The sequence below is a fragment of the Dermacoccus sp. SAI-028 genome (genome assembly GCF_004346775.1).
In the GTDB taxonomy this organism is placed as follows: domain Bacteria; phylum Actinomycetota; class Actinomycetes; order Actinomycetales; family Dermatophilaceae; genus Dermacoccus; species Dermacoccus nishinomiyaensis.
This window is the reverse complement of sequence record NZ_SMFS01000001.1, coordinates 857,332-970,449: the sequence shown is the minus strand read 5'-3', so window position 1 is coordinate 970,449 and position 113,118 is coordinate 857,332. Positions and strand designations below refer to the sequence as shown.

Sequence of the window (113,118 nt, the reverse complement as noted above, 5' to 3'; positions counted from 1 at the left end):
GGAACCGGTCGACGATGCCCTTCTGACGGGCTTCGTCGTGCAGCGACTCACCGACGATGCGGCTGGCGAGCTCGGTGGACAGGCCACCGAGCTCGCTGCGCAGCTGGACAAAGGCCTGCTGACGCTCGGCCGCGATCTGCTTCGTCGCGTTCTCGGTGATGCGGGCGGCTTCGGCGCCGGCCTGCTCACGGCTCTCCGCGATGATGGCCGCACCCTGGGCGCGGGCGTCCTCGCGGATCTTGGCCGCCTCAGCACGCGCGTCGGCGAGCTGCGACTCGTACTGCTGCTTGGCGGCGGCGGCCTCCTTCTGGGCCTCCTCCGCCTTGGCGATGCCGCCCTCGATGGACGCCGTACGCTCCGCGTACATGCGCTCCATGTTCGGAACGACCTTCGTCTTGTACAGCCAGTACAGGATCGCGAAGGCGATGAGCCCGATGATCATCTCGGCGGGGTGCGGGAGCAGCGGCAGCTTCTCCGGCCAACCTGCACCTTCAGATGCGAGGAACACCTTGGCTTCCTATCTGTTGGGGGGACTGGTCAGTTCGAGCAGGACTTACTTGCCCTGGAAGACGAACGCGAAGACCAGACCAAGGATGGCGAGTGCCTCGGTGAGCGCCATGCCGGTGAAGGCGATGGTCTGCAGCATGTTGCGGGCCTCGGGCTGACGCGCCACACCGTTGATGTAGGCGGCGAAGATCAGACCGATACCGATGCCGGGGCCGATAGCAGCGAGTCCGTAGCCGAGGAATGCGATGTCGCCGGTCATGTGCTTTTCCTTTCGAGTGGCACCGGGACCTTTTCCCGGTGTCGCTGAGGTTCAGAAGGGGTACAGAGTGCCGATCAGTGGTGATCGGAGACCGCGTCTGCGAGATACAGAGCGGCAAGCATGGTGAAGATGAAGGCCTGCAGGAACTCGATGAGCAGTTCGAAGAACGACATCAGGATGGCCGCGGCGAACGAGAGAACGCCGGCACCGTTGAGGCCGATGTTGCCGCCGTGCAGGAGGAGGTACTCACCGCCGACGATGAACACGAGGAGCATGAGGTGCCCCGCCATCATGTTGCCGAAGAGTCGCAGCGCCAGCGTCAGCGGGCGGATGAGGAAGTACGTGAGGAACTCGAGCACGAACATGATCGGCTTGAGCCACCCCGGCAGGCCCGGGGGGATGAGCGAGCCCATGTACTTGCCGAAGCCGCCCTTCGCCTTGACCGCCGCGACGTGGTACGTGACGTACACGATGAGCGTGAGGACGATCGGGAACCCGATGCGACCCGTGCTCGGGTACTGGATGAAGGGGATGATTCCGGCCACGTTGTTGAACAGGATCAGGGTGAAGCAAGTCAACAACAGCGGCAGGAACCGCATGAAGTCCTTCGAGCCGATGATGTCGCGCCCGATCGTGTTGCGCACGAAGTCGTAGACACCCTCGGCGATGAACTGACGCTTGCTCGGCACGACTGAGAGCTTCTTGCCCGTCACGGTGACGAAAAACCAGCCGATGAGCAGGGCCGACACGAGGAAGACCACGGCGGGGCGCGTGATGGCCCAGTTGCTGTCGCCACCGATCAGGGGCCACCAGAAATCGCTCGTGCCCGGGGACTTGAACGACTCCCCGTCGGCAACCAGGGCAGCGCCCGCGATGAAGCTCACAAATTCTCCTCAGTCAGCATCCAGCAAAAAAGTTCAGTGTGTCTGTTGCAGTGGAACCGCCCCTGCCCTCTCGGGCTGGTCGGCGGCTCGAGGTGCACGCCGGAGACACTGCGTATCCTACCCGACGCTGTGCCGCGGTTCACTGGGAGCCGCCGCTCGTCGTCGAAGCGCCTGACGCGTCCGGGTCGTAGACGTACTGCCGCGTCCGCATGAACGAGCGCACCTGGAAGATCTGCCAGGCCACGACCACGATGGCGACGGTGATGCCCGTTGCAGGCCCGTCGAGGGATTCCACCTTCGTCGCGAGGACGAGGACGACGCCGAGAACGATCACCTGGGCGAAGAAGACCGCCATCGCCGCAGCCATGATGGCGACCGGGCTGAGCGTGCGCAGCGTACGAAGGACGAGCAGACCACTCGCGAAGAAGGCGAGGGCGAGAACCGTGCCGAACAGTGACGACACTCCCCCGGCCACGCCGTTGAGCACTGCGAACACGACCGCGCAGACGACGCCCACTGCGGCACTCGGCACGAGCGAATCACGCAGCATCGCAGCGAACGGCGACACGTTGGTCACCGGGTGCGAGGTGGAGGCGGAGTCCATGGAGGAAGGGCTCACAATCTGCGTTGGCGCGGGGATCACGTCGTCGGGTTCGGGCTCGTCACCAGGGTGAATCCATCACCTGAACCTGCTTGTGAAAACTATCACAAGGCCTTGCGGCGTCGCCAACGGGGCAGCCCCCACGTCAGCGCGAAGGCGAGGACCGTCAGCCCCGTGAGGGCGGCGAGCGAGCGCTCGACGGGCCAGTACGCCATCGAGACGAGGCCGAGGGCGATGCCGATCGACCACAGGTAGAGGATGAGCACGGCCGCGCGGTGCGTGTGCCCGATCTTCAGCATGCGGTGGTGCAGGTGGCGACCGTCCGCCTCCCACGGTTTCTGCCCGGAGCGCAGGCGACGCACGATGGCCGCGGCGAAATCCCACAGCGGCACCGCGAGGATCGCGAGGGGCACGAGCAGCGGCAGCAGGAACGCGACGGAGGCGTCACCCGAACCGGAGACGGCCGCCGGGTCGAGGTTGCCGGCGAACGAGATCGTGGCGGCCGCGATGAGCGTGCCGAGGAGCAACGAGCCGGCGTCCCCCATGAACAACCGCGCCGGATGAAAGTTGTGCGGCAGGAAGCCGACGCAGACACCCACCGTCGCCGCCGCGATGAAGGCTGACGTCGTGAACACCGACTTGTCGCCCCACTGCACGGCCTGTTGGTAGGCGTAGACGAAGAACGAGAACGAGGCGATGCCCACCATGCCGGCTGCGAGACCGTCGAGACCGTCAACCCAGTTCACGGCGTTGACGATGACGAGAATGACGAGCACCGACAGCACGACGAGCACCGGCGTCGGCAGGACGGTCTGCTCCCCCAGCGGCAGGAAGAGAAACTGCACGCCCGAGACGACGAGGACGCAGGCCGCGAGCGTCTGACCACCGAACTTGATGGCCCAGTTGAGCTCCGCGAAGTCGTCCCACGCGCCGAGCCCGCACATCATGGCCGCGGCGATCGTCGTGCCGATGGCTTCGCGACTGTCGAACACGTGCGACAGGTACGGCAGCCGCGAGGCGACACCGACGGCCGCGAGGAAGCCGACGAACAGCGCCACTCCCCCGAGCCGCGGGATCGGCAGGGCGTGCACGTCACGCGCACGCACCTGCGTCACCGCCCCGAAGCGAACTGCCGACCACCGTGCGAGCGGCGTCATCACGAACGTGACGATCGCAGCGACGACGCTGATGAGGACGTACTCACGCACGGCAGGCGGTCAGATTTCAGCGGGGGTAGGCGGGGAAACGCGTGACGAGATCGGTGACCTGCTCGCGGATCTCCTGCGCGACGGGGTGCTCGGGCGTGCCGTCCGTCTCGGTGACGGCGCGGTGGATGACGTCGGCGATGACGTCCATCTCGGCAAGGCCCATGCCCTGCGTCGTGACGGACGGGGTGCCGACGCGGATGCCCGAGGCGATGTTCGGCTTCTGCGGGTCGAACGGGATCGCGTTCTTGTTGAGCGTGATGCCCGCGACGTCGCAGCGCAGTTCGGCGTCGGTGCCGGTGACGTCGACGTCACGCAGATCGAGCAGCGACAGGTGCGTGTCCGTGCCGCCCGTCGTCGGACGGATGCCCTTGGCCTTGAGCCCCTCGGCGAGACGCTGCGAGTTGGCGATGACGTCCTTCGCGTACTGCTGGTACTCGGGCGTCGCGCACTCCTTGAAGTTCACGGCCTTCGCCGCGATCGTGTGCATCTGCGGGCCACCCTGCATCATCGGGAAGACGGCCTTGTCGATCGCCTTCGCGTGCTCTTCCTTGCAGACGATGGCGCCCGAGCGGGGGCCGCGCAGCACCTTGTGCGTCGTGAACGAGACGACGTCGGCGTGCGGCACCGGCGACGGAATCGCCTTGCCGGCGACGAGACCGATGAAGTGAGCCGCGTCGACCCAGAAGATCGCGCCGACCTCGTCGGCGATGGCGCGGATGCGCTCGAAGTCGATGAGACGCGGGATGGCGGAGCCGCCCGCGAGGATGACCTTCGGCTTGTGCTCCTTGGCGAGACGCTCGACCTCGTCGTAGTCGATGTCCTCCGTCTCGGGGTCGACGCCGTAGCCGACGGCGTTGAACCACTTGCCCGAGAAGGACACCTTCGTGCCGTGCGTGAGGTGGCCGCCCATGGGCAGGCTCATCGCGAGGATCGTGTCACCGGGGTTCATGAACGCGCCGTACACGGCCTGGTTCGCCGAGGCACCCGAGTGGGGCTGGACGTTGGCGTGCTCGGCGTCGAACAGCGCCTTCGCACGCTCGATGGCGATCGTCTCGGCCTTGTCGACCTCGGCGCAGCCACCGTAGTAGCGACGGCCGGGGTAACCCTCGGCGTACTTGTTGCTCAGCGTCGAACCGAGCGCGGTGAGGACGGCCGGGCTGGACATGTTCTCACTCGCGATGAGCTGCAGGCCGCCGCGCAGGCGGTCGAGCTCGGAGATGAGGACACCGGCGATGTCGGGGTCGAAGGATTCGAGGGCGGCGTAGTCGGAGCCGTAGAACGGGGTCGTCATGCTCGCCACCTTAGTGGTTCTGCTCGCCCGGGCGGCCAGGAAGCTCCACGCTCGTCACGCTCTCGGGCTCGAACGGCGGTTCCGCTCCGATGCCGCCGAGCGGGATGGCCTGCGTCGCCTCGCCCGCCCGCGCGCGAGCTCCCATGGCCTCGAGACGCTGACGTTCGGCCGTGCGCTCGTCGTCGGTCGACTCGGGCGCGGGGTTCGAGGCCGACTCGTGCTGGTGCGGGTTGTCCGTTTCCGGGGCATCCTGGGGTGTCTCGGACAGCGGCGCACCCGTCGAGTCGAGCAGGTCGATGGGCCCGAGCACCTCACGCAGCTGTGCCGGAGTGATCGTGCCGCGGCGCAGCATGACGGGGTCGGGCTTGGTGCAGTCGAGGATCGTGCTGGGCAACCCGTCGTCGCACATTCCCCCGTCGAGATAAACCTCGACCGCCGGGCCGAACGCGAAACCGGCCTCCGTGATCGTCGTGACCGGCGGCTGGCCCGTGCGGTTCGCCGAGCTGACGGCGAGCGGCCCCGTCGTCTGCAGCAGTTCGAGCGCGATCTCGTGATCAGGCATGCGCAACCCGACCGTGCCGTTCGTGTCACCCAGATCCCACATGAGCGACGGCTGCGCACGGAAGATCAACGTCAGCCCGCCCGGCCAGAAGCGCTCCATGAGGCGACGCGCGTAGGACGGCACGTTCATCGCGAGGCCCTCGACCGTCGCCGGGTTCGGCACGAGGACGGCCGGCGGCTTGTCGCGCCCACGCCCCTTCGCCGCGAGCAGCGCCGCGACGCCGTCAGGGTTGAAGGGGTCGGCGCCGACGCCGTACACCGTGTCGGTGGGCAGGACGACGAGTTTGCCCTCGCCGACGGCAGCATGCGCCGCCTCGATGGCGCGCTCGCGCTCATCCGAACCGGAAACGTCGAAAACGGGGCTCACGCCACTCTCCTAGAAGTCGAAACCACCCATGTCGCCCCCGAAGTCTCCCCCACCGAAGTCGCCCCCGTCGAACCCGCCGAAGTCGCTGCCCCCGGCGAAGTCCTGGCCGCCGTCGAATCCGCCACCGTCGGCAACGTCGTTTCCGCCGCCGTCGCCCCCACCGTCCTGGTAGCCATCCTGATATGCGTCCTGCATGTCGTGGGAATCGAAGTCGTTGCCCCAGTCGTCGAACATCGCATCGGCGATGGCGGTGCCGACGAAGGCGCCGGCGACGCTCGTGAGCAGCATCGAGCCCATGCCCATGCCGCCCATCCCCATCCCCATGCCGCCGCGACCGAAGCCGCCGCCCATGCCGTAACCACCGAATGAGCTCTGGAGGAACCCGGGCTGACGCATCTCGGCCCGAGTCGCAGCCCGCGCCAGCGCCTGCGGGTCTGCGCTCTGCGGAGCATCCTGCGGGCTGTCGGTCGCGAGACGCGTGAGCACCTGCTGACGCTGCTCCGGCGTCAACTTGGCGAACGCCTCGGCGTGCGCCTTCTCGATCTCCTCCGGCGGCGCCGTCTTGAGCATGTACTCGTAGCGGGCGATGGCGCGCTCGTCCTCGGTCATCGACGCGCCCGGCGTCTGACGAGGCGCGCTCGACGCCTGCCACGGGTAGCCCTGCTGGGCATACCCCTGCTGCTGGTTGCCCTGCGCCGGATACGCGGACTGCCCGTATCCCGGCTGCTGACCGAAGCCCGGCTGGGCTCCCCCACGACCGAAGAGACGATCGAAGATCCCCATGGTGCGTTCCTCACGTCCGAGGCCGCCCAGCACGCTGCAGGCGGCGCGATTCGGCTCCCACTCTAAGCCCGGGTCCGTGGCGCACACACGTCCTCGCCGCCGGCTGGCGAGGCCGCACCAGCGCGCTGACGCGGCGTCCTCGGCCAACATCGTGACGGTGGCCGAGACGCAGGGCGGGGCGGTGCGAGACCGACATCAGAAGAGGCGCAGGCCCTGACGCCGACCTCGCGGTGTGTGCCTCAGCGGTGGCCGAGGGCGACGGGGACGCTCGACTCCTCGACGTCGTCGAGTGCGACGGTTTCGTCGGGCTGCAGTTCGTCGACAGACGTGGCGCTACCCGCTGTCGCGTCCGGCGTCGCCCGGGCGCTGACGAGGGCCGCGATCTCGCGCGGCCACACTCGTTCGCTCGTCGTCTCGAGGTTGCGAACCGACCACCAGCGCCAGCGCTGCATCGTCACCTGCTCCTCGGGCGTGAGCGCCCCCGGGTCGGGCTCGAAGCGTGTCGTGCGCACGGCGTAGAACACGTCGTCCTGACGCACGACCGAATCGGAGTACCCGTGGACGACGCGGCGCCGCGCGATCGGCCCGACGAAGGCATCGGCCTCGACCTGCAAACCGGTCTCCTCGAACAACTCACGCACCGCGGCGTCGCGTTCGCTCTCTCCGGGGTCGATGCCGCCACCCGGGGTCGACCACCACGTCGCGGGCGGGGTGAGGCCCTGGTCGGAATCCTCGTAGAGGAGCACGTCGCCGGCGTGATCGAGCACGAGCAGCCTGACGGTCGCGCGGCGCCTCACCGGGCGTTCTGCGGGGCTTGTGGGCACCTCGAAGCGCGAACCGCCCTCACGGCGGGCCAGCGTCATGCGGGGCTTGCCGGCGAGGTCGGCCTCGTCCCGCGCCCACTCGAAACCACGCCGATCGAGCAACGCCTCGGGCAGGGATTCGCCCTGGGCGTCTGCATGCTCCATGACGAGCAGACCGCCGGGCTTCAGCAGGTGCGCGGCGCGTTCGGCGATCTCGAGCGGAAAGCGAAGGCCGTCCTCGCTACCGCCGTACAGCGCAATCTCAGGGTCGTGCTCGGCAACCTCGGGGTCGATCGGCACCATGCCGGTGGGCACGTACGGCGGGTTGCTCACGACGACGTCGAAACTACCCTCGAGCTCAGGTAGAGCCTGGCGCGCATCCTCAACGCTCAAGTTGACAGTGAGGCCGATCTGCTTGCAGTTCAACGCTGCCCACGCCGCCGCTTCTTCGGAGAGTTCGACGGCGTAGACCTCGAGGTCGGGACGCTCGGCCTTGATCGCCAGGGCGATGGCGCCCGATCCGGTACACAGATCGACGATGCGCCCCCCGTACGGGGCCGCCTCGAGGGCGGCATCGACGAGCATCTCCGTCTCGGGGCGCGGCACGAACACGCCAGGGCCGACACGCAACTCCAGGCTGCGGAAAGGCGCCCGACCCGTCAGGTGCTGCAGCGGAACACGCCGTGCGCGCTCGTCGACGAGCGCCTCGAAGCGGGCCATGTCCCCGTCGCTGAGCTCGTGGCCGAGCACCTCGCGACGGCGCACCTCGCCCAGCTCGCACCCGAGAACATGGGCGAGCAGCAGCGCCGCATCACGATCCGCGGATTCGATGCCGGCGTCCGCGAGCCGCGCTGCAGCACGACGCAGCGTCGCGCGCAACGCCGTCACGCCCCCGACTCCCCCACTGCTGCGAGACGCGCCGCCTCGTCGGCGTCGAGCGCCGACTGGACGACGGCGTCGAGATCGCCGTCGAGCACCGCGTCGAGGTTGTACGACTTGTAGCCCGTGCGGTGATCTGCGATCCGGTTCTCGGGGAAGTTGTACGTGCGGATGCGCTCACTGCGGTCGACCGTGCGCACCTGCGACTTGCGCGCGGCCGAGGCCTCCGCTTCCTTGCGCTCGATCTCCATCTGACGCAGCCGCGCCTTGAGCACGCGCAGCGCGGACTCCTTGTTCTGCAGCTGCGACTTCTCGTTCTGGCAGCTGACGACGACACCCGTCGGCAGGTGGGTGATGCGCACGGCCGAGTCGGTCGTGTTGACACTCTGCCCACCCGGGCCGGAGCTGCGATAGACGTCGATCTTGAGGTCGTTCGGGCCGAACTCGATCTCGTCGTCGTCCTCGTCGAGATCCGGCATGACGAGGACGCCCGCCGCGCTCGTGTGGATGCGGCCCTGACTCTCGGTGACGGGCACGCGCTGCACGCGGTGCACGCCGCCTTCGTACTTGAGGCGCGCCCACGGGGCCTCGCCCGGTTCGGGCAGCCCCTTCGCGCGGACCGTGATGCGGGCGTCCTTGTACCCGCCGAGATCGGCGTCGGTCGCGTCGGCAATCTCGGCCTTCCAACCGCGGCGTTCCGCGTAACGCAGGTACATGCGGACGAGGTCGCCGGCGAACAGCGCCGACTCGGCGCCGCCCTCGCCGGCCTTGACCTCGAGGACGACATCGCGCTCATCGTCCTCGTCGCGCGGCAGCAGGAGCGTGCGCAGTTTGTCGGCGCTCGCCTCCAGATGGGTCTGCAACGCCGGCAGCTCCGCGGCGAACGCGGCGTCCTCGTCGGCCAGCTCTTCTGCCGCACCGAGGTCGTCCTGCGCGATCTTCCAGGCGTGATAAGCGGCGACGGTCGGTGCGAGGGCCGCGTAACGCTTGTTGAGGCGGCGCATCAGCGTCGGGTCCGCATGCGTCGCCGGTTCGGCCAGCTGCTTCTCGAGATCGTCGTACTCGGCGACGATCGTGGCGGCGGAATCAAGCATGACGCTCCTCGCGGACTGAAGTGATGGGGGCGCAGCGCCGGCAGGCGGCGTCCACGGGAATGCAAAACGCCGACCCCGCCCTGATGGGCTGGGGTCGGCGTGGTGCGAAGACTACTTGGCGTCCTTCTTGCCGTAGCGAGCCTGGAAGCGGGCGACACGACCACCCGTGTCCATGAGCTTCTGCTTGCCGGTGTAGAAGGGGTGGCAGTTGGAGCACACTTCGACGTTCATCTTGTCGCTCTTCGACGTGCTGCGCGTCTCGAACGTGTTGCCGCAGGTGCAGGACACCGTCGTGGCGGTGTACTCGGGGTGAAGGTTCTTCTTCACGGGGTTCTCCTAGCTGTTGAGGATGCCGCCGGGTCGTCATCACCGGGATGGTGGACGTGAACCGGAAGCCAACAAACAATCTTGCCAGATCGCCTGACATGGTTCAAAACATCGAGGTGGGACGAACCATTCCCGCCGCCACCCCGCCCGACACGATCGCCCCCGTGACCACTCGCCGCAGGGGCGTCGGGTCTCGGGGGCGTCGTCAGGTGACGTCGTCAGGCGTGGATCAGTTGTCCTCGTCGTCGAGCTTGATGTTCGACGTCTGCTGCACCTGCATGAGGAACTCGACGTTGCTCTTCGTCTTCTTGAGACGGTCGATGAGCAGTTCGACGGCCTGCTGCTGGTCGAGGGCAGCGAGCACGCGACGCAGCTTCCACATGATCTTGAGCTCTTCGCCCGACAGCAGGATCTCCTCGCGACGCGTCGACGAGTTGTTGACGTCGACGGCCGGGAAGATGCGGCGGTTCGCGAGCTGACGGTCGAGCTTGAGCTCCATGTTGCCGGTGCCCTTGAACTCCTCGAAGATGACCTCGTCCATCTTCGAACCCGTCTCGACGAGAGCCGTCGCGAGGATCGTCAACGAGCCGCCGTTCTCGATGTTGCGCGCCGCACCGAAGAACTTCTTCGGCGGGTACAGCGCGGCCGAGTCGACACCACCGGACAGGATGCGACCGCTCGCCGGGGCGGCGAGGTTGTAGGCACGCCCGAGCTTCGTGATCGAGTCGAGCAGCACGACGACGTCGTGGCCCATCTCGACGAGGCGCTTGGCACGCTCGATGGCGAGCTCCGCGACCGTCGTGTGGTCCGTCGCCGGACGGTCGAAGGTGGAGGCGATGACCTCACCCTTGACCGCGCGCTGCATGTCGGTGACTTCTTCGGGACGCTCGTCGACGAGGACGACCATGAGGTGGCACTCGGGGTTGTTCGTCGTGATCGCGTTGGCGATCGACTGCATGACCATCGTCTTGCCCGCCTTCGCCGGGGCGACGATGAGGCCACGCTGGCCCTTGCCGACGGGCGAGACGAGGTCGATCATGCGAGTCGTCAGCACGTTCGGGGTCGTCTCGAGACGCAGGCGCTCCTGCGGGTACAGCGGCGTCAGCTTGCCGAACTCGACACGCTTCTTCGCCTGCTCCACCGTCATGCCGTTGACGGAGTCGAGACGCACGAGCGCGTTGAACTTCTGACGCGCCGGCAACTGCTCACCCTCGCGCAGCGCACGCACCGCGCCGGTGACGGCGTCACCCTTGCGCAGCCCGTTCTTCTTCACGATGTTCATCGGGACGTAGACGTCCGTCGGGCCGGCGAGGTAACCGGTCGTGCGCACGAACGCGTAGTTGTCGAGGACGTCGACGATGCCCGCGACGGGAATGAGGACGTCGTCCTCGCGCACCTCGGGAGCGTCGTCGTCGTAGTCGCGGTTGCGCCCGCGACGGTTGTTGCCGCGCTCGCCCCGGTCGCGGTCGCGGTCGCGGCCGCGCTGACGGCGACGACGGCCACCGCGCTCGTCGTCATCGTTGTTGTGGTTGCGCTCGTTGTTGCGCTCGCGACGGTTGGAGCCGCCGTTGCCGCTGTTGTTGCCGGAGTCGCGGTTGTCGCGCTTGTCGCGGCCGTTCTCGCCCGAGGCGCTGTCGCTGTTGTCGCGACGCTCGCGGCGAGCGCCGCCGTCGGAGTTCTTGTCACCGGAGGGCTCGTTCGAGCCGTTCTCGCGGCGCTGACGACGCTCGTCGCGTTCGCCGTCACGACGGCCACGGCTCTCGCCGTTCGAGGCGTCGTCCTTGGCGTCGACGTTCTTGCCATCGACGGTCTTGCCGTCGGCGTCGTTCTCGGAGCCGGTGTCCTGCGCGGCACCTTCACGCTGAGCGTCGCCCTGGTCGGAACCTGAGTTCTCGGAGGCGCGCTTGCGCTCCTCGCCACCGCGGCGGCCACGACGGGTGCGCTGCTCGCGCGGCTGCTCCTGTTCGTCGTGCGTGGAACGCTCACCCTCGCGGGAGGCAGCGTCGCCTTCGCGAGCGCCGGCGTCACGAGTGGCGCGGCCGGGCTCGTCATCCTGCGGCGCCGGAGCGTCGCCCTGCTCACGGCGGGGCGCCTCGGTGGCAGACGGCGCAGCCTCGGCCTGCTCGCTCGTGGCGCGACGGGCCGTCGGAGCGGTCGAGGTGACGCCCGCGGCCTTGGCGCGGCTGCCGCCGACACCGTTGGCCTCGGCGCGCGCGGCGCGGATCGCCGTCACGAGGTCGACCTTGCGCATCTTGGAGATGCCGGGAATGCCCATGCTCTGCGCGAGCTGCTTGAGTTCGTCGAGACGCATCACGGAGAGCGCTCCGCGCGGGCTGCTCTGGGCCGGGGCGGGCGCAGACGGTTGTTCTGACACGAAGGTTCCTTCCCCCTCGTTCGGCCCGCGACGAAGAGCGCGGGCGGGATGAAGTTCAGGGGCCGTTCAGATCAGACCCCTGGTTCCCGCCGTCGGAATGACAGCACAGACGGGAACAGCGCACCTGGAAGCGAATGATGACCTGCAGCGAGGCTGAGGCGAGAACGGTGACCCAGAGGTCACGGGCCTGGCGCGACGACAGCGTCGCGTCGTGTGGCATGGTCGAACTCGAGCACCACCCGGGTGCACCAAAACGGTACACCCCGGCGGCGGATCAGCGCGACATGGGGGTGATTCCGCGCGTCGGAACGCTCAGTTCGAGCACCTCGCCGCCCCGAGCGACATCGTGCACCGCCCTCAGGGCGAAACGTGATGCCAGCGCAAGCACCGTCGGACCCGCGCCCGAGATGACGGCGGGGACGCCCGCGTCACGCAGCGCGTCGACGAGCGCCATCGAATCCGGGTAGGCCGAACGGCGCTGCTCCTGGTGCAGGGCATCGAGCGTCGCGGGCATGAGTAGCGACGGCTCGGTGGTGATCGCGTGAGCCAGCAGCGCTGCACGACCCGAATTGCGCGCCGCCACGGCGAGCGGGACGCTCTCGGGCAACGCGGCGCGAGCCGTCGCCGTCGACAGGCGCTGCGCCGGGACGATGACGACGGGCACGACATCGGGGTGCGGGCGCAGGACGGCGGTGTGCCAGTCGCGCGGCGCGTCGGGGCCCTCGAGCACGTCGGCCCAGCTCACCGTCACGCTGCCGTAGACGGAGGCCGACGCGTTGTCGGGGTGGCCCTCGATGCTCGAGGCGACGTCATTGACGAACGCGAGCGTCGCGGCGTCGTCGAGATCGTGCCCGGCGAGCGCCGTCGCGAGCGCGACGCCCGCGACGATCGCCGTCGCCGAACTGCCCAGGCCGCGCGAGTGCGGCACGGCGCCTGTGTACCTCAGCTCCAGCCCTGCGGGCGGCGCGACGTCGAGCGCTTCCCATGCCGCCCCCATCGAGCGCACGACAAGGTGCGAGCCGTCGAGCGGCACCTCACCCGCGCCGCTGCCGCGCGCGTCGACGACGAGGCCGCCGTCCGTCACCTCGGCGCGCGCGTCGTCCCAGACGTCGAGGGCCATGCCGATCGAGTCGAAACCCGGCCCGAGGTTCGCCGTGCTCGCGGGCACGCGAACGTGCGCCGTCGACCCGACCTGAGGCGTGCGGCTCGGCCGGAGGCGGGAGGCGCTGAGCGAACGGGCCATCGTCAGGCGTCGAGGCCGAGCGCGCGCGCCACGGAGTAGGCGTCGGCGGAGACGCGCTCGGGCTGGATGTCGTCGCCGTCGGCGCCTCGCAGGGCCCACTGCGGATCCTTCAGGCCGTGCCCGGTGACGGTGCAGACGATCGTCGCGCCCGCGGGCACGCGGTCCGCGTCGCTCATCTTGAGCAACCCGGCGATCGAGGCGGCCGACGCCGGTTCGACGAAGATGCCCTCCTCGCTCGACAGGATGCGGTGCGCGGCGAGGATCTCGTCGTCACTGACGGCGTCGATGACGCCGCCCGAGTCGTCGCGGGCCTGCTCGGCCTGCTTCCACGATGCGGGGTTGCCGATGCGGATGGCCGTTGCGATCGTCTCCGGCTCGTCGAACGGGTGGCCCGCGACGAGCGGCGCGGCGCCCTCGGCCTGGAAGCCCCACATCGCCGGGGTCTTCGTCGCGACGGCGGCGAGCTCGCGGCCGTCGGCGGTCGTGAACGGCGCCGCGTACTCGCGGTAGCCCTTCCAATAACCCGTGATGTTGCCGGCGTTGCCGACGGGCAGGACATGGATGTCGGGCGCGTCGCCGAGCGCGTCGACGATCTCGAAGCTGGCCGTCTTCTGGCCCTCGATGCGGGCCGGGTTGACGGAGTTGACGAGCTCTACGGGGTAGCTCTCGGCCAGCTTGCGCGCGACGTCGAGGCAGTTGTCGAAGTTGCCGTCGACCTGCAGCAGCTGCGCGCCGTGCGCGATGGCCTGGCTGAGCTTGCCCATCGCGATCTTGCCGTCGGGCACGAGGACGGCGCACGTCATGCCGGCCTTCGTCGCGTAGGCCGCGGCGGAGGCGGACGTGTTGCCCGTCGAGGCACAGATGACGGCCTTCGCGCCGTTCTTCGCGGCCATCGACATCGCCGTCGTCATGCCGCGGTCCTTGAACGAACCGGTCGGGTTGAGGCCCTCGTACTTGACGAACACGCGCGTACCGACCCGCTCGCTCAGCTTCTCCGCCGGGATGAGCGGAGTGCCGCCCTCCCCGAGCGTGACGACGGGAGCACCGTCGAGCATCGGAAGTCGTTCGGCGTACTCGGTGATGACGCCGCGCCACAGGTGAGCCATGTCAGTTTCCTTCTGCGCGAAGCACGGACGAGACGCAGTCGACGTCCGCGAGCTTCTTGATCGAGTCGACCGTGGCCGCGAGCGCGGCCTCCGGCGCCTGGTGGGTCATGAAGGTGAGGGAGGCGAGGCCATCCTCGGAGCGGCGCACGCCCTGGCGCATGCTCTCGATGGAGACGCCGTGCTCGCCGAACGCGCTCGTCACGCGCCCGAGGACGCCCGGTTCGTCGGCGACCTCGACGCGAACGACGTAACGCGTCAGGGATTCGCCGATCGGCAGGATCGGCAGGTCGGCGTAGGCCGATTCCCCCGAGCCGCGCCCGCCGGTGACGCGGTGGTGCGCGGCCTGGACGATGTCGCCGAGGACGGCTGACGCCGTCGGGTCGCCGCCCGCCCCGCGGCCGTAGAACATCAGCTCCCCGGCGAGCTTCGTCTCGACGAAGACCGCGTTGAATGCTTCATGCACGCTCGCGAGCGGGTGCGAGCGCGACAGCAGGACGGGGTGGACGCGGACGTTGACGCCCGCTCCCCCGTCTGCCTCGCCGCGTTCGACCTTCTCGGCGATCGCGAGCAGCTTGATGACGCAGCCCGCGCGGCGCGCGGCGGTGATGTCCTCCGCCGTGATGTTCATGATGCCCTCGACGTGCACGTCACTCGTGCGCACGCGCGTGTGGAACGCGAGGGAGGCGAGGATGGCGGCCTTCGCCTGCGCGTCGTAGCCCTCGACGTCGGCCGTCGGGTCGGCCTCGGCGTAACCGAGCTCCTGCGCCTCGGCGAGCACGTCCTCCAGGTCGGCGCCGGTGCGGTGCATCTTGTCGAGGATGAAGTTCGTCGTGCCGTTGACGATGCCGAGCACCTTCGTCACCCCATCGCCCGCGAGCGACTCGCGCAACGGACGGATGAGCGGGATGGCGCCCGCGACGGCGGCCTCGTAGGACAGGTCGACGCCGTGATCCATCGCGAGCTGGTACAGCTCCGGGCCATCGCTGCCGAGCAGGGCCTTGTTGGCCGTGACGACGCTCGAGCCGTTGCTCAGGGCGCGCGTGATGAGGCTCTTGGCGGGCTCGTCACCACCCATGAGCTCGACGACGATGTCGGCACCGTCGACGAGCGCCTGCGCGTCCGTCGTGAAGGCGTCGGCCGGCAGGCCCGTCTCCGAGCGGTCCTTGCGCGTGTCGCGCACCGCGACGCCGACGATCTGCAGCGGCGCACCGATACGGGCCTCGAAATCGGCGGCGTTCTGGGTCAGCTCGCGGGCGACGGACGTGCCGACGACGCCGCTGCCGAGCAGCGCGATCGTGATCGGCTCGCGCGGGGTCGTCGAGTCGGACGGCATGGCGAATGCGGTGGTGGTCATGTCATTCCCCTTCGAGGGCGAGCAGGTCGTCGATCGTCTCGCGGCGCAGCAGCACGCGAGCGTCGCCGTCCGCGACCGCGATGACGGGTGGGCGCGGGACGTGGTTGTACTGCGAGGCCAGCGCACGACAGTAGGCGCCGGTCGCGGCGACGACGACGAGGTCGCCGTCACGGGTGTCGGACGGGAAGTCGATGTCGCGCACGACGACGTCGCCGCTCTCACAGTGCTTGCCGACGACGCGGGTCGGCGTCAGCTCGTCGCTGCCGCCGCGGTTCGCGAGCGCCGCGTGATAGTCGGCCTGGTAGAGCGCGGGGCGCGCGTTGTCGCTCATGCCACCGTCGACGCTGACGTACGTGCGCACGAGGTCGTCGCTCGCCTGAACGAGCTTCACCGTGCCGACGCGGTAGAGCGTCACGCCGCCGGGGCCGACGATGCTGCGGCCCGGCTCGATCGAGACGCGCGGCACCGGGACGTCGGCGTTCTGGCACGCCTCGCGCACGATGTTGGCGAGCTGCGTCGCCATCTCGGCGGGGTCGAGCGGTGCGTCGCTGGGCAGGTAGGCGATGCCGAAACCGCCGCCGAGGTCGAGCTCCGGCAGTTCGACGCCGTGCTCCTTCGCGACCTGCAACTGCAGGGCGATGAGGCGCGTCGCGGCCTCCTTGAAGCCGGCGGACTCGAAGATCTGGCTGCCGATGTGGCTGTGGAAGCCGAGCAGGTGAAGCTCCGGGCGGGCGAGGACGCGGGCGACGGCGTCACCGATCTGGCCGTCGGCGGCGGAGAAACCGAACTTCTGGTCCTCGTGCGCCGTCGCGATGAACTCGTGAGTGTGCGCTTCGACGCCGAGCTTGACGCGGATCATGACAGGCGCCGTGATGTGGTGGCGCGCAGCGGCGTCGGCGACGCGGTCGATCTCCTCGAACGAGTCGACGACGATGCGCCCGACGCCGTACGCGAGGGCGTCGTCGATCTCGGCGACGCCCTTGTTGTTGCCGTGCATGCCGATGTTCTCGCCCGGCACGCCCGCCTTCTTCGCGATCGCGAGCTCACCCCCCGAGCAGACGTCGAGGCGCAGCCCCTCCTCGGTGACCCACTGCGCGACGTGCGACGACAGGAACGCCTTGCCCGCGTAGTACACGTCCGCCTGGGTGCCGATGGCCGCGAACGCACGCGCGAACGCCTCACGGTAGGCACGGGCGCGGCTGCGGACGTCGGCCTCGTCGATGACGTACGCCGGCGTGCCGAAGCGTTCGGCGATCTCGTCGAGGCCGATGCCGGCGATCTCGACGACGCCGTCATCACGGCGGCGCGCGGTGCGCGGCCACACGATCTGCTCGAGGGCGCCCGTGGGGGCGGCCGACCTGACGCTCACGTGGTCTCCTTGCTGCCTTCTCGCGAGGGGGACGGCGCTGCGCCGAAACGGCCCGGCAGCCCCCGCTGCGCGCGGATCGGACCCGCAGCGATCGCACGCCCACCGCCGCCGGCCGCATCGAGGATCGACGCGTTCAGTACGGCACGGGCGCTGCGACGCAGGCAGCGTCCAGGGTTTCTCGCACGATGCTACGGGCCGCGCTCAGCGCGGGCACATCCGTCCGCGTGACGGGCGCAGCCTCGACGTGACGCAGCATCGCCACCGCCAGATCGTCGATCGCGAGCAACGCAGGACGGGTGCGGCCGGTGCGCGCCGCGTCGTGAAACGCCCGGGAGGTGAGGAGAACAGCCACCCGCAACGGTGCGGGGGTGACGTGGTCCCCACCGTCCGGCGAACGAAAGAGAGCGGCAGAACCGCCGACGGCGAGGTCGTCGCGGGCCGGGGTGTCGGCGCCGTCTCCGTAGGCCAGGGGCTCTACGTCGAAGGTGTCGGCGTCAAGGGCGCCGCTGTCGAGCAGTCCGGTCGCGGCCTCGAGCCGTAACATCGCGGCTGCCTGAGCACGGCGGGCACGAGCGAGGGGGTTCGCGTCGCGGCGGCTCGACAGGTCGTCGAGGCGCTGCCCCAACGTCAGCGGTGGCGTCTTGGACGCACTGAGCAGCGACGCCCACACGAGCGCGTCGAGGCCGACGTCCTGTGCGACGGCGTCCCAGGTGAGGCTCTGGCCGAAGGAGCGCAGCGGCGGGCGGGCGCGGCGGACGTCTGCGGCCGCGCCGGCGATGATGCCCGTCTCGGCCCCGCAGCGACCGAGCCACCCGTCCGACGACAGGTCGACCTCGACGTTTCCGCCAGAGGGTCGAGCCACAGCCGATAGCCCCAGGTGCGCGGTGATGAGTGCGGCGATCCGCTGAGCCCTGCCCAAGTCATCTCGATCGGTGGCGGAGCGCTCACGCGACGCCGCGACACGCGGCGCAGGGGTGACGACCCGCCCGTCGGCATCCACGGAAAAAAAGACAGACACCCCGACGTCGCGATCCAGCGCTACCCAAGGATCTGCCGACATCACCGGGCCAGGGTATGCCACGCCGGCTTGATCGCAGGCCGCGACAACGCCCCCTGCAGGACCCGCCCTCCTCGCTACGCTCGTCGTCCTCCCGAATCCTTCGAGCTTGATACAAGACGAACGGAGGCCCGATCCGGCCGCGCTTCGCGCGGCCGGATCGGGCCTCCGTTCGTCTTGTGCCCCCTGCAGGATTCGAACCTGCGCTCCCGCCTCCGGAGGGCGGTGCTCTATCCCCTGAGCTAAGGGGGCATGCGCTCCAGGAGCGCGAGACGAAACCTTACCAGCAGTTCCCGGCGACGGCGGGCATCATCACGCGCGCGGGCGCGCCTGGTCAGCCCGGACGACCGACGCCGACTCGGCCCGCGACGCTCCGGCCAACGCGCGCGCGTCGAAGCGCTGCGTCGCGTCCGCGACCTCGCCGACGAGTTCCTCGAGCACGTCCTCGAGGAACACGACACCGCTCGTGCGCCCGTCGTCACCGACGACGCGCGCGAGGTGCGCGCCCGAGTTCTGCATCGTGACGAGCACGTCCTCGACCTCGTCCCCGGGACGCACCGTCGCGAGCAGCCGGATGCGGCGCGGCGGAACAGGCTCGGTGTACGCCTCGTCCTGCGCGTATAGCACGTCCTTGAGGTGGATGTAACCGCGCAGCTCCCCCGACGTCGTCATGACCGGGAAGCGCGAGAACCCGTGCTTGGCGACCATCGCGTCGACATCGGCGGGCGTCGCGCCCAACGAGAGCGTGACGAGCGAGTCGAGCGGCACGGCCACGTCGCTCGCGACCTTGTCGGTGAACTCGAGGGCCTCACGCACGCGGCGCTCCTGCCCCGACTCGAGCAGACCCTCTCGGTGCGACTCCTCGACGATCATCTCGACCTCCTCGGTCGAGAACGTCGAGGCCGCCTCGTCCTGCGGTTCGATGCCCATGCGTCGCACGATGGCCTTGCTGACGTTCTCGAGCACCGTGACGAGCGGGCGGATCGCCTTCGTCACCCACAGCAGTGCGGGCGCGAGCAGCAACGCTGCCCGGTCGGGCCCGGCGATGGCGAGGTTCTTCGGCACCATCTCACCGAGCACGACGTGGAAGTACGCGACGATGAGCAGCGCGAGCAGCAGGCTGACGACGTGCGTCAGCCCGTCCGGCATGCCCGTCGCCTCGAGGGGGCCGGCGATGAGGTGGTGCACCGCGTCCTCGGCGACGGCACCCAGCAGCACCGAGCAGACCGTGATGCCGAGCTGCGCGCAGGCGAGCAGCGAGGCGACGTTCTCGAGGGCCTCCAACGCCGCAGAGGCGCGCTTCGAGCCCTCCGCGGCCATCGGTTCGAGCTGCGAGCGCCGCGCTGCCATGACGGCGAACTCGGCGCCCACGAAGAACGCGTTGCCGAGCAGCAGCAGGAGCGAGATCCAGAGCATCATCGGGCCTCACCGGCCCGGGTTGCGCCGCCGATGACATCGTCCATCGACTGCCCCTGCACCGCCGGGGTGAACCGGACGCGGTTGACGCGCCGGCCGTCCATCGACACGACGCGCAGGCGCCATCCCGGCAGCATGAGTTCGTCCCCGACCTCGGGAATGCGGCCGACCTGTTGCATGACGTAACCACCGAGCGTCTCGTAGGCGCGATCGTCGGGCACGGGCGCGCCGATGCGATCGACGACCTCGTCGGGGCGCCACAGCCCGGGCACCGTCCAGGACCCGTCGGGCAGGTGACGGCTCGCGTCGTGCAGCTTGTCGTGCTCGTCGCTGACCTCACCGACGATCTCTTCGATGACGTCCTCGAGCGACACCAGGCCCGAGGTTCCGGAGTACTCATCGATGACGATGGCGAGCTGCAGCCCCGCGCCACGCAGGAGCACGAGCAGCGGTTCGAGCGTGATCGTCTCGGGCACGAAAGTCGGCTTGACCATGAGAGCGGTGACGGGCACATCGCCGCGGCGTTCGACGGGCACGGCGATGGCCTTCTTGACGTGGACGACACCGTGGACGTCGTCCCAGTCCTCCCCCAGCACCGGGAAGCGCGAGTGGCCCGTCGACCTCGCTAGCCGGACGACGTCATCCGCCGTCGCGTCGCGATCGACGGCCTCGCAGCGCACGCGCGGGCTCATGACGTCGGACGCGGTGCGCTCACCGAAGTTGAGCGAGCGCGTCAGCAGGTGCGCGGTGCCCTCCTCGATCGTGCCGGCCTCGGCGCTGCGACGCACCATGGAGCTCAGCTCCTGCGGCGTGCGGGCGGCGGACAGTTCCTCCTGCGGTTCGATGCCCATGGAGCGCAGCAGCAGGTTCGCCGATCCGTTGAGCACGACGATGAGCGGCTTGAAGAGGGCGGCGAACACCTGTACGGGCCGCGCGACGATCTTGGCGACGCGAAGAGGCGCGGAGATACCAAGGAACTGCGGGACGAGTTCACCGAAGATCATCGAGAAGGCGGAGGCGAGAACCATCGCGAGGACGGTCGAGGTCGCCGAGGCCGCGCCGCCGGTGACGCCGATGGCCGCCAACGGGGTGCGCAGCAACGCACCGACGCTGGGTTCGACGATGAAGCCGAGGATCAGCGTCGTGAGGGTGATGCCGACCTGCGCGGCCGACAGCTGCGTCGACAGCCCGCGCAGCGAGGCGAGGACGGGGCGGGCGCGTTCGTCGCCGTCGTCGATGGCGCGCTGGACGGAGTGACGATCCAGCGCGACGAGAGAGAACTCGGTGGCGACGAACAGTGCCGTTCCGAGCGTGAGGACAACTCCGAGGAGGATCAATATCCACTGCGTCATGACGCAGTGAAATTACCACGGGCGCAGCCGTTCACCGGGCTCGTTCCACCTCCCGGGCTGGCCTCGACCGGCGAGGCCCGCGCAGTCTCGCGCCGGGGTGGGCCACCTCACCACCGACCGCCTCTCGCGGCGGCGGCGCGGGAGCGATAGGGTGGCAACGTATGCCGTGTACCACACGGCAGTGGAGTGGTTCACCTCGCTCCTGCCTGACACGGCCACGCGCCGCGTCATGGCGGGGGCAACGGGACGCCTCCCGCACGTGTACGTGAATCGACGCGAATGAAAGAGGCGCATCTGCGTGTCATCCCAGTCCCCCAGCTCTGAGCACGACGACTTCGGCGCGAACGAGTGGCTCGTCGAGGAACTCTTCGAGCAGTACAGCAAGGACAAGAACTCCGTGGATGCCGCATGGCAGGAGTTCTTCGCGACCTATCAGCCGGGCTCGTCGAACTCCTCGGCGCCGGCCTCCACGTCCACGTCGGGCTCGGGCGCGAAGGCCGCTCCCCGAACCGAGAAGCCGATGGCCGCCGAGGCACCGCGCGACCAGCAGGAGGCGCCTGCACAGCAGGCCGCCGAGCCGACGCGCACCGCCGAGAGCGAGCCGCAGAAGCTCGACCCGAAGCAGGCCGAGGGCCACACACCGCTGCCGACGCCGCGCGACCAGGGCGACGGCGCCCTCGGTGACGTGCCGGCGGCGGACGACAAGGACACCCCGCTCAAGGGCATCGCCGCCAAGATCGTGCAGAACATGGAGGCCTCGATCGAGGTCCCGACCGCGACGTCGGTCCGCGCCGTCCCTGCGAAGGCGCTGATCGACAACCGCATCGTCATCAACTCGAACCTCGCCCGCGGCCGCGGCGGCAAGGTGAGCTTCACCCACATCATCGGCTACGCCATCATCAAGGCGCTGCGCGTCATGCCGGAGATGAACGCTTCCCTCTCGGTCGACGAGAAGGGCAAGCCCGTCCTGCACCAGCCGGGGCACATCAACTTCGGCCTCGCCATCGACCTGCAGAAGCCCGACGGTTCGCGCACGCTCGTCGTGCCGTCGATCAAGGGCGCCGAGGCGATGACGTTCGCGCAGTTCTGGGCCGCGTACGAAGAGATGGTCAAGAAGGCGCGCAACAACAAGCTGACGCTCGAGGACTACGCGGGCACGACGATCTCGCTGACCAACCCCGGGGGCATCGGCACGGTGCACTCGGTGCCGCGTCTGATGAAGGGCGCGGGCGCCATCATCGGTGTCGGCGCGCTCGACTACCCCGCCGAGTGGCAGGGCGCGAGCGAGGAGACGCTCAACCGTAACGCCGTCAGCAAGATCCTGACGATCACCTCGACCTACGACCACCGCATCATCCAAGGTGCGACGTCCGGGGAGTTCCTGCGTCAGATCCACCAGCTGCTGCTCGGTGAGAACAACTTCTACGACGAGATCTTCGAGTCGCTGCGCATCCCCTACGAGCCGGTGCGCTGGGTGCAGGACATCTCCGCCAACCACGACGACGACATCAACAAGGTCGCGCGCGTGCAGGAGCTCATCCACGCCTACCGCGTGCGCGGTCACCTCATGGCCGACACCGACCCGCTCGAGTACAAGCAGCGTCGTCACCCCGACCTCGACGTCACGAGCCACGGCCTGACGCTGTGGGATCTCGACCGCACGTTCGCCACGGGCGGTTTCGGCGGCGCCAACTTCCTCAAGCTGCGCAAGATCCTCGGCATCCTGCGTGACTCGTACTGCCGCACGGTCGGCGTCGAGTACATGCACATCCAGAACCCCGAGGAGCGGGCCTGGATGCAGAACAAGCTGGAGAAGACGTACTCGAAGCCGACGTCGGACGAGCAGGAGCGCATCCTGCGCAAGCTCAACCAGGCCGAGGCGTTCGAGACGTTCCTGCAGACGAAGTTCGTCGGCCAGAAGCGCTTCAGCCTCGAAGGCGGCGAGTCCGTCATCGCGATCCTCGACCGCATCCTGTCGGAGGCCGCGGACGCCGGCCTCGAAGAGGCCGCGATCGGCATGCCGCACCGTGGCCGTCTCAACGTGCTCGCCAACATCGCGGGCAAGTCGTACGGCCAGATCTTCCGCGAGTTCGAGGGCACCGCCGCTCCCAACTCGGTGCAGGGCTCCGGTGACGTCAAGTACCACCTCGGCACCGAGGGCGAGTTCGTCTCCGATGAGGGCAACCACACGAAGGTCTACCTCGCCGCCAACCCGAGCCACCTCGAGGCCGTCGACCCGGTGCTCGAGGGCATCGCCCGTGCCAAGCAGGACCGCATCAACCTCGCCGGCACGGCGTTCACGGTGCTGCCGATCCTGCTCCACGGCGACGCCGCGTTCGCGGGCCAGGGCATCGTCGCCGAGACGTTGAACCTGTCGCAGCTGCGCGGCTACCGAACCGGCGGCACGATCCACGTCGTCATCAACAACCAGGTCGGCTTCACGACCGCGCCGAGCTCGTCGCGTTCATCGACGTACTCGACGGACGTCGCGCGCATGGTGCAGGCGCCGATCTTCCACGTCAACGGTGACGACCCGGAGGCCTGCGTCCGCGTCGCGGAACTCGCGTTCGAGTACCGCCAGACGTTCAACAAGGACGTCGTCATCGACATGGTGTGCTACCGCCGCCGCGGTCACAACGAGGGCGACGACCCGTCGATGACGCAGCCGCTCATGTACAAGCTGATCGAGGCGAAGAAGTCCGTGCGTCGCCTGTACGCCGAGGCCCTCGTCGGCCGCGGCGACATGGACCAGGAGCGTGCCGACGAACTGCTCAAGGACTACCAGCAGCAGCTCGAGCGCGTCTTCGTCGAGACGAAGGAGGCGACGAAGAAGGCCGCTGCCGACAGCGCCGCGCAGAGCGCTTCGTCCGATTCCAGCCAGGGCACCGACGCCGAGGGCCACGGCGGCCTCGAGCGCCCGTCCGCTCAGCTCGAGGACGACGCGAAGAGCGCCTACTCCTCGGGCCGTTCCTCCGCGATCACCGAGGCCGCTCTCGAGCGCATCGGCGCGGTGTGGACGAACCCGCCGGAGGGCTTCACGCTGCACCCGAAGCTCAAGCAGCTGCTCGAGCGTCGCACGGCGATGGTCAAGGACGGCGGCATCGACTGGGCCATGGGCGAGCTCATCGCGTTCGGTTCGCTACTCATGGACGGCACGCCGGTGCGTCTGTCCGGTCAGGACACCCGACGCGGCACGTTCGTGCAGCGTCACGCCGTCCTCATCGACAAGGCGAACGGCAACGAGTGGACGCCGCTGCGTTACCTCACGGATGACCAGGCGTGGCTGTGGATCTACGACTCGCTGCTCAGCGAGTACGCCGCGATGGGCTTCGAGTATGGCTACTCGGTCGAGCGTCCCGACGCGCTCGTGCTGTGGGAGGCGCAGTTCGGTGACTTCGTCGACGGTGCGCAGACCATCATCGACGAATTCATCTCGAGCTCGGAGCAGAAGTGGGCGCAGCGCAGCTCCGTCGTGCTGCTGCTGCCGCACGGCTACGAGGGTCAGGGTCCGGACCACAGCTCGGCGCGCATCGAGCGCTTCCTCCAGCTGTTCGCCGAGGACAACATGACGATCGCTTACCCGTCGACGCCGGCGTCGTACTTCCACCTGCTGCGTCGCCAGGCGCACGCGCGACCGCGCAAGCCGCTCATCGTCTTCACACCGAAGCAGCTGCTGCGCGTGAAGGCCGCGACGAGCTCGCCGGCCGACTTCACCTCGGGCCAGTTCGAGCCGGTGCTGAAGGACCAGAAGCAGCTCGACGATTCGAAGGTCGAGCGGGTGCTGCTCGCCTCGAGCCGCGTGGTCTACGACCTCGAGGCGGAGCGTGAGAAGCGCGGTGACGACACGACCGCCATCGTGCGTGTCGAGCAGCTCGCGCCGATCCCGGCCAAGGAGATCGCCGAGGCGGTCTCGGCGTACCCGAACGCCGAGATCGTGTGGGTGCAGGACGAGCCGAAGAACCAGGGCGCCTGGCCGTTCATGTACTTCAACCTGCCCGACCTGCTCGAGAGCCACGGCGAGACGCGACGTCTGCGCGTCGTGTCGCGTCCGGCGTCCGCGTCGCCCGCGACCGGCAACAGCAAGCGTCACGCCGCGCAGAACGCGGAGCTCATGGAGCAGGCGTTCGCGCGCTGAGGTTCACGTGAGCAGCCGTTGATGGTGCGTTCCTGATGAAGCGGTGCCCTCCCCCACGCGGGGTGGGCACCGCTTCGTCGTGGGCTCGCGACGCCTGCGGGGTGGGCACCGAGCTGACGGACGATAAGCTGGGCGCGTGTATTTCACGGATCGGGGTATCGAGGAGCTCGCGGCGCGCCGCGGCGGAGAAGACGTGACGTTCGAGTGGCTCGCGGAGCAGCTGCGTCATTTCGTCGACCTCAACCCGGAGTTTGAGATCCCCGTCGAGCGCCTCGCCACATGGTTGGCACGGCTCGACGACGACGATGACGAGTGAGTGAAGGCGGTCGTAGCGTGTCCTACCCCACCGAAGGCAGCGAGCCCGAGTTCCGGCCGAGCGCCGATTTCCACGTCGCCGAGGGTGAGCGCCGTGTCGGCCTCGTCTTCGTCGGCGACAGCTTCGTCAACGGCTACGGCGACCCGAAGGCCCTGGGATGGGTCTCGCGGGTCGTCGCGCGTACGCCGCACGAGGGCGTCAGGCTGACGACGTACAACCTCGGCGTGCGCGGCGACAGTTCCTCGGACGTCCTCGCGCGCTGGCGGGGTGAGGCGGCGCTGCGGTGGAAGAACTGCAACGAGCGCCGACTCGTCATCGGCTTCGGCACGAACGACGCGGCGCAGGGTCTGACGACAGCACGTTCGCGCCTCAACCTCGCGAACATCCTCGACGATGCGTCGACGAACGGCATCGCGACGTTCGTCGTCGGCCCGCCGCCCACGAGCGACCCGGAGATGAACGCGAAGCTCGAGGTGCTCGTCGACGCGCACGCGGACGTCTGCGCGCGTCGTGGCGTGACGTATGTCGACTGCTTCCGTCCGCTGCTCGGGCACGATCAGTGGCAGTCGGATCTTGCCGCCAGCGACGGCTACCACCCCGGCCAGGCGGGCTACGGCCTCATGGCGTGGCTCGTGCTTCACGCCGGTTGGCAGGACTGGCTCTCCGTCTGACGGCCCTCATCGCACCTTCGAGCGCCTCACGTCGTCGACGTGGGGCGTTCGTCGTCCCGACAACCACGTTCTGACCCCCCTTCGGGGGCCGGCCGGAAGGCGAGACAAGGGAATGTCAGTACGCGCCGTCGCGTGCGAGGACGGCGCGGAGGGTCTTGAACATGATGACGAGGTCGCCGGACAGGGACCAGTTCTCGACGTAGTAGAGGTCCTTGCGCACGGATTCTTGCCAGGAGAGGTTCGAGCGTCCGCCGACCTGCCAGGGTCCAGTGATGCCTGGCTTGACGTTGAGGCGGCGGTGGACGTGGTGGTCGTAGGCTTCGACCTCGCGGGGCAGTGGGGGGCGTGGTCCGACGAGTGACATGCTGCCGGCGATGACGTCGAACAGTTGTGGCAGTTCGTCGAGGCTGTAGCGGCGGATGAAGGCGCCGACGCGGGTGGTGCGGGGGTCGTCTTTCATCTTGAACAGTAGGCCGGAGCCTTCGTTCTGTCGTTCGAGTCCGGCGAGGCGCGCTTCGGCGTCGACGGCCATCGAGCGGAACTTGGTCATCTTGAACGGCGTTCCGTTGACGCCTACTCGGGTCTGGCGGAAGAAGATGGGCCCGGGGCTGTCGAGGCGGACGGCGATGGCGATGGCGAGCAGGATCGGGGCGACGAGGACGACCATCCCGGTGGCGACGACGAGGTCGAAGGCCCGTTTGAGGGAGTACTTGACGCCGCTGTAGCGGGGCATCTCGACGCTCATGAGCGGCAACCCTTCGATGGGGTGCCAGTGGATGCGGGGGCCTGCGACGTCCGTCATGCGGCTGGCGAGGGCGAGGCGGATGGTGGTGTCCTCGAGCTGCCAGCCGAGTTCGCGCAGCTGCTTGCGGTTGATGCGGTTATGGCCGGCGACGATGATCGTGCTGGCGTCGTAGCGGTGCACGGCGTCGACGACGTCGGCGATCGCGCCGGCCTGGGGCACGACCACTCCGTTGGCGAGCTCGAACGTCGGAGCATCGGTCGTGTCCGTCGCGACGGCGCGCACGACGAGGCCCGCAGCCGGGTTGCGGGCTATGCCTTCGGCGACGTAGCGCACCTCATGCGGTGAGCCGACGACGACGACGCCGTCGACGAGCATCGCGCGGCGGCGTCGCGCGAGCACCCAGCGGCGGACCAGGAGACGTTCGATGAGAAGCAGGACGAGCCCGAGTGGGAGGGCGACGGCCAGGAAGCCGCGCGCTACCTGCCAGCGCAGCAGGACGAGGACGATCGCGAGCGCGCCGAACGTGAAGAACGTGGCGCGCACGACACGACGATATTCGTCGGTGCCGATCGCGATGATCTCCATGTTGTGCGTCTGATTGAGCAGCAGCGAGGCCTGCCATCCGAGGATGAGGGCGGGCACGACGACGAGGTAGAGGTTGCCCTGCGAGCGGACGGTGTCGAGCGACGCCTCCGCCATTGCGAAGCGCGCGAAGAACCCGGCAGCCACGGCGAGTGTGATGACGCCCAGGTCGAGGACGAACAGCAGCAGGAACAGGTTGCGCCGCCAGTTGCCACGCATCCTGCCGAGCAGGTCGCGCCTGCCTCTCGCCCCGTCAGTCATGCTCGCCGGCGCCTTTCCCACAAAACCCTGTTTCCCCTTCGTCGGACGCGTCCGAATTCCCCTCGTTCCCGTTCGGCTGCGTCCCCCGCACCGCGGTCGTCTCGAGCCTGCTCCTCAGGCCCGCGCGCGCTCTGCAGCGCGCTCCTGCTGAACGACGCCGGACGCGGCGAGTCGTGCACGCCAGTCACCGATGCTCGGCCCGCGCGGTGAGCGTGCGAGCACGCTGTAGGCGGGCCTCGGCGCGGGCCGCTGGAACGCCTCCGACGTCGTCGGGCGCACGCGCTCAGGATCCAGGCCTGCGAGGATGAATGCCTCTCGTGCGAGGTCGAACCATGACCCGCTGCCCGAACTCGTCCCATGGTAGAACCCGCCCGAGCATTCCTGCTCGATCAGCCCGACGATGGTGTCCGCCAGGTCGCCCGCCCACGTCGGCTGTCCGACCTGGTCGGCCACGACGTCGAGGGTGTCACGGTTCTGGGCGAGCTTCAGCATCGTCGCGACGAAGTTGCTTCCGTGCGCTCCGTAGAGCCATGCCGTGCGCACGATGAGCGCGTCGGGGTGCGTGGCACGAACGGCCCATTCTCCGGCCGCCTTGGTGCGTCCGTAGGCCGACTGCGGGGCCTGCGGGTGCTCGACATCGTACGGTTCCTCGGCACGGCCGTCGAAGACGTAGTCGGTCGAGACGTGGACGAGCTGGGCATGCGCGGCCCGCGCGGTTCGAGCGACGTTGAACGCACCCGTCCCATTGACTGCGAACGCCGCGGCCTCGTCGCTCTCAGCGGCATCGACGGCCGTGTACGCAGCACAGTTGACGACGACGTCCGGCGCGTGATCGCCGATGACGCGCTGCACCGTCTCCAGCTCGGTGACGTCGCATCCGGCGGAGCCGAGCGAGACGACGCTCTCACCGCGGCTGCGCAGCAGCGCGTCGAGATCCTGACCGAGCATGCCCGTGCCTCCGAGGACGAGCCAGCGACGCGCCATCGTCATGCCCCTTGACCGGTGGCGGTGTCAGCAGGCGCCGCGACGACCTGCTGGCTTGCGTACTTGGCCTCGGTGGCGTCCTTGAACGGGCGCCACCACGACTCGTTGTCGCGATACCACTGGATCGTCGCGGCCAGGCCCTCCTCGAACGACGTGTAGCGCGGACTCCAGCCGAGTTCCTCGCGCAGCTTCGTCGAGTCGATCGCGTAGCGGCGGTCGTGGCCGGGCCGATCGGTGACGTGGTCGAAGTCGTCGGCGTCACGCCCCATCCCGGTGAGGATGGCCTGCACGACGGTCTTGTTGTCGAGCTCACCGTCGGCGCCGATGAGGTAGGTCTCCCCGATGCGCCCGCGCTCGATGATGGCCCAGACGGCCGCGTTGTGGTCGTCGACGTGGATCCAGTCGCGCACGTTGAGCCCGTCACCGTAGAGCTTGGGGCGCACGCCGTCGATGAGGTTAGTGATCTGGCGCGGGATGAACTTCTCGATGTGCTGGCGCGGACCGTAGTTGTTCGAGCAGTTCGAGATCGTCGCCCTGACGCCGAAGCTGCGCACCCAGGCACGCACGAGCATGTCGCTGCCGGCCTTGGTTGAGCTGTACGGGCTCGACGGGTTGTACGCCGTCGCCTCGGTGAAACGCTCCGGGTCATCGAGCTCGAGGTCGCCATACACCTCGTCGGTGGAGATGTGGTGGTACCGGACGTCGTGCTTGCGCGCCGCCTCGAGCAGCGTGTAGGTGCCGACGATGTTGGTCTGGACGAACGGCCACGGCTCGGCGAGGGAGTTGTCGTTGTGCGACTCGGCGGCGAAGTGGACGACGAGGTCGGACGCGGCGACGAGACGGTCGACGAGCGCGGCGTCGGCGATGTCGCCGCGCACCAGCTCGACGTGCTCCCCCAGCCCGTCGAGAGATCTCTCGTTGCCCGCATACGTCATGGCGTCGAGAACGACGATGCGCGCCTCTGGGCGCTCCTTCACCGTCAGGTGGACGAAGTTGCCGCCGATGAAGCCGGCTCCGCCGGTGACCAGGATCTGCACCCTGCCAGCATAAGGTAGGCCTATGAAGGGAATCATTCTCGCGGGGGGATCGGGAACGCGACTTCACCCGATCACACGGGGCATCAGCAAGCAGCTCATGCCGGTGTACGACAAGCCGATGATCTACTACCCGATCTCGACGCTCATGATGGCCGGAGTCCGCGAGATCCTCATCATCACGACGCCGCACGACAGCAAGCAGTTCCGGCGGCTGCTGGGCGAGGGATCCGACTGGGGTGTCGAGATCAGCTACGCCGTGCAGCCCTCGCCCGACGGCCTCGCGCAGGCGTTCATCATCGGCGAGGAGTTCATCGGCGACGACTCGGTCGCCCTCGTCCTCGGCGACAACATCTTCCACGGCGCCGGCATGGGGACGGCGCTGCAGGGCCACGCTGAGCTCACCGGGGGCCACGTCTTCGCTCATCACGTGACGAACCCGAGCGCCTACGGCGTCGTCGAGTTCGACGCGGACGGCAACGTCGTCTCGATCGAGGAGAAGCCGGAGCAGCCGAAGTCGCGTTACGCCGTGCCCGGCCTGTACTTCTACGACAACGACGTCGTCGACATCGCGAAGAACCTCGAGCCCTCCCCGCGTGGCGAGCTGGAGATCACGGGCGTCAACGACGAGTACCTGCGCCGCGGCAACCTCACGGTGACGGTGCTGCCGCGCGGCACCGCGTGGTTCGACACGGGCACCTTCAAGGGCCTCATGGACGCCTCGCAGTTCGTCCACGTCCTCGAGGAGCAGCAGGATCTGAAGGTCGGCTGCGTCGAGGAGATCGCGTGGCGTCAGGGCTGGATCGACGACGCGCAGTTCTCCGCCCTCGCCGACTCCCTCGTCAAGTCCGGTTACGGCGCCTACATGCACCGCGTCCTCGCCGAAGGCCACATCACCCCCGCCGTCCGCAAGGCCCTGTGATGGACATCCAGCCGCTGAAGATCGACGGCGCCTACGTCGTCACGCCCCGCCAGTTCCCCGACGGGCGCGGCGTGTTCATGGAGGGCTTCCGCGGCGACAAGCTCGCCGAGCACCTCGGCCACCGCATGGACGTCGTCCAGTCGAACATCTCGGTCAGCAGCCGCGGCACGGTGCGCGGCATCCACTTCGCCGACGTGCCACCGAGCCAGGCGAAGTACATCACCGTCCTGTCGGGCTCGATCATCGACTTCATCGTCGACATCCGCGTCGGGTCGCCGACGTTCGGGCAGTGGGAATCGGTCGTGCTCGACACGAGCGAACGCAAGGCGGTCTACCTCGCCGAGGGGCTCGGCCACGCGTTCTGCGCCCTCGAGGACGATTCGACGGCGATGTACCTGTGCAGCGCGCCCTACACCCCCTTGCGCGAGCACGGCATCAACCCCCTCGACACGACGGTGGGGCTGACCCTGCCCGACGACATCGAACCGCTGCTGTCCCCCAAGGACGAGGCTGCGCCGTCGCTGGCGGAGGCCGAGGCGTCGGGTCTGCTGCCGCGATACGACGACTGCGTGCGCTTCTACGACTCGTTGCGCTCGGCCTGATCGCAGCGGCCCGCGTCCTGCATGATCACGCGTGACGCACGTCTCACGAGGCGGCTCCAAGGTCGCTGCACGGGCACGGTGTCGCGCGCACGAGGCGGGCCGTAGGTCACGATCCCGCATACTTATGTCGTGTCGCTCGCCTGGGGCGAGGCGCGGTGGCATGCTGTGGCCATCGTCTCCGACGGCTCGCGTCGTCCCCATGCCGAAAGGCCCGCCCATGCGTCGTACCACCGCCCCCGCCCTCGCCGGCCTGAGTGCCACCGCCCTGTTGCTGTCGGGTTGTGGCTCCGACTCCCTCGACGGCTCCAAGAGCTCGGCCTCCTCGGGCGCTGCGGGCGCATCGAGCAAGGCCGCCGAGGTGACGAAGGACGACTCGCTCGCCAAGCTCGTCCCCGCCGCCATCGCCAAGGAGGGCACCCTGACGATCGGTTCGGACGCCTCATACGCCCCGAACGAGTTCACGGCTGCCGACGGCAAGACGATCCAGGGCATGGACATCGACCTGCTCAACGCCGTCGCCGCGAAGCTCGGTCTCAAGATCACCTTCCAGAACGGCGACTTCGGCACCCTCATCGGCGGCGTCAACGCCGGCAAGTACCCGGCGGCGATCAGCTCGTTCACCATCAACGCCGAGCGCCTCAAGACCGCGAACATGGTGCAGTACTACAGCGCGGGCACCGCCTGGGTCACCGCCAAGGGCAACCCGAAGAAGCTCGACCCAGATAACGCGTGCGGCCTGACGATCGGCGTCCAGAAGGACACCGTGCAGCAGACCGACGACCTGCCCGCACGCAACAAGAAGTGCACTGCCGCGGGCAAGAAGCCGATCACGATCGTCAGCGAGGTCGCCCAGTCGAAGGTGACCGCCGACCTCATCGCCGGCAAGGTCGACGGCTTCGCGGCCGACTCCCCCGTCGCCAACTGGGCCGTCGCGAAGAACGACGCGAAGCTCGAGAAGGTCGGCTCGAAGTACGCCTCGGCCCCGTACGGCATCGTCGTCAAGAAGGACAACACGGCGTTCGCCGAGGCCATCTCGAAGGCCCTTGAGGCCCTCGACAAGGACGGCACCTACAAGAAGATCCTCGACGCCTGGAGCAACGGTGACGGCGCCGTCACCTCGTTCCCGGTCAACCCCAAGCCCTGATCGCGACCGACATGACCGACACCACCACCGAGCGGCCGGGCGTCATCGACGCCCGGCCGGTCCGGCATCCCGGCCGATGGGTCGCCCTCGCCGTCATCGCCGTCCTCGTCGCGATGATGATCAGCTCCGTCGTCACCAACAAGGCCTGGGACTGGCCGTTCGTGCTCAAGGTGATGAACTACTCGCCCGTGCTCGACGGACTGCTCAAGGGCACGATCATCGTGACGATCGTGTCGATGATCCTGGGCGTCGTGCTCGGCGTCATCCTCGCGATCATGCGCCTGTCGGACAACCCCGTGCTGCGCGGCGTGGCGTTCGTCTACATCTGGTTCTTCCGGGCCGTGCCGCGCTACGTCCTCATGACGATCCTCGGTCTCGGCGTCCTGACCCTCTACCCGACCCTCGATCTCGGCGTGCCGTTCGGCAAGGACCTCGGGCTGACGTTCTACACCCTCGACGTCAAGACGATCAGCTCCGGAATCACCGTCGGCATCATCGGCCTCGGACTGTCCGAAGCCGCCTACATGGCGGAGATCGCGCGCGCCGGCATCCTGTCCGTCGACAACGGTCAGCGTGAGGCCGCCCAGGCCCTCGGCATGAGCAACGGCAAGGCCATGCGCCGCATCATCCTGCCGCAGGCGATGCGCGTCATCGTGCCGCCGACCGGCAACGAGGCCATCTCGATGGTCAAGGACACGTCGCTGCTGACGGCCGTACCCGTCACCGCCGAACTGTTCAACCAGGCGCAGAACGTCGCCAACAACACGTACAAGGTGATGCCGAGCTACGTCGGCGCCCTCATGTGGTACCTCATCCTCTGCACGCTGCTCATGCTGCTGCAGAGCTGGCTGGAGCGACGCTTCGCGCGCGGCTTCGGGGCGCAGGGCACCACGACCGGCGGGTTCCGCTCACGTCTGTCCTCGATCGGAAGTGACCACTGATGAGCACCGCCGCCGCCGGGGCGAGCAACGCCCAGCCGCGACCGTCCGCCACCACGGCCCCCGTGGCCTCACGCTCCGATGAGCCACTCGTGCACGCCGTCAACGTCATGAAGTCGTTCGGCAAGCACGAGGTGCTCAAGGGCATCGACCTCGACGTCCACCCCGGCGAGGTCGTCGTGCTGCTCGGCCCGTCGGGCTCGGGCAAGACGACGTTCCTGCGCTGCATCAACCAGCTCGAGACGATCGACGGCGGGCGCATCTGGGTCGACGGCGACCTCATGGGTTACGCCGACAAGGGTGGGCAACTGCACCGCCTCACGGACAGGAAGATCGCCGCGCAGCGTCGTGAGATCGGCATGGTCTTCCAGCGCTTCAACCTCTTCCCACACATGACGGCCCTCGAGAACGTCATGGAGGCGCCCGTCCAGGTCAAGGGCGTGGGCAAGGCCGAGGCGAAGGCGGAGGCCGAGCGGCTGCTCGAACGGGTCGGGCTCGGCGACAAGACGAAGCACTACCCCAGCCAGCTCTCGGGCGGCCAGCAGCAGCGCGTCGCCATCGCCCGCGCGCTCGCGATGCAGCCGAAGCTCATGCTGTTCGACGAGCCGACGTCCGCCCTCGACCCCGAACTGGTCGGCGAGGTGCTCGCCGTCATGAAGGAACTGGCCAAGGACGGGATGACGATGGTCGTCGTCACGCACGAGATGAGTTTCGCGCGGGACGTCGCGGACCGTGTCGTGTTCATGGACGCCGGCGTCGTCGTCGAGACCGGCGCGCCGCGCGACGTCATCAACAACCCGCAGCACGAGCGCACCAAGAGCTTCCTGTCGCGCATTCGCAGCGAGCACGAGGCGATCGCCGCCCTCGTCGACGACGAACTGCTCTGACGCTCGCCCAGCTGCACCCCACTACCCTGGTGGGATGCAGCTGGGCTTCGTCGTCGTCAGGGGTCGCTCGATGGAACCGACCTACGTCGACGGCGACGTCGTCCTCGTCGCCTGGGGTGCGTCGCCCCGGGTCGGGCGCTGCCACGTCGTCCGCCTCCCTGACGGCGACGACGGCCCCCGCCCGCTCGCGATCAAACGGGTGACGAGGCGCGAACGCCTCGCCGACGGCGCGTCGGGCTGGTGGGTGGAGCGTGACAACCCCCGTGAGGGGGTCGACTCATGGCTCGTCGGGGCGCTGGGGGACGAGGCGATGCGGGGGCGGGTCGTCAGCCCCGACTCCCCAGTGATGACGCAGATTCTGCGACGTTGTCGCACCTGCGTCAGCACCTTTCGCCGGGGCCGTGTCGCGCGATAGGTTGAGAGCAGTGCTGCCGCTCGGCAGCTGATCACCAGCAGCAAGGAGTCCCTCATGCTGAAGCGTTTCTTCACCCCCACCGTCGAGGTCTCGGCTCACTGCGACCTGCCCTGCGGCGTCTACGACCCTGCCCAGGCCCGCATCGAGGCCGAGTCGGTCAAGGCCATCATCGCCAAGGTCGCCGACAAGCCCGGCGACGAAGACTTCAAGATGCGCGCCACGATCATCAAGGAGCAGCGCAGCCAGCTCGTCAAGGAGCACCTGTGGGTGCTGTGGACGGACTACTTCAAGCCCCCGCACTTCGAGAAGTACCCGCAGCTTCACACCCTCGTCAACGAGGCAACGAAGCTCGCCGGTGCAAGCGGCACCAAGGGCGAGTGGGACATCGCCAAGGCTGACGAGTTGCTCGGCAAGATCGACGAGATCGCTCGCATCTTCGCGGAGACGAAGCAGGCCTGAGCCTCCCTCCCGCAACGAGAACGGCCCGGCATCCCCCTTGGATGCCGGGCCGTTCTCGCTGCCTCACCTGCGGTTCTCGTTCACCGTCGCGAATCCCGTCCCCTCCTGCGATTTCCGTCCACCGGAAGCTGTCAACCTGATTGGAGTCACGTGGGGTTGAGTTGGGTGATTTCGGGTGTTGTGGCGGCGATGGGGCGCCGGCCTCGGTAGCGTTCGGGGTTCGCGGCGTACTGCGCATCCAGGACGGCTTGGCGTTCGGTGTGGACATCGACCCAGGTGCCGGTGTGGACCTGTTCGGGCGTGAACCCGGCCAGTGAGCTGTGGTGATGACGCGTGTTGTAATCGTGCACGACGTGCTCGGCCCACTCGCGCGCGTGTTCAACACTGGTGAACTGGCTCGGGTAGTCGGGACGGTACTTCTCGGTCTTGAAGTAGGACTCGATGTGCGGGTTGTCGTTCGACACGCGCGGACGATTCCGGCTCGCGCTGATCCCAGCATGACGGTAGAAGTCGGCCAGCAGTACCGACTTCATCGCCGGCCCACCATCGGAATGCACGATCCGCGGGTGAACACCCTCACGTTCTGTCGCGGCCTGGAACAACGCGACCGCGAGTTCGTCGGACTCATCTGTCTCGACGCTGCTGGCGATGATCGTGCGGCTGAACGCGTCGATGATCGTGTACTGCTGATACCAGACCCCCGTGTATGGCCCGGGAAGTTTCGTGATGTCCCAGCACCACACCTCGTTCGGTGCGGACGCCTCCCACTGCGGCATCGCGACCGTGCGCCGCGTACGGCGTCGACGCACCGGCCGTGGCCCGTGCAAGCCACGCGCGCACCGCATCCACGTCGACAAAGACGCCACCGGCCGCCCCGCATCGAACGCGTCGTAGAACGACTGCTCCACGCTGCGCTGCTCGTGCCAACCGTCACGGATCGCGGACACGATCTGGGCGCGCTCCTCAGAGCTGAGCGCGCACGGCTGATACCGCTCGGTGTGCGCGATCGGGTCCGCGACGCGAGCGCGTGGATGGTGACGGTAGTGCCACGTCGAGGTCGCCACACCGATGATCTTCAACGCTTCACGCTGGGAATAGCCGGCCGCGACATGCTCGGCGACCAGGGTGTTCTCCGCTTCGAGGAACGCCGCATGGCGGGCGGCATCGGCCTCGTTCAGGACTCGGGCGTGGGCTCCTGCGGCGCGTTCAACTCGTGCAAGAGCCCGATAGCTTTTCCCAGCGCCTCGTTCGATGCCTCCAGCCGCGCAACCTGCTCAGCATGCGTCTGCGCCTCCCGCGCGCGGGCTGCGCGTTCGGCGGCGAGTTCTTGTTCCACGCGCGCCAAACGCGCGCCGTCAGCAACTGTCATGTGTGAAGTATCGCGGGGCACGAGGTCTCGTTCGAGGTCTCCGAAGTAGAACGCTTTGCGCCACGTCATGATCTGATGACGCGACACACCCTGCTCGAGCAACCACGCCGCTTTCGTGCCATGCGGCAACGCCACATACTGCTGCACCAACGCGGTCTTCTCTTCCGCAGTCCATCTGCGCATACCCACCTCCTGAGTGACTCACACCCAGGCTGACAGTCAGGGCACATCGGCGATTCTCGTCCACCTTCATGACGTCAGGTGCGTCAGTGCACGAGGCGGAGGATGACGTCGAGCAACGCCACCCCGGCGACGGTGTACACGCCGGCCCAGATGAGGCTGCCGACGGCGACGGCCGGCAGGTAGCGCACGAGCGGCATCCGGCCGGCCCCGGCCATGAGGTTGACGGCCGTCTGCACGCCGACCGTCAGGAACGACAGCGGGACGGCGAGCGGGCCGAAGCGGTGCACCATGCCCTCGGCGCGCTTGACGGAGCGCGCGTCGAGGTGGTGGGCGTACTTCGGGTGCCGACGCCAGCCGCCGATCGCGCCGCGGCCGATCCAGTATGTCGCGTTGGCTCGCGCCATGACGATGCAGAACAGGATGCCGAACGCGAGCGCCACGGGCATCTCACGGATCGATTCCATGCGTTCAGACGGCCTCGGCCCGAGCGTTCGCACCCGCGGGGTAGCAGGCGTCCAGCGCGTCGAAGACTGCGGCGTTGAGGGCGAAGGCGCGACCGGCGGCGTCGAGGGCCTCGTCCTGCTCCTGCGTCGTGAGGGCCAACTCATCGAGGCGGGCGCGGTAGGCGTCCTTGTACGTCTTCGGCTTGGCGATGTCGAAGCGGTAGAAGGTGAGGACATCGTGAGGCGCGTCGTAGTGGCGGCGCATGAGCGTCGCGATGATCTGCCCGCCGGACAGATCCCCGAGGTAGCGCGTGTAGTGGTGGCCGATGAGCGTGGCCGGCGAGGCGGCGCAGGCGACGAGGTCGTCGACGTAGCGCTGCGTGGCGGGCAGGATCGCCGTGGCGTCCGCATAGCCGAGGCGTTCCAGCGCGGCGAGGTCGTGACGCAGCGATGCGGCGCGCTCGAGTGCCGGGTCCAGCAGCGGCGCGAGGCGGGGGTCATCGCGGTGCGTCGCGCACGCCGACTCGAGGTGGTCGTACACCGGCAGCAGCTGACGCTGCAGCCCCTGGTGCGCGCCGATGCTGCTCTCGCCGCCCATGAGGCGGGTCATGAAGCCGCGGTTCTCGGCGTGCTCGTGCGCGGCACGGGTGTGGTCGCGCAGCGCGGCCGACAGGGGCGGGGTGAGGGCCGTCGTCATGGATCCGAGCCTTTCTGATGAGGAAGGCTCACCTTAATAAAGGTCCACCTCCGCTCGGATCAATCGAACGGTTGATCCGAGACTCCACCTCCCCACCACGCCAGGCCGACGAGAGCGAGCCGCCTCTCGCTGCGCGGATGCCCGCAGGGGGCACGAGCGCGATGTGACAGAATGGGGAGGTTGGCCCCCGACGTACCGGGGGGAAGACCCCGAACCAGGGAGCAAGACCATGAGCAAGCGCGCACGCAAGCGTCGCAGCCGCAAGGGCAAGGGCGCGAACCACGGCAAGAAGCCCAACGCCTGAGCATCTGCCGCAGACGCGAACGAAGGCCGACCACCCTCACGGGATGGTCGGCCTTCGTCATGCTCGGTTCGGCGTCAGGCCTCGTAGCCCACCTCGGTGCGCTCGTAGGTGATGCGCGTGAGGATCGACGAGCGCAGTTGCTCCGGCGCCTGCTCACAGGCGCAAGCGCGCTTGATGAGCTTCTTGAGCAGCATGTCGCGCTCGTACTCCGTCAAACACGGGGGGCAGTCGAGCAGGTGAGCCTTGATCTCCTCGTACTGCTCGGCCGTCAGCTCACCGTCGATGTAGGCGTAGAGACGATCGACGTACTCGGGGCACTTGTCGCTCATTTCTTCGCCCCCTTCGCGGTGTCCGCCTCACCCTTGAAGAAGCCGCGCCCACGCGCGTAGTCCTCGAGTTGTTCACGCAGCAGCTTGCGTCCGCGGTGCAGGCGCGACATCACGGTGCCGATCGGCGTGTCCATGATCTTGGCGATCTCCTTGTAGGGGAAACCCTCGACGTCGGCGTAGTACACCGCGAGACGGAAGTCCTCCGGCAAGGCCTGCAGCGCCTTCTTGATGTCGCTGTCGGGCAGGTGATCGAGCGCTTCGTTCTCGGCCGACTTCAACCCCGTCGACGAGTGCGCCTCGGCCCGCGCGAGCTGGTAGTCCTCCACCTCGGCGGCGTCGGACTCGAGCGGCTGACGCTGCTTCTTGCGGTAAGAGTTGATGTACGTGTTCGTCTGGATGCGGTACAGCCACGCCTTGAGGTTCGTGCCCGGCTTGTACTGGTGGAAGGCTGCGAACGCCTTCGCGAACGTCTCCTGCACGAGATCCTCGGCGTCGCTCGGGTTGCGCGTCGTGCGCAGGGCGGCGCTGTAGAGCTGATCGAGGTACGGCATCGCGTCACGCTCGAAGCGCGCGGCCCGCTCGGCCGGGGTCTCGGTACTCGGGTCGAAATCCTTGGAATCGGTGACGCTGCGTGGCGCCGCGCCGCCGTCTGGCTGCGGCGCGCCGAGGGCGTCGACCGTCGTGTTGTCTGTCATCGCGCTCAACCCTAGCGCGGGGTGCGGCGCGACACGAGACGCGCGCGTGCCCGCGCCACCGAAACCGGTGGTGAGGCTCAGCGCGGACGGTTCGACCGGAACCACGGGTGCTACCAGCATCGTGCTCACTTTCGACGTTCGAATGGCCCTCGTGGGCTTTCTGATTCGCCGTCGTCAACACGATGAGTGGGCTGCGCTATTCCCCGCCCCGCACTCGATATGAGTCAGGACGCGGCGGCCAGCCACCTGCGCACGGCGTCGACGACATCCTGCGGCTGCTTGCTGAATCCGTGCGGGCCCGCGACGGCGGCGACGTCGGCGCCGGGCAGCGCGGCGCGGATCGCGTCGGGGCCGCCGAAGGTGTCCGTGGCGCCTTGCACGACGAGCAGGGGAACGACCGCATCGAGCACGGCTTGCGCCTCGTCCGTGCGCCATTTCGACGGGTCGTCCGCCTTGCCCGGCGGCGCGAGCGGAAAAGCCAGCGCGACGACGGCGTCAGCGCCCGTCTCGACGGCGGTGCGGCACGCGACGCGGGCACCGGCCGAACGACCACCCTGCACGAAGCGGCCCGTGATCTCGCCCGCCTCGCGCAAGTGACTCACGACGGCGCGCCAACCCTCGTCGAGGGTCTTCGGGGGCGTGGCGATCTTGCGGCCCGCGAGCACCCAGGGCTGGTCGACGAGGACGACACGCCACCCGTCATCGGCGAGGTGGAGCAAGCCCCACAGGTCGGGCGTGTTCGTGCCCTTGCCGGCGCCGTGTCCGAGGACGAGTGTTCCGACGGGCTGGTGTTTGCCGGTCGTCGTGACCGCCGCAGTCTCAGCGTTCGCAGACTCGGTACTCGAGGACTCGGAGTTCTTCACCTCCGTGTTCGCGCGACCACCGACGGGATCGATGACGTAGGCGCGTGCCGACCCGGCGTCCGTCTCGATGTCAAGAACGCGGTGCGCTCGTTCCGGCGCGACAGACCGGGAGGGACGTGGTTCGGCGGTCACTTCTCGGCCCCGATGATCTCGCCGGTCGCGGGGTCGACGACGCCCACGAGGTCGGATTCGGGCGCGGGTTCGATGAGGCCTGGGCCGTTCGTCCGGTTCGAACTCACCGCGCGTGAGACGGGGTAGGCCTCGAAGGGGCTCGAATCGCCGGGCGTGAGGAACGTCGCGACGTCGGCGTCGTCGGTCAGCGTCGGGTCGAGCCACTCGGCCCATTGCTCGCGTTCGAGCGCGAGGGGCTGGCGATCGTGGATGCGGTCGAGGCCCTGCCCCGCGCTCGTCGTGATGATGGCGAACGTCGTCAGCCACGCGGCCGGGTCGCCGTCGGGCAGCGAACGATCGCACCAAAACTCGTAGAGGCCGGCGAATGCGACGTCCGTGCCGTCGACGCGGCGCATGTAGAACGGCTGCTTGCGCGGTTTGCCCTTGGCGTCGAGCGCCGTCGGTGACAGCTGCCACTCGTACCAACCCGACGCGGGCACGAGGCAGCGACGCACGCGGGCGGCCTTCGCGAACGACGGTTTCTCGAGCAACGTCTCAGCGCGCGCGTTGATCATGCGCACGCCACCCTTGGTGTCCTTCGACCACGAGGGCACGAGCCCCCACGTGAGGTGACGCAGCTGACGCTTCGCCTCGCCGCGCGAGCCGTCGTCGAGCCGCTCGGGACGGGTCAGGACGACGGGCGCCTGCTTCGTCGGCGCCATGTTGTAGTCGGGCTCACCGACAGGCGGGTTCTGCGGCGACGCGAGCAGCGACCGCGTCTGCTCGCCCGTCGCGTCGACGTCGACCTCGAACTCCTCGACCAACTCACCCGTGCTCGCACTGGCTGCGTATCTGCCGCACATGGGCCAAGCCTAAGAGGAGAGGTCGTCGTCTCACCCAGTCTTGCCCGGCTCCGGTGAAGAAAGCGACCATTCGCCGCCCGTCGTGCCTCCATCACTTCACCGAGCGCAACCGGCTTTCGGGCCCCCGGCGCTGCCCCTGCCCGTCTGGCACGCCCGGGTCTCAGGCGCGCCCGCTGCGCCACGACTGCAGGTCACGCTTTTGCTGGAGGTATTCGTCTGCACCGTCCGTCTCGAGCAGAAATCGATCAAGACCACGCAGAGCAGCGACCTTGCCGCCCTCGTCGATCTGGCCGGTCAGACGCAGCAGCGTGAATGCTCTCGCCACCACCCAGGTCGCTTCGTCAACTGCATCGAGGGGCGACGTGCCGATCGCGGCGGCCGACTCCCGCCATTCTTCGTCCGTGTCGTACATCTCTCGCAAGCGCGTGGAGGACGTCAGCTCGTCCCGACGGCTCTCCCACTCCGCAAGCACACCGGCGGCCCCGTCACTGCCGAACGGAGACCATTCATCTGCGGGGTCGTCGTAGATGGGGTGCGTGAAACGCGCCGCGAAGCGCGGGTGCGCTGGGTTCATCGCCCGGACCGCATCATTGACGCGCGCTGCACCCCCCACGAGCGTGGCGCCGCTGCGGTCATGCGCATCGCACCGACGTGAAGCGGCTCGGCTCACGTGATTCGTCAAGAAGAAAGCATCCGGAATCACACAACGCCTCCCCGCAGTGTCGAAAGACGGTGCCGGCTTGAACTTCCCCCTCACTTCGAACGACGGACCTGAATCGTCGACGTAGATGGAGCGTGCGATCCCCATGGCGATGGTGGGGGAAGCCTCGTCATGAGGAACGACGTAGAGGGAACGGCCATTCGCGTGACTCACGGCCAGGGTGTATCCCACTCCGCTATCCACGACGATGGTATGAATCAGCTTTGCCTCGCGGATCGCCCGGCTCTTCCTGACGGGGAGCTCCCTACGGAAGGAACGTTGATCGACTCCCGCGAGAATCCTTTCGAACTCCGTCGTGTCCTCGAAGGCCATCCCCTTGATGGCGTCGATCATCTGGCTCAAGTAGGACGGGGCCGATGGCTCGGTCGACAGGGTCATGTCACTCAGCCCGGCCTTCATCGCCCGATCAGAACCCGTCAGGTCGGCAGCCATGTACGCCCTCCGGCCGGTGAGAGGAGTGGCAAGCGCGCCCAAGGCCTTCGTGACGTGACCGGCCGCGACATAAGCGGTTCGGAGAGACTCTTCTGTCAGGTCCCATTCTCCGAAGGGGTCCCTGTCATCGATGGTGACGGTTCGAAGTCTTGCCATCGTGTGCATCTCCCTGCCCCTGGATGCGAGGACGGTCGCGTCCACGACGAGACATCATGTTAGTCGGCCCCCACGCGGCTCTGCGGGGGCCGATCGGGCAACTCCATCTGCGAGTTCGCCCACGGATCGGCCAGGATGGACCGCGCCCACTGCCCCACAGCGTTGGAGTGAGTCCGCAGCCGGGCGGCCGGTGGCAGTACAGGGCTCGCATGTTGTCGGTGGCGCCGACTAACGTGGGAGGCCAAGGCGTCGACGATCGACGCCGACCTTCACAGGAGGAGGAACCATGATCCGTCGCATCGCGCGTACCGCGCTCGCCAGCTACTTCCTCAACGAGGCGGCCAAGGCGTTCACCAACACGAAGTCGCAGGCCGCCGAGGCCGCGCCGTTCGTCGAGTTCGTCAGCCGCGAGAGCGGCAGCAAGGTGCCGAACGACCCCGAGATGATCGTCAAGGGCCAGGGCGCGCTCATGGGTGCCGCCGGCACCGCCCTCGCGCTCGGCAAGTTCCCGCGCCTGTCCGCGGCTCTGCTCGCCCCGACGGTCGGCGCGAACGCCTACATGCACGAGGCGTTCTGGGCCGAGAAGGACCCGGAGGTGAAGGCACGCAAGCAGTCCAACTTCTTCCGCACTGCTGCCATCGTCGGTGGCGTGCTGCTCGCCGCCGCCGACACCGCGGGCAAGCCGGGCCTCGCCTGGCGTACCTCGCACGGCGTCGACGTCACGCGCCGTGAGGCCAAGCGCGCCGCGAAGACGGCTCGTCGCGAGGCCAAGCTCATGGCCGCCGTCGCCGGGAGCAAGCTGCCCTCATGACCTCCGGCAGTACGAGCGCTCGCGCAGCGGGCCTCGACATGAAGAACTCCGACATGACGACCACCGCCGCGACGAGCGCCGCTTCCGCGAACCCGACGAGCGACTGGCCCGCACCTCGCGCGGACCGGCCGGTCGTCGGCGCGTTCAGCGTCCCCGGCTCGAAGTCCCTGACGAACCGCTACCTCGTCCTCGCCGCCCTCGCCGACGACGACTCTCTCCTGCGGGCGCCGTTGCGCTCGCGCGACACCCTCCTCATGGCGCAAGCACTGCGCGCGATGGGCGTCCAGGTCGAGGACGTGCCCGGAGACTCCCCCGAGGGCGACGACTGGCACGTCACTCCTGCACCCTTTCGGGGCCCCGCACAGGTCGACTGCGGCCTCGCCGGCACCGTCATGCGCTTCCTCCCGCCGGTCGCCGCCCTCGCGGACGGGCCGGTCGCCTTCGACGGCGACGAGCACGCCCGCAATCGCCCCATGGGTCCTGTCCTGCAGGCCCTCGCCGACCTCGGCGTCCGCATCGACGACGACAGCCGCCGCGCACTGCCGTTCACCGTCCACGGCACCGGAGCCGTCACGGGCGGGCGCGTCGAGGTCAACGCCTCGACGAGTTCGCAGTTCGTCTCCGCACTGCTGCTCTCCGGCGCGCGCTTCGACGAGGGCGTGACGATCGTCCACACCGGCGCAACGCTGCCGAGCATCCCCCACATCGACATGACGGTCGAGGTGCTGCGTGACGCGGGCGTCGTCATCGAGGTCGGTGACGACGTCGACGCCGACGGGCGCGGCAGCTACGCGTGGAGCGTCGAACCCAGCGACATCCGCGCGCTCGACGTCATGGTCGAGCCCGACCTGTCGAACGCTGCCCCCTTCCTCGCGGCGGCCGCCGTCACGGGTGGCGAGGTGTTCATGGCCGACTGGCCGACGTTCACGACGCAGCCGGGCGATCACATCCGTGGCGTTCTCGAGCGCATGGGCTGCAAGGTGACGCTCGATCGTGACGGTCTGCGTGTGCGCGGCCCCGAAAGCGGTCGTCTGCGGGGCATCGACGTCGACCTCACCGAAGCGTCCGAGCTGACGCCCGTCGTCGTCGCCCTGTGCGCGCTCGCCGACGGTGGCAGCCGCATCCGCGGCGTCGCCCACATCCGCGGCCACGAGACCGATCGACTCGCGGCGCTCTCGCGCGAGTTCACGGCGATCGGGGCGCAGGTGCACGAGACCGAGGACGGTCTTGTCATCACCCCGGTGCCGCGAGAAGTGCTGCACGGCGGGCTGTTCCACACGTACGACGATCACCGCATGGCGATGGCGGCTGCGGTCGTCGGGCTCGTCGTTGACGGCATCGTCGTCGAGAACGTCGGCACGACCGCCAAGACGCTGCCGCACTTCGACCGGCGGTGGGAGGCGCTGCTCGACGGCACGAGTGCGGCGCACGAGCCGGCGCTGCAGCGGACGGTCTGAGATGGCGAGTCGCAACTGGAGTGAGTCCGACGTGCGCGTGCGCCCCAACCGCAAGGGATCTCGGCCCCGCACGAAGGATCGCCCCAAGCACGCCGACGCCGTCATCGGCATGGTGACGGGTGTCGACCGCGGCCGCTGGTCGGTCCTGCTCGACGGACGGCAGATCACGGCGATGCGCGCCCGCGAGCTGACGCGCACGCCCATCGTCGTCGGTGACCGTGTTGCGCTCGTCGGCGACACGAGCGGTCACGAGGGCTCGCTCGCGCGCATCGTGCGCGTCGAGGAACGCTCGAGCGTGCTGCGCCGCACCGCCGACGACACCGACCCGTACGAGCGCGTCATCGTCGCGAACGCCGACCAGCTCGTCATGGTGACGGCGGTCGCGAACCCCGAGCCGCGGACCGGCCTCATCGACCGCTGCCTCGTCGCCGCCTACGACGCGGGGCTCGACCCGCTGCTCGCGCTGACGAAGGCCGACCTTGGCGACCCGGCGCCGTTCCTCGCGAACTACGCCGACCTCGACGTGCCGCACAGCGTCACGTCGGCGCACGAGCTGAGCGACGCCCAACGGGACGAGCTGATCGCGTCCGGTGGTCGTGTCGCCCGTGACCTCGACGGTCTCGACGACCTGCGCGCCCGCCTCGCCGGGCGTGTCAGCGTCCTCGTCGGGCACTCCGGCGTCGGCAAGTCGACACTCGTCAACGCCCTCGTTCCGGATGCCGCGCGCACGACCGGCCACGTCAACGACGTGACGGGACGCGGGCGCCACACCTCGACGTCGGCGATCGCCCTCGAACTTCCCGGGCCGGAGGGCGGCTGGATCATCGACACCCCCGGCATTCGTTCGTTCGGCCTCGCACACATCGACCCGACGACGATCGTCGACCACTTCCCTGAGCTCGCCCCCGGCACTGCCGAATGCCCACGCGGCTGCTCGCACGACGAGGCAGACTGCGCGCTCGACGCCTACGTCGCCGCGGGTCACGCCGGCACGACGGGCCCGGCGCGCCTGGCGTCGTTGCGTCGTCTGCTGCGCTCGCGCCACGTGCCCGACAAGGACGAGCACCTCGAGCGACGCTGAACCCGACCGCGGGGTAGACGAGTGAGCACTCACTCGCCTACCCCGCCACCGCGTGCTCGCGGTGCCGGCGAGCCGGTAGCGTGGGCGCAATGAGCGACACCCTGCGCGACCCCAGCCCGTACCACGACGACCTGCGCCTGGCCCACGTCCTCGCCGACTCGGTCGAAGAGATCACGATGTCGCGCTTCGGCGCCGCCGACCTGCAGGTCGAGTCGAAACCCGACCTCACCCCCGTGACGGAGGCCGACCGCGAGGCCGAACGCGTCATCCGCGAGAACCTCAAGCGCGCGCGCCCGCGCGACGCCATCAAGGGTGAGGAATTCGGCACGAGCGGCGACGCCGATCGGCTGTGGATCATCGACCCCATCGACGGGACGAAGAACTACGTGCGCGGTGTGCCCGTCTGGGCGACCCTCATCGCCCTCGTCGACGCGGGCACGCCCGTCGTCGGTCTCGTCGCCGCACCCGCACTGCACCGCCGCTGGTGGGCCGCGCAGGGCACCGGCGCGTGGACCGGACGCAGCCTCACGAGCGCGACGTCGATCAGCGTCTCGAAGGTCGACAGGCTGGCGGACGCCTCTCTCAGCTATTCCTCGTTCAACGGCTGGGCCGAACGTGGCAAGGACATGGACCTGTTCCGCCTGTCGAAGGAATGCTGGCGTTCACGCGCCTACGGCGACTTCTTCTCGCACATGCTCGTCGCGCAGGGAAGCGTCGACATCGCGCCCGAACCGGAGCTCGAGGACTACGACATGGCGGCGCTCGTGCCCATCGTCACCGAGGCGGGCGGCCGCTTCACCGGCCTCGACGGACGCCCCGGCTGCTGGAGCGGCAACGGCGTCTCGACGAACGGCCTGCTCCACGACGAGGTGCTCGCTCGTCTCGGCGACGACTCCCCCGCGCCGTCCCTCATCCCGGGCGAGTGACGACGACGGCGCCCCGCTCGCGTGAGCGGGGCGCCGTCGCGCATCGCACGGATTCGTGCGACCGGAATCAGGCCTTCGGCGTCTCAGACTGCTTCTCGAGCGCCGGCGCGTCCGCACCGTCAACGGCTTCGAGCTGCGCGCTGCCCTTCGACAGCTCGAGCAGGCCGGGCACGTCGACGCTCGGGTGGTACTTCTCCCCGAGTTCGGCGATCGCGAGACGCGCGTGGACCTGCTGCTCCGTGGTGGTGCGCTCGTCGCGGCTGTCGCTCGCGAACGCGACGGCCCAGCTCAGCATCGTCGACAGGCGCGACTTGAAGCCGATGATGTAGACGAGGTGAACGCCGAGCCACATGAGCCACGCGATGAACCCCTCCGTCTCGAGGCGGCCCACCTTCGTCACGGCCGAAAAACGGGAGATCGTCGCCATCGAGCCCTTGTCGAAGTACTTGAACTTCGCCGGGGCCGGCTCACCCTTGACGCCCGCGAGGATCGACTTGGCCGCGAACTTTCCGCCCTGGATCGCCACCTGCGCGACGCCGGGCAGCTTGTCGAGGCTCATCATGTCGCCGACGACGAAGATCTCCGGGTGGCCGGGCAGCGTCAGGTCGGGCTGCACGGAGATGCGCCCGGCGCGGTCGACCTCGGCGCCCGTCTTGTCACCGAGCAGCTTGCCGAGCGGGCTCGCGGCGACGCCTGCGGCCCACACCTTGCACGCGGAGTCGATGCGGGTGACGGTGCCGTCCTGCGTCTTCATCTCGATGCCCGTGGCGTCGACATTCGTCACCATCTGCCCGAGCAGCACCTCGACGCCCATGCTCTCGAGCTGCTTCTTCGCCTTCTCGCCGAGGTTCTTGCCGAACGGTGGCAGCACCTGCGGCGCCGCATCGACGAGGACGATGCGCGCGTCCTTGGGGTTGATGTGGCGGAAGTCCTCGGCGAGGGTGCGGTTGGCGAGTTCGCTGATCTGCCCGGCCATCTCGACGCCCGTCGGGCCGGCCCCGACGACGACGAACGTCAGCAGCGTGCGCACGTCGTCCCACTCGCCGGCGGCCGCGGCCACTTCCGCTGTCTCGAAGGCACCGAAGATGCGACCTCGCAGCTCGAGCGCGTCGTCGATGCTCTTCATGCCGGGCGCGAACTCGGCGAAGTGGTCATTGCCGAAGTACGACTGCCCCGCGCCGGCCGCGACGATGAGCGAGTCGTAGTCGTACGTCTGGGTCGAGTCCAGCAGTTGCGCGAAGACGCGCTTGTTCTGGACGTCGATGTCGCTGACCGTCCCCTGGAATACCTCGACGTTCTTGACCTTCTTGAGCACCTCGCGCGTGCTCGGGGCGATGACGCCCTCGCTGAGGATGCCGGTCGCGACCTGGTACAGCAGCGGCTGGAACAGGTGATGCGTCGTCGAGGAGATGAGGACGACGTCGACGTCCTCGTCCTTGAACTGGGTCGCGGCGAACAGACCGCCGAAGCCGGAGCCGATGATGACGACGCGGTGGCGCGTGGCGCTCTTGTGTGCAATACCCATGGATTCCTCGCAGATCTCGCGTGCGTGTCGCCTGGCCCGATCACGCTTGGACGCTGCCCCCAGCTTACTCATTCCCGACGCCCACCCATGGGTGTGTCGCGGCCGGTAGGCTGCCCCATGACACGGGCGCGCCCGACCACCGACATCGGCGGGCCGACACCCGGATGACAACGACGGATCGACGTAGGACGGGACGGCGCCCCGCGCCGCGAACGGAGTGGACGATGAGCGAACGAGGCCGCGAGCCGTACCCCATCCAGTGGAACGCGCCCGCCACGGGCACCGCGCAGCCGGCGTGGGCCGGGCCGCGACCAGATGCTCAGCTCGACGCGCCCGCCGGCCAGGCTGACGCTCCGGCTGCCGCCGGCGGACGCTCGTCGGGCGATGCCCCGGCCACGCCGCAGCAGAGGGATGCGCGACAGACGGACGCGAGCTCGGCCGACGAGCAGGGCGTCGGCCCGGCCGCTCCCGGGCAGCTCGGCAACCCGTGGAACGACGCCCAGCCCGCCGCCACGCCCGTGGGGTGGGCAGGCGAACAGCAGCCCGCCGGGCGGCCTGCGCCCGGCGATGCAGGTCAGCACGCGGCGCCCTCGGCGCCTCACGCGGTGGGCTCCGACCCCGCTGACGGTGCATCCGAGTCGCCGCGCCACGACCAGGCCGACGGCGACGCCGACCAGGCACCCCGCGGTGGCGCCTCACCCGTCGGAGCCGTGCCCGCGCCGGCAGCCGACGCGCAGGCGACGAGCCCGTCGAACGGCTACCCGTCGGCACCTCCGTCGGGTGGTTACCCGTCCGCACCTCCGTCTGGGGGCTATGCGTCGGCTCCCCCGTCGAACGGGTACTCCTCGAGCGGGTACGAGTCGGCGCCGCCTCAGGTCGTCGGCCAGAACGACGATCTGCCGGAGGACTCGCTGACGATCGGCCGCAGCCGCAGCAACAGCATCGTGCTCGACGACATGCTCGTCTCGCGCCGACACGTCGTCATCACGGCGGAGGATGAGGGTCTGCTGCTGCGCGATCTCGGGTCGCGCAACGGCACGTTCGTCAACGGGCGCCGCGTCGAGCAGACATTGCTGCACGAAGGCGACCGCATCGGCATCGGCGCCTCCACCTTCGAGGTGCGCGACGGCTGGCTCGTCTCGGTCTGAGCCGCGAACACCCGTCCGGACCGGCCGCGATCCAACCTGGACATCGACCACAGCAGCGCCCGTGGGCGCTGGAACGCTCCGGGAGGGAAGCGTGGGAATACAAGAACTGACGGTGCAGGTCGACGGGCACGTCGTGCGGTTGCAACCAGGTGAGAGCGCGACGATCGGCCGCGGCCGCGACTGCGACATCACGATCGTCGACGTCGACGTCTCACGACGCCACGCTCAGGTGAGCGCGCAGGGCGAGGGGTGGCAGGTGCGTGACCTCGACAGCTCGAACGGCACCTGGGTCGACGGCCAGCGCGTGCACGGTTACCGCGATCTGCGCGGTGGTGAGGACGTCCGACTCGGCGGGCCCCGTGGGACGCGAGTCCAGTTCTCGCGAAGTTCCACCCCAGCAGGTGAGCAGGTCGCGCGCAGTGTCGACCCGAACGGCGCGAGCCCGTCACAGGCCCCGCCTGAGGCAACCTCGATCTCCGTGCCGATGCCGCGTCGCAGCAGCGGCGCTTCGAGCGCTGCGCCCACGCCCGACGCCACGACCGGTTCGAGCCTGAAGACCGGCCCGATCCGGCTGCCCCGCCCCCCGCAGGCCCCCGCCGAGCGACGTGCGAGCGGCGACGTGTTCCAGGGATGGACCGGGCAGCTCGAGCCCGAACCCACCGGCCGCCTGACCGTCCAGGGCGCCGTCCCGCAGGCCATGGCCCTGCCGTCGGGCACCATCACCATCGGTCGCGGCACCGAGAACGAGATCGTCGTGCGCGACCTGCTCGCGAGCCGGCGTCACGCCCGCCTCGTGCCGCAGGGCGACAGCTTCGCCGTCGAGGATCTCGGCAGCAGCAACGGCACCTACATCAACGGTGCGCGCATCACCCGCGGCACCTTGCGCGAGGACGACCTGCTCGCCGTCGGCCACACCCGATTCACGTTGAAGAACGGGCGTCTCGTCGCGAGCGAGGACGAAGGTGACGTCACCTTCGTCGCCAACCACCTGTCGTTCTCGCTGCCCGACGGCAAGAAGCTGCTCGACGACGTCAGTTTCGGCCTCGAAGGATCGAGCCTCGTCGCCGTCATCGGCCCCTCGGGTGCGGGCAAGTCGACGCTGCTCAAGGCCCTCATCGGTGCCCAGAAGGCTACCGAGGGCGAGGTCTACTACGACGGACGAGACCTCTACGACAACTACGAGGATCTGCGCCACCGTATCGGCGTCGTCCCGCAGGACGACGTCGTCCACCCCGAGCTGACGGTCCGTCAGGCCCTGCGGTACGCGGCCGAGCTGCGCTTCCCCGCCGACCTCGATCGTGAGTCGCGCGAGGCCCGCGTCGAGGAGGTCATCGACGAACTGGGGCTGACGGAGCACGCCACCACCCAGGTCTCACGCCTGTCCGGTGGCCAACGCAAACGCACATCCGTTGCCCTCGAGCTGCTGACGCGCCCGTCGCTGCTCTTCCTCGACGAACCGACCTCCGGCCTCGACCCGGGCCTCGACAAGCGCGTCATGCTGACGCTGCGCGGCCTCGCCGACGGCGGCCGCACCGTCGTCGTCATCACGCACAACGTCGCGAGCCTCGGCGTGTGCGACCGGGTGCTCATGCTCGCACCGGGCGGACGGGTCGCCTACTTCGGCCCGCCCGACGAGATGCTGCCCTACTTCTCGGCGAGCGATCACGCCGATGTGTTCAACACCGTCACCGACGACCCGCAGCGCTCGCAGGACGTGTTCCGCTCCTCGGCGATGATGGACAGCCAGGTGTCCGCTCCCCTGAGCGCGCCGCGCCCGTCCGCGTCGTCGCAGCGGGACGTGCCACCGCGTCAGCAGTCGATCTTTCGTCAGCTGTCGACGCTCATCCGACGCCAGTTCAGGGTCATCGCGGCCGACCGCGGCTTCGTCGCCTTCATGCTGCTGCTCCCCATCGCCCTCGCGGGCCTGGCGATGCTCGTACCGGGCACGCACGGGCTGAAGACGGTCTTCTTCGAGCAGGAACTCATCGCCAACGGGGGCGACCCCGGCAAGGTGACGCTGCGGGCTGAAGGAACCCAGATCATGACGCTCATCGTCATGGGATCGGTCTTCATGGGGTTGGCCGCCACCATCCGCGAACTCGTCGCCGAGCGCCCGATCTTCTTGCGGGAGAAGGCCGTCGGACTGTCACCCTTCGCCTACATCGGCAGCAAGGTCGTCACGTACGGGCTGCTCGTCGCGGTGCAGTGCGCCATCCTCGTCCTGCTCGTCATCGCGGGCAAGGGCGCGCCGACCGCCCCCGTCGCGCTCGCCAACACGACGCTCGAGACGTTCGTCCTCGCCTTCCTGACGGGGCTCGCGGCTGTCGCGATCGGCCTCGCGTTGTCGAGCTTCGCGAAGACGAACGAGCAGGTCATGCCGATGCTCGTCATCGTCATCATGGGCGCGCTGGTCTTCTCGGGTGGGCTGTTCGATCTCGACAGCCAGCTCATGCGCGGCCTCGGCAGCATCTTCCCGAGCCGCTGGGGCCTGGCCATGGGTGCCCAGACCGCCGACGTCAAGACGAGCATGACGATCCCCGGCCGTTCCCGCTCGTGGGATCCGTTCTGGGTGCGGGACACCGACCACTGGCTCATCGCCGCGGCCGCGCTGATCGCCATCTTCGTGGTCGGCACGACCATCGCCTGGTGGAGCTCGCGCCGCCGCAAGAGCATGTGAGGCCCGCCGGGCTCACGAGTCCTCGAACATCGCCCGGAAACGCGTCAGCCACGACGCGTTTCCGAGCGATGTTCGTCAGGGAGTGTTCCGTCAGTAGCGCAGGTCGCTCCACACGCCGGCATGATCAGTGCCGGGGACGGTGAAGGTGCCCGCATCGACGGGCACGAAACCACGCGTGAGGATGTGGTCGATCTGGGCGAACGGCGGCACGACGGCGTCCTGCGGCCACGTCGGCGGCCAGTTGCCATGCTGGGCGGGAAAGGCGTCGATGAGTCCATCCGCGAGATGCCGGAACGCCGGGTGCGCCGTCGAGGCGTTGAAATCGCCCGCCATGACGAGGTGCGGCGCGTTCTCGCCGCGTTGCCAGCGTCCCAGCGCCTCGAGCTGCGGGCGCCAGTGGTTCGCGCCGTCCTGCAGCGGCGGGTAGGTGTGCACGCCGTGCACGGTGACATCGGCGCCGGGTGCTGCGACCGTCACGATCGGCATCTGCAGATCGTAGGGGCCGAGGTGGCGGCCGTCGTCAAGCGTGTGCAGCGGGTAGCGCGACAGGACGGCCGTGCCGCGTGAGCCGTCGTCGACGAGCCCCGAGGCGCGGTACGGCAGCCGCCCACCCAGACCCGCGGCGTCGAGCAGGCGCAGCTTCACGGCCGTTGTCTCGGGCATGACGACGACGTCCGGGCGCACCCGGGCGACCTCAGCGGCGACGGCGCCTGCGTCAGCGCCTCCGAACTCGAGGTTGAGCGCGAGGACACGCAGGTGCCGCTGGCCGGCAGCATGCTGCACCGACGACGGCGGGCTCGGATGCTGCGCGAGTGCCACGCCTGCCGCCGTTGCGGCGACGAGCATGGGAAGCGCCGCGAGGAGCGCCGCGCGCCGGCGTACGAGCACCGCCGCGACGAGCATCACCGCGGCGATCAGCACCCAGACCGGCGTGAGCGCCTGCAGAACGGGCACGACGTTACCGATGAGCACGTCGCACCACATGAGAGCGCACAGCGCGGCAGTGAGCAGGCACGCGAGCGCGATGACGACACCGAGCACGCGACGAACGCGGCCTGCGGGCCTCGTCACCCAGCGTTTCGACTTGCTTCCCGACCGATCCTCGACGGCGCTTCGCCCGAATCGTGCCCTTGGCCAGCTCGAGCCGCCCTTCTCTTGATCATCGACCGCGTTCACCGTGGTCAACGCAGGTGAGTTGCCGGCATGCCCTCCGGCGCACTGATCACCGTCGGCCTGCGCACCCTGATCACTCACCGCGCTCCCCCGTGACGCAGGCGCTCCATCTCACGGCGGTCTTTCTTCGTCGGACGCCCAGCGCCGCGGTCACGCACCGGGATCTGCGGGATGGTCTCGCGCTGGCGCGGCGGCGTCGACTCGACGTAGCACTGCGCCGCGACGGGCGCCCCGACGCGCTTCTTGACCAGGCCCGTGACATGCACGATGCGGTCGAAGCCCTGCTGCCGCACGCGGAGATCGGCGCCCACCGTCACGCTCGTCGACGGCTTGACGGTCGCACCGTTCATGCGGACGTGCCCGGCGCGACACGCGGTCGTCGCCGCCGAGCGGGTCTTGTACAACCGGACAGCCCACAACCAGGCATCGATGCGGACGCTGCCCTCCACCCCCGACGTCATGCTCATGGGCGCCAGGGTAAGCCACCTCCCTGCACCGACGCTGGGCCGGCTCGCAGATCTCGCGGCGCCCAGCCGGATGGCGACTGACTCACAGGGAGGCACGTCATACGCTGCTTCCCTGTGAGTTCGTCGCCATCCTGCGTTGGGCTCGCCCGCGGCATCGTCCTACGACCGGGCGCGCATCGTGGCGTCTCGACCCTGAGCACCTGCCCCCGTGCTCGTCGCTGATCGCGCTCGTCGCTCGCCGCTCATCGGGCGCGGCGCAGGCGGCGCGTCGCGCTCAGCAGTGCACCCGCCGCACCGGGGAACGACACGACCAGCGCGCCCGGGTCGCGATCGCTCGATACGTGGTCGGTCTCGACGACCGGGCCGACGCCCGGAGGCGTCTGGCTGGGGCGCCTCGCAGGTGGCAGCAGCGTCGAGCTCGGGTGGGTCGCCGGAATCGAACCGTCCTCGACCGGCCCGGTCGGTGACCATCCGGACGTGGGTGTACCGCCGGCCGGAGTACCGCAGTGCAGGTCCGTCGCGATCTTCGCAGCGACCGCGCCGGTGCGGGGGTCGACGAACGCGAGTGTGTGGCGCCCGTCCGGCACCCCGAGTGCGCCATAGTCATGGCTCGCGGGCCGAACCTGAGCGCCCGCGTAGCCGACCCCGTCGAGGGTGACGTTCCACCGCGCCGGCGTGTTCGCGAAGTTGACGACCCACCCCGGCATAGCCGTGGCCCCTGTCACACGTCGTGCCGAGGAACGCGGCGGCCGCCGGGTAGGTGACACCGATGCTTCCGGCGATGTCGCGTCGTTTCCCCGCCGTCCCGTGCTTGATGGCCCGGGCGAGCATCGCGTCGTCGGAGGTCGCCGCAGCCGCGCTCGTGGGCACGGGCATCCCGAAGCCCTTCGCAGGCACCGCGGGCGTCGAGCTCACACGATGGCTCAGGTTCGAGCCGCGAGCAGGTGGCATGCCGGTGAATCGGCCGGCGACCGGACGACGTCAACGCGTCGGGTGCGGCTCTGTTGCCCGTCTGCTGCGCGCGATCGCGGCGGCGAGCGTCAGGAGGATCGTCAGGCTGAGCACCGGGACGGCCTCGCTGATGAAGGTCTCGAGAGGGTCGTGGTGCAGTTCGGCTCCGTTGTCGCGCGGCACGCTCTGGTACATCCCGGTGAGCACCCAGAGCCCGAGCAGGAAAGCCTGCGCCGCGATCGCCGGGTACAGCCCCTTGGCCCAACCGCGCGTCGCGAGGATCGCCCACACGGCGAACAGCGGAACGAGGACGAGGTGGTGGTACCAGGTGATCGGGCTGACCGCGCCCGTCGTGACGAAGATGACCAGGACCGCGCCCACGTCGTCGTCACGACGCAGCAGCGCGGCCGTGACGAACACCCCCGCGACGAGCGCCGCCGCGATGACGAGCAGGCGGACGAGGCCGGCGCCCGACACGTCGTGCATGACGCGCGCGACGAGGCCCGACAGCGACTGGTTCCACTCACTCTCCGGCGCGCCGGGCCGGCTCGTGTCCCACAACGCCGACGTGAAGTACGTGACGACCTCGTGCGGCAGCACGATCGCCGAGACGCCAACGGTGACGACGCCCGCCCCCAGCGCGCGCAGGGCGCTCGCGTGGTCGCGGCTGAACAGGCGCGGGACGGCGGCGAGCGCCGGCGTCACCTTGACTCCCGCAGCCAGGCCGGTGAGCACGCCTGACAGCCGACCCCCCGCGAGGCGCCGGCGGCCGAGACCGAGGTAGTCCTCGACGACGAACCAGGCCATGACGAGGTTGATCTGGCCGAAGGCGAGCGTGCCGCCGACGGCGTCCGAGCGCGCGGCTAGCAGCACCCCACCCGCGGCGGCGAGGGGCGTGAGGGCTCCCGTCGCCAAGCCGGGGGCCGGGGCTCGCTCCCCCAGCCTCCACTGTGCGATCGAGCGATCCGCGAGCAACCAGCAGATGCGGAACAGTGCGACGAGGCTGCCGAGCGTCAGCAGCGCCGTCGCGACAGACCGCGCCAATGCGGCGAGCGGCGCGAAGGCCAGGACGGCGAACGGCGGATAGGTGAACGGCCAGCCGTCACCGAACCGGCCCTCGTACAGATCGGCTGTGCCGTTCAGCGTCTTCGTCGTCGCGTCGAGGTAGATGCGAGTGTCGAACAGCGTCCAGTTCCAGGAGCGCAGCTGCAGGATGGCGCTGACGGTCACGAACGCGCAGGCGAGCAGGTACACGAGCCACGCCTCGCGACGAAACGAACGCCCCATGAACTCCCCCTCGTCCGGCCACCTCGAGCGGCCGGCCTGCTCGACAGTGAGCCACCGTCGGCGCACTGAACTCGATGTCATCACCACGACGATCTCACGACAAAAAAGCCCGCCGCCTCTGAGATCAGAAGCGGCGGGCCACGTGGTAGCGGGGACAGGATTTGAACCTGCGACCTCCGGGTTATGAGCCCGGCGAGCTACCGAGCTGCTCCACCCCGCGTCGGTATGCCTTAACCCTACGATCAGATGAACAAAGAATGCAAATCGGATGCCGCGTGAGCCTCGTCACCCCTCGCGAGACGCCTCCGCGCTGTGCCCTGCTCGAGCGTCTGCCCACGTTTTCCCCTGCGTGCAAGCGCACCCGGGTGCACTTGAGCGCAAGAGGATGCGAGTCGTCACGGAGCCGTGGAGATGGTCGTGCCGGGTGGTCGCCGCCAGGCCACGTCATCAGGTCAGCGTCGCCTTGAGCGCCTCGACGAGCCCCGGCGCGATGTTCGTGCCGATCGCCACCTTGTCGTCATCGTCCTCGGCACGACGTCGCACGAGGGTGATGATCTCGCCGTTGCGCAGCGCCGCGACGAGCAGGCGCACGTCCTCACGCTGCTCGTGGGTCGCCAGCCGCTGCGCATTCGTCCCGCCGCGACCGAACGTCTCGATCTCGGCCTGCGGCGGCACGATGATGCGCTCGACCGCGAGCGCCACCCCGTCGACGTCCGCCGGCCAAGCCGTGTGCCCTAGCGCCTTCTCGAGGTCGTCACCGCGGATGACTCCCTCCTGCTCGATCGCGGAGAACTCGTCGGGGTCGACGTCGCCGAGCATCGCCGCGAGGGCCGGCTGACGACGCAGCAGCTCACCGTTGCGGGCGAGGGAGAACAGGCGCGCCGGTTGACCCCACCCGTCTGTCGCGACGTGCGCCTCGGTCTCGAGAGCAGCGCGGGTGAGAGGGGACAGCACGGGCTTGACGGCACTCATGCGACCCATCGTAGGGGCGTTCAGCCGCAGCGCGGCAGCCCCTGCGTCGAACCGTCGGCGACGTGCTCGACCGTCGAGATGGCGTCCTTGATCGTCGCGACGCGGTAGACGTCAAGCCCGTTCGGCACGTGGCCCTTCAGTTCGGCGCAGTTGTCGGCCGGGGCGAGGAACGCCGTCGCACCGGCCTGGCGCGCGCCGACGACCTTCTCACGGATGCCGCCGATCGCGCCGACGTCACCGGCTGAGTCCATCGTGCCCGTGCCCGCGATCTGCTTGCCACCGGTGAGCGCACCGGGCGTCAGTTCGTCGTAGATCGCGAGGGCGAACATCGTGCCGGCGCTAGGGCCGCCGACGTCGCCGACGGAGATGTTCACCTTGAACGGCATCGTTGCCTTCGGATTGAGCGTCAGCCCCATGACGGCGCGGTCGTCGACCTTCGTCGTCGGCACGGCGAACGTCATCGCCTTGCCGTCGCGGGTGATGCCGAGCTGCACCTTCTGGCCCGGCGTGACCTTCTTCATCTCGCGCTGCAGCGACAGCGAATCCGCAATCTTCACCCCGTTGACGGAGACGATGACGTCCTTGACGCGCAGCAGCTTCTTCGCCTCGCTCGCCGAGTCGGAGATGCCGGCGATCTCGATCATCTCGGGCACGTCGTAGCCCGCCTGACGCGCGGCGACGACCTCGGCCGACGACTGCGACCCCGTCATCTCCGCCTCGTTCTGCTGCTGCACCTGCTCCCGCGTGGTCTGCGGCGCGAACAGCTGCGACTCTTCGTAGATCTGCGCGTGATCGTCGAGTTTCGCGAGCCCGTACTCGATGAGGCTGGGGCGGTTGCCGGGGCCGCCGACCATCGAGACCGTCGTGAAGTGCAGGCCGCCCGAGGTCGGGTAGGTCTTCGCGCCGCTCAGCGTCAACACCTTCTTTCCCTCGAAGGTGCCGAGGGTGTTCGGCGCCGGGCCGGGGCGCAGGATGACGTAGGGCACCTTGATGCCGAAGCCTGCGACCACGGCGAGGAGCACGACGACGAAGATCGCCAGCATCACCTTGGTCCGCGTGCGCATCGACGCCCAGCGTGACGGGCGGCGCTCGGCCGCGTCGACGGTTCGGGAACTCATGGGCGCCTCTCGCTGTTGTACGTCACGAAGGAGTCGAACAGCCGTCATCCTCTCACCTGCCCACAGCGGCGCGGGCGCCCGCTCAGGCCTGCCCGCCGCACGCGCGGCGCCGACGACGGCCGGTAGTGTCGGCTCCAGACGGACACGAACCTCTCGGAAGGTGCGCACCATGGCTGATGACCACAACCCGATGAACCCCTACGGCGGCCGCAAGGACGACGACGAGCGCGGTGACGCGAACGGCGGCGACGGTCTCGAGGAGATGCTGCGCGGCCTCATGGGTGGGGGCACGCCCGACCCGCAGATGATGGATGCGCTGCGCCAGATGGGCATGGGTTCGATGGACCCGGCGCAGATGGGGATGATGCAGGCGCAGCTGCAGGCGATGATGAGCGGCGACTCGGGCTCGGCGTTCAACGAACAGCTCGCGGCGAACGTCGCGCGCCAGGTCGTCTCCGCGGAGGGTGACCCGAGCGTGCCCACCTCGACGAAGAGCGACGTCGCGCAGGTCGCGGCCGTCGCCAACCTGTGGCTCGACGCGGTCACCGACTTCGCCGCTCCCGGCGCCCCGGCCCGTGCCCTGTCGCGCAGCGAATGGGTCGAGGCGACGATGCCGACCTGGCGCAAGGTCGTCGAACCCGTCGCGGGCGGCGTCGGCAACGCCGTCGCAGACGCGATGATGAAGCAGCTCGGCTCGTTCGACGCGAGCGACCTGTCGCAGCTCGGCATCCCCGAGGGCATGTTGCCGCCAGGCTTCGACATCTCCAGCCTCAGCGCTCAGATGACGCCGATGCTCAAGCAGATGAGTGCGCAGATGTTCGGCGTGCAGGTCGGCCAGGCCATCGGCGCGCTCGCGAAGGAGAGCGTCACCGGCACCGAGGTCGGCCTGCCGCTGCTGCGCCCCAACGCCGTCACGATCCTGCCGCACAACGTCGCGTCGTTCGCCGACGGCCTCGAGCTCGACGCCGGCGAGGTGCACCTCTACCTCGCGGTGCGCGAGGCCGCCCGCGTGCGCCTGTACGAGCGCGTGCCGTGGCTCGACGCGGCCCTCATCGCCGCCGTCCAGACGTACGCCGGTGACATCCGCATCGACACCGACGCCATCGAGGAGAAGCTGCGCGACATCGACCCGCAGGACGCCGAGGCCCTGCAGGGAGCGCTCGCCGGCAACCTGTTCTCCCCCGAACCGTCGGATGCGCAGAAGCGCACGCTCGCTCACCTGGAGAACCTGCTCGCTCTCGTCGAGGGGTGGGTCGACGTCGTCACCGACGCCGCGGTCGCGCAGCACCTGCCGAACGCCGCGGCCCTCGCCGAGGTCGTGCGTCGCCGTCGCGCCTCCGCCGGCCCGGCCGAGAAGGTCTTCAGCTCGCTCGTCGGGCTCGAACTGCGCCCGCGCCGCCTGCGTGAAGCGGCAGCGCTGTGGACGCAGCTGACCGACGCGACGGACGCCGCCACCCGCGACGGCGTGTGGTCGCACCCCGACCACGTTCCCAGCGCCACTGACCTCGACGACCCGTCGACGTTCATCGCGCGCGCGAGCGGCGAGGAGACTCCCGAGACGGGCCGCGATGAGATGGACGACGCCCTCGACGCGCTGCTGGCCCAGGGGCTCGCCGAGATGGGCGAGTCGAGTTCGGCCGGCGGTGAAGGCTACGGCGGTTCATCGACGGGCCGTTCGTCGTCGGATGACGCGTCGGCCGGTGCCGCGTCCGGTGAGCAGGCCGCCATGAACCCGCGCGATCCGCGTCATGACGGTCTGGACGACCGCGCGGACGAGGCCCCCGGTGAGGTCGACTCGGCGGGCAGCGCGAAGGGTGGCACGTCGGAGGACGAAGGCGGCGCCGGCGACGGAGACGGCCAGGACGATCCGACGCAGGGTGGAACGCCGGGCGCGTGAACCACTCCACGACATCCGACCACGGGGCCGGGCGGGTCGAGACCCGTTCGGCCCCGTCGTCGCGCGCCGAGCCCGCCATGCCCGAACAGTTCACGGCGCTGCACTCGCAGGCGCTCGCCGACCTGAGCACCTGGACGGCCCCGAGCCCGCCGCAGGAGCAGATGCGCGCCCGCATGGTCGAGACCCTGCGACTCGATGCGACAGCAATGTGGCGTCATCACAGCCGAGCCCACTTCACGACGTCGCTGGTCGTCGTCGATGCCGACGCCCGCCGCGTGGCGCTGACGCTGCACGCGAAGGCGAAGCGGTGGTTCCAGTTCGGCGGGCACCTCGAGTGCGGCGACGCAACGCTCGAGGCGGCGGCCCTGCGGGAGGGCCTCGAAGAATCCGGCCTCGCCGACCTGCGGCTGCTGCCTGGGCTGCTCGCCGTCGACATCCATGCTCTCGACGGGGCGTTCGGATGGTGCACGGAACACCTCGACGTGCGGTACGTCGCCGTGGCAGGCGGCGAATCCCTCACGGTGAGCGACGAATCCGACGATGTGCGTTGGTTCGACGTCGACGCCCTGCCCGAGGATGCCGAACCGGCGCTGCGCGAGGCCATCGCCCTCGCATGCGAGCGCGTCCGCGCCAACCCCGGGCTCTGAGCCCACTCGGCCGCGATCGACGCGGCCGTCACGGCTCCCTCGTCGGGTCGGCGACGTCTCCTTCCTCTTCGCCGAGGTCGTCATCGAGTGACGCCGACGGCGCGGGCGCGGCACGACTTGCCCCGAACGAGGCGCCGGCGAGGAAGGCCTGGGCGCGTTCGTGCTCCGGGTAGCGGCGCACGATCTCCTGGAAGCGCGGCCCGTGCCCGCGCTCGAGCAGGTGCGTGACCTCGTGCAGGAGCACCGCGTCGACGACGTAGTCGGGCATGCCGACCATCGCGTCGGAGAGCCGGATCGAAGCATCCCCCGGTGAGCACGACGCCCACCTGGTCGTCATGTTCGACACCCACCGCACCGAGGCAGGCTCGGGCGCGCCGGGCACGAAGCGTCGGCTGAGCGCCACGGCTCGCCGCATCAGGGTGTCGTCGTTGCGCTGCGAGCGACTCTTGCGCAGCATCTTGCGCACGAGATCTTCGACGATGCGTGTCTCCTCGCGCGCCGAGAGCGTCGCCGGGGCGAGCACGACGACGACGCCGTCCTCGAAGCGTGCCTGCACGGATCGCGTGCGGCGCGCGCTACGCCGGATCTCGACGTCCTGACCGTCGACGGTGATTCGCGTGGGTGCGGGGGCGGTGGTTCTCGGCATGCCCCGAGGCTATCGACAGCGACTGACAACCCCGGGATTCTGCGTCATCCCCAGGTGTGACGCCTGTGGACGAGCCCTGCGGCGATCTGCGCGCGCGGGGCAGGCTCGAAGACATGACGGGCACCGCCCGTCGTGCTGGATCACCTGCTCGGGTGCGCCGGCCAACCGTTCGCGTGGGCGCTCGACCGTGCCCTGTCACCCACCCGCCGTCCTCGGTATCCGTCCCATCCGCGTCACCCACCCACAGGAGCCTCTCGTGTCCGACACCGTCATCACGCCGCGTCCCCACGTCGCCGAGCGCCGCGCCCTGCGTCACCTCGTGCTGAACGACCTCGACGACACCTCGCTGCACGCCCTCACCGACCCCGAACCCGGTTCCGGTGCCCCCGCCCACGACGCAGGCTGGCGCGACCTCGTCGCCGCCGTCACCCACCGCCCGCGACGCACGACGCGCACCCTCGTCACCGGTCCTGCGGCGCTCGAACGAGCCGTCCTCGACGTCGTCGCCCCGCTGTGCGACGGGGCCGGGGTGTGGGACGGCCGCGCGAGTGCATCCGCGCCCGATCTGCTCATCGGGGCGCTGCCGTGGCGTTACGAAGAACTGGGTGACGTCCCCGATCTGCCCGGCCCGCTGACCGGCCCGGCGCCAGCCGTCCTGCCGCTCGCGTTCACGGCTCGCACCGTCACCGTCGGCCCCGTCGCTGGCGCAGGCGGCGCGTGCGCCGGGTGCGTCAACCCGGCCTATTCGAGCGGGACGCGGCGCCCAGACGCCGCCCTCAGCCCCGCCCTGTTCGCCTTCGCCGCGGGTGCGGCCGGGTTGTTCGTCCGGGCGTTCGCGGCGGGCAACGTCACGGCCTGCTCGATCAGTCTCACCTTCGACATGGCCGCGCCGCACGTCGAGCACCGCCTGTGGTCGTGCACCCCGACATGCCGAGACGCTGCCTGAGCAGCAGCTCGGGCAGCGTGTCGGGTGCATCGGTACCCCGGGTCATCGCGCGCTTCGGGGCGGGCGGTAGCGCTCACGCGGCGTTCTTGCGCGGACGCCCACGCGGGCGCTTGCGCGGCACGACGACGCCGCGTTCGAACAGCTCACCGCCCCACACGCCCCATGGCTCCTGACGCTCCTTCGCGCCCGCGAGGCACAGCTGCGCCGCGGGGCAGGTGGCGCAGAGCGCCTTGGCGAACTCGACGTCCGCCGGGGACTGCGCGAACCACAGCTCGGGGTCAGCGGTGGCGCACGGCGTGTCGACGTCACCGCCCGCCAGGGGTATCAGGGCGTCGGATATCAGGTCTTCGAACATTGCAGTCATGTCGGTCTCTCGCTCTTGCTCCGGAAAGGATGTGGGCCCCGGTGTCGGGGAGTTTCTGGTGGGGGCCCTGAGCCTCGTTCGCGAAGACGCTCGATGCTGGATCGGTTCGTCACACGAAAGAAGCCGCGGACCCGGGTTCGGATCTCGCGGCTTTCGCTGACGTTCGCAGGTGGCTAGACCACCTGCGCCGTGCAGGAGAGCGGGAAGAACCGAGGGGTGTGGGGGCGACGCTCGGCGCGGAACGGCACGCCCACCTCGCGGAAGATGTGGCGGGCTTCAGAGCCATTGATGCCGGCGGCGCGCAGCCCGGAGCCGATGACGGTCTGGGCAGACGTCTCCCCCGAAAGATCGAGGAGGAACGCCTGAGCGCTCGGGCGCAGGCAAGCACGCAGGGAGGCGGCGTACGTCGTCATCGTCGTGATGATGTCCATGAGGCACCTCCTGGGTCGGCGGTTCGCGTCGGGCGAACTCGGTTCGTTCGTGCGGATCGTTCGCGGCGCACCCAAGGCGCGGCGCGAAGTGGTCTCAGGCTAGCGGCGCCCGCGAGAAGGGAGCAACCGAATTATCGAGAAAGTTCTTCGGCGGCTTCTCAGGCCGGGTCGAAGTCGCCGAACTGCGACGGCTTCTCGACCTCGTCGAGCGGTTTCGCGCCGCCCAGGACGGCGAGGACGGACGCGCCGTACTTGGAGATCTTGGTGTTGCCGACCCCCGCGATGGCGCGCAGGCCGGCGGGGTTCGCCGGCAGCGTCTCGGCGATGGCGACGAGCGTCGCGTCGGTGAAGACGACGAACGCCGGTACCTTGTCTCGCTTCGCGACCGCGGCGCGCCATTCGCGCAGCGCCTCGAACTGGGCCTCGTCATAGGTCGCAGGGCATTCGGTGCAGCGGCCGATCTTGCGCTCGGGCGCGGAGTACAGATCCTTGCCGCAGGTGCGGCACTTCGCCGTCGAGCGCTTGGGGGCGGGCGCGGCGCGCTTCGTCTTCGTCGCCGCGACGACGGCGCCGTCGAGCGAGTCGCCCAGCCCGTCGAGGAAGCGTGACGGGTTGCGCGACGCCCGGCCACCTTCGTGGCGGCTGCGCGAGTAGCTGAGCTGCAGGAAACGGCGCGCACGCGTGATGCCGACGTACATGAGACGCCGCTCCTCCTCGATCGCCTCGGGCGCACTCGCCATCATGATGGGCAGCAGCCCGTCGCTCGCGCCGACGAAGAACACCGCGTCCCACTCGAGTCCCTTGGCCGCGTGCAGCGACGCGAGCGTCACGCCCTCGACCTTCGGCGCGTGCTGCTCGGACGCACGTCGGTCGAGCTCGGCGACGAAGTCGCGCAACCGCGCGCCGGGGACGGTGCGGGCGACGTCCTTGCTCAGTTCCGCGAGGGACTGCAGCGACTCCCACCGTTCACGGCTCGCCCCCGCCGCGGGCGCCTGCTGCGACCAGCCGGCGCCGCTCAGGACGTCGGCGACGACGTCGGGCAACGGTTTCGAGCCGTCGTCGCTGCGGGCCGCGCCGCGCATGAGCAGGACGGCCTTGCGCACCTCGTCGCGGTGGAAGAAGCGTTCACCGCCGCGTATCTGGTAGGGAACGCCGGCGTCGGCGAGCGCCGTCTCGAAGGCCTCGGACTGCGCGTTGGTGCGATACAGGACGGCGATGCCGCTGGCCTTCACGCCGTCGGCGAGGAGCCGCTTGATCTCCTTCGCGACGCCCCGCGCCTCCGCCGGATCGTCGGGGTAGGTGACGAGCTTCGGCGTGACGCCCCCCTCGCGCTGCGCCTGGAGCGTCACGCTGCCGAACGCCTGATCGGCGCGCTTCATCACGTCGTTGGCGAGGCGGACGATGGGCGGGTCGGAGCGGTAGTTGCGCACGAGCTCGACCTTCGCGGCACCCTCGAAGCGCTGGGCGAAGGTGCGCAGATGCCGCGGCGAGGCGCCGGTGAACGAGTAGATCGTCTGCGCCGGGTCACCGACGACGCACAGATCCTTGCGCTCACCGACCCACAGCGACAGCAGGTACTGCTGGACGGTGTTGACGTCCTGGTACTCGTCGACGACGAAGTGGCGGTACTGATCGCGCACCTGACGGGCGATGTCCTCGCGCTCGGCGAGGATGCCGGCGGCCAGGAGCAGGACGTCTTCGAAGTCGATGACGCCGCGCGCGGACTTGACGTCCTCGTAGGCATCGAGCAGTCGCGCCATCGCCGTGACGTCGAGATCGGCGGGCTGACGGCCGGCGCGCCGTGCTGCGGCCGGGTAGGTCTCCGGGGTGAGCATCGAGACCTTGGCCCACTCGACCTCACCGGCGAGGTCGCGCAGTCCGGTGCGATCGACCTGCAGACGCAGCCGCCCCGCCGCCTCGCCGACGAGGCTGCCCTTCGTCCCGACGACCTCCGGCGCGCCCCCACCGATCGCCTGCGGCCAGAAGTAGCGTAGTTGGCTCAGCGCCGCGGCGTGGAAGGTGCGTGCCACGACCTGCGGGACGCCCAACTCGCGAAGGCGCGTGCGCATCTCGCCCGCAGCACGCGCGGTGAACGTCACCGCCAGCGTGCGCTGACCGACGAGAGCGCCCGAGTGCACGCCGTACGCGATGCGGTGCGTGATGGCGCGCGTCTTGCCCGTGCCCGCGCCGGCGAGGACGACCATCGGGCCGAGCGGGTTCGCCGCGACCTCCCGCTGCTGCGGGTCCAGACCCGCGAGCACCGAATCGGCGTCATGCTCGTTCACTGCTCAGGTACTCCTCGAAATGGTCGTTCGTCGCGATGCGGGTGGGCGGGTTGGTCGGTCGGATCGTGCGCCACCGTCACGGGAGCGGCTCACCGTACCAATGCTCGATGAGAGCGCGCGCGATCGACAGGCGCCCCGGCAGCGCGAGGGAACCGTCGGCGAGGCCCTGACGGACGTCGGCGCGCGAGTACCACCCGATCTCCTCGATCTCGCCCTCCTGAGCGCGCAGCGGTGTCGTCACCGCACGCGCGATGCAGCCGATCATGAGGGAGGCGGGAAAGGGCCACGGCTGGCTGCCGAGATAGCGCACGTCGGTGACCTCGACGCCGGACTCCTCGAACGTCTCGCGCGCCACGGCCTGCTCGAACGACTCCCCTGGCTCGACGAAACCCGCGAGCACCGAACGGTGCGGGCCCTTCCAGCGTGGGCCGCGGGCGAGCAGGAGGCGCGAGTCGTCGGGGTCGGACTCGTCGACGATCGCCATGATGACGGCCGGGTCGGTGCGCGGGAAGTGATGCGAACCGTCCGCTTCGCAGCGACGCACCCAGCCCGCCTCGACGACGATGGTGGGCGCCCCGCAGCGCGGGCAGTGCGTGTGCGTCGCATGCCACTGGGCCAACGCGACGGCCGCGGTGACGCAGGCGAGGTCGTCGCCCGACAGTTCGAGCCCGATGTCGCGCAGGGTGCGCCACGACGGCGCGTCGTCGCCGTCATCCTCCGAAGTCGTGGCGGTAGCCGCGTTGCCAGGGCGCTCCCCCGTCGGCGCAGGGACCGGTGCGTCGTCCTGCGGGCGAAGCACGGCGAGCGCGGGGCCGTGGGACGTCTGACCGAGGTAGAGGACGACACCGCCGGTGTCGAACCACTGCCGATCCTCGGCCTGTGGTGCGCGCCAGAGCAGCTGGGTGCGCCGTTGCGGCACCGAGGCGCCGCGCACGTCGAGGACCCGCGTCGTCGCGACGGCGAGCAGCCGCTCGATGAGATCCGGTTCGGAGCGCCGCAGCGCATCACGGTCGACGACGGCGTCGCCGAGGACGAGATCGGGCAAAGGTCGCGTGGCGTCGGGCATGCCTCCCAGGCTAGACGCCACCTCCGACATACGGTGTGGGGGTGATGCGCTCGCCCCTGCTCCTCGCCGCCCTCGCCGACGCCGCCGTGCCCGGAATCCGCCCCATCAAGGTCGAAGGCCTGCCCGTGCCGGCCGGCGACCTCTACCAGAGTGCCCACATCACGGGCGCCGACGGCCGGGTCTGGCTCGTCCGCTCCGCGCTGACTGGAGCCGCAGGCGCCGAACTCGCCGCATCCGACGCCCTCGTGCAATTGCTCACGCGACGCGTCGACTTCGACGTGCCCCGCGTCGAGGGCTCCGCCCGCCCGAAGGAGGGATCGGCCGTCGCCGTCTACGCGCGCCCCCGCGGCAGGGCGCTCGACTGGCGCCACCTCGCCGGACGCTCCGCCGCGGCGCGTGCCCTCGGCCAGGCGCTCGCGCACCTGCACGGCGTCGACCCGCGCGTCGTCGAGGAGGCCGGCCTCGCCACCTACGACGCCGACACCTACCGTCAGCGTCTGCGCGCCGACGTCGATCGCGCCGCCGCGACGTCCCGGGTGCCGTCGGCCCTCATCGCCCGCTGGCGCGAGGCCCTTGACACGCCGGCGTTGTGGCGCTTCTCGACGACGGTGACGCACGGGCCGCTGCGCGGCGCCGACGTCCATGTCGACGAGGGTGAGGTGAGCGCCATCAGCGGCTGGGAGCATGCCGGCGTCGCCGACCCCGCGCGCGACTTCGCGCTGCTGTGGAACTCTGCGCCGCAGCAGGCGTTCGACACCGTGTTCGAGGCCTACGCCGCCGAACGCGCCGAGAGGCCCGACCCGAACCTGGAGCGCCGCGTCCGCCTCATGGGCGAGATGGAACTCGCGTACGCGCTGCTCGCAAGCCGCACGATGGGCGACGACGCGCGCGTCGAGCGTCACGCCGCGGCGCTCGAGGAACTCGCCTTCGAGGTGGAGGGCGACTCGAGTCTCCTGCCGCCGGCGCGCCGTGCGGGCACGGCGCCGATCGACCTCGTCCCCCCGCTCGACCCCGCCGACATCGAGGTCGTCGACGCCGAGGTCGGCGAGGAGGACGCCACCGTCGAGATCCCCGTGCGCCTGGCCCCGGAGCGAGAGGACCGCTCCGAGCACGCGGGCGCCACGCGCGTCGATGGCGACGCCGCGCGCACCCGACTGCCTCACGGCTCGTCCGAGGAGCCCGCGGCCTCGAGCGACGACTCGGCAGGCGCCGTCGCCGACGAATCGTCCGGCGGGAACGCGAGATCCCGCTGACCGCTCGGGCCGCACCCGCGGGACGCCCCGCCTCCGCGACCCGAGCGCGACAAGCACCGCCGTCAGCCCCCGACCGACCCGAGAAGCTCCTCGAGGTCGCGCTGCGACGCAACGCCGGGGCGATACGTCTCCCCCGTGGCGGCGTAGAAGAACGCGGCGTCGACGTCCTCGGGATCCAGGCCGCGCAGGCGCGCGTAACCGAGGGCGTAGGCGGCGAGCTGCAGCGAGCGATGACGCAGGGTCGGCCCCGCCGGCTTGGCTCCGGTCTTCCAGTCGACGACCGTGAACCCGCCGCCGTCACGCGCGAAGACGGCGTCGATGCGGCCGCGCACCGCGTACCCGGCGACGACGGTCTCGAGGGCGACCTCGACGTCGACCGGTACCCGATCCGCCCACTCGCTGGCCAGGAAGTTGGTCTGCAGCACGGGCAGCATCTCGTCGGCGGCCACGTCCTCGTCACCGAAGCCAGGCAGTTCGTCGAGGTCGACTAGGGCCGCAGCACCGTAGTGCCGCTCCACCCAGGCGTGGAACGCCGTACCGCGCCGCGCCGCCACCGCCGGTTCACTCGGCATCGGGCGCCGTAGGCGCCGCGCGAACAGGTCCTTGTCGCTCGCGAGTGCGACGAGCTGGGAGGCGGACAGGTGCGAGGGCAGCACGACGTCGCTGCGCAGCCGGGTGCGTTCGCGCTGTCGTTCGGCCAGGAGCAGCTCCATCTCCTGCTCCCTGTCCTCGATCGTCCCCTCCAACCCGAGCGCCAGTTGCCCGGCCGGCTCGAGGGCCTCCCCGTTCTGCAGCCGGGTGCGCAGCGCGCGCACCTGGTCCGCGGCAGGGACGAGGTGGGCGCGTTGGTCGGCCATCGCGTCGAGCGGCCACGTCGCCGTCAGGACGTCGGCGTCGAGCGGGTTGCTCGGGCGCTCGCCGTCGACCTGCGTCGGAGGCATCTGCTCCCAGTGCAGACGCTCGATGCTCGCGCCGAGATCGGGTTCCTCGAGCAGTTCGGTGAGGAAACGAGACGTCTCGCGCGGGGTCGTGCCGCTCGCGTACCAGATCGGAGCGGTGAGCAACATGGTGCTGCGCGCGCGGGTGAAGGCCACGTACGCAAGGCGGCGTTCTTCCGTCACCGCGTGCTTAAGGCCCTGCTCGCAGAACTCGGTGAACCGGTCGGCCAGCTCGTCGGAATCCTCCGCACCCGTGACGGCGAGGGCGGGCAGCCCCTCCCTGTCACCGCGCAGATCGTAGGGGATCGACTGAAGACCACTGAGCCAGCCGCGCGCCTTGTGCGGCTTGTACTGCCACTGCTCGCCCTCGGCCCGCGTCGAACCGCCGAGGCTCGGAAAGACCCCTTCGACGAGGCCGGGCACGACGACGACGTCCCACTCGAGCCCCTTCGCGGCGTGCACGGTGAGCACCTGAACCGCATGCGGGTTGACCTCGATGGCGGGCATCTCCAGGCCGCGTTCCTCCTGCCGGGCCGCGTCGAGCCACTCGAGGAACCCCCCGAGCGTCGGACGTTGGGCCTGGACCGAGAACGTCCCCGCGATGTCGGCGAAGGCGTCGAGGTGGGCCCGGGCGCTCGACGGGTCGTACCCCGGGCGGGCAAGCACCTCGATGTCGAGACCGAGCACGCGTTCGGCCTCCCCGACGAAGTCGGCGAGCGGCAGCCCGGAGAGCAACCGGAGGCGTTGCACCGACGTGTGGAACCCCCGCAGCCGCTCACGGGCGACGTCGGAGAGGTACTCGCCGTCGCGCCCACGCCATGACGCGTCGGGCAGTTCGCCGATCGCCTCGACGAGGCTCACCTCGTCCCGCGTGTCCTGCGCGAGGTCGCGCTCGGCCCGCGCACCGCGCCTGGCCGCCTCCCCATCAGGCCCGGGTTCAGGCTCAGACGGCGCGCCCTCGCCCGCGTCGGATTCGCTGCTCGCCGGTTCGGCGCTGCCGCCCTCGGCGCGCTCCTCGGTGGCTGCCGCGGCGTCGTCCTCGTGTCGCTGGTGCAACTCCTTGGCCCACGACCCGAGCGCTGCGATGTCGGCCGCACCGAGACGCATCGCCGGGGAGGTGAGCAGGCGCATGAGATGGTCGCCGCGGCTCGGGTCGTCGACCACCCACAGCATCGAGACGAGATCGACGATCTCGGGGGTCTGCAGCAGGCCACCGAGCCCGACGGCCTCCGCGGGGACGCCCGCGTCGTGGAGGGCATCCAGCATCGGCACGAACTGAGATCGCTTGCGGCACAGCACCGCAGCGGTTCGGGGTGCCTCGCCCGGACGCAGCGGACGGCGTCGTTCGGCCACCCACTGCGCGACGGCGCGTGCCTCGTCCGCCTCCGTCAGGTAGCGGGCGGCGGCCAGGGCGCCGGGGCCTGCGTCGGGGCGGGGGCGCAACGTCGCCACGGGCACGCGCGAGGCCCTGTTCAGCGGCGCGGCGGTGACGTTGGCCGCGTCGAGGACGGCGGCGTCGTTGCGCCACGACGTCGCGAGCGAGGCGACGGGCGTGAGGTCGGATCCCGGTAGGGCGAAGGAGCGACGGAATGCCGACAGGGTCGTCGCGCTCGCGCCGCGCCAGCCGAAGATCGACTGGTGGGGATCCCCCACCGCCACGACGCCCGGACGCTGCTGCGTCTCCCCGGCGGCGAAGACGGCTGCGAGGAAGGCGATCTGCGCTGAGCTCGTGTCCTGGAACTCGTCGAGCAGCACCATGCGATAGCGCGCCCGTTCGATCGAACCGATGGCCGGGAAGTGGTCGGCGAGTTCGGCGGCGAACGCGATCTGGTCGGAGAAGTCGAGCGCCGACCTGTCCTTCTTCAGCGATTGATACCGCTCGATGAGCGGCAGGATCTGCTGGTGGCCCTTCGCCTTCGCCGTGAGCGCCTTGCCCGCGTCCCCGAGGGAACGCTTTCGCGGCGCGAACGGGATCGCGTCGAGCGAGCCGAGGAGGGAGTCGTAGTAGGCGCGCAGCTCGTCGACGCTGCGCCGATGCTCGCTCAGTTCACCCGCGGTCGCGAGGACGGCCGCCGTCACGCTCGGCAGCTTGACGGTGACCTGCGACATGTCGCCGTCCCACCCACTCGCGACCTCGTGCGCGAACTGCCACGCGGCGGCCTCCGACAGCATCCGCGCATCCGGCTCGATGCCGAGGCGCAGACCGTGCTCACCGACGATGCGCCCCGCGTACGCGTTGTACGTCGAGATCGTGGGGCTCTCGCCGAGGCTCGGCGTGCCGTCCGGATCATCGGGCGGGCTCCACAGGCCACTCGCCTCGAGCATGCGCAGGCGCTGGTTGACGCGTTCGGCGAGCTCACCGGCGGCCTTGCGGGTGAAGGTGAGGCCGAGGATCTCCTGCGGGCGCACCAAGCCGTTCGCCACGAGCCACACGACGCGCGAGGCCATCGTGTCCGTCTTGCCCGAGCCGGCTCCCGCCACGACGAGCAGCGGCTCCAGCGGCGCCTCGATGACGGCGACCTGCTCGGGTGTGTGGTGATAGCGCTCCAGCGCGTCGGCGATGGCGTCCGCGCTCAGACGAGCGGGGCGATCCTTCGCCTCGGAGCCCTGTGGCCCCGACGGGTCGCTGGTTGCTGGGGTGAGGTCGTCGGTCACAGCGTTCGGCCTTCCGGCTGGATGGGGCAGGAGCTCTTGACGGGGCACATCGTGCAGTTCGGGTTGGCGGCGGCGACGAAGGTGGCGGCGCCCATGCCGTCAGCCGTGCGTTGCATGAGGTCGAACGCCCACCCGCGGGTGCCGACGATCGGTTCGTCGACCGCCCCGGGCTCGCCGTCACTCGCGGCGTCCTCGTCGGCGACGAGGGGCGGCTGGGCCTGGACGCGAGCGGTGCTGTTCGCGCCGGTGCCGGCGGCCTGGCCGAGCTGCACGAGAGCAGCCCCGGCGCTGGGACGCCCCGGGCCGAACGCGTCTGCCTCGAGCGCGGCCTGGTAGGCGGCGAGCTGCGGGTGCGCTGCGACTTCCTCGTCCTTCGGTTTCGAGCTGCCCGTCTTGTAGTCGATGACGCGCAGCCCGCGCTCGGGGTGGTGCTCGAGACGGTCGATCGAGCCGGAGATCTTGGCTCGCCCGACGATCGCGGAGAACCGTCGTTCGGCGGCCTCGCCGGCCCATCCCGTGGCCGCCGCGTCGCCGAGGTAGCCCTGCAGCTTCTTCACCATGCTCTGAGCGCGCGCCTTCTCGCCGCGCGACACCCACGAGTCGCCGAGGCCGAGACGCGGCCACCGCTTCTCGAGCGCCTCGTCCATGAGAGCGGGTTCGTCGGCGAACTCCTCGGCGAGTTCGTGCACGAGCGTGCCGATCGTGCTCGCCCCGACCGACGGGCCGAAACCACCGTTGGTCGTGAGGAGCCAGTTGAGACCGCAGCGGTGGAATCCCTCGATCTTCGACGGGCTGACCCGCACCCACTCCTGCGGCGGGCGGACCGGCCTGTCGTCGCTGCGGCTGACGAGGGCCCACCACTGCTCGGGGTCGGCGCCCGGCACGTCGTGCTCGGCGAGGCGCGCCAGACGGCGGGCGCCCTCGTCACGGACGGCCTCGTCCTGGTCGGCGAGCATGCGTCGGGCCTCGGCGACGAGCCCGGCGAGGGTCATCGGCCGGGCGACGGGGGTGAACTCTCGCATCGCGTCGGCCGCAGCGCCCGGCGCGAGCGGGTCGACGATGTCGAGGTAGACGCTCGGTTGCTCGTCCTCGTCACGCACGGCCGTCACGACGACGTGCTCGCGCGCCCGGCTCATCGCCATCGCGAACTGCCGCGTCTCGTCGTGCCGGACGGCGGCCTGCCGCGCGGGCAGCGAGCGCCCGCGACCGCTGAGGATGTCGACGAGATCCTCCGAGCCGAGCACCGAACCGCGCAATCGCAGGTCGGGCCAGACGCCCTCCTGGACGCCCGCGACGACGACCGTGTGCCACTCGCCGCCCGCCGAGCCGGCTGCGGTGACGAGCGCGACGGCGTCTTCGTCGGGGGCTGCGGCGACGAGGCGGTCGCCCGGCACGTCCTGGCTGCGGACGTGGTCGAGGAAGTCAGCCACGCCCGCGCCGGGCAGCCGCTCGACGAACTGTGCAGCCGCTGCGAAGAGCGCGAGCAGCGCATCGAGGTCACGGTCGGCGCGGGTTCCGGAGATTCCCCCGGCCAACGCGTTCGCCTCCCACGCCTCGGCGAGGCCGCTGGCCTGCCACATCTGCCACAGCACGTGCTCGGCGTCGTCGTGGGGCGGAGCGGCCTTCAGCGCGGCCGCCCCTGCCGCGAGAACACGTGACACCCGGCGCGCAGGCGCCGCTTCGGGGCCGAGGGAGACGAGCAGCGCCGGTTCGAGCAGGCAGGCGCCGAGCAGCTCGTCGGAGACGCGGTTGCCGCCGGCGGCCAGTTCCTCACGGCGCAGCGAACGTCGCAGTCGTCGCAGCACGACCGGGTCGGCTCCGCCGAGCGGCGAGGTGAGCAGGTCGAGGGCGAGGTCGGCACTGACGCCCGCCCGCGAGGCATCGGCGTCGCCGTCGACCGGGGCCTGTTCCGAGCCACGCGTCCGGCTCGTCACGATCTCGAGGGCGTGCAGGAACGGCCGCACGGCGGGTTCGTCGCGCAGGGCCAAGGACGCCGGAGGGACGGCCACGGGCACCTTGGCCGCGTTGAGGGCGCGCCGCAGCGCCGACGTTCCGGCAGCGGCTCGCACGATGACGGCCATGTCCTTCCACGCCACCCCGTCCTTGAGGTGTGCTCGACGCAGCACCCCCGCGATGTGGGCGGCTTCCTGCGCGCCGCTGCGCAGCAGCGCGACGTCGACGCCCCCACCGGGGCGCGTGACGACGCTGCGGTGCGCGATGCCGTCGACGCTGCCGATGCGCGCGGTGACGCGTTCGACCACCTCCGCGAGCCTTCGGGGCTGACGGTGGCCGTAGCCGAGCACGAACCGTCGACTCGCGCCGTGCTGTGCCGCGACCTGCTCGAGGTAGCGCGGGTCGGCGCCGCGGAAGGCCTGCACCGTGACGTCGGGGTTGCCGAGCAGGACGAGCCGCTGACCCGGGCCGACGAGTTCGGTGAGGAAACCGACGGACGCGCGCGTGAGTTCCTGCGCGTCGTCGATGACGACGAGTCTCAGCTGGGCGCGCACCCGCTCGCGCAGCGTCTCGTTCTCGCGCAACGCCTGCGCCGCCGCACCGAGGATCCAGGCCGGGTCGAACGCTCCCGGACGTGACAGGGCGGTGACGTCGTCGTACTCGTCGAGGACGTCCGCGGCCGCGATCCACTCGTCGCGCCCGTGCTCGGCGCCGAGCCGGCGCAGGTGGTCGCTGCTGACGTCCCACTCCACCGCGCGCATGATGAGGTCGCGCAGTTCGTTGCGGAACCCGCGCGTCGTCAGCGCCTCCGCCAGATCCTCGGGCCAGGCAGGCGCCGCGCCGAGGCCGAGGCGGTGGCCTTCGAGCAGTTCCTTGAGCACGACGTCCTGCTCCGGACCGGCGAGCAGGCGCGGCGCCGGCAGGTCGTCCATCGCGGCGCGCATGCGCAGGATGCCGAACGCGAGCGCCTGCGGGGTGCGCGCGATCGGCTCGCTCGAGGTGCCGCCCACGCGGGTCGTGACGCGGGCGCGCAACGCCCCGGCTGCCACGCGCGTCGGTGAGAGCAGGACGCACTCATCGGGACGCGCACCACCCTCCACGGCCTGCGCGACGAGTTCGACGGCGAGCGTCGTCTTGCCCGTGCCGGGCGCGCCGACGACGTGGAGCACCCGATCGTCGGCCTCGAGCACGGCCTGTTGCGCAGGATCGAGATCGAGCGGCGCCGCCGCTTCGGTCTGCGTCGCGCCACGCAGCGCCGGGGTGAGACGCGTCGGATCGACGCTCGCCACGACGCCCTCGACCACGCTCGGCGGCAGCGCAGCGATCGGCAGGGCGGCCTCGCCCTGGACGGGCGCGCCGGCCGGCGTCTGCGCCGTCAAACCCTCGTGATTCGTCATGATGTCATCCCAGCACAGCGCGCCGACAACGCCGGGATTCCGCGGAATTTTTCGTCACCCACCCGTCAGAACGGAGGCACCCAACCAGCCCGACGCAGGTCGACTCCCTCACCTCGCGTCGGCGTCCCCTCCGCCTCGTACTGCTCGAACGCCTGCGCCCTCAGCGCCTCCGGCAACAGCCCCCGCGCGTTCGTCACCCGCCACCACGGCCACCCCGGCCGACCGTCCGCGAGGATGCGCCCCACCTGGCGTGCGCCCGTGCCGACGACCGCGGCGATGGCACCGTACGTCGTCACGCGCCCCGGCGGCACGTCGGTGACGACCTCGGCGACCGATTCGCTCAGTTCGTCGCGTGCCCCGCCCGTCATGCCGGCCTCATGACGCCGCCGCCAGGCCCCCACGCACACTCAGGATGCGACCCGAGCGCCTCGACGATCCGTCAGCCGCCGCATCATCGCCCGGCGTCGCATCCTGACCAGAGTCCGCCTCCCGGCCCGACGCAGCAGCATGCTCCATCGCACTCGCACCCAGCACCCCCGCGGCCGCACGCGAACGCGCACCGCGCGCACAGACGAGCACGACGTCGCGCTCCCCCACCCGCGCGTGCACGGACGCTCGCGTCGCCTCGTTCCAGCCGCCGGCCCACGGTTCGACGAACGTCTCGTCGGCGCCCACCGTCATCCATGGCGGCAACGGCGCCGCCTCGACCTCATCGGGGTTGCGCACGTCGACGAGGACGAACCCCGCGTCCGGCCACTCCTGCGGCCCGATCTCGGCCACCGCGCCTGACGCCGCCGCGCGCCCGTCGGCCCCAGGGCCACCCGCCGCACCGAGACCACCAAAACCACCAGATCCACCGAAATCAGCGAACCCTGGAGGCGCATCCACCCCCTCGAGGCCGGCAACCCCCTCGAAGTACCCCGCTTCGAGCCCACAGACGCCACACTCGGGGTCGCGCGCGACGGGCAGCGTCGCCATCGTCGCGCCGAGGGCGTCGTACAACCGGATCGCATCGCGCGCCGGAGCGCCGATGCCGGAGCACAGCTTGATCACCTCGACGGCCTGCATCGCGCCGAGCACGCCCGGCAGCACGCCGAGCACCCCCGCCTCCTCGCACGTCGCGAGCCCGGCGACGGCCTGCGGATCGGGGAAGACGCACCGATAGCACGGCCCGACTGCGGGCTCGACGACGCCGAACTGCCCTGCATACTGCGCGATCGACGCCCACACGAGCGGTACGCCGAGCAGCACGCAGGCGTCGTTGAGCACGTAGCGAGCCTCGATGCTGTCGGTGCAGTCGACGACGACGTCGACCTCGGCGACGAGTTCGAGCGCCCGCGTCACGCTGAGGCGCTCGGGCAGCGCACTCACCTCGACACCACTGTTCTGCGCCGCGACGGCGCGCTGCACCGACGTCACCTTCGCCGTGCCGATCGCGGCTTCGGTGTGGATGAGCTGACGCGGCAGGTTGGAGATCTCCACGACGTCCGGATCCATGACGACGAGGTGCCCGACGCCGCAGCCGGCGAGCGAGGAGATGACGGGTGAGCCGAGCCCGCCGGCGCCCACGACGAGCACCCGCGCCGCTGCCAACCGTCGCTGCCCGGTCACCCCGAAGCCGGCCAGCGAGTGGTGGCGCGCGTATCGTCGGGCGCCGGGATCGTCGGGCCGGGCGTCTCGCACAGGCACCTCATTCCGTGACCGGGCCACCGAGATGGCCCATGGGCGATAAAGTCGCACCCAGCTTATGACCGACGAGCAAGGAGCCTCATCCATGACCCACGTGGACGATTCGACCAAACGCGGACGCCTCCCCCGATCGGCGCGGCGAGCCCAACTCATGGAGGCGGCGCAGTCCGTCTTCGTCGAATCCGGCTACCACAGTGCGGCGATGGACGAGATCGCGGAGCGCGCCCACGTCAGCAAGCCGGTGCTCTACCAGCACTTTCCCGGCAAGCTCGACCTGTACCTGGCGCTGCTCGAGCAGCACACGCGTGAGGTGCCGCTCCTCGTGCGCGAGGCCATCGAGTCGACGTCCGACAACAGCCAGCGCGTCGCCGCGGCGATCGGCGCGTTCTTCGCCTTCGTCGAGCGCGAGGACGCGGGTTTCCGCCTCGTCTTCGAATCGGATCTGACGAACGAGCCCGCCGTCAGCGAGAAGGTCGAACGCATGCTGACGGAGACCGCGGCCGAGGTCGCCAAGGTCGTGCAGGAGGACACGGAGCTTCCGACGGAGCAGGCGACGCTCGTCGCCGTCGCCCTCGTCGGCATGTCGCAGGTCGTCGCGCGCTACTGGATCACGACGGGTTCGCCGATCCCCCGCGCGGAGGCCGCGCGCATCGTCGGTCTGCTGGGCTGGCGCGGCCTCGGCGGGTTCCCGAAGACCGGCGGGGATGAAATCGAGCGCTGAGGCGTTGCACCCATACGACGGGTGAGTCGCGCGGCCTCTCACCCCTGGGATGATTCCGGCGTCGCCGATGGGGCACGCTGATCTCACCCACACGTCCACCACTGATCGCGTTCCGCACGCGACGAGAAGGAGGAGAACCATGGAGGTTCGAATCGGCGTCCAGAACGTCGCCCGCGAGGTCGTCATCGACTCGCACGAGAACGCCGACGCGGTGCGCGAGCACGTGCGCGCGGCTCTCGACAGCGGCACCCCGCTCACGCTGAGTGACGAGCGCGGCCACAGCGTCACCGTGCCGGCTTCCGCCATCGGCTACGTCGACATCGCGGCGGAGCAGAAGGGCCGCGTCGGCTTCGGCGGCTGACGTTCACCCGAAGCGGTCACGGGCGTTCACCCCAAAGGGGTGAACGCCCGCCGTCGCGTAACGAAGGAATAACGCATCTAGCACCTCGCCGGTCTCGATGGTTGAAATGCGACCGCCGATTGGCTTAGGTGGAGACAAACGTTGGGACATACCGGAGCCCAGCCGAACTCATAGGAGACTCACCATGGGCATCATCAGCTCGATCATCGGCGGCCTCATCATCGGCGCCCTCGCCCGCCTGTTCCTCAAGGGCGACCAGAACATGGGGATCATCATGACGATCATCCTCGGCATCGTCGGCTCCGCCCTCGGCTCCTGGCTGACCACCCAGTTCGGCTACAAGAACTCCAACGGCGGCTTCGAGATCATCCCCTTCATTGTGGGCATCATCTGCGCGATGGTTCTCATCACCATCTACCTCACGCTGGTGGGTCGCAAGAACCGCGTCTGATCCGTCGCTCGCGCAGCTCCGCTGCGCAGGTGAAGAAGCCCGGCCCCTCGTGGGGCCGGGCTTCTTCGTTTCCGCGATCAGGTCAGAGGTCAGGCGCTCACGCCGTGAGCCCCAAGGCCTCCATGCGGCGCGTGTGATTCGACGTCAGTCGCTCGAACATGCGCGTCAGCTCGGCGAGGTCCGCGCCGACGCCGGAGCCGTCGTCGACGAGCAGGGCCGTCAGCCCGTCGTGGGTCGCGGCGACGCGCTGAGCCTGACTGAGGGCCTCACCGACGAGGCGGCGCCCCCACAGTGCGAGACGCGAACCCACTCGCGGGTCGGCCGCGATGGCGTCGCTGAGCACGCTCATGATGAACGCGTCCTGCTCATCGCTGTCGACGGCACGCTCGACGAGCGAACGCGTCTCGGGGTCGACGTAGCGCGCGATCTCCGAGTAGAAATCCGTCGCGATCGCGGCGCCGGCGTAGGCCTTCATGAGGCCCTCGTACCAGTCGGCGGGCGGCGTACGACGGTGCCATTCATCGATGGCGGCCGTGAACGGCTGCATCGAGTCCTCGGGCTCGACGCCGAGGGCGCGCAGACGGCCGGCGAGCTGCTCGTAGTGGTCGAAGTCGCCGCGCGCCATGCGCGCGAGCGCCAGCTTGTGGTCGAGGCGCGGGGCGCGAGCGGCGTCCGCCACCGTCGCGAAGGCGCCGGAGAGCTCGCCGTAGGCGATGACGCTCAGCAGGTCGATCACCCCCGCCCGGTACGTCTCGTCCTCGATCGTGCGTGAAGGGCTCGGATCAGGCGTCACAGGCTCGCTCATGCAGCGATCGTAGCGTGGCGTCGAACAGGTGTGGCGCGCGTGGGTAGACTCGAGATGACCACGGGTGACCGATCGGCCCCTCCCGGCACGTGCGGGCGTCATACGACAGACGCCCACTCCCGCCGCCCACCTCCGCACGCGAGGCCGCGCGGCGCGCAGACCTCCGATCGGCTCTCATCATCCCCGGCGCGGCCTCCGAGGCCCCGGGGCGACACAGGAAGCACGATCGTGATCAACGACAACCAGCCCACGGCTGCCGAGCTCGACTCCGCCGGCATCACCTCCATCGAGGCCGAAGCGGCCCCTGAGCCCATCGCCGAGCAGACATTCGCCGACTTCGGCATCCACCCCGACATCGTCGCCGCCCTCGAAGAGAAGGGGATCGTCCATCCCTTCCCCATCCAGGCGATGACGCTGCCCGTCGCGCTCTCGGGGCACGACATCATCGGCCAGGCGCGCACCGGCACCGGCAAGACCCTGGGCTTCGGAGTGCCGCTGCTCAGCCGCGTCACCGCGCCGGGTGAGACGTCGAAGGCCGCCGTCCCCGCGCCCGAGGGCAAGCCGCAGGCGATGGTCGTCGTCCCGACGCGCGAGCTCGCCGTCCAGGTCGCCTCCGACCTCGAGGCCGCCGCGAAGAAGCGCGGCATCCGCATCGCGCAGATCTACGGCGGTCGCGCGTTCGAGCCGCAGGTCGAGCGCCTCGAGAAAGGTGTCGAGGTCATCGTCGGCACGCCGGGTCGCATCATCGACCTCGCGACGCGTGGTCACCTCGACCTGGCGTACGTCGGCTGCCTCGTGCTCGACGAGGCCGACGAGATGCTCGACCTGGGCTTTCTGCCCGACGTCGAGAAGATCCTCGCAATGACGCCGGGTGGGCGTCAGACGATGCTGTTCTCCGCGACGATGCCGGGCGCCGTCGTCACCCTCGCGCGTCGTTACATGACGCAGCCGACGCACATCCGCGCCATGCAGGACGACGCGAGCGAGGCCGAGACGGCCTCCAACATCGAGCAGTTCGTCTACCGCGCGCACGCGATGGACAAGGTCGAGATGCTCGCCCGCATCCTGCAGGCGAAGGACCGCGGCCTGACGATCATCTTCAGCCGCACCAAGCGCACGGCCGCCAAGGTCTCCGACGAGCTCATCTCGCGCGGCTTCGCGGCCGCTCCGCTGCACGGCGACCTCGGCCAGGGCGCCCGAGAGCAGGCGCTGCGTGCGTTCCGTTCGGGCAAGGTCGACGTCCTCGTCGCGACCGACGTCGCCGCGCGCGGCATCGACGTCGAGGACGTCACGCACGTCATCAACTACCAGTGCCCGGAGGACGAGAAGACGTACGTCCACCGCATCGGCCGCACCGGCCGCGCGGGCAAGACGGGCATCGCCGTCACCCTCGTCGACTGGGACGACCTGCACCGCTGGGCGCTCATCAACAAGGCCCTCGACCTCGGCATCCCCGAACCCGAGGAGACGTACTCCAGCTCCGAGCACCTGTTCGAGGATCTCGAGATCCCCGCGAACGCGACCGGCAGCCTGCCCAAGTCGGCGCGCACCCGCCAAGGCCTCGACGCCGAGCGCGTCGAAGATCTTGGAGAGACGGGGCGAGGCGACTCGCATCAGCGCGGCGAGCGTCGTCCGCGCCGTGACGACGAGCGCGGCCGATCGGGGGGACGAGGCGGGCGCTCCGGTGGTCGCGGCGGCGAACGTCAGGCCTCGGGTGGCTCGAGCGAGCGTCGCCCGCGCCGTGACGCCGCGAGCACCGAGGGCTCCGGCGGTTCGTCGCAGCCGCGCCGACGTCGCCGTCGCACCCGCGGTGGCGCGGGTGAGACGTCTGCCGCCGACTGACGCACCCTCCCGGCGCGAGGCGCCCGGCGCCGTCCGCACTCGTTCAGACGTGACGCGGGCGAGCACCGGGCGCCTCGCGCCGCATTCGCGCCTGTGTCATCACTCTCAGTACGCTTCACGACAAATGAGCGTTGATCCGAAAGGGCACCCATGCCTGCCTCACCTCCGGACCCGGCCCTGACGCCGCCCGCGGCCGATGACTCGACGCCGCTACCGGCCGATTCCGCCTCGCCTCCGTCCACCCCGCCCGAAGAGCGCGACGAGCTGACGCTCGACGCACGCAACCGCGATGCCCGCGTCGAGAAGCAGGACCCGCACGAGCCCGAGTCACGGGCGTCCGAGGACCGCTCGCGCATCATCTCGGACGGTTTCGCCTCGTTCGCGCGCTGGTCGTTGCGGATCAGCATCATCATCGTCACGTTCTATCTCGTGTGGCGAGCGCTCACACCGTTCTGGGTCATCATCCTGCCGCTGATCCTCGGTCTCTTCATCACGACCGTCCTGTGGCCGCCTGCCGCCTGGTTGCGTCGCCGCGGCGTGCGCCCCGCCCTGGCGGCGCTCTCGAGCGTGCTCGGCGGATTGCTCGTCGTCGGTGGCATCATCGCCGCGATCGTCCCGACCGTCGCAGCCGAGGCGCCCGAGCTGGCACGCAAGTCGATGGAGGGCGTCTCCCAGATCCAACGCTGGTTGCAGGGCCCGCCGTTGAAGATCCCGGCGACCCAGATCGACAACGCAGTCAACGTGATCAACGAGAAGCTCAAGACGTCGGGCGATGCCATCGCCTCGGGCGTCTTCAGCGGCGTGACGACGGTCGGCAGCATCCTCGTCACCCTCGTCCTCAGCCTCATCCTCGCGTTCTTCTTCATCAAGGACGGGGACCGCTTCCTACCGTGGGTGCGGCTCGTCACGGGTGAGCGCACCGGCGCTCACGTCACCGAGGTGTTCACCCGCGCGTGGCAGACCCTGTCCGGGTTCATCCGCACCCAGGCGATCGTCTCGGCCATCGACTCGGTCTGCATCGGCATCGGTCTCATCGCATGCGGTGTGCCGCTGGCCCTGCCGCTGTGCGTCATCACGTTCTTCGGCGGGTTCATCCCGATCGTCGGTGCGACGGTCGCCGGCGCACTCGCCGTCCTCGTCGCGCTGGTGACGAAGGGGGTGACGACAGCGATCATCGTCCTCGTCATCATCATCCTCGTGCAGCAGCTCGAGGGGCACATCCTGCAGCCGCTGCTGCAGAGCCGCTCGATGTCGTTGCACCCTGTCCTCGTGCTGCTCGGCATCGCGGCCGGCTCCGAGGACCATGGCGTCATCGGCGGTTTCCTCGCCGTCCCCGTCGTCGCGACGCTGGCGGTGCTGTTCCGCTACATCGGTGAACAGGTGGACCTGCGCTCCGGCACCGTCACCGTCGCCGACCTCGAGTACCGCACCGATCGAGGGCGCATCGCGGCGCTGCGCACCGAGCGCCTCCGCCGCCTCGGCGAATGGGGCGCACGCGAGACCGACGAGGAGAAGGCTTCGCGCGAGGCCGTCGCGGACGGCGACGGCGACGCTCTCGCCGCCTCGACCACGAAGCAGCCCACGCATGGCCTGGGAGCCGTCGTGAGTGCGTTGCGTTCGCGCCTCAAACGCTGAGGGGAAGATGATCGGGTGCCCGGGTTCGAGCCGGGGCCACCTCGATCAGGCATCCGTCGACGACGCGTCCGGCGCCGGGGTGAGCAGGGCTCGCTCCGGCGCCGTCGTCATGCCCGCCGGACGCCCGGCACCCGCCGTCAGCACCGCGTCAGCGCCCGCGCACGACTCCCACGTCACTCGTCGCGAGCGCGACGAGGCGTTCGTACTGGTCGGGCTCGGTCGTGTTCTCCCCCAGTCGATTCGGCTTGCCGTCGCCGTGGTAATCGCTCGAGCCGGTGACGAGCAGATCGTGCGTCCGCGCGAGGTCGCGGGCGTGGCGCACCTGCTCGGGCGTGTGGTCGCGGTGGTGGGCCTCGAGGCCGAGCAACCCGGCGTCGATCATCTCCTCGATGACGGCGTCGTCGACGACGCGTCCACGGACGTCCGCGAAGGGGTGCGCCATGACGGGCACCCCGCCGGCCGCCCGCACGAGGGTGACGGCGCGCACCGGGTCGATGGCGTAGTGACCGGCGTGGTAGGGGCCCGAATTGCTCAACAGGTGCTCGAAGGCGGTGCTGCGATCGGGCACGACGCCGTTCGCGACGAGCGCATCGGCGATGTGGGGGCGCCCGATCGTCGCGTCCGGCCCCGCCTGCGCGAGCACCTGCTCGTACGTGATCGGCACGTCGCGTCCGAGCCGCTCGACCATGCGCTCGGCGCGCGTCACCCGCGACTCGCGGGCACGTTCCATCTCGTCGAACAGCTCTCCCTCGGGAGCCGGAAGGTAGGCGAGCAGGTGGATGCTGATGCCACGATGGCGGCAGGAGATCTCGATGCCCCGTACGACGTCGATGCCGACGCGGCGCGCGGCGTCGGCGGCGTCGTCCCACCCGCGGGTCGTGTCGTGGTCGGTGAGCGCGACGACGTCGAGCCCCGCCTCCGATGCCTCCGCGACGACGTCGGCGGGGCTCGTCGTGCCGTCGCTGCGGTTCGAGTGGGTGTGCAGGTCGATACGCATGGGTGACAGGTTAGTGTTGCTGCCCGTGAGGGCAGGCATGGGTGAGCACGCGCCGCGTCCGGTGCGGCGGGCCGTTGCCTGCATGATGGCCGGTGCGCTCGTGCAGGCCGTCTCGACGCTCGTCGCATGGCTCGATCGTGACGGCACCCGCGCTCAGACGGCGCGGCTCGCGCACGAGTTCCAGCGGCGCACCCTGCCCGCCGGTGAGTTGGAGCGGGCGACGGATCAGGCCCGCTGGTTCGGTCTCGTCACGGGCGCATTCTGCGTCGTGCTGTGGTTACTCGTGGCGCGCCTGTGTCTGCGCGGTCGCGCCTCCGGGCGCACGTGCGCGACCGTCCTCGCCATCGTCTACACCTTCACCTTCCTGCTGTCCGGCGTGCGCTCGTTCGGCCCCGGCGCCCTCATCGGTGCGGTGACGATGACGCTCGGCCTCGCGACCGTCTACCTGCTGTGGCGTCGCCCGGTGACGCCGTGGTTGTCATCACAGGGTGCTGCCCGCGCCGCGCGCCGCACACGCTGAGACCGCTCGCGTCGCTAGGGTTTCGACCATGGTGAAGCAGGGCCCCCTCGACATGACCCCGCGTGCGCTCCGCCGCTCGCTCCGTCGGGCCGCATGCGGCGTCGCAGCGCTCGTCACGGCCACCGGCCTCGTCGCGTTGAGTGCGTGCAGCTCGGGAGCCGACCCCAAGGACGTCTCGGCGACCCAGACCCCGTTCAGCGCGAGCTCCTCGGCGACGACGGCGTCGTCCAACCCGAGTGCCATCACCTCCCCCAGCCCCGGGTCCGTCGTCAGCTCGGACGGCGCGTTCAACTTCGTCGTGCCGGCTGGGTGGAATCTCACGTCCCAGCCGAAATCGGTCGCCTACCTGTCGTCGTCGACTCTCGCGCACGACGTCGCGCCCACGATCGTCGTCGCGCGTTCCAGCGTCACGCCTGCGCCCGAGCTGGAGGGCACGCTGCGCCGGGCGTCGCTGCAGGCCAAGCAGAGCGGCGCATCGGTGGCCGCCCTGCCCGACCGCACCGTCGGCGGTGAGAAGGCCGTCGGCTTCACGGCGACCTCGACGGAGAAGAACGTCGACCTCAAGCGCAGCTACGTGATGCTCGCGCATGACAAGGTGCTGTACTCCGTCACCCTGACCGGCGCGAAGGCTGACGCCGCCCGCGACGAGTCGGCGTTGACGGCGCTGCTCGCCAGCTGGTCGTGGACCAAGAAGGGTGACGCCGGCTCGACGGCCAGTGGCACGACTCCGGCGGCGGTGCCGACGACGAGCGTCGCGCCGTCGTCGTCGGGTGCGTCCTCGGCGCCTGCCTCGTCATCCGCAGCATCGAAGCCCGCCCAGAGCTCGGGCACCGCCCGCCCGCCCAGCGCAACCGCCTCGAGCACGGCCCGCTGACGCACTCCGCGCCGCTCAGGCGGCAGTGTCGTTCGTCGTCTCGCTGACGGTTCGTCGCACGACGCGCGCGGTGAGCGAGTCGGCGCCCGCGCTGACCTGACGGCCGAGCAGCGTGCCGAGCGACACGCCGACTGACAGCGTGAGGCCCATGAGGACGGCGTTGAGCAGAGTGGTCTGCCACAGGGTGTTCTCGCCCTCGGTGATGAACATCATGATGCCCCGGTAGACCGCCTGCCCCGGCAGCAAGGGCACGATGCCCGCGGTGATCAGTGCGATGCTCGGCACGTGCACCCGTGTCCCCACGAATGGTGCCAGCGCCCCGACGACGAGGGCCGCACCTCCTGCGGCGACGGGCTCGCTGGTGCCGACACCCCACATGAGCGTCCCGAACAGCAGCCACGAGAATCCGCCGGTGAGAACGGCGGCGAGCACGGTGCGCGGAGCGCAGTACGCGGAGACGGCGAAGGCACCGGCGATGAGTGCGGCTGCCACGATCTGGGTGAGAACAGAGCCGGCGAAGCTGCTGGAGCGTTCGACGATGACGAGGTCGACGCCGAAGCGCTGGGCGATGCTCAGGACGAGCAGCACGCCCGCGACGACGCCGCCGGTGAGCAGGACGACCTCATAGGTGCGCGCGCCGGCGGTCAGGTAGAAGCCGTCGAGTGTGTCCTGCGCAGCCGTCACGACGCTCATGCCTGCGAGGAGCACGACGACGCTGGAGGCGACGACCAGGGAGGGTCTCACCTGTCCGAGCCACATGATCGTCTCCGCGTGTTGGTGGACGACGAGCAGGCCGACGGCGATAGCCGTCGCGAACATCGCACCGAGCATCTGCCCGAAGAACGCGGAGACACCGGCGCGCGCGACGGCGTACTGGATGCGGTCGACGACCGCCGTGGACAGCCCGGCGACGAGGACCATGGCCGTGCTGCCGCCGAGCAGCATCGCGACGCCTGCTCCCATGAGCGCCCACGCGAAGGTGATGACGCCGCGGCGGTACACGTGCGGTTGCTCGAGGATGCGTTCGAGGGTGTAGAGGTTGTCGTCGATCTCGCCCGGGTCGTCGGGGTCGCGGGCGATGTCGCGCACGAGGGCGTGCAACGCCTCGAGCCGCGAGTAGTCGGTGCCGAAGTGCATGATGATGCGCATGACGGTGATCGGGTCGCGGTGCACGCCGCGATGCATCGAGATCGTGACGGACGTGTAGGTGATGTCGACGTGCGCGCCCTGGAGCCCGTAGGCGCGCCCGACGCGCAGCAGCGACGCGGTGGTGTCGGCCACGGATGCGCCGGTGACGAGCATCGCCTCTCCGAGGCGGAGGCAGAAGTCGATGACGGCGCGCGTGTGCCACTCGGAGACGCGGTCGTTGGTGCCGCGCACCGAGATCGGCTTCGTCGGCGGCCCGCTCGGACGGATGACGGACATCGCCCGACCGCGCACCCGCGTCGCGCCGGTACGTGGCATCCGCGGGGCGCTCGTCGTGGCCGCGGCGGGTTTCGTGGGGTGGGCCTGCACAGGGCGGCTCTCGGGGCTGCTCGGCGCGGCACGACGCGGCGCCGGCAACGGGGTCGCCGACGGCGGTGTCGGGGTGGCCTGGGGGCCGTCGGGATTCACCATGTCGCGCCTGCACCTCGTCTCGTCACTTCTGTCGGCCCAGCCATTGTGGGGGATGCGGCGAACTGGGCGCACACCGTCCGCCACATGTCGGGGGCCGGGGTGCAGAATGGACGGGTGAGTGAGAAGCAGCAGACAGCAGAGCACCGCAGCCGCCCGGGTGGGGCGGCCTTCCGAGAGTTCGTCGCCTCCGGGTGGGCGCCGCGCGGCACCGAGCCGACGCCCCGCGCCGAGGTCGCCGACCTGACGCCCGCGCGACGCGAGGCCCTCTCGGCGGCCTTCGAGGGGGCCCGTCTCGTCGTGCCCGCCGGCGGGTTGAAGGTGCGCAGCAACGATTGTGACTACGTGTTCCGCCCGCACACCGCGTTCGCGTGGCTGACGGGTCTCGGCGCGGACCGCGAGCCGGACGCCGTCTTCGTCCTGGAGCCGCTGGCCGAGGGCGGGCACGAGGCGCAGATCTTCTTCCGCCCGCTCGCCGGGCGCGACACCGAGGAGTTCTTCGGTGACAGCCGCTACGGCGAGTTCTGGGTCGGTGCGCGACCGACGCTCGAGGACATGGCGAACGAGCTCGGCATCACCGCTCGTCACATCGATGAGTTCGCCGACGCTGCGGCCAAGGACGCGGGCGCGACGGAGGTGCTCGTCGTACGTGACGCTGACGTCGACGTCACGGCGCAGGTCGAGCAGATCCGCGCCCACCTCGACGAGGCCACCACCGAGAAGGCGCAGGAGCGCGATCTGGAGCTCGGCCGGTGGCTGTCGACGGCGCGGTTGACGAAGGATGCGTGGGAGGTCGGTCAGATGCGCGAGGCGTGCGACGCGACCGCGCGCGGGTTCGAGGCCGTCGTCGCCGATCTGCCGGAGGCGGTGCGTCGCGGGCGCGGTGAGCGCTGGGTCGAGGGTGTCTTCGGCCTGCATGCACGCCATGCGGGCAACGGCGTCGGCTACGACTCGATCTGTGCGAGCGGCGATCACGCGAACACGTTGCACTGGATCAAGAACACGGGCGACATCAAGGACGGCGACCTCATCCTCGTCGACGCGGGCGTCGAGGTCGACTCGCTGTTCACCGCTGACGTGACGCGCACCCTGCCCGTCAACGGCACGTACTCCCCCGCGCAGCGTGAGGTGTACGAGGCGGTGCTCGCGGCGCAGGAGGCTGGGCTCGCGGCGGCGAAGCCGGGCGCGAAGTTCTCGGACGTGCATGCCGCGACGATCCGCGTCATCGCGGAGCGTCTGCACGGCTGGGGTCTGCTGCCTGACGGCGTCGACGTCGAGGCGACGCTCGACCCGGAGAACGGCCAGTTCCACCGTCGGTGGATGGTGCACGGTACGAGCCACCACCTCGGCCTCGACGTCCACGACTGCGCCCTTGCGCGCAAGGAGGACTACATGGACGCCGAGTTGAAGCCGGGCATGATCATCACGATCGAGCCGGGCCTGTACTTCAAGGCGGACGACGAGTTGGTGCCGGATCGTTTCCGCGGCGTCGGTGTGCGTATCGAGGACGACATCCTCATCACGGAGGACGGCAACGAGAACCTGTCGGCGTCGCTGCCGCGCGACCCCGACGATGTCGAGGCCTGGATGCGCGACGTCTGGAGCCGGTGAATCGTCCTCACGCTGATCCGGCGGGCAGATGACGAGGGCTTGCGGGCTCGCCCTCGTCATCTGCCCGCTCGGTGCGACACCGCGCGGGCGTCCAGCTCGAAAAAGGAACTGATCTGGGCAGGCGACCTGCGGCGCGGCTAGAGCTGCCGGGCGCCCGACGGTGTGCGGCCGCGATGCCGCAGAGCGCGACATCACGAGGCACCGGCCCCGCCGGTGAACACCATCGACGCGGACGCCGAAACGCCCGCATCCGCCGAGTTCTCGACCGAGCCTGCGAGGTCGAGAACGAGAAGCGGGTGCGGGCGTTTCGGCCCGAACGGCCGGCGCACCGAGCGAACACGACGGCCGGGGCGCATGCGCCCCGGCCGACGGTGAGCCGGAAGCTGGCCCGTGAGAGGAATCAGTACACGCTGACGGCTTCGCCGATGTAGAGCAGCTTGGAGCCGATGAGGAAGTCCTGTGCGGCGCAGGACATGCGGCAGCAACCGTGGGAGGCGGGGTAGGCCGGGATGTCGTTGGAGCCGTGCAGGGCGATGCCGCCGTTGAAGTAGAACGGGCGGTAGAGGCCACCGAGGGCGCCGTAGTCCCAGCCGGAGGTGACGGAGCGGTACGTCTTGTATTCACCGGAGGGCGTGACGGCCTTGATGCGTCGGCCGTAGTAGGTGAAGGTCTGGCCGTTGCCGGTCGAGGTGTTGAAGATGTACTTGACGGAGCCGCCGCGCACGACCATGACGATCTGGCGGCTCTTGTCTACCTCGATGCGGTTGCCGCCGCGACGGCTGCTTGGACGGACGCCGCGGTTCAGCGCATCCCATGAGCGGGCGCCGACGACGCCGTCGCGGGCGAGGCCTGCGACCTTCTGCACGGCGAGGACTGCCTGCTTGGTCTGGGCGCCGAAGGCGCCGTCGGGGTTGCCGCACCAATAGCCGAGGGCGTTGAGGCGCTTCTGGAGGGTGGTGACCGCGCTGCCCTTGCTGCCGGTCTGCAGGACGGGGTTCGCGGCGGACGCCGTGCCCGAGCCGATGAGGCCGACGACGGCGAGCGTGCCGGTGGCGCCGGCGCCGGTGACGATGGCGCGGCGGCTGATTTCGTGGTGCTGCATGTCACTTTCCCTTCGATCGAGATCGTGGTGAGCGATCTGGGCTCTGGCGCGGCCCGTGTACGTCTGGGACGCGCGCCGGCCGATCTCGGTTTCCCCCCCGGCTCGTCGTGAGTCGTGCAGAATCCGTACCGGTTCACCGATTCCTCATCATGCCAGAGGTCGTGGTAATGGGGGCGGGCTCGACGGCGGCGTCCTGCGCCGCGATGCGCAGCTGCCGACGGGCGGGTGGGGATCGTTCTCCGCGTCGTTGCAGGGGTGCGACGCAGTCTCACAAGAGCTGCGGGCCTCGGCTCACGGCGATTCGCGCCCGTCGTTCGCAACGAAATCGTGATGAAACAATGAGGGTATGACTGCCGCGAAGCCTGCCACCGACCGTCTTGTCACCGAGGCCCTCGCCAAGTCGGGGTTGCTGTGGATCACCTCGACTGCCGGCTCGGCGCCGGTCTGGCACGTCCACCTCGCCGGGGTCGCGTACACGGTGAGCGGCCCGGGCGAGCAGTTCTCCCCCGAGCACCTCGGCCGCGTCGAGGTGGTGGCGCGTTCGAAGGAGTCCCGCGCTCGCCTCGTCTCCTTCGAGGCGGACGCCGACGTCATCACGCCCGAGGACGAGGTGTGGGAGGTCGCGACATTCGCCCTCAAGGCCGGGCGGCTCAACGCGCCGGCCCACGACATCGTCGCGCGCTGGGCGCAGGAGTGCCGTGTCACGCGCTTCACCCCCGACCTGGCGACGGTGGTGCTGCGCGGTGAGCGCCTTGATGCGCCGGCGCAAGATGACGCAGAGACCTCGGCCACTGCGGAGGCGGAGGAGACCACGTCCCGGCCGGCGCCGGCAGCAGCGAGAGCGGCGTCCGGGTCGAGAGCGACGCCCGCGAAGAATGCCGCGGCAGGTGCCTCCCCGGAGGCGCAGACGAGCCCCGCCGCGGCGCAGAGCGCTCCCGCGGCCGATCTCGGCACGAGCGCGCCGGGCGAACCGCGCCCCGCCGCTGCCGCCGCGGAGCGTGAGCACCGCGCCGCCGTGCGTGCCGAGGAGGCGACGCCGGAACCCGGCGGGTCCAGCAAGCCCGCCGACCCAGCGAACGCCCAACCGGGCGTCGATAGGGTGAATCCGTGAGCACCCGTGTCTTCGTCGCCCGTCTCGTCGGCCTCACCGTCTTCGACCCTCTCGGCGACCGCGTCGGGCGGGTGCGTGACGTCGTCGTCGTGTTCGGCAAGAACCCGAGCCCGCGCGTCATCGGCCTCGTCGTCGAGGTCGTGCAGCGGCGCCGCGTGTTCCTGCCGCTGACGCGCGTGACGTCGATCGATGCGGGCAAGGTCATCACGACGGGCCTGGTCAACATGCGCCGCTTCGAGCAGCGTCACAACGAGACGCTCGTATGCGCCGAACTCTTCGACCGCCAGGTGACGGTCCGCGAGCCGGACGGCGATACGTTCACCGGCACCGTCGAGGACATGGCGATGGAGCAGAACCAGCGTCGCGACTGGGACATGACGAAGGTGTTCGTCCGTGCGCAGGAGCAGTCGTCGGGCGCCTCGCGCGCCATGCACCGTCTGACGCGTCGGCGCACCGGATCGACCAGCCTGCACGACATCCGTGATGTCTACGGCCTCAACCGGCAGCACACCGAGCAGTCGGCTGAGCGGCTGCTCGAGACGTACGACGACCTGCGCGTCGAGGATCTTGCCGAGGTCATCCACGACCTGACGCCGAAGCGTCGCGCCGAGGTGGCGCGCGCCCTCGACGACGGCACGCTCGCCGATCTACTCGAAGAGTTGCCCGAGGACGACCAGGTCGAGATCATTGCCGCCCTCGACACCGAGCGCGCGGCCGACGTCCTCGAGGCGATGGAGCCCGACGACGCCGCCGACCTGCTCGGTGATCTGCCGCCCGAGACGGCCGAGGATCTGCTGCAGCGCATGGAGCCGGCCGACGCCGCTCCCCTGCGCCGGCTGCTCACGTACGACGAGAACACCGCGGGTGGTCTCATGACGACCGAACCGGCCATCCTGGGCCCGGAGGCGACGATCGCCGAGGCCCTCGCCGTCGTGCGCCGTGAAGAGGTCGCGCCGGCGCTCGCGTCGGCCGTGTTCGTCGTGCGCCCGCCGCTCGAGGTGCCGACGGGGCGCTTCCTCGGCATGGTGCACACGCAGCGGCTGCTGCGCGAACCGCCGCACACGTCGCTCGGCAACGTCGTCGACTCGACCGTCGACCCGGTCAACGTCGACGCGCCGCTCGGCGAGGTGACGCGCACCCTCGCGCAGTACAACCTCGTGTCGCTGCCGGTCGTCGACGACGACGGGCGCCTGCTCGGCGCTGTCACCGTCGATGACGTGCTCGACCACATCCTTCCCGAGGACTGGCGCGAGGAGCGCCATGACTTCCGCCAGGACAAGACCTTTCCGGGGGTGACGCAGTGAGCCGCGAAGTGGGTTCGCGCCGTGAGCGCGGGCGTGACGAGAAGCGGGACGAGCGTCGCGACGCCAAGGAATCCCGGGAGGAATCGCGTCGCAAGGAGGCATTGAAGGAGGCTCGTCGGGACTCACGCGACGAACGCGACGCCGCCGGCCGCCTCGATCAGCCGCAGGAGAAGCGGGCGCGCGTGCTGCCACGCATCGACCTCGACTCCGAGGGCTTCGGCGTCGCGAGCGAGAAGTTCGCGCGCTACATGGGTACGGCGAACTTCCTCATCCTGATGTCGGGCTTCATCATCATCTACGTGGTGGTCAACATGACGCCACTGAAGTTCGACGAGTACCCGTTCGTCTTTCTCACGCTCCTGCTGTCGCTGCAGGCCTCGTACGCGGCGCCGCTCATCCTGCTCGCGCAGAACCGTCAGGACGATCGCGACCGCGTCGCCATCGAACAGGATCGCTCGCGCGACGAGCGCAACCTCGCCGACACCGAGTTCCTCACCCGAGAGGTCGCCTCGCTGCGCCTCTCGATGCGTGAGACGGCGACGCGTGACTTCGTGCGCTCCGAGCTGCGTTCGCTGCTCGAGGAGATGGAGGAGCGCGGCATGCTCGCCACGCCTGATGCCGAGGACGACGATGCCGGCTCGTCGAAGCAGGAGAAGAAGGCCGCGAAGAAGCAGGCCAAGAAGGACGCGCGCCCGGAGGCATGAGGGCGCGAGGGCCCGGGTGGACGTGACTCAGGCCACTCACTACCACGCCGTACGATGGAGGGCATGACCACCCCCACTCTCGACGCCATCGGCGCTGCCCTGGCGACCGTGGAGGATCCGGAGATCCACAAGCCCATCACCGAACTCGGCATGGTCGAGTCGGTCGATGTCTCCGAGTCCGGCCACGTCGCCGTCACCATCCTCCTGACGATCGCGGGCTGCCCCCTCAAGGCGAAGCTGACGGAGGACACGACGAAGGCCGTGATGGCCGTCGACGGTGTCACGGGCGTCCAGGTGAACCTCGGCGTGATGAACGATGAGCAGCGCAAGAACCTGCGCGAGCAGCTCAAGGGCTCCTCCCCCGAACGTGAGATCCCGTTCGCCAAGCCCGGTTCGATGACGCGCGTGTACGCCGTCGCGTCCGGCAAGGGCGGCGTCGGCAAGTCGTCCGTGACGACGAACCTCGCCGCCGCGCTCGCCGAGCAGGGCCTCAAGGTCGGCGTCGTCGACGCCGACATCTACGGCTTCTCCGTGCCGCGCATGCTCGGCGTCGCGCACCGCCCGACGCAGGTCGACGACATGATCCTGCCGCCCGAGGCGCACGACGTGAAGGTCATCTCGATCGGCATGTTCGTGCCCGGCAACCAGCCCGTCGTGTGGCGCGGCCCGATGCTGCACCGCGCGCTCCAGCAGTTCCTCGCCGACGTGTTCTGGGGCGACCTCGACGTCCTCCTGCTCGACCTGCCGCCCGGCACAGGCGACATCGCGATCTCCGTCGCGCAGCTCATCCCGACCGCCGAGATCCTCGTCGTGACGACGCCGCAGCAGGCCGCCGCCGAGGTCGCCGAGCGCGCCGGTGCGATCGCCCTGCAGACGAAGCAGCGCGTCGCCGGCGTCATCGAGAACATGTCGTGGCTCGAGCTGCCCGACGGCACGCGCCAGGAGATCTTCGGCGCGGGCGGCGGCGCCACCGTCGCCGAATCGCTGACGCAGTCAATCGGCGCGCCCGTCGAGCTGCTCGGCCAGATCCCGCTCGACACGACCCTGCGTGAGGGCGCCGACCACGGCATCCCCGTCGTCGTCGGCCACCCCGACGCGCCCGCCGCCGTCGCCCTGCGCGGCATCGCCAAGGGCCTCGGCACGCGCGCTCGCGGCCTCGCCGGACGCAGCCTCGGGCTGACGCCGAGTACCAAGCTGTGAGTTGACGCGCCGCTCGCGCACAGCGAGCACACCGACGAGAGCCGCAACCCTGCACGTCAGGGTTGCGGCTCTCGTCGGTGTGCGCGGAAGCTGAAACTCCCCCGCGAGGTCGGTCAGCGCTCGACCGGCACCGGTTCGGTCGAGCTCAGGTGGCGTCGTCGTCGAAGGGCGTGACGCGGTCGGGGTGGTATTCGGCAGTGACGAGGGAGCGCGGGGCGGCCGGCACGCCGTAGGCGTCCTCACCGCCGGTGCCCTCCGCTCCGATCCCTCCGGCCCCGACGCCGTCGGCTCCGCTATCGCTGCTGTATGCAGCTGCGCCGGCCGCACCCACGGCGCCCGCCGCTGTCGCGCCGGTCGACTGCGCGGTGCGCTCTCTCAGCCCGATCTCGCCCGCGATGTCGGCGTCGGGATCGTCGAACAGCGCCTCGCGCACGATCTTGCGCGGGTCGTACTGGCGGGGGTCGTACTGGCGCCAGTCGACGTCCTGGAACTCGGGGCCCATCTCCGTCTTGAGCTGCGTCTTCGCTCCCTCGGCCATCTCCCGCGCGGTGCGGATGAACGTGCGCAGCTTGTCGACATAACCCGGCAACCGCTTCGGCCCGATGAGCACGAGAGCGATGATGACGATGATGATGAATTCGCCCGAGTTGATGTCGATGAATGGAATGTTCACGCGTACGTCACCCCTGCGAACTCGCTCATGGGGCCATTCTGCCTGATCCGGCGCGACTCACCGTCACCCGCTCACCGTGCGTGACCTCGCGGCTGCCCGCGACATCGATCGTCGGGGGCGCGATCCTGTCGCTTCCGACGCTCGCCATGCGGCTGCGCTCCGGCGCCATCGGCGCGGAATGCGACGGTGTGACGAGCACGAACGCGCCCACGCATGCCGCGGTCGAGCCGAGGCCCGCGAGACCCGCGACGAGCCCCGCCCGCACGTTCGAGCGGCGCCGGCGCGCTGCCGGGTGCTGGCGCGTGGCATCCTGCCACGCGATCTCGTCCTCCCGGGAACCAGCCGCAGCGCGGTGGGGCGCCGCCTCCAGCACCATGGCCTCGTCGGCGCAGGAGCCAGGCGCCGCTGACGGCGGCCGCGACGCGCACTCCGGCGCCAGAGCGAGCAGCCCTGCGACGAGGGAAGCATGACGGTCGGGGTCGACGGGCACCGCGCGCACCTCACGAACGATGGCGCGTTCCGCGTCGACGTCACGGCGGCACACCGAGCACACGAGCAGGTGGCGCGCCGCGCACCGCATCGACACCGCGTCGAGTCTGCCGTCGACGTACAGGTCGATGGCTTCGCCCAGGTGCCCCGAGCGATACCGGCGGATCACGTGAGCCCCACGGCCGGGCGTCGCGTGAGCCCCTCCTTCGCGGCCTGGACGACGCTACGACGTCGCGCCTCACGAGCGGCGGGCGAGCGATGCGCGAGCGACTCGCGCAGGGCGGCCCGGCCGCGGTGGATGCGTGAACGCACCGTGCCGAGCTTCAGTCCGAGAGTCTGGGCGATCTCCTCGTACGTGAGGCCCTCGATGTCGCACAGCACGACCGTCGCGCGGAAGTCGGGGGCCAGCGCGTCGAGCGCGCGCTGCACGTCGTCGTCCAACTGCGCGTCGAGGACGACCTGCTCGGGCCCGGCCGCTCCGGAGGGCAGCCGGCCGTCGGCGTCGTCGGCCAGGGCGTCGAAGCGGATGCGCTGCTTGCGGCGCATGCGATCGAGGAACATGTTCGTCGTGATGCGGTGCAGCCAGCCCTCGAAGGTGCCGGGACGGTACGAACCGAGCGAATTGAACACGCGCACGAAGACGTCGTGCGTCAGGTCCTCTGCGTCGTGGACGTTGCCGGTGAGGCGGTAGGCGAGTCGGTAGACGCGCGCACTGTGCTCGGTGACGATCTCCTCCCACGTCGGCGGCTGCCAGCCAGGCGGCGCCTGCTCGGCGACATGCACACGCGAGCGCGTGTTGACGGGGTGAACGGGGTCGGCAACTGCGCCCCGGGGGTTCGACATCGACATGGGTCCTCCCGACCGCATCTCGGCGCTGGCGCGCCGCGAGCATTCATTATCCCCGGCATGCCTGTGGACTTGCTGAGGGACCCGCCGGCTGGCCGCCTCGTGCGGCTGAGGCCCAGTTGCGTTCAGAATTCGTGGGGCCCATTGCGGATGCTGCATTCTTGTCGCGCATTCCGAACGCTGCCCTGCTGCTGAGACGTCGAGCGCCTCGGGCCGCGGAGCTCGACGGCCGTCATCCGCGCACAGTGGGCTGCACAGGGGCTGGCGCCGCACTGCGCGCAGAGTCGGCTGCACTGGGCCTGGAGCCGCCATCGGCGCACAGCCGCGTGCCGACCCACGGATCGGGTGGGGCTGCGAGCGCCCCTAGGATGTCCCCCATGACCAGTTTCAAGCCCGCGAGCTGGGCGTACGCCGAGGATTTCGCCGACGAGCCCCAGCACATCGAGGCTGCCCGCATCCAGGGCGAGCACCTCGGCGCCACCCCGGTGACGAGCGCCGCGGGCGCTGCCCTGCGCATGCTCGCGGCGTCGACGGCGGCGCGCACCGTCGTCGAGATCGGCACGGGCGCCGGTTCGTCCGGGCTGTGGCTGCTCGACGGCATGCCGGCTGACGGGGTGCTCACCACGATCGACATCAGCATGGAACACCAGCGCGCCGCCCGCGCGGCGTACCAGCGCGCGGGTTACCCGCCCCAGCGCACCCGCATCATCTCCGGCAGCGCCCTGACGGTGCTGCCGCGCCTCGCGGATGCCGCCTACGACCTCGTCCTCGTCGACGGTGAGAAGGACGAATACCCCGCGTACGTCGAGCAGGCGCTGCGTCTCGTGCGGCGCGGCGGCGTCATCGTCCTCGACAACATGCTGTGGCATGACCGCGTCGCCGACCCCGCGGTGCGCGACGAGACGACGAAGCGTCTGCGCGCCCTCGGCAAGGAGCTGCGCGAACGTGACGACCTGCTCACGACGCTCCTGCCCGTCGGCGACGGCCTCCTCGTCTGCGTCAAACGCTGACGCCGGCCTGCGCGCCCTCTGCGACGAGTTGCGCGAGCACGAGGCGCGCCAAGCGCTGACGCCCGCCTGCTCACCCTCGGCCACGAGTTGCGTGAACACGAGTGGCGACACACAGCGCGGCTGCCTGTCGCGCTGCCACCCAGCCGCCGGCGCTGGCACGACGCGAACAGGCGCCTCATCCCCGGAGGGATGAGGCGCCTGTTTCGAGCGGTGCGTGACGAACGCGTCAGCCGACGCAGTCGGTGATCGCGGCGCCGAGGGCCTTGGCCTCGTCGGCGTTCATCTCGACGACGAGACGTCCGCCGCCTTCGAGCGGCATGCGCAGCAGGATGCTGCGGCCTTCCTTCGCGACCTCAAGGGGACCGTCACCGGTCCGCGGCTTCATCGCTGCCATGGGTTGACCCCTTTCGAGAACGCGCCACACGGCGCGCTAGGTTCTGCCACATCGTCGAAGCGTGCCGCGATCCTCCGTCGCGCCGAACACGACTCCCCGCTCTCGCAAGGGCGCCGGTGTGCTCGTCGATCAGCTTGTTACCCACCATTATTGCGCGTCCTGCCAGGCAGACGAAATCCATGTGTGAAACTCGTCACCATGTCTGCCACCTCTGAAGTTCTCGTCGACGTGAGCGACGGCGTCGCCACCGTCACGCTCGACCGCCCCGACTCGCTCAACTCACTGACCGACACGAGCAAGACCGCGCTGCTCGCCGCCGTCAGACAGGTCGCCGACGATGCGTCGATCCGAGCCCTCGTCCTGACGGGGGCCGGGCGCGGATTCTGCGTCGGCCAGGATCTGCGCGAGCACGCCGAGCAGCTCGGTGCCGGGTCGAAGGGCCCGTTCGAATCGGTGTCGCGCTACTACAACCCGATCGCGACGACGCTCGCGCAGATGCCGAAGCCCGTCATCGCCGCCGTCAACGGCGTGGCGGCAGGCGCCGGGTTGTCGCTCGCGATGCTGGCCGACTTCCGGATCGCCGCGCCCACGGCCAAGTTCACGACGGCGTTCGCGGGCATCGGGCTCAGCTGCGACACGGGCGCGAGCTGGAGCCTGCAGCGACTCGTCGGCTCGGCCCGCGCGCGCGAACTGCTCTTCGATGCGCGGACGATCGACGCCGACGAGGCCCTGCGCATCGGCCTGGTCAACCGCATCGAGGACGACGCCCTCGCCGCAGCGCAGTCATGGGCGGCCCGACTCGCGGCCGGCCCGACCCTCGCCTACGCCGCGATGCGCGATGCGCTCGAATTCGCGTCGAACCACTCGCTGGTGGAGTCGTTGGCCCACGAGGAGCCGCTCATGATCCGCACGGGATCGAGCGACGATCACCGACGCGCCGTCGACGCCTTCCTCACCAAGCAGCCCCCGACCTTCGAGGGCCGCTGACCCATCGGCGATGTTCCTCCACATTCGCCTACGGCGACGGCGGCCCGTCGCTCCCTCCGTTCGCAGGCTGGGGCTCCCAGAGACGCGCGAAGGGCACCCTGTGTCTGACGGTCGCCCCCGCCGGTAGTCTGGGGTGCCGAGGGGGTGCCGAGCGACGGTCCCTAGGGGGCACGGCACAGATTGCCTGCGTTCGGCGCGCACCCCCGCCGTCAACCTGATGCTCGGAGGGCTCACGCCGACGACGCAGCCGTCTCACGTTTGACCCGGCGACGGCGCCGGGCACCGGGCGCCTCGACCTCACCCCGCCAGACGTTCGATGGCGTCGCCGGCAACACACCCTGCTGCGTGGTCGTTGACGTACCCGCACGCCTGCATGAGCGAGTAGCAGGTCGTAGGTCCGACGTGCGCGAAGCCGCGCCGTTTCAGTTCTTTCGCGAGCGCGGTCGACTCGTCCGACGACCCGACGACGTCCGCCACGGTCGCCGGGCGCTCGTGCGCCGCAGGCGGGAAGGTGTCGATGAGCGCCTCGAGCCCACCGTCGGCACGCAGCTCGACGACGGCGCGCGCGTTCATCACCGCAGCCTCGATCTTGCGGCGATTACGCACGATCGAGGCATCGCCCATCAACCGCTCGACATCGGCGGCCCCGAGCGCCGCCACGGCATCCGGCTCGAACCCGACGAAGGCCGCCCGGAACGCCTCACGCTTGCGCAGGATCGTCAGCCAGGACAACCCCGACTGGAACGACTCGAGCGTCAGCCGCTCGAACAGTTCCCGCTCACCGCGCACCCGTCGCCCCCATTCGTCGTCGTGGTAGGCGACGTAATCTGGTGCGCTCGTGGCCCATGCGCAGCGGGCGACACCGTCGTCACCGACGATGAGCAGGCTCATGCGTGGCGGTCGCTCGACGACTCCCGCGACGCCGCGTGCCGGCCTCCCGGCTCATCACTGCCAACTGGCTCATCGCCCTTGTCGAGCGCCACGGCCTCGCGCGCCGCGGTCTCAGACGCCTCGTCCTCGCGCTCGTGCCCGAGCGAGCGGCGCCCGCGACGCCGGAACTGGACGATCTCGGCCGCCTCGTCACCGGCCGGGCGGCTACGAGACGCACCCTCCGCGTCGGCCACGGCGTCAGGGCGAGCCGTCGTGGCGCGCGCACCGTCGGGCTTCTCGCCGAGCTGCGATTCCAACTCACCGATCTCTTCGAACAGGCGGTCGAGCACCGCGTCGACCTGACCCATGTTGTACCCGCGCAGTGCCTGGTCGAAACGAACGGCGTCCACGCCCTGTGCGCCCAGGGGGCCGGGCGGCAACTCGAACGATGACGTGCTGCTCGGGCCCGACATCGAGTCGACGCCGATGCGTCCGGCGAGAACCGCGACGAGCGCCCCGATGATGACGATCAGGACGACGATGAGGACGATCATCATGATGGTGCTCCTCAGGCCTCGACGGGACGCTCGCCCGCGCGAGCGGCGCGGTGAGCGTCACGGATGAACGCGATGGCTTCTTCTGCGGTGTCGACGATGACCATGCGGTCGACGTCGCGCTCGGAGATCATGCCCTCGGCGAGCACCGTCGCGCGCAACCATTCGCGCAGCGGGCTCCAGAACGCGGTGCCGACGAGCACGATCGGGTAGTGCGTCACCTTCTGCGTCTGCACGAGCGTGATCGCCTCGAACATCTCGTCAAGCGTCCCCACACCGCCCGGCAGCACGATGGCGCCCTGCGTGTACTTGACGAACACCGTCTTGCGCACGAAGAAGTAGCGGAAGTTCACGCCGAGGTTGACGAAGCGGTTGAGCCCCGTCTCGAAGGGCAGTTCGATGCCGAGCCCGACGGACGTGCCGCCTGACTCGAAGGCGCCCTTGTTCGCGGCCTCCATCGCGCCCGGGCCCCCGCCGGTGACGACGGCGAAGCCCTCCTTGACCAGGGCGCGCCCCACCTGCTCGCCCACGGCGTACGCCGGATGCTCGGACTTGAGCCGCGCCGAGCCGAACACGCTGATGGCGGGCCCCAGCTCGGCGAGCGCGCCGAAGCCCTCGACGAACTCGGCCTGGATACGCATGACGCGCCATGGGTCGGTGTGGACCCAGTCCGCCTCGAAGTTCGAGTCGAGCAGTCGCTGGTCGGTCGTCGTGCGCGGCACGTGCTTGCCGCGCAGCGTGACCGCACCCTTGTGGTAGTCGTGCTCGGGGCCGGCCTTGCGGCGTTCTGCCTCGTCACGGCGGGCCGCGAGACCCGAATCGGCAACCGGGCCGGGCTGCGACGCGACGTCGACCATCTCCTCGCTCCCGCGGGCGCTACGCGCGTCGCGCTCGTCGTCGTGGTGCGCCATCAGGCCAGCCATCCCTTGAGCAGCTCGAGCGCGGTGACGATCTGATCCTCGGGGCACCACTCGTCGTCCATGTGGGCGACGTTCGGGTCCCCGGGGCCGAAGTTGACCGCAGGCACGCCGACGGCGGAAAAGCGCGCGACGTCCGTCCACCCCTCCTTCGCGACGACAGGCAGGCCGAGCGCGTCGACGAACGCCTTCGCCGCCGGGCGGTCGAGACCGGGACGGGCGCCCCCGGCGAGATCGTCGCACTCGGTGTCGAAACCATCGAAGAACGTCGTGACGTACGCGAGCGCGTCCTCGGCGCTCTTGTCCGGCGCGAAGCGGTAGTTCACCGTCACCGTGCACGCGTCGGGGATGACGTTGCCCGCGATGCCGCCGGAGATGTTCACCGCGTTGAGGCCCTCGTGGTAGTCGAGACCGTCGACGGTGACCGTCTGCGGTTCGTACTCACGCAACCGGTTGAGGATGTCGGCAGCCTTGTGGATGGCGTTGTCACCCTTCCAGGGCCGCGCCGAGTGGGCGGCGATTCCCTTGGTGCGCACGTGAACCCGCAGCGTCCCCTTGCAGCCGCCCTCGATACCGCCGTTGGTCGGCTCGAGCAGGACGGCGAACGCGGCCCCCTCGAGCAGCTCCGGTCGGGTGCGCGCAATGCGCCCCAGACCGTTGTGCTGATCCTCGATCTCCTCGCCCTCGTAGAAGACGAAGGTGATGTCGCGGTTCGGCTCCGTCAGTTCTTTGGCGATCTTGAGCTGGACGGACACCCCGCCCTTCATGTCGGTCGTGCCGCGCCCGTGCAGCTTGCCGCCGACACGCTTGACGGGCAGGTTGGCGGGATCCTTCGTCAGCGGCACCGTGTCGATGTGGCCGGCGAGGACGATGCGTTCGTCACGCCCCAGGTTCGTGCGGGCGACGATCGTGTTGCCGTCGCGTACGACGTCGAGGTGGTCGAGCGTCGCGAGCTCGGCCTCGATCGCGTCGGCGAGGTTCTTCTCATCGAGAGAGACCGACTCGATGTTGCACACCGATTCGGTGAGCGCGACGACGTCCTGCGTCAGGTCCAGAGAAGCCATGCCCACACCCTATGACCCGTCGCCGACAACCGTGGCACGGGAGAGGAACGTCCATCGCCCGGGGAGCGAATGTGTGCGCGAATCGCAGACGAGTCGGCCCGCCACCCGGACGAGCCCACCCACAGCCGCGAACCCCTCGGTAGCCTGGGCGGCATGACTGATGCACGCACCGCCTGGGGCTACGGCCTCGCCACCGTGACCGCCGACGGCACCACGCTCGACACGTGGTACCCCTCCCCCGCGCTCGGCACGCCCGACGACGCCACCAAGGCTCCGTCCGCGCTCACCGCCCTCGAGACGAAGGACGACGCGCGCACGGTGACGACGAAGGTCGTGCGCACCGTCATCGACCTCGACGCCGCCCCGGACGACGTTCCCGACGCGTACCTGCGCCTGCATCTGCTCAGCCACCGCCTCGTGCTGCCGAACACCATCAACCTCGACGGCATCTTCGGCCGGCTCGCCAACGTGGTGTGGACGAACTTCGGCCCGTGCGCCGTCGACGACTTCGAGATGACGCGCGCGCGTCTGCGTCAGCGTGGCCCCGTCAGCGTCTTCAGCATCGACAAGTTCCCGCGCATGACCGACTACGTCACGCCCAGCGGTGTCCGCGTCGCCGACGCCGACCGCGTGCGTCTCGGCGCCCACCTCGCCGAGGGCACGACCGTCATGCAGGAGGGTTTCGTCAACTTCAACGCCGGCACGCTCGGGCACTCCATGGTCGAGGGGCGTATCACGCAGGGCGTCGTCGTCGGCGACGGCTCCGACATCGGCGGCGGCGCCTCGATCATGGGCACCCTGTCGGGCGGCGGCACGCAGCGCGTCAGCCTCGGCGAACGCTGCCTGCTCGGCGCCGAATCGGGCCTCGGCATTGCGCTCGGTGACGACTGCGTCGTCGAGGCCGGCCTCTACCTCACCGCCGGCACCAAGGTGACGATGCCCGACGGCACCGTCACCAAGGCCGTCGAGCTCTCCGGTGGCGCCAACATGCTCTTCCTGCGCAACTCCGAGACGGGCGCCGTCGAGTGCCGCGCCCGCGCAGGCAGGGGCATCGAGCTCAACGCGGACCTGCACAAGAACTGACGCCACAGGCGGGCATGCGGGGTCGCGACCATCCGAGCCGCGGCGCCCCGCGGCATTTCATCACCCGTTCAACCCCACGGACCGTCAGCCAGGCGTCACACTGTGAGCGCCCCACGCACGAGGAGACGACGATGACGAGCCACCCCGACCGAACGCACCTGAACGGCCCGACCCCACGCGAGGACCTGCGGGAGCCGCACGAGACGCGGGTGCCCGTCAGCGAGCGCGACCAGGTCCGCGAGAGTGGCTTCGACGCCTACTCGGCGCCGGATCTGCAGGCCGCGTCGTCGATGAGCGGCGCGAGCAGGATGCAGCGCATCGTCGCTCTTTTCCTGCTGCTGGGCCTGCTCGCGACGTTCGGGATCGCGTTCATCGGCTGACGCCCGCCGCTCGCCGCTGCGACCGATCGAACCCAGCGCGCGCTCTTGCGTGGGGCGACACCCCCCCGTCCCTGACGCGGGGAAGGCCGTCGTACCGGCCGGACGTCAGGCATGATGGAGGGGCTGCTCACCTTCGATGGTGAACAGCCCCTTCGTCCGACGGTGCGAACGCGATCAGCGCCGCGCCGGCGTCACTTCGTCGGGTAGTCGCGCTCGGTCGCGCCGACGTACACCTGACGCGGACGGCCGATCTTCTTCGCCGCGTCCTTGTTCTGCTCACGCCACTGCGCGATCCAGCCGGGCATGCGGCCGATGGCGAACAGGACGGTGAACATGTTCGTCGGGAAGCCCATCGACTTGTAGATGAGGCCCGTGTAGAAGTCGACGTTCGGGTACAGCTTGCGCTGCACGAAGTAGTCGTCCTTCAGCGCGCGCTCCTCGAGGCCCATGGCGAGCTCGAGCTGCTCGTCCTTGCCGTTCTTCTCGAGGATCGAGTGGGTCGCCTTCTTGACGATGGCGGCGCGCGGGTCGTAGCTCTTGTAGACGCGGTGGCCGAAGCCCATGAGCTTCACGCCGTCGACCTTGTTCTTCACCTTGTCCATGAAGTCCTCGGCCGAGTCACCCGTCGACTGGATCTTCTCGAGCATCTCGAGAACAGCAGAGTTCGCGCCACCGTGCAGCGGGCCCGAGAGGGCGCCGATGCCGGCGGTGATCGACTGAAACAGGTCCGCCTCGGCGGAACCAACCATGCGGACGGTCGAGGCCGAGCAGTTCTGCTCGTGGTCGCCGTGCAGCGTGAAGAGCATGTCGAGCGCATCGGCGGTGGCCTGGTCGACGTCGCCGCCGAACATCATGTGCAGGAAGTTCTCGACGTACCCGAGCGAGGCGTCGGGCGCGATGAACGACTCACCGATCGACTTGCGGTACGAGTACGCGGCAAGCGTCGGGACGGCGCCCAGCAGGACGGCCGTCGCCTTGTCGATCGCGGCGTCGTCCTTCACCGACAGCGCGTCGGCGTAGTACGTGCCGAGCGCCGGGACGACGGAGGCGAGGATCAGCATCGGGTGCGCGCCCTTGGGGAACGCGTCGAAGATCTTCTCCAGGCCCTCGGGCAGGACAGACGCCTTCGCGACGGCCTGGGTGATCTCGTCGAGACGAGCCTGCGACGGCAGATCACCGTCGATGAGGAGCGCGGCGACCTCGAGGAACGAGGCGTTCTCCGCGACCTGGTCGATGGGGTAACCGCGGTAGCGCAGGATGCCCTGGTCACCGTCGATGTAGGTGATGGCGGACTTGCACGACGCGGTGTTGACGAAGCCGACGTCGAGGGTGACGTTGCCCGTCTCCTTCATGAGCGCCGAGATGTCGTAGCCGCTGCAGCCCTCGACGGCCTCGACGATCGGGAACTCGAGTTCCTTGTCGTCGGCCGTGAACGTGGCGTTGCCCTGAGAAGTCATGTGGGTTTTCCTCCTTGCGGACCGGCAGGGGTGTACCGGGTTAGCGAATGAGACGTTACCTGAGAATTTCCGCTGCTTTTAATCCGCTACCACCGGGTAGAGGAAAAACTTTGACTGTCCGTCAACCCGCTGTGAGGCGCCTCACAGCGGCGTCGATCCGTTCGTCGGTGGCCGTCAGCGCGATGCGGACGTGCTGCTCGCCCGCGACGCCGTAGAAGTCGCCCGGCGCAGCGAGGATGCCGAGCTCGGCGAGCGCGTCGATCGACTCGCGGCAGGGGCGTCCCTGCGTCGCCCACAGGTACAGACCGGCCTCGGAATCGTCGATCCGCCAGGCTGCCGCCTCCAGCGCAGGTTTGAGAGCGGCGCGGCGGCGCGCGTAGATCGCCTTCTGGGCGGCCACGTGGGCGTCGTCCTCGACCGCCGTCTTGAGCACCCGCTGCACCGGCCACGGCACGATCATGCCGGCGTGCTTGCGAACGTCGACGAGCTGCTTGACGATCGCTGGGTCACCCGCGACGAAGCTCGCACGGTATCCGGCAAGGCTCGACTGCTTGCTCAGGGAGTACACCGACAGCAGCCCGGTGTGATCTCCACCGCACACGCGGTCGTCGAGGATGCTCGGGGCGCTCAGCTGCCCCGCCTCGCCGGCGCCGTCACGCCAGTCGAGCTCGGCGTAGCACTCGTCGCTCGCGACGATGACGCCACGCGCGCGTGCCCAGTCGACGACCTTCTTGAGGTGCTCGACACCGAGAACCTTGCCGTTCGGGTTGCCGGGGCTGTTGATCCACAGCAGCTTCGGCGCCTGCGGCCCGAACTCGGTGAGGCCCCGCATCGGACGTGGCGTCGCGCCCGCGAGGCGAGCGCCGACGTCGTACGTCGGGTAGGCGACCTCGGGAAAGGCGACGACGTCCCCGGCGCCCAGGCCGAGCAGCGTCGGGAGCCACGCGACCAGTTCTTTAGAACCGACCGTGGGCATGACGCCGTCGGGGTCGACGTGGCTCGCGTTGCGGCGGCGTGCGTACCAGGCGGCGATCGCCTCACGCAGATCGGGGGTCCCCCACACCTGCGGGTAACCGTGGGCGTCGGCGTTGGCCGCGAGTGCGTCCTGCAGGATCTGCGGCGTCGGATCGACGGGCGTGCCGACGCTGAGGTCGACGATGCCGTCAGGGTGCTCACTCGCGCGCGCCTTGGCCGCGGCCAGCGAATCCCAGGGGAAGTCAGGAAGGTTGAGCGCCATGCCGCCATTCTCGCACCTGCCACCGACATCCCCACCCTGCCCGAACCCCCGCGCCGCCAGGGCCGCATGCCCATCGGCTAACGGCGTCCACCCCTGACTGTCAGCCTGGGTGTGAGTCACTCAGGAGGTGGGTATGCGCAGATGGACTGCGGAAGAGAAGACCGCGTTGGTGCAGCAGTATGTGGCGTTGCCGCATGGCACGAAAGCGGCGTGGTTGCTCGAGCAGGGTGTGTCGCGTCATCAGATCATGACGTGGCGCAAAGCGTTCTACTTCGGAGACCTCGAACGAGACCTCGTGCCCCGCGATACTTCACACATGACAGTTGCTGACGGCGCGCGTTTGGCGCGCGTGGAACAAGAACTCGCCGCCGAACGCGCAGCCCGCGCGCGGGAGGCGCAGACGCATGCTGAGCAGGTTGCGCGGCTGGAGGCATCGAACGAGGCGCTGGGAAAAGCTATCGGGCTCTTGCACGAGTTGAACGCGCCGCAGGAGCCCACGCCCGAGTCCTGAACGAGGCCGATGCCGCCCGCCATGCGGCGTTCCTCGAAGCGGAGAACACCCTGGTCGCCGAGCATGTCGCGGCCGGCTATTCCCAGCGTGAAGCGTTGAAGATCATCGGTGTGGCGACCTCGACGTGGCACTACCGTCACCATCCACGCGCTCGCGTCGCGGACCCGATCGCGCACACCGAGCGGTATCAGCCGTGCGCGCTCAGCTCTGAGGAGCGCGCCCAGATCGTGTCCGCGATCCGTGACGGTTGGCACGAGCAGCGCAGCGTGGAGCAGTCGTTCTACGACGCGTTCGATGCGGGGCGGCCGGTGGCGTCTTTGTCGACGTGGATGCGGTGCGCGCGTGGCTTGCACGGGCCACGGCCGGTGCGTCGACGCCGTACGCGGCGCACGGTCGCGATGCCGCAGTGGGAGGCGTCCGCACCGAACGAGGTGTGGTGCTGGGACATCACGAAACTTCCCGGGCCATACACGGGGGTCTGGTATCAGCAGTACACGATCATCGACGCGTTCAGCCGCACGATCATCGCCAGCAGCGTCGAGACAGATGAGTCCGACGAACTCGCGGTCGCGTTGTTCCAGGCCGCGACAGAACGTGAGGGTGTTCACCCGCGGATCGTGCATTCCGATGGTGGGCCGGCGATGAAGTCGGTACTGCTGGCCGACTTCTACCGTCATGCTGGGATCAGCGCGAGCCGGAATCGTCCGCGCGTGTCGAACGACAACCCGCACATCGAGTCCTACTTCAAGACCGAGAAGTACCGTCCCGACTACCCGAGCCAGTTCACCAGTGTTGAACACGCGCGCGAGTGGGCCGAGCACGTCGTGCACGATTACAACACGCGTCATCACCACAGCTCACTGGCCGGGTTCACGCCCGAACAGGTCCACACCGGCACCTGGGTCGATGTCCACACCGAACGCCAAGCCGTCCTGGATGCGCAGTACGCCGCGAACCCCGAACGCTACCGAGGCCGGCGCCCCATCGCCGCCACAACACCCGAAATCACCCAACTCAACCCCACGTGACTCCAATCAGGTTGACAGCTTCCGCACTCCTGCGATCTTCCTCACCATTCGCGATTTCCGTCCACCTCTGCGAACCACCTCCCCCGCTGCGATCTTCGTCCACTGTTGCGATTTTCGTCCACCTTCGCGGTCGACCCACGTGCTGCGCCGACGACGTAAATGTGGACGACAATCGCCAATGTGGACAGGAATCGCCGGAGGGGACGTAGATCGCGAAGGTGGACGGGATTCGCAGATGTAGACGTAGATCACAGATGGGTGCGGGACACGACGAACCCCCGCACGAGCCGTCAGCAGCTCGCGCGGGGGTTCGATTGGCGCGGGGTTCGAAAGGGCAGGATTCTATTGGCGCGAGCGAGGTTCGCGTGCAGGCACGCAAGCGCCCAGCACCTTTGGGGCACAGACGTCGGCCTGCCGGTCCTCGTCAGGCCTCACCGTCAGCCCTGGCCACCAGCCCTGGTCGTCAGTCCTGGTTCTGCGGGGGCAGGACGGCGATGATCGGGTGATCCTTCTTGATGACGCCCATCTTCGCGGCGCCACCGGGCGAGCCGAGGTCGTCGAAGAACTCGACGTTGGCCTTGTAGTAGTCGGCCCACTCCTCGGGCGTGTCGTCCTCGTAGTAGATGGCCTCGACGGGGCACACCGGCTCGCACGCGCCGCAGTCGACGCACTCGTCGGGGTGGATGTAGAGCGAACGCTCACCCTCGTAGATGCAGTCGACGGGGCACTCTTCGATGCAGGCCTTGTCCTTGACATCGACACAGGGCTGGGCGATGACGTACGTCACGGGTAGCTCCTCGGTGGTCGCGTTGCGCCCGCCGGCCGACCCGTGCAGAGGCGAGATGCGGACAGCGAACGTTCTTGGTATCCGAGCGTCACGGTGCGATGTTCGGATGGTTGCCTCCTAGTATGCCGATGTGCGCGACTCCGCCGAAAACAAGCCCACCCTTGCTTCCACCCTGCGAGAGGGCGCACGGGTCATGATTCGCCGGCGGCTGACAGCCGGCGAGATCGCCGCCGCCGCAGGCACGCTCGACGCGAACGCGACCCTGACGGACATCGTCGGCACCGTCCGCTCCGTCGACGTTGGCCATGTCGTCGTCGACACCCGGCGCGGCGAGGTGCGCGTCGCCATCACGCACATCGTGACGGCGAAGGCGCTCGGCCCACGCCCCGGCCGGCGTGGCGCGCCGCATCGCGCGGTCTCCGTCGAGGATCTCGAAGAGCTCATGACGGACGGCTGGCCGCCCCACGAACGTGAGTGGTTCGGACGCTGGATGCTGCGCGCTGCCGGCGGTTACACCGGGCGTGCCAACTCGGCTCTCGTCCTCGGCGAACCCGGCCCGTCGACGGCCGACGCGCTTGCCACCGTTCGACGCTGGTATGACGCTCGAGCGCTGCCGCCCCTGATCCAGGTGCCTCTCTCACCCGGCTTCTCGGCCGACGACGACCCCCTCGTCCAGAAGGCCACCACTCTCGGCTGGGAGGCGCTCCGCCCGGTACGTGTCATGACGGCCGCGAGCGCCGACGTCGCTGCGGCTGCGCGGCGCACGTCGACCAGCTCGAGGCGCACGAACGTCTCCCCCGCCCTCGACGACGCGTGGTGGTCGCTCGCCGATGACCGGGCCCGCACGCACGAGAGTGACGCCCGGCGCGTCCTGGAAGGCTCCGAGAAGCAGGTCTTCCTCGCGCTCACGCCGCCCGTTGACACGGACGGCATCACCTCCGGTGCGGCGGGCGCGCCCTCGGGAGCCGTCGCCCACGCTCGCCTGGCGCTGTCGCCGGGATGGGCCGGAGTGTTCGCCCTCGCCACCCGCCCCGACGTCCGCCGTCAGGGCCTCGCACGACAACTCCTGCGCGCCTGCGCCGACGAAGCGCTGCGCGCCGACGAGGCGTCGATGTACCTGCAGGTCGCCGCCGACAACGCACCGGCCATCGCTCTGTACGAATCGCTCGGCTTCACGACGCACCACAGGTACGTCTACCTCCAGCCGAACTGACCACCGAGGCACCGACCTCCGCGATCATCGCCCGGATTCGCGTCGCGCACGACGCGAATCCGGTCAGAGATCCACGCGCGCAGGCAGGGCGATGCCTCGAGAGACGCCGTTGACCCCCCTGCCCGCACTCAGGGCTCAGACGCCCTGACCACCTTGAGCGTCGTCGAGCAACTGCGCGAGGTGGATACCGCGACGTTCGGTGAGGTCGGCGATCTGGGTGCGGCACGAGAACCCATCGGCGAGCAGCGCAGCGTCGGGCTTGGCGTCCATCGCCGGCAGCAGCTGTTGTTCGGCGACCTTGACGCTCACCTCGTAGTGCCCCTGCTCGACGCCGAAGTTGCCTGCGAGGCCGCAGCATCCGCCGAGTTGCTGCAAGTTGGCGCCGGCGTCGCGCAACAGCGCGGCATCGGGCGACCAGCCCATCACCCCGTGATGGTGGCAGTGCGGCTGCGCGACCACGTCGCCACCGGACAGGTCGGGCGCCGTCCACCGGTCGTCACCGGCGAGGAACTCCGCGAGCGTCGACGTCGAGCGCGCCACCAGCGCGGCGTCCTCGTCGCCGGGCAGTAGCTCGGCGGCGTCACCGCGCAGCACGGCCGTGCACGACGGTTCGAGCCCGATGACGGGCACGTGACGACGCACGACGGGCGCGAGGTCACCGATCAACCCGCGCAGTTGCTTCTTCGCCCCGTCGAGCTGGCCCGTGGAGATCCACGTCAGACCGCAGCAGCCGGCGCGTTCGACGACGAACGGTTCCCAGCCTGCGCGCCGCAGCACACGAACCGCGGCCTGACCGACCTCGGGCGAGAAGTGGTCGGTGAACGTGTCGACCATGATGACGACGGCGTTGTCCGGCACCACGCCACGACGGTCGGCGTCCTCGAAGAACCCGACATCGTTCGTGCGGCACCAGTCACGGAACGACTCACGCGCCAACGACGGCACCGAGCGTCGCGGATCGACGCCGGCGAGCTTCTTGAGCACCGGCACCTTGCCCGTCACCGCGAGCGCCAGGTTGAACACGCCGGACGCCTTGTGTCCCAACCGAACCCAGCGCGGAAGCTGCCCCAACGCGTAGTGCGAGCGCGGACGCACGCGCCCCTTGTACGTCTGATGCAACACCTCCGACTTGAACGCGGGCATGTCGATACCCGTCGGGCAGTCCGATGTGCAGCCCTTGCACGACAGGCACAGATCGAGCGCCTCGTGCACCTCCGGCGAGCGCCAACCGTCGTTGACGAAACCGCCGGAGAGCCCGCCCTGCACCATCTCCTGCAGCAGCCGCGCGCGTCCGCGCGTCGAGTCCTTCTCGTCACCGGTCGCCGCGTAGCTCGGGCACATGACGTTCGTCGTCCCGATCGTGCTCGCGCGGCACTTGCCGATGCCGGTGCAGCGGTGGACGGCGCGCGCGAAGTCGCCGCCGTCATGCGCGTACGCGAGTGCGAGGTCCTTCGTCAGTGGCGGTACGTGCGCCATGCGGACGTCGGCCGCCGCCGGCGCGGGATCGACGAGGACGCCCGGGTTGAGCAGGTTCGTCGGGTCGAAGATCTCCTTGACGCCGGCGAACAACGCGAGCGCCTGCGGCGAGTACATCGAGCTGAGGTACTCGCTGCGGGCGCGCCCGTCGCCGTGCTCACCGGACATCGACCCGCCGTAGCGCGCCACGAGCTGCGCCGACCCGTCGAGGAATTCGTGCAGCACCTGCGTGCCGCCCGGCGCGCTGAGCGGAAAGTCGATGCGGATGTGCAGGCACCCGTCGCCGAAGTGGCCATACGGCAACCCGGAGAGGTCGTAGGTGTCGAGCAACGCGTCGAAGTCACGCAGGTACGCGCCAAGCTTTTCGGGCGGGACGGCGGCGTCCTCCCAGCCGGGCCACGCGGGCAGGTCCTTCGGCGAGCGCCCCGCAAGGCCGGCGCCGTCCTCACGCACCTTCCACAGCGCACTCGTCTCCGCGGCGTCGAGCACGACGCGCCCGTCGATCGCCCCGCAGCCGACGAGACACGCCTCGGCGCGCGCGAGCACCTCGTCGCGATCGTCGCCGGCGATCTCGACGAGCAGCCACCCCGACCCCTTCGGCAGCGCCGGGACGGCCTGCGCGCCGCGCCGCGCGATGAGGACGTCGACGAGCCGCCGGTCGATGCCCTCGCACGCCGTCGGCGTGAACTGACGCACGAGCGGCGCGGCGTCACCGGCGGCCGGCATGTCGTCGTAGCCGAGGACGACGAGGATGCGGAACGCCGGTTCCGTCACGAGCCCGACAGTGGCCTCCGTCAGCACCCCGAGCGTGCCCTCGGTGCCGGCCATGAAGCGTGTGACGTCGAACCCGCGTTCCGGCAGCAGCGTCTCCATCGCGTAGCCGGAGACCTGACGATCGAAGCGCCCGAACTCCTGCCGGATCGTCGCGAGGTTCGCGCCGACGAGGTCGTCGAGGCGCCCAAGGGAGGGGTGCGCGGCGGTCAGCGCGTCGCGCGACGCCCCGTGATCGAGGCGCACGAGCTCGCCCCCGGCCGTCGCCATCTCGAGCGAGAGCAGGTTGTCGCTCGTCTTGCCATACGCGAACGCCCGCGACCCGCACGCGTTGTTGCCGATCATCCCGCCGATCGTGCATCGCGTGTGCGACGACGGGTCCGGCCCGAAGCGCACCCCGTGCGGCAGTACCGCGCGCTGCAGGCTCTGATGCACCGCGCCGGGTTCGACGACGGCGCGCCGGTTCGCGACGTCGAGGTCGAGCACCTTGTTCATGTGCGTGCTGAAATCCATGACGATGCCGGGCCCGACGGCGTTGCCGGCGCATGACGTGCCCGCGCCGCGTGCGGTGATCGGCACGCCCAGACTGCGCGCGACGGCGAGGGTCTCGAGCACGTCATCGGTGTGGCGCGGACGCACGATCGCGCGCGGCAGCACGCGGTACAGGCTCGCGTCGCTCGAGTACGCGGCACGCTCGACACCGCTGACGAGGACGTCGGTGACCTCGTGATGACGCAGCTCGTGCGCGATGCGCCCGACGTCGATCGTGGCGGCATGCGCCGTGACGTCGGCGGCGGGCGTGAACGGGATGCTCGGCGTACTCACGCGTTCATTGTGCCGCGCCGCCCCTGGGCGCGTCGGGCAGCGTCGTAGATCAAGACAGGCCCCGGGTTCGTACGGCACAGTGGCGTCATGACGACCGCGACGCACGAAGCTACTGTCGAACAGACCTCCCTGACCACCGATGACGGCCTGACGCTCGCCGCGACGTGGCACCGACTCGCCGTCTCGTCGGCTGGCGACTCGTCTGACGAAGGCATGCCGACCGGCCGCACGCCGAAGCGTCCCGTCGTCATCGCGGTGCACGGCTACCCTGACGACCAGCGGGTCTGGGACGCGATGATCCCGCACCTCATCCCCCGCGCCGACGTCCTCACCTACGACACCCGTGGGTCGGGCCGTTCCGACGCGCCGCCGTCACGCGTCGGCTACGCCCTCGACAAGTTGCGCCGCGACGTCGATCGGGCCGTCACCGCAGCAGCCGAGAACGGGCATGAGGTTCATCTGCTCGCCCACGACTGGGGTTCGATCCAGGCCTGGCAGGCCGTGACGGACGACGGTGCGGCCTCCTGTGTGAGCAGCTTCACGACGATCTCGGGCCCATGTCTCGATCATGCGTCGCGCTGGATGCACGCGATGGCCCGTGGTTCGACCCACGATCTCCTGTTCCTCGCGCAGCAGGCCGCGTCGTCGACGTACATCGCGTTCTTCCAGACCCCGCTGCTTCCGGAACTCGTCATCCGCAGCGGCGCGTTCGGCCGGCTGCTGCAGCGCGGCGACGGTGCCGAGCGCGAGCGCCGCGACATGCTCGATGGCCTCGAGCTGTACCGCGCCAACATGGGGCTGCGCCGGCACGGCTCCAGCGCGGACGCGACCTCCGGGCCACGTCGCACCGACGTGCCGACTCAGATCGTCGTGCCGACGAAGGACCGCTACGTCCGCGAACCCATCGCCACGTACGGCGCGGCCTACGCCGCGACGTCCCGCGTGCGGCGTCTCGACGCCGGGCACTGGGCCGTGCGCTCGCACGCCGGCGACGTCGCCGACCTCGTCATCGAGCACGCCGGCCTTAGAGACCGGCGCGCCGACATCACGACGAGCCGACGCAGGTGATGATGTCGTCGGGTTGGTACTTCGTGTGGATCTTGTCGGTGCGCACCACGTTCGAGCCCTTCTTGAGGGTGCGCCACACGTCGACCTGGAAGCCTGGCGTGCCGTTTCCGACGGAGTTCTCGCATCCCTTGACGTCCTTCACGGTGCGTTGCTTCGGCTGCACCACGTCGGTCTTCGGCCCCGTCTTCGTCGACACGTCGTACTGGCGTGTGCCGTAGAAGTCCATGACGACCTTGTCGCCGCTCGTGCCCGCCTTGATGAGGATGAGGTGGCCGGTGTCGTTCGTCCACGTGTTGTCGACGCCGGGGTTCCACAGGGTTGCCTCACGACCCATCGGGTAGCGATCGATGTAGACGTCGTGCGGGGTGTGCTCGTCGAGCTGCACGCCCGCGAAGAACGCCGTGTTGTAGAGCACCGTCGAGACCTGGGAGACGCCGCCGCCCATGCCGTCGACGTGGATGCCGCCCTGCAGCGTGCCCGCCTCGACGTAGCCCTTCTCCTTCGTCAACGAGTACCCCAGGGCACGCAAAAGTGAGAACTGCTCACCGGGTCTGACCACCATCCCGTTGAGCGTCGCGAGCGCCGTCTCGATGTTGTGGGTGCGCGCGGCGTTCTCGGCGCCGCCGGGCAACTTGGACTCGAAGTGCGCCATCGATGTGGTGGGCAGCGACGAGACGTCGATGTCCTTCTCGGTCACCTGCGGCTGCATCGGCTTCATGGGCAGGTTCGCGACGTGGTTGCCCGTCAGTGCTGCCGCGACGACCGACTGC

General features: G+C 69.7%; 105 protein-coding genes and 2 tRNA genes (2 of these 107 cut by a window edge). 41 read left to right on the top strand and 66 right to left on the bottom strand.

All coding sequences use genetic code 11. The features are described 5' to 3' along the window. The 20 genes from EDC82_RS04540 to EDC82_RS04445 form a co-directional block, all read right to left on the bottom strand. Nucleotides 1-508: the 5' portion of a F0F1 ATP synthase subunit B gene (locus EDC82_RS04540; RefSeq protein WP_074046545.1), read on the bottom strand. 98 nt of this gene lie to the left of the window's left edge; the window shows 508 of its 606 coding nt (coding positions 1-508); its start codon is at nt 506-508; its stop codon lies beyond the left edge, outside the window. 45 nt (nt 509-553) lie between these two features. Further along, nucleotides 554-766: an ATP synthase F0 subunit C gene (gene atpE, locus EDC82_RS04535; protein ID WP_062257494.1), complete on the bottom strand. Its 213-nt coding sequence runs from the start codon at nt 764-766 to the stop codon at nt 554-556. A 74-nt stretch (nt 767-840) separates the two neighbouring features. Continuing rightward, complete coding sequence (gene atpB / locus EDC82_RS04530; RefSeq protein WP_074041227.1) at nt 841-1,650, bottom strand: F0F1 ATP synthase subunit A; 810 nt, start codon at nt 1,648-1,650, stop codon at nt 841-843. A gap of 139 nt (nt 1,651-1,789) precedes the next feature. Next, nucleotides 1,790-2,254, bottom strand: coding sequence for a hypothetical protein (locus EDC82_RS04525; RefSeq protein WP_062257498.1), 465 nt, complete (start codon nt 2,252-2,254; stop codon nt 1,790-1,792). 101 nt (nt 2,255-2,355) lie between these two features. After that, nucleotides 2,356-3,459, bottom strand: a complete 1,104-nt coding sequence (locus EDC82_RS04520; protein ID WP_131940727.1) for an MraY family glycosyltransferase — start codon at nt 3,457-3,459, stop codon at nt 2,356-2,358. Nucleotides 3,460-3,475: 16 nt separating this feature from the next. After that, entirely contained in the window at nt 3,476-4,750 is a 1,275-nt protein-coding gene (glyA, locus tag EDC82_RS04515; protein WP_131940725.1) for a serine hydroxymethyltransferase, read from the bottom strand. Between the two features lie 10 nt (nt 4,751-4,760). Beyond that, on the bottom strand, nt 4,761-5,678 hold the full coding sequence (locus EDC82_RS04510; protein WP_074041225.1) for an L-threonylcarbamoyladenylate synthase: 918 nt from the start codon (nt 5,676-5,678) through the stop codon (nt 4,761-4,763). Between the two features lie 9 nt (nt 5,679-5,687). Then, nucleotides 5,688-6,461: a hypothetical protein gene (locus EDC82_RS04505; RefSeq protein WP_131940723.1), complete on the bottom strand. Its 774-nt coding sequence runs from the start codon at nt 6,459-6,461 to the stop codon at nt 5,688-5,690. 239 nt (nt 6,462-6,700) lie between these two features. After that, nucleotides 6,701-8,152: a peptide chain release factor N(5)-glutamine methyltransferase gene (prmC, locus tag EDC82_RS15245; protein ID WP_160126189.1), complete on the bottom strand. Its 1,452-nt coding sequence runs from the start codon at nt 8,150-8,152 to the stop codon at nt 6,701-6,703. After that, a complete protein-coding gene (gene prfA / locus EDC82_RS04495; protein WP_062257153.1) occupies nt 8,149-9,237 on the bottom strand; it encodes a peptide chain release factor 1 in 1,089 nt (362 codons plus the stop codon). The genes prmC and prfA overlap by 4 nt, the downstream gene beginning before the upstream one ends. Before the next feature lie 111 nt (nt 9,238-9,348). Continuing rightward, nucleotides 9,349-9,564 (bottom strand): 50S ribosomal protein L31, encoded by a 216-nt coding sequence (gene rpmE, locus EDC82_RS04490; RefSeq protein ID WP_006945964.1) that lies wholly within the window; start codon nt 9,562-9,564, stop codon nt 9,349-9,351. A gap of 229 nt (nt 9,565-9,793) precedes the next feature. Next, the gene (gene rho, locus EDC82_RS04485) at nt 9,794-11,875 is read right to left on the bottom strand and encodes a transcription termination factor Rho (RefSeq protein ID WP_235006275.1); all 2,082 of its coding nucleotides are present in this window, start codon (nt 11,873-11,875) and stop codon (nt 9,794-9,796) included. 337 nt (nt 11,876-12,212) lie between these two features. Then, nucleotides 12,213-13,106: a homoserine kinase gene (locus EDC82_RS04480; protein WP_235006111.1), complete on the bottom strand. Its 894-nt coding sequence runs from the start codon at nt 13,104-13,106 to the stop codon at nt 12,213-12,215. 77 nt (nt 13,107-13,183) lie between these two features. Next, nucleotides 13,184-14,287 (bottom strand): threonine synthase, encoded by a 1,104-nt coding sequence (gene thrC, locus EDC82_RS04475; RefSeq protein ID WP_131940717.1) that lies wholly within the window; start codon nt 14,285-14,287, stop codon nt 13,184-13,186. A 1-nt stretch (nt 14,288) separates the two neighbouring features. After that, nucleotides 14,289-15,641 (bottom strand): homoserine dehydrogenase, encoded by a 1,353-nt coding sequence (locus EDC82_RS04470; RefSeq protein ID WP_131940715.1) that lies wholly within the window; start codon nt 15,639-15,641, stop codon nt 14,289-14,291. A gap of 1 nt (nt 15,642) precedes the next feature. Further along, nucleotides 15,643-17,010 carry a diaminopimelate decarboxylase gene (lysA, locus tag EDC82_RS04465; RefSeq protein ID WP_062257145.1) on the bottom strand — a complete coding sequence of 456 codons (1,368 nt, stop codon included), beginning with the start codon at nt 17,008-17,010 and terminating at the stop codon, nt 15,643-15,645. Nucleotides 17,011-17,143: 133 nt separating this feature from the next. After that, the gene (locus EDC82_RS04460; RefSeq protein ID WP_131940713.1) at nt 17,144-17,872 is read right to left on the bottom strand and encodes a hypothetical protein; all 729 of its coding nucleotides are present in this window, start codon (nt 17,870-17,872) and stop codon (nt 17,144-17,146) included. Nucleotides 17,873-18,247: 375 nt separating this feature from the next. Then, nucleotides 18,248-18,319, bottom strand: a tRNA-Arg gene (locus EDC82_RS04455). A gap of 60 nt (nt 18,320-18,379) precedes the next feature. Next, a complete protein-coding gene (locus EDC82_RS04450; protein WP_006945979.1) occupies nt 18,380-19,486 on the bottom strand; it encodes a hemolysin family protein in 1,107 nt (368 codons plus the stop codon). Further along, nucleotides 19,483-20,835, bottom strand: a complete 1,353-nt coding sequence (locus EDC82_RS04445; RefSeq protein WP_006946029.1) for a hemolysin family protein — start codon at nt 20,833-20,835, stop codon at nt 19,483-19,485. The genes EDC82_RS04450 and EDC82_RS04445 overlap by 4 nt, the downstream gene beginning before the upstream one ends. A 298-nt stretch (nt 20,836-21,133) precedes the next feature. Between EDC82_RS04445 and EDC82_RS04440 the strand changes: the two genes are divergently transcribed. The 3 genes from EDC82_RS04440 to EDC82_RS04430 all read left to right on the top strand — a co-directional run bounded on the left by EDC82_RS04440 (nt 21,134) and on the right by EDC82_RS04430 (nt 25,957). Beyond that, nucleotides 21,134-24,970: a multifunctional oxoglutarate decarboxylase/oxoglutarate dehydrogenase thiamine pyrophosphate-binding subunit/dihydrolipoyllysine-residue succinyltransferase subunit gene (locus EDC82_RS04440; RefSeq protein WP_131940711.1), complete on the top strand. Its 3,837-nt coding sequence runs from the start codon at nt 21,134-21,136 to the stop codon at nt 24,968-24,970. A 136-nt stretch (nt 24,971-25,106) separates the two neighbouring features. Then, nucleotides 25,107-25,286, top strand: coding sequence for a DUF6104 family protein (locus EDC82_RS04435; protein WP_131940709.1), 180 nt, complete (start codon nt 25,107-25,109; stop codon nt 25,284-25,286). A gap of 17 nt (nt 25,287-25,303) precedes the next feature. Next, a complete protein-coding gene (locus tag EDC82_RS04430) occupies nt 25,304-25,957 on the top strand; it encodes a GDSL-type esterase/lipase family protein (RefSeq protein WP_006945919.1) in 654 nt (217 codons plus the stop codon). A 115-nt stretch (nt 25,958-26,072) separates the two neighbouring features. On the opposite strand, the gene EDC82_RS04425 is transcribed toward EDC82_RS04430, so the two are convergent. From EDC82_RS04425 to rfbB, 3 genes are all read right to left on the bottom strand, one after another. Next, nucleotides 26,073-27,545: a sugar transferase gene (locus tag EDC82_RS04425; protein ID WP_131940706.1), complete on the bottom strand. Its 1,473-nt coding sequence runs from the start codon at nt 27,543-27,545 to the stop codon at nt 26,073-26,075. A 114-nt stretch (nt 27,546-27,659) separates the two neighbouring features. Next, entirely contained in the window at nt 27,660-28,529 is an 870-nt protein-coding gene (gene rfbD / locus EDC82_RS04420; RefSeq protein WP_131940704.1) for a dTDP-4-dehydrorhamnose reductase, read from the bottom strand. A 2-nt stretch (nt 28,530-28,531) separates the two neighbouring features. After that, nucleotides 28,532-29,566: a dTDP-glucose 4,6-dehydratase gene (gene rfbB / locus EDC82_RS04415; protein ID WP_131940702.1), complete on the bottom strand. Its 1,035-nt coding sequence runs from the start codon at nt 29,564-29,566 to the stop codon at nt 28,532-28,534. 22 nt (nt 29,567-29,588) lie between these two features. On the opposite strand from rfbB, the gene rfbA reads away from it, so the two are divergent. The 7 genes from rfbA (at nt 29,589) to sodN (ending at nt 34,930) form a co-directional block, all read left to right on the top strand. Beyond that, nucleotides 29,589-30,485, top strand: coding sequence for a glucose-1-phosphate thymidylyltransferase RfbA (rfbA, locus tag EDC82_RS04410; RefSeq protein WP_131940700.1), 897 nt, complete (start codon nt 29,589-29,591; stop codon nt 30,483-30,485). Next, complete coding sequence (locus tag EDC82_RS04405) at nt 30,485-31,087, top strand: dTDP-4-dehydrorhamnose 3,5-epimerase family protein (protein ID WP_131940698.1); 603 nt, start codon at nt 30,485-30,487, stop codon at nt 31,085-31,087. Before rfbA ends, EDC82_RS04405 begins: the two co-directional genes overlap by 1 nt. 217 nt (nt 31,088-31,304) lie before the next feature. After that, nucleotides 31,305-32,231: an ABC transporter substrate-binding protein gene (locus tag EDC82_RS04400; RefSeq protein ID WP_062257135.1), complete on the top strand. Its 927-nt coding sequence runs from the start codon at nt 31,305-31,307 to the stop codon at nt 32,229-32,231. Nucleotides 32,232-32,242: 11 nt separating this feature from the next. After that, nucleotides 32,243-33,172, top strand: a complete 930-nt coding sequence (locus tag EDC82_RS04395) for an amino acid ABC transporter permease (RefSeq protein ID WP_062257133.1) — start codon at nt 32,243-32,245, stop codon at nt 33,170-33,172. Nucleotides 33,173-33,279: 107 nt separating this feature from the next. Further along, nucleotides 33,280-34,056, top strand: a complete 777-nt coding sequence (locus tag EDC82_RS04390) for an amino acid ABC transporter ATP-binding protein (protein ID WP_156444936.1) — start codon at nt 33,280-33,282, stop codon at nt 34,054-34,056. A 34-nt stretch (nt 34,057-34,090) separates the two neighbouring features. Further along, nucleotides 34,091-34,471 carry a S24/S26 family peptidase gene (locus tag EDC82_RS04385; protein ID WP_006945900.1) on the top strand — a complete coding sequence of 127 codons (381 nt, stop codon included), beginning with the start codon at nt 34,091-34,093 and terminating at the stop codon, nt 34,469-34,471. Nucleotides 34,472-34,525: 54 nt separating this feature from the next. Then, a complete protein-coding gene (sodN, locus tag EDC82_RS04380; protein WP_006945950.1) occupies nt 34,526-34,930 on the top strand; it encodes a superoxide dismutase, Ni in 405 nt (134 codons plus the stop codon). A 146-nt stretch (nt 34,931-35,076) separates the two neighbouring features. On the opposite strand, the gene EDC82_RS04375 is transcribed toward sodN, so the two are convergent. The 4 genes from EDC82_RS04375 to EDC82_RS04360 all read right to left on the bottom strand — a co-directional run bounded on the left by EDC82_RS04375 (nt 35,077) and on the right by EDC82_RS04360 (nt 37,622). Beyond that, nucleotides 35,077-36,009 carry a DDE-type integrase/transposase/recombinase gene (locus tag EDC82_RS04375; protein WP_082740667.1) on the bottom strand — a complete coding sequence of 311 codons (933 nt, stop codon included), beginning with the start codon at nt 36,007-36,009 and terminating at the stop codon, nt 35,077-35,079. 95 nt (nt 36,010-36,104) lie between these two features. Then, the gene (locus EDC82_RS04370) at nt 36,105-36,482 is read right to left on the bottom strand and encodes a hypothetical protein (RefSeq protein WP_006947059.1); all 378 of its coding nucleotides are present in this window, start codon (nt 36,480-36,482) and stop codon (nt 36,105-36,107) included. 83 nt (nt 36,483-36,565) lie between these two features. Beyond that, complete coding sequence (locus tag EDC82_RS04365) at nt 36,566-36,946, bottom strand: DedA family protein (protein WP_062257127.1); 381 nt, start codon at nt 36,944-36,946, stop codon at nt 36,566-36,568. Between the two features lie 4 nt (nt 36,947-36,950). Beyond that, a complete protein-coding gene (locus tag EDC82_RS04360; protein ID WP_062257125.1) occupies nt 36,951-37,622 on the bottom strand; it encodes a heme oxygenase (biliverdin-producing) in 672 nt (223 codons plus the stop codon). Between the two features lie 229 nt (nt 37,623-37,851). Between EDC82_RS04360 and EDC82_RS15240 the strand changes: the two genes are divergently transcribed. Further along, nucleotides 37,852-37,926: a 50S ribosomal protein bL37 gene (locus tag EDC82_RS15240; RefSeq protein ID WP_369798754.1), complete on the top strand. Its 75-nt coding sequence runs from the start codon at nt 37,852-37,854 to the stop codon at nt 37,924-37,926. 74 nt (nt 37,927-38,000) lie between these two features. On the opposite strand, the gene rsrA is transcribed toward EDC82_RS15240, so the two are convergent. The 5 genes from rsrA to EDC82_RS04335 all read right to left on the bottom strand — a co-directional run bounded on the left by rsrA (nt 38,001) and on the right by EDC82_RS04335 (nt 41,940). Further along, a complete protein-coding gene (gene rsrA, locus EDC82_RS04355; RefSeq protein ID WP_062257123.1) occupies nt 38,001-38,255 on the bottom strand; it encodes a mycothiol system anti-sigma-R factor in 255 nt (84 codons plus the stop codon). Further along, nucleotides 38,252-39,070, bottom strand: a complete 819-nt coding sequence (locus EDC82_RS04350; protein WP_235006109.1) for a sigma-70 family RNA polymerase sigma factor — start codon at nt 39,068-39,070, stop codon at nt 38,252-38,254. Before EDC82_RS04350 ends, rsrA begins: the two co-directional genes overlap by 4 nt. A 104-nt stretch (nt 39,071-39,174) precedes the next feature. Continuing rightward, nucleotides 39,175-39,945: an alpha/beta family hydrolase gene (locus EDC82_RS04345; protein WP_062257120.1), complete on the bottom strand. Its 771-nt coding sequence runs from the start codon at nt 39,943-39,945 to the stop codon at nt 39,175-39,177. Next, nucleotides 39,942-40,787, bottom strand: coding sequence for an SOS response-associated peptidase (locus EDC82_RS04340; RefSeq protein ID WP_062257118.1), 846 nt, complete (start codon nt 40,785-40,787; stop codon nt 39,942-39,944). The genes EDC82_RS04345 and EDC82_RS04340 overlap by 4 nt, the downstream gene beginning before the upstream one ends. A gap of 160 nt (nt 40,788-40,947) precedes the next feature. Next, entirely contained in the window at nt 40,948-41,940 is a 993-nt protein-coding gene (locus tag EDC82_RS04335; RefSeq protein WP_131940696.1) for a hypothetical protein, read from the bottom strand. Between the two features lie 442 nt (nt 41,941-42,382). Between EDC82_RS04335 and EDC82_RS04330 the strand changes: the two genes are divergently transcribed. The 4 genes from EDC82_RS04330 (at nt 42,383) to hisN (ending at nt 46,371) form a co-directional block, all read left to right on the top strand. Continuing rightward, complete coding sequence (locus tag EDC82_RS04330; RefSeq protein ID WP_062257114.1) at nt 42,383-42,907, top strand: DoxX family membrane protein; 525 nt, start codon at nt 42,383-42,385, stop codon at nt 42,905-42,907. After that, nucleotides 42,904-44,364, top strand: a complete 1,461-nt coding sequence (gene aroA, locus EDC82_RS04325; RefSeq protein WP_231729431.1) for a 3-phosphoshikimate 1-carboxyvinyltransferase — start codon at nt 42,904-42,906, stop codon at nt 44,362-44,364. The genes EDC82_RS04330 and aroA overlap by 4 nt, the downstream gene beginning before the upstream one ends. A gap of 1 nt (nt 44,365) precedes the next feature. Continuing rightward, nucleotides 44,366-45,445 carry a ribosome small subunit-dependent GTPase A gene (gene rsgA / locus EDC82_RS04320; RefSeq protein ID WP_006945866.1) on the top strand — a complete coding sequence of 360 codons (1,080 nt, stop codon included), beginning with the start codon at nt 44,366-44,368 and terminating at the stop codon, nt 45,443-45,445. 89 nt (nt 45,446-45,534) lie between these two features. Further along, on the top strand, nt 45,535-46,371 hold the full coding sequence (gene hisN / locus EDC82_RS04315; protein WP_040014769.1) for a histidinol-phosphatase: 837 nt from the start codon (nt 45,535-45,537) through the stop codon (nt 46,369-46,371). Nucleotides 46,372-46,438: 67 nt separating this feature from the next. On the opposite strand, the gene EDC82_RS04310 is transcribed toward hisN, so the two are convergent. After that, a complete protein-coding gene (locus EDC82_RS04310) occupies nt 46,439-47,896 on the bottom strand; it encodes an NAD(P)/FAD-dependent oxidoreductase (RefSeq protein ID WP_006945907.1) in 1,458 nt (485 codons plus the stop codon). 224 nt (nt 47,897-48,120) lie between these two features. On the opposite strand from EDC82_RS04310, the gene EDC82_RS04305 reads away from it, so the two are divergent. Both EDC82_RS04305 and EDC82_RS04300 read left to right on the top strand, forming a co-directional pair. Then, nucleotides 48,121-49,044, top strand: a complete 924-nt coding sequence (locus EDC82_RS04305) for an FHA domain-containing protein (protein ID WP_074046231.1) — start codon at nt 48,121-48,123, stop codon at nt 49,042-49,044. A gap of 91 nt (nt 49,045-49,135) precedes the next feature. After that, on the top strand, nt 49,136-51,721 hold the full coding sequence (locus EDC82_RS04300) for an ATP-binding cassette domain-containing protein (RefSeq protein WP_160126188.1): 2,586 nt from the start codon (nt 49,136-49,138) through the stop codon (nt 51,719-51,721). Nucleotides 51,722-51,811: 90 nt separating this feature from the next. Here the strand turns inward: EDC82_RS04300 and EDC82_RS04295 are convergent, their stop codons facing one another. From EDC82_RS04295 to EDC82_RS04265, 7 genes are all read right to left on the bottom strand, one after another. Then, nucleotides 51,812-52,792: an endonuclease/exonuclease/phosphatase family protein gene (locus tag EDC82_RS04295; RefSeq protein WP_131940692.1), complete on the bottom strand. Its 981-nt coding sequence runs from the start codon at nt 52,790-52,792 to the stop codon at nt 51,812-51,814. A gap of 179 nt (nt 52,793-52,971) precedes the next feature. Beyond that, a complete protein-coding gene (locus EDC82_RS04290) occupies nt 52,972-53,361 on the bottom strand; it encodes an RNA-binding S4 domain-containing protein (RefSeq protein WP_131940690.1) in 390 nt (129 codons plus the stop codon). 242 nt (nt 53,362-53,603) lie between these two features. After that, complete coding sequence (locus EDC82_RS04285; RefSeq protein WP_062257108.1) at nt 53,604-54,068, bottom strand: hypothetical protein; 465 nt, start codon at nt 54,066-54,068, stop codon at nt 53,604-53,606. A gap of 274 nt (nt 54,069-54,342) precedes the next feature. Continuing rightward, nucleotides 54,343-55,599, bottom strand: a complete 1,257-nt coding sequence (locus EDC82_RS04280) for a glycosyltransferase 87 family protein (protein ID WP_160126186.1) — start codon at nt 55,597-55,599, stop codon at nt 54,343-54,345. Between the two features lie 143 nt (nt 55,600-55,742). After that, a tRNA-Met gene (locus tag EDC82_RS04275) sits at nt 55,743-55,819 on the bottom strand. 227 nt (nt 55,820-56,046) lie between these two features. Then, nucleotides 56,047-56,571, bottom strand: coding sequence for a PPA1309 family protein (locus EDC82_RS04270; protein WP_062257105.1), 525 nt, complete (start codon nt 56,569-56,571; stop codon nt 56,047-56,049). 20 nt (nt 56,572-56,591) lie between these two features. After that, nucleotides 56,592-57,689, bottom strand: a complete 1,098-nt coding sequence (locus EDC82_RS04265) for a PDZ domain-containing protein (protein ID WP_062257103.1) — start codon at nt 57,687-57,689, stop codon at nt 56,592-56,594. 169 nt (nt 57,690-57,858) lie between these two features. On the opposite strand from EDC82_RS04265, the gene EDC82_RS04260 reads away from it, so the two are divergent. Together EDC82_RS04260 and EDC82_RS04255 are read left to right on the top strand one after the other, a co-directional pair. Then, complete coding sequence (locus EDC82_RS04260) at nt 57,859-59,586, top strand: zinc-dependent metalloprotease (RefSeq protein ID WP_040014192.1); 1,728 nt, start codon at nt 57,859-57,861, stop codon at nt 59,584-59,586. A gap of 77 nt (nt 59,587-59,663) precedes the next feature. Then, nucleotides 59,664-60,233, top strand: coding sequence for an NUDIX hydrolase (locus tag EDC82_RS04255; RefSeq protein WP_040014202.1), 570 nt, complete (start codon nt 59,664-59,666; stop codon nt 60,231-60,233). A 28-nt stretch (nt 60,234-60,261) separates the two neighbouring features. On the opposite strand, the gene EDC82_RS04250 is transcribed toward EDC82_RS04255, so the two are convergent. After that, entirely contained in the window at nt 60,262-60,879 is a 618-nt protein-coding gene (locus EDC82_RS04250; RefSeq protein WP_082740613.1) for a M48 family metallopeptidase, read from the bottom strand. Nucleotides 60,880-61,135: 256 nt separating this feature from the next. Between EDC82_RS04250 and EDC82_RS04245 the strand changes: the two genes are divergently transcribed. Continuing rightward, nucleotides 61,136-61,825, top strand: coding sequence for a hypothetical protein (locus EDC82_RS04245; RefSeq protein ID WP_050786405.1), 690 nt, complete (start codon nt 61,136-61,138; stop codon nt 61,823-61,825). Between the two features lie 73 nt (nt 61,826-61,898). On the opposite strand, the gene EDC82_RS04240 is transcribed toward EDC82_RS04245, so the two are convergent. The 4 genes from EDC82_RS04240 to nudC all read right to left on the bottom strand — a co-directional run bounded on the left by EDC82_RS04240 (nt 61,899) and on the right by nudC (nt 65,971). Then, entirely contained in the window at nt 61,899-62,180 is a 282-nt protein-coding gene (locus tag EDC82_RS04240) for a WhiB family transcriptional regulator (RefSeq protein ID WP_006943409.1), read from the bottom strand. Nucleotides 62,181-62,362: 182 nt separating this feature from the next. Further along, nucleotides 62,363-62,620 (bottom strand): hypothetical protein, encoded by a 258-nt coding sequence (locus EDC82_RS04235; protein WP_062257101.1) that lies wholly within the window; start codon nt 62,618-62,620, stop codon nt 62,363-62,365. Nucleotides 62,621-62,778: 158 nt separating this feature from the next. Further along, on the bottom strand, nt 62,779-64,905 hold the full coding sequence (locus EDC82_RS04230; protein ID WP_062257099.1) for an ATP-dependent DNA helicase UvrD2: 2,127 nt from the start codon (nt 64,903-64,905) through the stop codon (nt 62,779-62,781). Between the two features lie 76 nt (nt 64,906-64,981). Continuing rightward, nucleotides 64,982-65,971: an NAD(+) diphosphatase gene (gene nudC / locus EDC82_RS04225; protein ID WP_006943437.1), complete on the bottom strand. Its 990-nt coding sequence runs from the start codon at nt 65,969-65,971 to the stop codon at nt 64,982-64,984. A gap of 44 nt (nt 65,972-66,015) precedes the next feature. Here nudC and EDC82_RS04220 point away from each other — a divergent pair, with 44 nt between their 5' ends. Continuing rightward, a complete protein-coding gene (locus EDC82_RS04220) occupies nt 66,016-67,224 on the top strand; it encodes a phosphotransferase (protein WP_231729439.1) in 1,209 nt (402 codons plus the stop codon). Nucleotides 67,225-67,286: 62 nt separating this feature from the next. Here EDC82_RS04220 and EDC82_RS04215 read toward each other — a convergent pair whose 3' ends face one another. From EDC82_RS04215 to EDC82_RS04200, 4 genes are all read right to left on the bottom strand, one after another. After that, on the bottom strand, nt 67,287-70,817 hold the full coding sequence (locus EDC82_RS04215) for an ATP-dependent DNA helicase (protein ID WP_082740612.1): 3,531 nt from the start codon (nt 70,815-70,817) through the stop codon (nt 67,287-67,289). Continuing rightward, nucleotides 70,814-74,167, bottom strand: coding sequence for an ATP-dependent DNA helicase (locus EDC82_RS04210; protein ID WP_062257097.1), 3,354 nt, complete (start codon nt 74,165-74,167; stop codon nt 70,814-70,816). Before EDC82_RS04210 ends, EDC82_RS04215 begins: the two co-directional genes overlap by 4 nt. 65 nt (nt 74,168-74,232) lie before the next feature. Further along, nucleotides 74,233-74,535: an MGMT family protein gene (locus EDC82_RS04205; protein WP_074040398.1), complete on the bottom strand. Its 303-nt coding sequence runs from the start codon at nt 74,533-74,535 to the stop codon at nt 74,233-74,235. 7 nt (nt 74,536-74,542) lie between these two features. Continuing rightward, nucleotides 74,543-75,850, bottom strand: a complete 1,308-nt coding sequence (locus EDC82_RS04200) for a HesA/MoeB/ThiF family protein (protein ID WP_160126185.1) — start codon at nt 75,848-75,850, stop codon at nt 74,543-74,545. 91 nt (nt 75,851-75,941) lie between these two features. On the opposite strand from EDC82_RS04200, the gene EDC82_RS04195 reads away from it, so the two are divergent. The 3 genes from EDC82_RS04195 (at nt 75,942) to EDC82_RS04185 (ending at nt 77,389) form a co-directional block, all read left to right on the top strand. After that, complete coding sequence (locus EDC82_RS04195) at nt 75,942-76,577, top strand: TetR/AcrR family transcriptional regulator (protein WP_038567284.1); 636 nt, start codon at nt 75,942-75,944, stop codon at nt 76,575-76,577. Nucleotides 76,578-76,716: 139 nt separating this feature from the next. Continuing rightward, entirely contained in the window at nt 76,717-76,938 is a 222-nt protein-coding gene (locus EDC82_RS04190) for a DUF3107 domain-containing protein (protein WP_006943432.1), read from the top strand. A 184-nt stretch (nt 76,939-77,122) separates the two neighbouring features. After that, nucleotides 77,123-77,389, top strand: coding sequence for a GlsB/YeaQ/YmgE family stress response membrane protein (locus tag EDC82_RS04185; RefSeq protein WP_006943429.1), 267 nt, complete (start codon nt 77,123-77,125; stop codon nt 77,387-77,389). Nucleotides 77,390-77,486: 97 nt separating this feature from the next. On the opposite strand, the gene EDC82_RS04180 is transcribed toward EDC82_RS04185, so the two are convergent. Then, the gene (locus EDC82_RS04180; protein ID WP_062257092.1) at nt 77,487-78,194 is read right to left on the bottom strand and encodes a ferritin-like fold-containing protein; all 708 of its coding nucleotides are present in this window, start codon (nt 78,192-78,194) and stop codon (nt 77,487-77,489) included. A gap of 228 nt (nt 78,195-78,422) precedes the next feature. Between EDC82_RS04180 and EDC82_RS04175 the strand changes: the two genes are divergently transcribed. Beyond that, a complete protein-coding gene (locus EDC82_RS04175; protein ID WP_006943420.1) occupies nt 78,423-80,036 on the top strand; it encodes a DEAD/DEAH box helicase in 1,614 nt (537 codons plus the stop codon). 150 nt (nt 80,037-80,186) lie between these two features. After that, nucleotides 80,187-81,671: an AI-2E family transporter gene (locus tag EDC82_RS04170; RefSeq protein ID WP_006943440.1), complete on the top strand. Its 1,485-nt coding sequence runs from the start codon at nt 80,187-80,189 to the stop codon at nt 81,669-81,671. Nucleotides 81,672-81,819: 148 nt separating this feature from the next. Here the strand turns inward: EDC82_RS04170 and EDC82_RS04165 are convergent, their stop codons facing one another. Beyond that, nucleotides 81,820-82,668 (bottom strand): PHP domain-containing protein, encoded by an 849-nt coding sequence (locus tag EDC82_RS04165; protein WP_062257090.1) that lies wholly within the window; start codon nt 82,666-82,668, stop codon nt 81,820-81,822. Here EDC82_RS04165 and EDC82_RS04160 point away from each other — a divergent pair. Continuing rightward, nucleotides 82,667-83,188 carry a hypothetical protein gene (locus EDC82_RS04160; RefSeq protein WP_143181232.1) on the top strand — a complete coding sequence of 174 codons (522 nt, stop codon included), beginning with the start codon at nt 82,667-82,669 and terminating at the stop codon, nt 83,186-83,188. The two genes, EDC82_RS04165 and EDC82_RS04160, sit on opposite strands and share 2 nt — an antisense overlap. Before the next feature lie 28 nt (nt 83,189-83,216). After that, nucleotides 83,217-84,062: a hypothetical protein gene (locus EDC82_RS04155; protein WP_062257088.1), complete on the top strand. Its 846-nt coding sequence runs from the start codon at nt 83,217-83,219 to the stop codon at nt 84,060-84,062. A 15-nt stretch (nt 84,063-84,077) separates the two neighbouring features. On the opposite strand, the gene EDC82_RS04150 is transcribed toward EDC82_RS04155, so the two are convergent. Next, nucleotides 84,078-85,679, bottom strand: a complete 1,602-nt coding sequence (locus tag EDC82_RS04150; RefSeq protein WP_082740607.1) for a threonine/serine exporter family protein — start codon at nt 85,677-85,679, stop codon at nt 84,078-84,080. 114 nt (nt 85,680-85,793) lie between these two features. On the opposite strand from EDC82_RS04150, the gene EDC82_RS04145 reads away from it, so the two are divergent. Continuing rightward, nucleotides 85,794-87,287, top strand: coding sequence for an aminopeptidase P family protein (locus EDC82_RS04145; RefSeq protein WP_062257084.1), 1,494 nt, complete (start codon nt 85,794-85,796; stop codon nt 87,285-87,287). A 400-nt stretch (nt 87,288-87,687) separates the two neighbouring features. Here EDC82_RS04145 and EDC82_RS04140 read toward each other — a convergent pair whose 3' ends face one another. Continuing rightward, complete coding sequence (locus EDC82_RS04140) at nt 87,688-88,389, bottom strand: L,D-transpeptidase family protein (RefSeq protein WP_006943417.1); 702 nt, start codon at nt 88,387-88,389, stop codon at nt 87,688-87,690. 346 nt (nt 88,390-88,735) lie between these two features. On the opposite strand from EDC82_RS04140, the gene EDC82_RS04135 reads away from it, so the two are divergent. From EDC82_RS04135 to EDC82_RS04120, 4 genes are all read left to right on the top strand, one after another. After that, nucleotides 88,736-89,500, top strand: a complete 765-nt coding sequence (locus tag EDC82_RS04135) for a hypothetical protein (protein WP_062257083.1) — start codon at nt 88,736-88,738, stop codon at nt 89,498-89,500. Beyond that, a complete protein-coding gene (locus tag EDC82_RS04130; RefSeq protein WP_062257081.1) occupies nt 89,497-90,804 on the top strand; it encodes a magnesium transporter MgtE N-terminal domain-containing protein in 1,308 nt (435 codons plus the stop codon). Before EDC82_RS04135 ends, EDC82_RS04130 begins: the two co-directional genes overlap by 4 nt. Continuing rightward, nucleotides 90,801-91,508 carry a DUF1003 domain-containing protein gene (locus EDC82_RS04125; protein WP_369815064.1) on the top strand — a complete coding sequence of 236 codons (708 nt, stop codon included), beginning with the start codon at nt 90,801-90,803 and terminating at the stop codon, nt 91,506-91,508. Before EDC82_RS04130 ends, EDC82_RS04125 begins: the two co-directional genes overlap by 4 nt. A gap of 63 nt (nt 91,509-91,571) precedes the next feature. Beyond that, nucleotides 91,572-92,708: an Mrp/NBP35 family ATP-binding protein gene (locus tag EDC82_RS04120; protein WP_006947406.1), complete on the top strand. Its 1,137-nt coding sequence runs from the start codon at nt 91,572-91,574 to the stop codon at nt 92,706-92,708. A gap of 145 nt (nt 92,709-92,853) precedes the next feature. On the opposite strand, the gene EDC82_RS04115 is transcribed toward EDC82_RS04120, so the two are convergent. From EDC82_RS04115 to sigE, 3 genes are read right to left on the bottom strand one after another with little or no spacing between them, the layout of a single operon-like run. Continuing rightward, a complete protein-coding gene (locus tag EDC82_RS04115; protein WP_074040392.1) occupies nt 92,854-93,381 on the bottom strand; it encodes a hypothetical protein in 528 nt (175 codons plus the stop codon). A 25-nt stretch (nt 93,382-93,406) separates the two neighbouring features. Further along, complete coding sequence (locus EDC82_RS04110; protein WP_062257077.1) at nt 93,407-94,039, bottom strand: hypothetical protein; 633 nt, start codon at nt 94,037-94,039, stop codon at nt 93,407-93,409. After that, a complete protein-coding gene (sigE, locus tag EDC82_RS04105; RefSeq protein WP_082740606.1) occupies nt 94,036-94,719 on the bottom strand; it encodes an RNA polymerase sigma factor SigE in 684 nt (227 codons plus the stop codon). The genes EDC82_RS04110 and sigE overlap by 4 nt, the downstream gene beginning before the upstream one ends. Before the next feature lie 374 nt (nt 94,720-95,093). On the opposite strand from sigE, the gene EDC82_RS04100 reads away from it, so the two are divergent. After that, nucleotides 95,094-95,726, top strand: coding sequence for an O-methyltransferase (locus EDC82_RS04100; RefSeq protein ID WP_038567255.1), 633 nt, complete (start codon nt 95,094-95,096; stop codon nt 95,724-95,726). A gap of 226 nt (nt 95,727-95,952) precedes the next feature. Here EDC82_RS04100 and EDC82_RS04095 read toward each other — a convergent pair whose 3' ends face one another. Beyond that, entirely contained in the window at nt 95,953-96,120 is a 168-nt protein-coding gene (locus tag EDC82_RS04095; RefSeq protein ID WP_006947428.1) for a DUF3117 domain-containing protein, read from the bottom strand. A 198-nt stretch (nt 96,121-96,318) separates the two neighbouring features. Between EDC82_RS04095 and EDC82_RS04090 the strand changes: the two genes are divergently transcribed. Further along, nucleotides 96,319-97,107 carry an enoyl-CoA hydratase-related protein gene (locus EDC82_RS04090; RefSeq protein WP_040015157.1) on the top strand — a complete coding sequence of 263 codons (789 nt, stop codon included), beginning with the start codon at nt 96,319-96,321 and terminating at the stop codon, nt 97,105-97,107. Nucleotides 97,108-97,404: 297 nt separating this feature from the next. On the opposite strand, the gene EDC82_RS04085 is transcribed toward EDC82_RS04090, so the two are convergent. From EDC82_RS04085 to dapE, 4 genes are read right to left on the bottom strand one after another with little or no spacing between them, the layout of a single operon-like run. Further along, on the bottom strand, nt 97,405-97,998 hold the full coding sequence (locus EDC82_RS04085; protein ID WP_062257075.1) for a DNA-3-methyladenine glycosylase I: 594 nt from the start codon (nt 97,996-97,998) through the stop codon (nt 97,405-97,407). Next, entirely contained in the window at nt 97,995-98,534 is a 540-nt protein-coding gene (locus EDC82_RS04080) for a DivIVA domain-containing protein (protein ID WP_006947425.1), read from the bottom strand. The genes EDC82_RS04085 and EDC82_RS04080 overlap by 4 nt, the downstream gene beginning before the upstream one ends. Nucleotides 98,535-98,545: 11 nt before the next feature. Next, on the bottom strand, nt 98,546-99,454 hold the full coding sequence (locus tag EDC82_RS04075; RefSeq protein ID WP_006947405.1) for a TIGR00730 family Rossman fold protein: 909 nt from the start codon (nt 99,452-99,454) through the stop codon (nt 98,546-98,548). Next, nucleotides 99,442-100,512, bottom strand: coding sequence for a succinyl-diaminopimelate desuccinylase (gene dapE / locus EDC82_RS04070; protein ID WP_062257073.1), 1,071 nt, complete (start codon nt 100,510-100,512; stop codon nt 99,442-99,444). The genes EDC82_RS04075 and dapE overlap by 13 nt, the downstream gene beginning before the upstream one ends. A 153-nt stretch (nt 100,513-100,665) precedes the next feature. On the opposite strand from dapE, the gene dapD reads away from it, so the two are divergent. Both dapD and EDC82_RS04060 read left to right on the top strand, forming a co-directional pair. Next, complete coding sequence (gene dapD, locus EDC82_RS04065; RefSeq protein WP_062257071.1) at nt 100,666-101,595, top strand: 2,3,4,5-tetrahydropyridine-2,6-dicarboxylate N-succinyltransferase; 930 nt, start codon at nt 100,666-100,668, stop codon at nt 101,593-101,595. Between the two features lie 131 nt (nt 101,596-101,726). Continuing rightward, a complete protein-coding gene (locus EDC82_RS04060) occupies nt 101,727-101,975 on the top strand; it encodes a hypothetical protein (protein ID WP_062257068.1) in 249 nt (82 codons plus the stop codon). A 191-nt stretch (nt 101,976-102,166) separates the two neighbouring features. Here the strand turns inward: EDC82_RS04060 and EDC82_RS04055 are convergent, their stop codons facing one another. Continuing rightward, nucleotides 102,167-103,432 carry a citrate synthase gene (locus EDC82_RS04055; protein ID WP_062257067.1) on the bottom strand — a complete coding sequence of 422 codons (1,266 nt, stop codon included), beginning with the start codon at nt 103,430-103,432 and terminating at the stop codon, nt 102,167-102,169. A gap of 121 nt (nt 103,433-103,553) precedes the next feature. Then, nucleotides 103,554-104,669 carry a succinyldiaminopimelate transaminase gene (gene dapC, locus EDC82_RS04050; protein WP_062257065.1) on the bottom strand — a complete coding sequence of 372 codons (1,116 nt, stop codon included), beginning with the start codon at nt 104,667-104,669 and terminating at the stop codon, nt 103,554-103,556. 133 nt (nt 104,670-104,802) lie between these two features. Here dapC and EDC82_RS04045 point away from each other — a divergent pair, with 133 nt between their 5' ends. Both EDC82_RS04045 and EDC82_RS04040 read left to right on the top strand, forming a co-directional pair. Beyond that, nucleotides 104,803-105,180 carry a hypothetical protein gene (locus tag EDC82_RS04045; protein WP_006947059.1) on the top strand — a complete coding sequence of 126 codons (378 nt, stop codon included), beginning with the start codon at nt 104,803-104,805 and terminating at the stop codon, nt 105,178-105,180. Between the two features lie 95 nt (nt 105,181-105,275). Next, a complete protein-coding gene (locus tag EDC82_RS04040) occupies nt 105,276-106,208 on the top strand; it encodes a DDE-type integrase/transposase/recombinase (protein ID WP_082740667.1) in 933 nt (310 codons plus the stop codon). Between the two features lie 463 nt (nt 106,209-106,671). On the opposite strand, the gene fdxA is transcribed toward EDC82_RS04040, so the two are convergent. Further along, nucleotides 106,672-106,995, bottom strand: coding sequence for a ferredoxin (gene fdxA, locus EDC82_RS04035; protein ID WP_006947414.1), 324 nt, complete (start codon nt 106,993-106,995; stop codon nt 106,672-106,674). A gap of 193 nt (nt 106,996-107,188) precedes the next feature. On the opposite strand from fdxA, the gene EDC82_RS04030 reads away from it, so the two are divergent. Beyond that, nucleotides 107,189-108,208, top strand: coding sequence for a GNAT family N-acetyltransferase (locus EDC82_RS04030; RefSeq protein WP_062255814.1), 1,020 nt, complete (start codon nt 107,189-107,191; stop codon nt 108,206-108,208). 135 nt (nt 108,209-108,343) lie between these two features. Here the strand turns inward: EDC82_RS04030 and EDC82_RS04025 are convergent, their stop codons facing one another. After that, nucleotides 108,344-111,280 (bottom strand): FAD-binding and (Fe-S)-binding domain-containing protein, encoded by a 2,937-nt coding sequence (locus EDC82_RS04025; protein WP_197418807.1) that lies wholly within the window; start codon nt 111,278-111,280, stop codon nt 108,344-108,346. Nucleotides 111,281-111,367: 87 nt separating this feature from the next. On the opposite strand from EDC82_RS04025, the gene EDC82_RS04020 reads away from it, so the two are divergent. Beyond that, a complete protein-coding gene (locus tag EDC82_RS04020; RefSeq protein WP_131940682.1) occupies nt 111,368-112,348 on the top strand; it encodes an alpha/beta fold hydrolase in 981 nt (326 codons plus the stop codon). On the opposite strand, the gene EDC82_RS04015 is transcribed toward EDC82_RS04020, so the two are convergent. Then, nucleotides 112,326-113,118 carry the final stretch of a VanW family protein gene (locus EDC82_RS04015; protein ID WP_062255819.1) on the bottom strand. It continues 962 nt past the right edge of the window, so only the last 793 of its 1,755 coding nucleotides appear in the window; its start codon lies off the right edge, out of view — the gene reads right to left on this strand; its stop codon occupies nt 112,326-112,328. The two genes, EDC82_RS04020 and EDC82_RS04015, sit on opposite strands and share 23 nt — an antisense overlap.

What these genes read in the sequence shown, in the direction of transcription:
- sodN (WP_006945950.1), top strand. Translation starts at nt 34,526, where the DNA reads ATGCTGAAGCGTTTCTTCACCCCCACCGTCGAGGTCTCGGCTCACTGC.
- rsrA (WP_062257123.1), bottom strand. Translation starts at nt 38,255, where the DNA reads ATGAGCGACAAGTGCCCCGAGTACGTCGATCGTCTCTACGCCTACATC.
- aroA (WP_231729431.1), top strand. Translation starts at nt 42,904, where the DNA reads ATGACCTCCGGCAGTACGAGCGCTCGCGCAGCGGGCCTCGACATGAAG.
- EDC82_RS04405 (WP_131940698.1), top strand. Translation starts at nt 30,485, where the DNA reads ATGGACATCCAGCCGCTGAAGATCGACGGCGCCTACGTCGTCACGCCC.
- EDC82_RS04290 (WP_131940690.1), bottom strand. Translation starts at nt 53,361, where the DNA reads ATGAGCATGACGTCGGGGGTGGAGGGCAGCGTCCGCATCGATGCCTGG.
- EDC82_RS04240 (WP_006943409.1), bottom strand. Translation starts at nt 62,180, where the DNA reads ATGTTCGAAGACCTGATATCCGACGCCCTGATACCCCTGGCGGGCGGT.
- EDC82_RS04395 (WP_062257133.1), top strand. Translation starts at nt 32,243, where the DNA reads ATGACCGACACCACCACCGAGCGGCCGGGCGTCATCGACGCCCGGCCG.
- EDC82_RS04310 (WP_006945907.1), bottom strand. Translation starts at nt 47,896, where the DNA reads ATGGGTATTGCACACAAGAGCGCCACGCGCCACCGCGTCGTCATCATC.
- EDC82_RS04090 (WP_040015157.1), top strand. Translation starts at nt 96,319, where the DNA reads ATGTCTGCCACCTCTGAAGTTCTCGTCGACGTGAGCGACGGCGTCGCC.
- EDC82_RS04165 (WP_062257090.1), bottom strand. Translation starts at nt 82,668, where the DNA reads ATGCGTATCGACCTGCACACCCACTCGAACCGCAGCGACGGCACGACG.
- hisN (WP_040014769.1), top strand. Translation starts at nt 45,535, where the DNA reads ATGAGCGACACCCTGCGCGACCCCAGCCCGTACCACGACGACCTGCGC.
- EDC82_RS04135 (WP_062257083.1), top strand. Translation starts at nt 88,736, where the DNA reads ATGACTGCCGCGAAGCCTGCCACCGACCGTCTTGTCACCGAGGCCCTC.
- EDC82_RS04425 (WP_131940706.1), bottom strand. Translation starts at nt 27,545, where the DNA reads ATGACTGACGGGGCGAGAGGCAGGCGCGACCTGCTCGGCAGGATGCGT.
- EDC82_RS04020 (WP_131940682.1), top strand. Translation starts at nt 111,368, where the DNA reads ATGACGACCGCGACGCACGAAGCTACTGTCGAACAGACCTCCCTGACC.
- EDC82_RS04250 (WP_082740613.1), bottom strand. Translation starts at nt 60,879, where the DNA reads ATGCCGAGAACCACCGCCCCCGCACCCACGCGAATCACCGTCGACGGT.
- EDC82_RS04335 (WP_131940696.1), bottom strand. Translation starts at nt 41,940, where the DNA reads ATGGCTGCCGACCTGACGGGTTCTGATCGGGCGATGAAGGCCGGGCTG.
- EDC82_RS04390 (WP_156444936.1), top strand. Translation starts at nt 33,280, where the DNA reads ATGAAGTCGTTCGGCAAGCACGAGGTGCTCAAGGGCATCGACCTCGAC.
- EDC82_RS04340 (WP_062257118.1), bottom strand. Translation starts at nt 40,787, where the DNA reads ATGTGCGGCAGATACGCAGCCAGTGCGAGCACGGGTGAGTTGGTCGAG.
- dapC (WP_062257065.1), bottom strand. Translation starts at nt 104,669, where the DNA reads ATGGCGCTCAACCTTCCTGACTTCCCCTGGGATTCGCTGGCCGCGGCC.
- EDC82_RS04140 (WP_006943417.1), bottom strand. Translation starts at nt 88,389, where the DNA reads ATGCAGCACCACGAAATCAGCCGCCGCGCCATCGTCACCGGCGCCGGC.
- nudC (WP_006943437.1), bottom strand. Translation starts at nt 65,971, where the DNA reads ATGCCCGACGCCACGCGACCTTTGCCCGATCTCGTCCTCGGCGACGCC.
- EDC82_RS04030 (WP_062255814.1), top strand. Translation starts at nt 107,189, where the DNA reads ATGATTCGCCGGCGGCTGACAGCCGGCGAGATCGCCGCCGCCGCAGGC.
- dapE (WP_062257073.1), bottom strand. Translation starts at nt 100,512, where the DNA reads ATGGCTTCTCTGGACCTGACGCAGGACGTCGTCGCGCTCACCGAATCG.
- EDC82_RS04185 (WP_006943429.1), top strand. Translation starts at nt 77,123, where the DNA reads ATGGGCATCATCAGCTCGATCATCGGCGGCCTCATCATCGGCGCCCTC.
- EDC82_RS04180 (WP_062257092.1), bottom strand. Translation starts at nt 78,194, where the DNA reads ATGAGCGAGCCTGTGACGCCTGATCCGAGCCCTTCACGCACGATCGAG.
- EDC82_RS04055 (WP_062257067.1), bottom strand. Translation starts at nt 103,432, where the DNA reads ATGACTTCTCAGGGCAACGCCACGTTCACGGCCGACGACAAGGAACTC.
- thrC (WP_131940717.1), bottom strand. Translation starts at nt 14,287, where the DNA reads ATGGCTCACCTGTGGCGCGGCGTCATCACCGAGTACGCCGAACGACTT.
- EDC82_RS04190 (WP_006943432.1), top strand. Translation starts at nt 76,717, where the DNA reads ATGGAGGTTCGAATCGGCGTCCAGAACGTCGCCCGCGAGGTCGTCATC.
- EDC82_RS04365 (WP_062257127.1), bottom strand. Translation starts at nt 36,946, where the DNA reads ATGGAATCGATCCGTGAGATGCCCGTGGCGCTCGCGTTCGGCATCCTG.
- EDC82_RS04155 (WP_062257088.1), top strand. Translation starts at nt 83,217, where the DNA reads ATGGTGAAGCAGGGCCCCCTCGACATGACCCCGCGTGCGCTCCGCCGC.
- EDC82_RS04385 (WP_006945900.1), top strand. Translation starts at nt 34,091, where the DNA reads ATGCAGCTGGGCTTCGTCGTCGTCAGGGGTCGCTCGATGGAACCGACC.
- EDC82_RS04080 (WP_006947425.1), bottom strand. Translation starts at nt 98,534, where the DNA reads ATGATGATCGTCCTCATCGTCGTCCTGATCGTCATCATCGGGGCGCTC.
- EDC82_RS04255 (WP_040014202.1), top strand. Translation starts at nt 59,664, where the DNA reads ATGCCCGAACAGTTCACGGCGCTGCACTCGCAGGCGCTCGCCGACCTG.
- prfA (WP_062257153.1), bottom strand. Translation starts at nt 9,237, where the DNA reads ATGCTTGATTCCGCCGCCACGATCGTCGCCGAGTACGACGATCTCGAG.
- glyA (WP_131940725.1), bottom strand. Translation starts at nt 4,750, where the DNA reads ATGACGACCCCGTTCTACGGCTCCGACTACGCCGCCCTCGAATCCTTC.
- EDC82_RS04450 (WP_006945979.1), bottom strand. Translation starts at nt 19,486, where the DNA reads ATGATGCTCTGGATCTCGCTCCTGCTGCTGCTCGGCAACGCGTTCTTC.
- EDC82_RS04525 (WP_062257498.1), bottom strand. Translation starts at nt 2,254, where the DNA reads ATGGACTCCGCCTCCACCTCGCACCCGGTGACCAACGTGTCGCCGTTC.
- EDC82_RS04285 (WP_062257108.1), bottom strand. Translation starts at nt 54,068, where the DNA reads ATGCCGGGGTGGGTCGTCAACTTCGCGAACACGCCGGCGCGGTGGAAC.
- EDC82_RS04205 (WP_074040398.1), bottom strand. Translation starts at nt 74,535, where the DNA reads ATGACGGGCGGGGCACGCGACGAACTGAGCGAATCGGTCGCCGAGGTC.
- EDC82_RS04270 (WP_062257105.1), bottom strand. Translation starts at nt 56,571, where the DNA reads ATGAGTGCCGTCAAGCCCGTGCTGTCCCCTCTCACCCGCGCTGCTCTC.
- EDC82_RS04085 (WP_062257075.1), bottom strand. Translation starts at nt 97,998, where the DNA reads ATGAGCCTGCTCATCGTCGGTGACGACGGTGTCGCCCGCTGCGCATGG.
- EDC82_RS04445 (WP_006946029.1), bottom strand. Translation starts at nt 20,835, where the DNA reads ATGACGCAGTGGATATTGATCCTCCTCGGAGTTGTCCTCACGCTCGGA.
- EDC82_RS04265 (WP_062257103.1), bottom strand. Translation starts at nt 57,689, where the DNA reads ATGAGTTCCCGAACCGTCGACGCGGCCGAGCGCCGCCCGTCACGCTGG.
- EDC82_RS04160 (WP_143181232.1), top strand. Translation starts at nt 82,667, where the DNA reads ATGGGTGACAGGTTAGTGTTGCTGCCCGTGAGGGCAGGCATGGGTGAG.
- EDC82_RS04060 (WP_062257068.1), top strand. Translation starts at nt 101,727, where the DNA reads ATGACGAGCCACCCCGACCGAACGCACCTGAACGGCCCGACCCCACGC.
- EDC82_RS04045 (WP_006947059.1), top strand. Translation starts at nt 104,803, where the DNA reads ATGCGCAGATGGACTGCGGAAGAGAAGACCGCGTTGGTGCAGCAGTAT.
- EDC82_RS04400 (WP_062257135.1), top strand. Translation starts at nt 31,305, where the DNA reads ATGCGTCGTACCACCGCCCCCGCCCTCGCCGGCCTGAGTGCCACCGCC.
- rfbD (WP_131940704.1), bottom strand. Translation starts at nt 28,529, where the DNA reads ATGGCGCGTCGCTGGCTCGTCCTCGGAGGCACGGGCATGCTCGGTCAG.
- sigE (WP_082740606.1), bottom strand. Translation starts at nt 94,719, where the DNA reads ATGTCGATGTCGAACCCCCGGGGCGCAGTTGCCGACCCCGTTCACCCC.
- rho (WP_235006275.1), bottom strand. Translation starts at nt 11,875, where the DNA reads ATGCGTCTCGACGAACTCAAGCAGCTCGCGCAGAGCATGGGCATTCCC.
- EDC82_RS04195 (WP_038567284.1), top strand. Translation starts at nt 75,942, where the DNA reads ATGACCCACGTGGACGATTCGACCAAACGCGGACGCCTCCCCCGATCG.
- EDC82_RS04075 (WP_006947405.1), bottom strand. Translation starts at nt 99,454, where the DNA reads ATGGCTGGCCTGATGGCGCACCACGACGACGAGCGCGACGCGCGTAGC.
- EDC82_RS04505 (WP_131940723.1), bottom strand. Translation starts at nt 6,461, where the DNA reads ATGGGGATCTTCGATCGTCTCTTCGGTCGTGGGGGAGCCCAGCCGGGC.
- EDC82_RS04120 (WP_006947406.1), top strand. Translation starts at nt 91,572, where the DNA reads ATGACCACCCCCACTCTCGACGCCATCGGCGCTGCCCTGGCGACCGTG.
- EDC82_RS04305 (WP_074046231.1), top strand. Translation starts at nt 48,121, where the DNA reads ATGAGCGAACGAGGCCGCGAGCCGTACCCCATCCAGTGGAACGCGCCC.
- EDC82_RS04235 (WP_062257101.1), bottom strand. Translation starts at nt 62,620, where the DNA reads ATGGACATCATCACGACGATGACGACGTACGCCGCCTCCCTGCGTGCT.
- EDC82_RS04210 (WP_062257097.1), bottom strand. Translation starts at nt 74,167, where the DNA reads ATGACGAATCACGAGGGTTTGACGGCGCAGACGCCGGCCGGCGCGCCC.
- EDC82_RS04220 (WP_231729439.1), top strand. Translation starts at nt 66,016, where the DNA reads ATGCGCTCGCCCCTGCTCCTCGCCGCCCTCGCCGACGCCGCCGTGCCC.
- rsgA (WP_006945866.1), top strand. Translation starts at nt 44,366, where the DNA reads ATGGCGAGTCGCAACTGGAGTGAGTCCGACGTGCGCGTGCGCCCCAAC.
- EDC82_RS04330 (WP_062257114.1), top strand. Translation starts at nt 42,383, where the DNA reads ATGATCCGTCGCATCGCGCGTACCGCGCTCGCCAGCTACTTCCTCAAC.
- EDC82_RS04100 (WP_038567255.1), top strand. Translation starts at nt 95,094, where the DNA reads ATGACCAGTTTCAAGCCCGCGAGCTGGGCGTACGCCGAGGATTTCGCC.
- EDC82_RS04170 (WP_006943440.1), top strand. Translation starts at nt 80,187, where the DNA reads ATGCCTGCCTCACCTCCGGACCCGGCCCTGACGCCGCCCGCGGCCGAT.
- EDC82_RS04470 (WP_131940715.1), bottom strand. Translation starts at nt 15,641, where the DNA reads ATGACCACCACCGCATTCGCCATGCCGTCCGACTCGACGACCCCGCGC.
- EDC82_RS04260 (WP_040014192.1), top strand. Translation starts at nt 57,859, where the DNA reads ATGGCTGATGACCACAACCCGATGAACCCCTACGGCGGCCGCAAGGAC.
- EDC82_RS04280 (WP_160126186.1), bottom strand. Translation starts at nt 55,599, where the DNA reads ATGGGGCGTTCGTTTCGTCGCGAGGCGTGGCTCGTGTACCTGCTCGCC.
- dapD (WP_062257071.1), top strand. Translation starts at nt 100,666, where the DNA reads ATGACTGATGCACGCACCGCCTGGGGCTACGGCCTCGCCACCGTGACC.
- rfbA (WP_131940700.1), top strand. Translation starts at nt 29,589, where the DNA reads ATGAAGGGAATCATTCTCGCGGGGGGATCGGGAACGCGACTTCACCCG.
- EDC82_RS04360 (WP_062257125.1), bottom strand. Translation starts at nt 37,622, where the DNA reads ATGACGACGGCCCTCACCCCGCCCCTGTCGGCCGCGCTGCGCGACCAC.
- EDC82_RS04350 (WP_235006109.1), bottom strand. Translation starts at nt 39,070, where the DNA reads ATGCTGGTAGCACCCGTGGTTCCGGTCGAACCGTCCGCGCTGAGCCTC.
- atpE (WP_062257494.1), bottom strand. Translation starts at nt 766, where the DNA reads ATGACCGGCGACATCGCATTCCTCGGCTACGGACTCGCTGCTATCGGC.
- EDC82_RS04370 (WP_006947059.1), bottom strand. Translation starts at nt 36,482, where the DNA reads ATGCGCAGATGGACTGCGGAAGAGAAGACCGCGTTGGTGCAGCAGTAT.
- EDC82_RS04095 (WP_006947428.1), bottom strand. Translation starts at nt 96,120, where the DNA reads ATGGCAGCGATGAAGCCGCGGACCGGTGACGGTCCCCTTGAGGTCGCG.
- EDC82_RS04150 (WP_082740607.1), bottom strand. Translation starts at nt 85,679, where the DNA reads ATGGTGAATCCCGACGGCCCCCAGGCCACCCCGACACCGCCGTCGGCG.